The 115343-nt window shown below is 41.3% G+C and carries 99 protein-coding genes, 4 tRNA genes, 1 other RNA gene and 1 pseudogene (1 of these 105 running past the window's edge); 37 read left to right on the forward strand and 68 right to left on the reverse strand.

The window, feature by feature from the left end:
- The 24 genes and pseudogenes from G3R48_RS17410 to G3R48_RS09560 all read right to left on the reverse strand — a co-directional run.
- Window positions 1-331: IS3 family transposase (locus G3R48_RS17410; protein WP_425516754.1), on the reverse strand; the 331-nt coding region annotated here is incomplete at its 3' end.
- A gap of 59 nt (window positions 332-390) precedes the next feature.
- A complete protein-coding gene (locus tag G3R48_RS09450; RefSeq protein ID WP_212593300.1) occupies window positions 391-660 on the reverse strand; it encodes a transposase in 270 nt (89 codons plus the stop codon).
- Window positions 661-1101: 441 nt separating this feature from the next.
- Entirely contained in the window at window positions 1102-2106 is a 1005-nt protein-coding gene (locus G3R48_RS09455; protein ID WP_153662726.1) for an NAD-dependent epimerase, read from the reverse strand.
- A gap of 16 nt (window positions 2107-2122) precedes the next feature.
- On the reverse strand, window positions 2123-3289 hold the full coding sequence (locus tag G3R48_RS09460) for a nucleotide sugar dehydrogenase (RefSeq protein WP_153662728.1): 1167 nt from the start codon (window positions 3287-3289) through the stop codon (window positions 2123-2125).
- Window positions 3290-3357: 68 nt separating this feature from the next.
- On the reverse strand, window positions 3358-3909 hold the full coding sequence (locus tag G3R48_RS09465; protein WP_153662730.1) for a sugar transferase: 552 nt from the start codon (window positions 3907-3909) through the stop codon (window positions 3358-3360).
- The gene (locus G3R48_RS09470; RefSeq protein WP_153662732.1) at window positions 3909-4871 is read right to left on the reverse strand and encodes a UDP-glucose 4-epimerase family protein; all 963 of its coding nucleotides are present in this window, start codon (window positions 4869-4871) and stop codon (window positions 3909-3911) included. Before G3R48_RS09470 ends, G3R48_RS09465 begins: the two co-directional genes overlap by 1 nt.
- Window positions 4864-5991 (reverse strand): glycosyltransferase family 4 protein, encoded by a 1128-nt coding sequence (locus tag G3R48_RS09475; protein WP_153662734.1) that lies wholly within the window; start codon window positions 5989-5991, stop codon window positions 4864-4866. Before G3R48_RS09475 ends, G3R48_RS09470 begins: the two co-directional genes overlap by 8 nt.
- A 21-nt stretch (window positions 5992-6012) precedes the next feature.
- Window positions 6013-7080 carry a glycosyltransferase gene (locus G3R48_RS09480; RefSeq protein ID WP_153662736.1) on the reverse strand — a complete coding sequence of 356 codons (1068 nt, stop codon included), beginning with the start codon at window positions 7078-7080 and terminating at the stop codon, window positions 6013-6015.
- 1101 nt (window positions 7081-8181) lie between these two features.
- Complete coding sequence (locus G3R48_RS09485) at window positions 8182-9321, reverse strand: glycosyltransferase family 4 protein (protein ID WP_153662738.1); 1140 nt, start codon at window positions 9319-9321, stop codon at window positions 8182-8184.
- Window positions 9318-10643, reverse strand: coding sequence for a polysaccharide pyruvyl transferase family protein (locus G3R48_RS09490; RefSeq protein WP_153662740.1), 1326 nt, complete (start codon window positions 10641-10643; stop codon window positions 9318-9320). Before G3R48_RS09490 ends, G3R48_RS09485 begins: the two co-directional genes overlap by 4 nt.
- Entirely contained in the window at window positions 10640-11788 is a 1149-nt protein-coding gene (locus G3R48_RS09495) for a polysaccharide pyruvyl transferase family protein (protein ID WP_153662742.1), read from the reverse strand. Before G3R48_RS09495 ends, G3R48_RS09490 begins: the two co-directional genes overlap by 4 nt.
- Window positions 11785-13017: a lipopolysaccharide biosynthesis protein gene (locus tag G3R48_RS09500; protein ID WP_153662744.1), complete on the reverse strand. Its 1233-nt coding sequence runs from the start codon at window positions 13015-13017 to the stop codon at window positions 11785-11787. The genes G3R48_RS09495 and G3R48_RS09500 overlap by 4 nt, the downstream gene beginning before the upstream one ends.
- A 183-nt stretch (window positions 13018-13200) precedes the next feature.
- A pseudogene (locus tag G3R48_RS09505) lies at window positions 13201-13653 on the reverse strand (transposase); the annotation flags it as partial.
- 280 nt (window positions 13654-13933) lie between these two features.
- Complete coding sequence (locus G3R48_RS09510; RefSeq protein ID WP_153662746.1) at window positions 13934-14899, reverse strand: Wzz/FepE/Etk N-terminal domain-containing protein; 966 nt, start codon at window positions 14897-14899, stop codon at window positions 13934-13936.
- Window positions 14900-15054: 155 nt separating this feature from the next.
- Window positions 15055-17676: an SLBB domain-containing protein gene (locus G3R48_RS09515; protein WP_380714507.1), complete on the reverse strand. Its 2622-nt coding sequence runs from the start codon at window positions 17674-17676 to the stop codon at window positions 15055-15057.
- Between the two features lie 374 nt (window positions 17677-18050).
- Entirely contained in the window at window positions 18051-18554 is a 504-nt protein-coding gene (gene rfaH, locus G3R48_RS09520; protein ID WP_153662748.1) for a transcription/translation regulatory transformer protein RfaH, read from the reverse strand.
- Between the two features lie 306 nt (window positions 18555-18860).
- Window positions 18861-19421, reverse strand: a complete 561-nt coding sequence (locus G3R48_RS09525; RefSeq protein WP_153662750.1) for a DUF4136 domain-containing protein — start codon at window positions 19419-19421, stop codon at window positions 18861-18863.
- A 513-nt stretch (window positions 19422-19934) separates the two neighbouring features.
- Window positions 19935-20360 carry a Holliday junction resolvase RuvX gene (gene ruvX, locus G3R48_RS09530; protein ID WP_153662752.1) on the reverse strand — a complete coding sequence of 142 codons (426 nt, stop codon included), beginning with the start codon at window positions 20358-20360 and terminating at the stop codon, window positions 19935-19937.
- 193 nt (window positions 20361-20553) lie between these two features.
- The gene (locus tag G3R48_RS09535; protein WP_153662754.1) at window positions 20554-21114 is read right to left on the reverse strand and encodes a YqgE/AlgH family protein; all 561 of its coding nucleotides are present in this window, start codon (window positions 21112-21114) and stop codon (window positions 20554-20556) included.
- A 380-nt stretch (window positions 21115-21494) separates the two neighbouring features.
- Entirely contained in the window at window positions 21495-21824 is a 330-nt protein-coding gene (gene yciH, locus G3R48_RS09540) for a stress response translation initiation inhibitor YciH (protein ID WP_153662756.1), read from the reverse strand.
- A gap of 122 nt (window positions 21825-21946) precedes the next feature.
- Entirely contained in the window at window positions 21947-22960 is a 1014-nt protein-coding gene (gene hemH / locus G3R48_RS09545) for a ferrochelatase (RefSeq protein WP_212593301.1), read from the reverse strand.
- Between the two features lie 156 nt (window positions 22961-23116).
- Window positions 23117-23635 carry a glutathione peroxidase gene (locus tag G3R48_RS09550; RefSeq protein WP_228497355.1) on the reverse strand — a complete coding sequence of 173 codons (519 nt, stop codon included), beginning with the start codon at window positions 23633-23635 and terminating at the stop codon, window positions 23117-23119.
- Between the two features lie 404 nt (window positions 23636-24039).
- Window positions 24040-25155 carry a PilT/PilU family type 4a pilus ATPase gene (locus G3R48_RS09555; protein ID WP_153662760.1) on the reverse strand — a complete coding sequence of 372 codons (1116 nt, stop codon included), beginning with the start codon at window positions 25153-25155 and terminating at the stop codon, window positions 24040-24042.
- Between the two features lie 12 nt (window positions 25156-25167).
- The gene (locus G3R48_RS09560) at window positions 25168-26205 is read right to left on the reverse strand and encodes a type IV pilus twitching motility protein PilT (RefSeq protein WP_153662762.1); all 1038 of its coding nucleotides are present in this window, start codon (window positions 26203-26205) and stop codon (window positions 25168-25170) included.
- Between the two features lie 26 nt (window positions 26206-26231).
- Here G3R48_RS09560 and G3R48_RS09565 point away from each other — a divergent pair, with 26 nt between their 5' ends.
- The 8 genes from G3R48_RS09565 (at window position 26232) to G3R48_RS09600 (ending at window position 34223) form a co-directional block, all read left to right on the forward strand.
- Window positions 26232-26921, forward strand: coding sequence for a YggS family pyridoxal phosphate-dependent enzyme (locus G3R48_RS09565; RefSeq protein ID WP_153663003.1), 690 nt, complete (start codon window positions 26232-26234; stop codon window positions 26919-26921).
- A gap of 87 nt (window positions 26922-27008) precedes the next feature.
- Window positions 27009-27827 (forward strand): pyrroline-5-carboxylate reductase, encoded by an 819-nt coding sequence (gene proC, locus G3R48_RS09570; protein WP_153662764.1) that lies wholly within the window; start codon window positions 27009-27011, stop codon window positions 27825-27827.
- A gap of 150 nt (window positions 27828-27977) precedes the next feature.
- On the forward strand, window positions 27978-28577 hold the full coding sequence (locus tag G3R48_RS09575; protein WP_153662766.1) for a YggT family protein: 600 nt from the start codon (window positions 27978-27980) through the stop codon (window positions 28575-28577).
- Between the two features lie 516 nt (window positions 28578-29093).
- Window positions 29094-29495: a DUF4426 domain-containing protein gene (locus tag G3R48_RS09580; protein ID WP_153663005.1), complete on the forward strand. Its 402-nt coding sequence runs from the start codon at window positions 29094-29096 to the stop codon at window positions 29493-29495.
- Window positions 29496-29822: 327 nt separating this feature from the next.
- Window positions 29823-30425, forward strand: a complete 603-nt coding sequence (gene rdgB, locus G3R48_RS09585) for an RdgB/HAM1 family non-canonical purine NTP pyrophosphatase (RefSeq protein WP_153662768.1) — start codon at window positions 29823-29825, stop codon at window positions 30423-30425.
- A gap of 68 nt (window positions 30426-30493) precedes the next feature.
- Window positions 30494-31630, forward strand: coding sequence for a radical SAM family heme chaperone HemW (hemW, locus tag G3R48_RS09590; RefSeq protein WP_153662770.1), 1137 nt, complete (start codon window positions 30494-30496; stop codon window positions 31628-31630).
- A gap of 335 nt (window positions 31631-31965) precedes the next feature.
- On the forward strand, window positions 31966-33825 hold the full coding sequence (locus G3R48_RS09595) for a DUF885 domain-containing protein (RefSeq protein ID WP_153662772.1): 1860 nt from the start codon (window positions 31966-31968) through the stop codon (window positions 33823-33825).
- A gap of 233 nt (window positions 33826-34058) precedes the next feature.
- A complete protein-coding gene (locus G3R48_RS09600) occupies window positions 34059-34223 on the forward strand; it encodes a hypothetical protein (protein WP_212593302.1) in 165 nt (54 codons plus the stop codon).
- A gap of 529 nt (window positions 34224-34752) precedes the next feature.
- Here G3R48_RS09600 and G3R48_RS09605 read toward each other — a convergent pair.
- The 5 genes from G3R48_RS09605 to trmB all read right to left on the reverse strand — a co-directional run bounded on the left by G3R48_RS09605 (window position 34753) and on the right by trmB (window position 39465).
- Window positions 34753-35694, reverse strand: a complete 942-nt coding sequence (locus tag G3R48_RS09605; RefSeq protein WP_153662775.1) for a LysR family transcriptional regulator — start codon at window positions 35692-35694, stop codon at window positions 34753-34755.
- 438 nt (window positions 35695-36132) lie between these two features.
- A complete protein-coding gene (locus tag G3R48_RS09610) occupies window positions 36133-36954 on the reverse strand; it encodes a YggN family protein (protein WP_153662777.1) in 822 nt (273 codons plus the stop codon).
- A 520-nt stretch (window positions 36955-37474) separates the two neighbouring features.
- Window positions 37475-38389 (reverse strand): glutaminase B, encoded by a 915-nt coding sequence (gene glsB / locus G3R48_RS09615; protein WP_153662779.1) that lies wholly within the window; start codon window positions 38387-38389, stop codon window positions 37475-37477.
- 5 nt (window positions 38390-38394) lie between these two features.
- On the reverse strand, window positions 38395-38721 hold the full coding sequence (locus tag G3R48_RS09620) for a 50S ribosome-binding protein YggL (protein ID WP_153662781.1): 327 nt from the start codon (window positions 38719-38721) through the stop codon (window positions 38395-38397).
- A gap of 27 nt (window positions 38722-38748) precedes the next feature.
- The gene (gene trmB, locus G3R48_RS09625; RefSeq protein ID WP_153662783.1) at window positions 38749-39465 is read right to left on the reverse strand and encodes a tRNA (guanosine(46)-N7)-methyltransferase TrmB; all 717 of its coding nucleotides are present in this window, start codon (window positions 39463-39465) and stop codon (window positions 38749-38751) included.
- 159 nt (window positions 39466-39624) lie between these two features.
- On the opposite strand from trmB, the gene mutY reads away from it, so the two are divergent.
- The 5 genes from mutY to G3R48_RS09645 all read left to right on the forward strand — a co-directional run bounded on the left by mutY (window position 39625) and on the right by G3R48_RS09645 (window position 45266).
- Complete coding sequence (mutY, locus tag G3R48_RS09630) at window positions 39625-40734, forward strand: A/G-specific adenine glycosylase (RefSeq protein WP_153662785.1); 1110 nt, start codon at window positions 39625-39627, stop codon at window positions 40732-40734.
- A 9-nt stretch (window positions 40735-40743) separates the two neighbouring features.
- Window positions 40744-41022 carry an oxidative damage protection protein gene (locus G3R48_RS09635; protein WP_153662787.1) on the forward strand — a complete coding sequence of 93 codons (279 nt, stop codon included), beginning with the start codon at window positions 40744-40746 and terminating at the stop codon, window positions 41020-41022.
- 384 nt (window positions 41023-41406) lie between these two features.
- A complete protein-coding gene (locus G3R48_RS17350; RefSeq protein ID WP_267253686.1) occupies window positions 41407-42105 on the forward strand; it encodes an MFS transporter in 699 nt (232 codons plus the stop codon).
- An 8-nt stretch (window positions 42106-42113) separates the two neighbouring features.
- Entirely contained in the window at window positions 42114-42812 is a 699-nt protein-coding gene (locus G3R48_RS17355) for an MFS transporter (protein ID WP_323741256.1), read from the forward strand.
- Window positions 42813-42881: 69 nt separating this feature from the next.
- Window positions 42882-45266: a GH36-type glycosyl hydrolase domain-containing protein gene (locus tag G3R48_RS09645; protein WP_153662789.1), complete on the forward strand. Its 2385-nt coding sequence runs from the start codon at window positions 42882-42884 to the stop codon at window positions 45264-45266.
- Here G3R48_RS09645 and G3R48_RS09650 read toward each other — a convergent pair.
- Entirely contained in the window at window positions 45256-45822 is a 567-nt protein-coding gene (locus G3R48_RS09650) for a YceI family protein (protein WP_153663007.1), read from the reverse strand. The genes G3R48_RS09645 and G3R48_RS09650 overlap by 11 nt on opposite strands.
- A 256-nt stretch (window positions 45823-46078) precedes the next feature.
- Window positions 46079-46633 (reverse strand): cytochrome b, encoded by a 555-nt coding sequence (locus G3R48_RS09655; protein WP_153662791.1) that lies wholly within the window; start codon window positions 46631-46633, stop codon window positions 46079-46081.
- A gap of 398 nt (window positions 46634-47031) precedes the next feature.
- On the opposite strand from G3R48_RS09655, the gene G3R48_RS09660 reads away from it, so the two are divergent.
- The 4 genes from G3R48_RS09660 (at window position 47032) to G3R48_RS09675 (ending at window position 47756) form a co-directional block, all read left to right on the forward strand.
- A tRNA-Phe gene (locus G3R48_RS09660) sits at window positions 47032-47107 on the forward strand.
- A 37-nt stretch (window positions 47108-47144) separates the two neighbouring features.
- Window positions 47145-47220 (forward strand) — tRNA-Thr (locus G3R48_RS09665).
- A gap of 347 nt (window positions 47221-47567) precedes the next feature.
- A tRNA-Phe gene (locus G3R48_RS09670) sits at window positions 47568-47643 on the forward strand.
- A 37-nt stretch (window positions 47644-47680) separates the two neighbouring features.
- A tRNA-Thr gene (locus G3R48_RS09675) sits at window positions 47681-47756 on the forward strand.
- A gap of 415 nt (window positions 47757-48171) precedes the next feature.
- Here G3R48_RS09675 and purL read toward each other — a convergent pair.
- Window positions 48172-52053 carry a phosphoribosylformylglycinamidine synthase gene (gene purL / locus G3R48_RS09680; protein ID WP_153663009.1) on the reverse strand — a complete coding sequence of 1294 codons (3882 nt, stop codon included), beginning with the start codon at window positions 52051-52053 and terminating at the stop codon, window positions 48172-48174.
- Between the two features lie 374 nt (window positions 52054-52427).
- Here purL and mltF point away from each other — a divergent pair, with 374 nt between their 5' ends.
- A complete protein-coding gene (gene mltF / locus G3R48_RS09685) occupies window positions 52428-53867 on the forward strand; it encodes a membrane-bound lytic murein transglycosylase MltF (protein WP_153662793.1) in 1440 nt (479 codons plus the stop codon).
- Between the two features lie 112 nt (window positions 53868-53979).
- A complete protein-coding gene (locus tag G3R48_RS09690; RefSeq protein WP_153662795.1) occupies window positions 53980-54123 on the forward strand; it encodes a hypothetical protein in 144 nt (47 codons plus the stop codon).
- A 59-nt stretch (window positions 54124-54182) separates the two neighbouring features.
- Here the strand turns inward: G3R48_RS09690 and tadA are convergent, their stop codons facing one another.
- From tadA to guaB, 3 genes are all read right to left on the reverse strand, one after another.
- Complete coding sequence (tadA, locus tag G3R48_RS09695; RefSeq protein WP_323741257.1) at window positions 54183-54725, reverse strand: tRNA adenosine(34) deaminase TadA; 543 nt, start codon at window positions 54723-54725, stop codon at window positions 54183-54185.
- A gap of 513 nt (window positions 54726-55238) precedes the next feature.
- Window positions 55239-56816 (reverse strand): glutamine-hydrolyzing GMP synthase, encoded by a 1578-nt coding sequence (gene guaA, locus G3R48_RS09700; protein WP_153662797.1) that lies wholly within the window; start codon window positions 56814-56816, stop codon window positions 55239-55241.
- A gap of 137 nt (window positions 56817-56953) precedes the next feature.
- Window positions 56954-58426 (reverse strand): IMP dehydrogenase, encoded by a 1473-nt coding sequence (gene guaB / locus G3R48_RS09705; protein ID WP_153662799.1) that lies wholly within the window; start codon window positions 58424-58426, stop codon window positions 56954-56956.
- Window positions 58427-58545: 119 nt separating this feature from the next.
- On the opposite strand from guaB, the gene xseA reads away from it, so the two are divergent.
- Window positions 58546-59874: an exodeoxyribonuclease VII large subunit gene (gene xseA, locus G3R48_RS09710; protein WP_153662801.1), complete on the forward strand. Its 1329-nt coding sequence runs from the start codon at window positions 58546-58548 to the stop codon at window positions 59872-59874.
- 195 nt (window positions 59875-60069) lie between these two features.
- On the forward strand, window positions 60070-60549 hold the full coding sequence (locus G3R48_RS09715) for a WbuC family cupin fold metalloprotein (RefSeq protein WP_153662803.1): 480 nt from the start codon (window positions 60070-60072) through the stop codon (window positions 60547-60549).
- Between the two features lie 158 nt (window positions 60550-60707).
- Here the strand turns inward: G3R48_RS09715 and der are convergent, their stop codons facing one another.
- The 8 genes from der to rlmN form a co-directional block, all read right to left on the reverse strand.
- On the reverse strand, window positions 60708-62174 hold the full coding sequence (gene der, locus G3R48_RS09720; protein ID WP_153662805.1) for a ribosome biogenesis GTPase Der: 1467 nt from the start codon (window positions 62172-62174) through the stop codon (window positions 60708-60710).
- A gap of 80 nt (window positions 62175-62254) precedes the next feature.
- Window positions 62255-63442, reverse strand: coding sequence for an outer membrane protein assembly factor BamB (gene bamB, locus G3R48_RS09725; protein WP_153662807.1), 1188 nt, complete (start codon window positions 63440-63442; stop codon window positions 62255-62257).
- A 10-nt stretch (window positions 63443-63452) separates the two neighbouring features.
- A complete protein-coding gene (locus G3R48_RS09730) occupies window positions 63453-64073 on the reverse strand; it encodes a YfgM family protein (RefSeq protein WP_212593303.1) in 621 nt (206 codons plus the stop codon).
- 15 nt (window positions 64074-64088) lie between these two features.
- Window positions 64089-65363 carry a histidine--tRNA ligase gene (hisS, locus tag G3R48_RS09735; RefSeq protein WP_212593304.1) on the reverse strand — a complete coding sequence of 425 codons (1275 nt, stop codon included), beginning with the start codon at window positions 65361-65363 and terminating at the stop codon, window positions 64089-64091.
- Between the two features lie 65 nt (window positions 65364-65428).
- Entirely contained in the window at window positions 65429-66544 is a 1116-nt protein-coding gene (gene ispG / locus G3R48_RS09740) for a flavodoxin-dependent (E)-4-hydroxy-3-methylbut-2-enyl-diphosphate synthase (RefSeq protein WP_153662809.1), read from the reverse strand.
- 180 nt (window positions 66545-66724) lie between these two features.
- Window positions 66725-67648, reverse strand: coding sequence for a RodZ domain-containing protein (locus tag G3R48_RS09745; protein WP_153662811.1), 924 nt, complete (start codon window positions 67646-67648; stop codon window positions 66725-66727).
- Window positions 67648-68433 carry a type IV pilus biogenesis/stability protein PilW gene (pilW, locus tag G3R48_RS09750; protein ID WP_153662813.1) on the reverse strand — a complete coding sequence of 262 codons (786 nt, stop codon included), beginning with the start codon at window positions 68431-68433 and terminating at the stop codon, window positions 67648-67650. Before pilW ends, G3R48_RS09745 begins: the two co-directional genes overlap by 1 nt.
- A 31-nt stretch (window positions 68434-68464) precedes the next feature.
- A complete protein-coding gene (rlmN, locus tag G3R48_RS09755) occupies window positions 68465-69586 on the reverse strand; it encodes a dual-specificity RNA methyltransferase RlmN (protein ID WP_153662815.1) in 1122 nt (373 codons plus the stop codon).
- 245 nt (window positions 69587-69831) lie between these two features.
- Between rlmN and G3R48_RS09760 the strand changes: the two genes are divergently transcribed.
- From G3R48_RS09760 to G3R48_RS09775, 4 genes are all read left to right on the forward strand, one after another.
- Entirely contained in the window at window positions 69832-70920 is a 1089-nt protein-coding gene (locus tag G3R48_RS09760) for a CNNM domain-containing protein (RefSeq protein WP_153662817.1), read from the forward strand.
- A gap of 55 nt (window positions 70921-70975) precedes the next feature.
- The gene (locus tag G3R48_RS09765; protein WP_153662819.1) at window positions 70976-72784 is read left to right on the forward strand and encodes a bifunctional metallophosphatase/5'-nucleotidase; all 1809 of its coding nucleotides are present in this window, start codon (window positions 70976-70978) and stop codon (window positions 72782-72784) included.
- A 158-nt stretch (window positions 72785-72942) separates the two neighbouring features.
- Window positions 72943-73245 (forward strand): NrfJ, encoded by a 303-nt coding sequence (locus G3R48_RS09770; RefSeq protein WP_153662821.1) that lies wholly within the window; start codon window positions 72943-72945, stop codon window positions 73243-73245.
- Window positions 73246-73284: 39 nt separating this feature from the next.
- On the forward strand, window positions 73285-73914 hold the full coding sequence (locus G3R48_RS09775) for a GNAT family N-acetyltransferase (protein WP_153662823.1): 630 nt from the start codon (window positions 73285-73287) through the stop codon (window positions 73912-73914).
- A gap of 82 nt (window positions 73915-73996) precedes the next feature.
- On the opposite strand, the gene G3R48_RS09780 is transcribed toward G3R48_RS09775, so the two are convergent.
- Window positions 73997-74209, reverse strand: a complete 213-nt coding sequence (locus tag G3R48_RS09780; RefSeq protein ID WP_153662825.1) for a DUF3820 family protein — start codon at window positions 74207-74209, stop codon at window positions 73997-73999.
- Window positions 74210-74552: 343 nt separating this feature from the next.
- On the opposite strand from G3R48_RS09780, the gene G3R48_RS09785 reads away from it, so the two are divergent.
- The 3 genes from G3R48_RS09785 to G3R48_RS09795 all read left to right on the forward strand — a co-directional run bounded on the left by G3R48_RS09785 (window position 74553) and on the right by G3R48_RS09795 (window position 76946).
- Window positions 74553-75293 (forward strand): division plane positioning ATPase MipZ, encoded by a 741-nt coding sequence (locus G3R48_RS09785; RefSeq protein WP_153662827.1) that lies wholly within the window; start codon window positions 74553-74555, stop codon window positions 75291-75293.
- Window positions 75253-75768, forward strand: a complete 516-nt coding sequence (locus tag G3R48_RS09790; protein WP_153662829.1) for a ribbon-helix-helix domain-containing protein — start codon at window positions 75253-75255, stop codon at window positions 75766-75768. The genes G3R48_RS09785 and G3R48_RS09790 overlap by 41 nt, the downstream gene beginning before the upstream one ends.
- A 500-nt stretch (window positions 75769-76268) precedes the next feature.
- Complete coding sequence (locus tag G3R48_RS09795; protein WP_153662831.1) at window positions 76269-76946, forward strand: nuclear transport factor 2 family protein; 678 nt, start codon at window positions 76269-76271, stop codon at window positions 76944-76946.
- Between the two features lie 80 nt (window positions 76947-77026).
- Here G3R48_RS09795 and G3R48_RS09800 read toward each other — a convergent pair whose 3' ends face one another.
- The 6 genes from G3R48_RS09800 to G3R48_RS09825 all read right to left on the reverse strand — a co-directional run bounded on the left by G3R48_RS09800 (window position 77027) and on the right by G3R48_RS09825 (window position 85736).
- Entirely contained in the window at window positions 77027-78493 is a 1467-nt protein-coding gene (locus G3R48_RS09800; protein WP_153662833.1) for an HDOD domain-containing protein, read from the reverse strand.
- Between the two features lie 371 nt (window positions 78494-78864).
- Window positions 78865-80190, reverse strand: a complete 1326-nt coding sequence (gene aceA / locus G3R48_RS09805) for an isocitrate lyase (protein WP_153662835.1) — start codon at window positions 80188-80190, stop codon at window positions 78865-78867.
- A gap of 66 nt (window positions 80191-80256) precedes the next feature.
- A complete protein-coding gene (gene aceB, locus G3R48_RS09810; protein WP_153662837.1) occupies window positions 80257-81900 on the reverse strand; it encodes a malate synthase A in 1644 nt (547 codons plus the stop codon).
- A gap of 931 nt (window positions 81901-82831) precedes the next feature.
- A complete protein-coding gene (locus G3R48_RS09815; protein WP_153662839.1) occupies window positions 82832-84520 on the reverse strand; it encodes a diguanylate cyclase in 1689 nt (562 codons plus the stop codon).
- 76 nt (window positions 84521-84596) lie between these two features.
- Complete coding sequence (locus G3R48_RS09820) at window positions 84597-84809, reverse strand: hypothetical protein (RefSeq protein ID WP_153662841.1); 213 nt, start codon at window positions 84807-84809, stop codon at window positions 84597-84599.
- Between the two features lie 96 nt (window positions 84810-84905).
- Complete coding sequence (locus G3R48_RS09825; protein WP_153662843.1) at window positions 84906-85736, reverse strand: SAM-dependent methyltransferase; 831 nt, start codon at window positions 85734-85736, stop codon at window positions 84906-84908.
- Between the two features lie 261 nt (window positions 85737-85997).
- Here G3R48_RS09825 and G3R48_RS09830 point away from each other — a divergent pair, with 261 nt between their 5' ends.
- Window positions 85998-86510: an outer membrane protein assembly factor BamE gene (locus G3R48_RS09830; protein WP_153663016.1), complete on the forward strand. Its 513-nt coding sequence runs from the start codon at window positions 85998-86000 to the stop codon at window positions 86508-86510.
- Between the two features lie 72 nt (window positions 86511-86582).
- Here G3R48_RS09830 and G3R48_RS09835 read toward each other — a convergent pair whose 3' ends face one another.
- Complete coding sequence (locus G3R48_RS09835) at window positions 86583-86918, reverse strand: RnfH family protein (protein WP_212593305.1); 336 nt, start codon at window positions 86916-86918, stop codon at window positions 86583-86585.
- Window positions 86908-87345, reverse strand: coding sequence for an SRPBCC family protein (locus G3R48_RS09840; RefSeq protein ID WP_153662845.1), 438 nt, complete (start codon window positions 87343-87345; stop codon window positions 86908-86910). Before G3R48_RS09840 ends, G3R48_RS09835 begins: the two co-directional genes overlap by 11 nt.
- 261 nt (window positions 87346-87606) lie before the next feature.
- Between G3R48_RS09840 and smpB the strand changes: the two genes are divergently transcribed.
- The 3 genes from smpB to G3R48_RS09855 all read left to right on the forward strand — a co-directional run bounded on the left by smpB (window position 87607) and on the right by G3R48_RS09855 (window position 89958).
- Window positions 87607-88095 (forward strand): SsrA-binding protein SmpB, encoded by a 489-nt coding sequence (smpB, locus tag G3R48_RS09845; RefSeq protein ID WP_153662847.1) that lies wholly within the window; start codon window positions 87607-87609, stop codon window positions 88093-88095.
- 72 nt (window positions 88096-88167) lie between these two features.
- Window positions 88168-88523, forward strand: a transfer-messenger RNA (tmRNA) gene (gene ssrA / locus G3R48_RS09850).
- A 196-nt stretch (window positions 88524-88719) separates the two neighbouring features.
- The gene (locus G3R48_RS09855; RefSeq protein ID WP_153662849.1) at window positions 88720-89958 is read left to right on the forward strand and encodes an integrase domain-containing protein; all 1239 of its coding nucleotides are present in this window, start codon (window positions 88720-88722) and stop codon (window positions 89956-89958) included.
- Between the two features lie 73 nt (window positions 89959-90031).
- Here G3R48_RS09855 and G3R48_RS09860 read toward each other — a convergent pair whose 3' ends face one another.
- From G3R48_RS09860 to G3R48_RS09920, 13 genes are all read right to left on the reverse strand, one after another.
- The gene (locus G3R48_RS09860; RefSeq protein WP_153662851.1) at window positions 90032-90796 is read right to left on the reverse strand and encodes a retron system putative HNH endonuclease; all 765 of its coding nucleotides are present in this window, start codon (window positions 90794-90796) and stop codon (window positions 90032-90034) included.
- Window positions 90793-92187, reverse strand: coding sequence for an AAA family ATPase (locus tag G3R48_RS09865; protein WP_153662853.1), 1395 nt, complete (start codon window positions 92185-92187; stop codon window positions 90793-90795). The genes G3R48_RS09860 and G3R48_RS09865 overlap by 4 nt, the downstream gene beginning before the upstream one ends.
- A 131-nt stretch (window positions 92188-92318) precedes the next feature.
- Window positions 92319-93848, reverse strand: a complete 1530-nt coding sequence (locus tag G3R48_RS09870; RefSeq protein WP_153662855.1) for a serine/threonine-protein kinase — start codon at window positions 93846-93848, stop codon at window positions 92319-92321.
- On the reverse strand, window positions 93845-94423 hold the full coding sequence (locus G3R48_RS09875; RefSeq protein ID WP_050569011.1) for a hypothetical protein: 579 nt from the start codon (window positions 94421-94423) through the stop codon (window positions 93845-93847). Before G3R48_RS09875 ends, G3R48_RS09870 begins: the two co-directional genes overlap by 4 nt.
- On the reverse strand, window positions 94416-96101 hold the full coding sequence (locus G3R48_RS09880) for a helicase HerA domain-containing protein (RefSeq protein ID WP_153662857.1): 1686 nt from the start codon (window positions 96099-96101) through the stop codon (window positions 94416-94418). Before G3R48_RS09880 ends, G3R48_RS09875 begins: the two co-directional genes overlap by 8 nt.
- 2 nt (window positions 96102-96103) lie before the next feature.
- Window positions 96104-97237 carry a hypothetical protein gene (locus G3R48_RS09885; protein ID WP_153662859.1) on the reverse strand — a complete coding sequence of 378 codons (1134 nt, stop codon included), beginning with the start codon at window positions 97235-97237 and terminating at the stop codon, window positions 96104-96106.
- Window positions 97234-98061: a hypothetical protein gene (locus G3R48_RS09890; protein WP_153662861.1), complete on the reverse strand. Its 828-nt coding sequence runs from the start codon at window positions 98059-98061 to the stop codon at window positions 97234-97236. The genes G3R48_RS09885 and G3R48_RS09890 overlap by 4 nt, the downstream gene beginning before the upstream one ends.
- Window positions 98061-102380, reverse strand: coding sequence for a hypothetical protein (locus G3R48_RS09895; protein ID WP_153662863.1), 4320 nt, complete (start codon window positions 102378-102380; stop codon window positions 98061-98063). The genes G3R48_RS09890 and G3R48_RS09895 overlap by 1 nt, the downstream gene beginning before the upstream one ends.
- Window positions 102380-103759: a hypothetical protein gene (locus G3R48_RS09900; RefSeq protein WP_153662865.1), complete on the reverse strand. Its 1380-nt coding sequence runs from the start codon at window positions 103757-103759 to the stop codon at window positions 102380-102382. The genes G3R48_RS09895 and G3R48_RS09900 overlap by 1 nt, the downstream gene beginning before the upstream one ends.
- Window positions 103759-105321: a restriction endonuclease subunit S gene (locus tag G3R48_RS09905; RefSeq protein WP_153662867.1), complete on the reverse strand. Its 1563-nt coding sequence runs from the start codon at window positions 105319-105321 to the stop codon at window positions 103759-103761. The genes G3R48_RS09900 and G3R48_RS09905 overlap by 1 nt, the downstream gene beginning before the upstream one ends.
- Complete coding sequence (locus tag G3R48_RS09910) at window positions 105318-107444, reverse strand: HsdM family class I SAM-dependent methyltransferase (RefSeq protein WP_153662869.1); 2127 nt, start codon at window positions 107442-107444, stop codon at window positions 105318-105320. Before G3R48_RS09910 ends, G3R48_RS09905 begins: the two co-directional genes overlap by 4 nt.
- Before the next feature lie 92 nt (window positions 107445-107536).
- Window positions 107537-107950, reverse strand: a complete 414-nt coding sequence (locus G3R48_RS09915; RefSeq protein WP_153662871.1) for a hypothetical protein — start codon at window positions 107948-107950, stop codon at window positions 107537-107539.
- Window positions 107940-109469 (reverse strand): restriction endonuclease subunit S domain-containing protein, encoded by a 1530-nt coding sequence (locus G3R48_RS09920; RefSeq protein WP_153662873.1) that lies wholly within the window; start codon window positions 109467-109469, stop codon window positions 107940-107942. Before G3R48_RS09920 ends, G3R48_RS09915 begins: the two co-directional genes overlap by 11 nt.
- A gap of 186 nt (window positions 109470-109655) precedes the next feature.
- Here G3R48_RS09920 and G3R48_RS09925 point away from each other — a divergent pair, with 186 nt between their 5' ends.
- Complete coding sequence (locus G3R48_RS09925) at window positions 109656-111314, forward strand: TIGR04141 family sporadically distributed protein (protein WP_153662875.1); 1659 nt, start codon at window positions 109656-109658, stop codon at window positions 111312-111314.
- An 86-nt stretch (window positions 111315-111400) separates the two neighbouring features.
- Here the strand turns inward: G3R48_RS09925 and G3R48_RS09930 are convergent, their stop codons facing one another.
- The gene (locus G3R48_RS09930) at window positions 111401-111586 is read right to left on the reverse strand and encodes a helix-turn-helix transcriptional regulator (protein WP_153662877.1); all 186 of its coding nucleotides are present in this window, start codon (window positions 111584-111586) and stop codon (window positions 111401-111403) included.
- A gap of 118 nt (window positions 111587-111704) precedes the next feature.
- Here G3R48_RS09930 and radC point away from each other — a divergent pair, with 118 nt between their 5' ends.
- From radC to G3R48_RS09945, 3 genes are all read left to right on the forward strand, one after another.
- Entirely contained in the window at window positions 111705-112178 is a 474-nt protein-coding gene (radC, locus tag G3R48_RS09935) for a RadC family protein (protein ID WP_153662879.1), read from the forward strand.
- A gap of 263 nt (window positions 112179-112441) precedes the next feature.
- Window positions 112442-113002 (forward strand): site-specific integrase, encoded by a 561-nt coding sequence (locus tag G3R48_RS09940; protein WP_153662881.1) that lies wholly within the window; start codon window positions 112442-112444, stop codon window positions 113000-113002.
- Window positions 113003-113072: 70 nt separating this feature from the next.
- Window positions 113073-113798, forward strand: coding sequence for a lecithin retinol acyltransferase family protein (locus tag G3R48_RS09945; protein ID WP_153662883.1), 726 nt, complete (start codon window positions 113073-113075; stop codon window positions 113796-113798).
- Between the two features lie 229 nt (window positions 113799-114027).
- Here the strand turns inward: G3R48_RS09945 and G3R48_RS09950 are convergent, their stop codons facing one another.
- A complete protein-coding gene (locus G3R48_RS09950) occupies window positions 114028-114273 on the reverse strand; it encodes a helix-turn-helix domain-containing protein (RefSeq protein ID WP_323741252.1) in 246 nt (81 codons plus the stop codon).
- A gap of 196 nt (window positions 114274-114469) precedes the next feature.
- Between G3R48_RS09950 and G3R48_RS09955 the strand changes: the two genes are divergently transcribed.
- The gene (locus tag G3R48_RS09955) at window positions 114470-114661 is read left to right on the forward strand and encodes a hypothetical protein (RefSeq protein WP_153662885.1); all 192 of its coding nucleotides are present in this window, start codon (window positions 114470-114472) and stop codon (window positions 114659-114661) included.
- Window positions 114662-115170: 509 nt separating this feature from the next.
- Here G3R48_RS09955 and G3R48_RS09960 read toward each other — a convergent pair.
- On the reverse strand, window positions 115171-115343 hold the 3' end of the coding sequence (locus tag G3R48_RS09960; RefSeq protein ID WP_153662887.1) for an inovirus Gp2 family protein. 493 nt of this gene lie beyond the right edge of the window; 173 of the gene's 666 nt are visible here — the last part of the coding sequence; its start codon lies beyond the right edge, outside the window — the gene reads right to left on this strand; the stop codon is at window positions 115171-115173.

Here is a 115343-nt window from a genome sequence, read left to right on the forward strand (position 1 = left end):
TGCCTGAAGACAAGTTGTCGCTCACGAAATCCATCGACCAGCATTCATTTGCCTTTGCAGGAACAGATAGCGGCTCAGGCTCTCGAGTAGGTAAACGCTTTTTACCTTTACGTCGTAAGTTAAGTTTCAAACTACAATAAACACGGTACACGCGTTTGTGGTTCCATTTATGCCCTAGAAGCCGTAATCGTTTAAATATTTTGCGAAAACCATAAGCCTTATGTTTCTCTGCTATATCTGATACAGCATCAATGATGTCATTATCATCGATACGTTTGAGTTGATAATAAAATGTGCAACGACTGATACTTAATGCATCACAAGCCAACACAACACCTAGGCCAAACTCATCAATGGCATAGTGGGCTAATACCTTTCGCTCTGCTGGCTTTATAGCTTTTTTTCAACAATATCTTTGAGTGCCATGTTTTGTAAGCTGACATCAGCAAACATTTTTTTAAGTTTGGCGTTCTCAGCTTCTAATTCACGCATGCGACTTAAATCAGAGGCTTGCATACCACCATATTTAGATTTCCATTTGTAATAGGTACTTTGCCCCACATTATGTTTGCGGCATAACTCTGGCACTGACAGTGCGCCAGACTCACCTTCTTTGAGAATGTTGATAATTTGGTTTTCAGTAAAACGTGTCTTTTTCATGTGATTCTCCATTTGCTTTAGTGTAAATGGAAAACTCTATTTAAAACATTCTGATTTTAAGGGAGGGTTACAGTATCAATATCATTCTTCACATGAAGATTTAATCGTTTAAGTCGGCAATATAGCTATTCTACCGAACTAAGCAAATGCAAGAGTTTGCTGAATATCACCCTGCCTGTGTAAGATATAAACAGCCAATATCAACACCTTTGCAGTAGTGTTTTTGAGATGACAAAGCGACAATGTAGATTTCTTTGCACGCACACTTAGCCTTACCACGATAGAACAGGTGATAAGGCTTTTTATTCGTTGATGAGAGTAAACGGACTTAATTGGCACTAATTACTCTAGAAAGTAAATATAGTTGTACTTTCAAGGTAATAATTGAGTGTTGTTTCAACAAATAAATGCTATTCATCTTCAATGTGTTGTAATTAAAGCTTACTTGTTATAAAAATCACGATACCACCGAATGAATTCAGCAACACCTTCTTTAACACCAACTTTAGGTTTATAACCCGTTGCTTCAAATAAATCCTCAACATCTGCATATGTTTGGTAAACATCCCCAGGCTGCATATCACGGAAATTTTTCTTAGCTTCTATACCCAACTCATCTTCAATCGCTTTGACAAAACCCATTAAATTAATTGGAGAACCATGACCTATATTATACACAGCATAAGGGGCAGAACTCGTTGCTGGTGTACCCGATTCAGCAGTCCAGGATTCATCTCTATTTGGGATGACATCTGCTATACGCACAACACCTTCAACAACATCATCGATATGAGTAAAGTCACGCCACATGTCACCATTATTATTAATGTCGATAGTTTCGCCATCTAAGATCTTTCGGGTAAAGATAAACGGTGCCATATCTGGTCGGCCCCAGCTACCATAGACGGTGAAAAATCTAAGACCTGTCGTTGGAATATCGTAAAGGTGGGAATAGCTATGCGCCATCAACTCATTAGATTTTTTAGTTGCCGCGTAAAGCGAAACTGGGTGATCAACACTATCTGAAGTAGCAAATGGCGTCTTATTATTCAAACCATATATCGAACTAGATGAGGCATAAACAAGGTGTTGAACTTTTGTGTTCCTACAGCCTTCAAGAATATTCAAATATCCAACTAAATTTGAATCAGCATAAGCATGTGGATTTTCAATCGAGTATCGAACGCCTGCTTGTGCAGCCAGATGAATAACACGATCAAAGCTTTCACTTTCAAACAATTGCCTTATAGATTCTCTATCGGCAATATCTAATTCTACTAACCGAAAGTTTTTGTGCCCGATACGTTTTAAGCGTGCATATTTTAAAGCAGTGTCGTAATAATCGTTAATATTATCAATACCAACTATCTCATGCCCGGTTGCTACTAATTTTTCAACAACTGCACTACCAATAAATCCTGCTGCCCCTGTGACCAAATACTTCATATCATCACCTCAAAAATTAGTCTGAACCAAAAAGGTCACGAGTGTACACCTTATCACTTACATCTTGAATTTCATCAACCATGCGGTTAGATACAATAACATCTGACATAGCTTTAAAGTCTTCAAGTGATTTTATAACTGCCGAGTGGTAAAAGTGGTCTTCTTCAATCACTGGCTCAAATACCACGACCTGAATTCCTTTAGCTTTTAGGCGTTTCATAATCCCTTGAATACTAGATGCCCTGAAGTTATCTGAACCTGTTTTCATTATTAGTCGGTAAATACCAACAATTTTAGGTTCACGCTTTAAAATTGCATCCGCTATAAAATCCTTACGTGTTGTATTTGAGTCAACAATTGCACTGATGATATTATTTGGCACATCCGAATAGTTTGCGCGTAGTTGTTTTGTGTCTTTAGGTAAACAATATCCACCATAACCAAATGATGGATTGTTATAATGGTTTCCTACACGCGGATCCAAACCAACCCCTTCAATGATTTGACGCGAATTCAAGCCATGAGATTCAGCATAGGTGTCTAACTCATTAAAGTAGGCAACGCGAAGCGCTAGATAAGTGTTAGAAAACAACTTAATCGCTTCCGCTTCTGTCGAGTCGGTAAATAAAACATCGATATTTTCTTTAATTGCACCTTGAACTAGTAAGTTAGCAAAGGTTTTAGCTCGCTCACTTTGTTCGCCAACAATAATACGTGAAGGGTAAAGGTTGTCATAAAGCGCCCTACCTTCGCGTAAAAACTCTGGAGAGAAAATCAAATTATTACAACTTAATTCTTGTTTTATTCTCTTAGTATAACCAACTGGTACCGTTGATTTAATTACCATTGTTGCTTTAGGGTTTATTTCCATGACATCTTCAATAACGGATTCAATAGATGAAGTATTAAAGTAATTTGTCTTAACATCATAATCTGTAGGTGTTGCTATGATTACAAAATCAGCATCTTTATATGCAAATTCTTTATCTAAAGTTGCTGTAAAATTAATATTTTCATTTTGAAGAAAATTGCTTATCTCATCATCTACGATTGGTGATAATCCATTATTCAGCAATTCAATTTTTTCTTTAAGAATATCTATAGCAACGACTTCATTATTTTGCGAAAGTAACATCGCATTTGAAAGTCCAACATAACCTGTACCAGCAATAGCTATTTTCATACTTTTTACGACCTATAATTTTAAATCTTTATGTAAATTAACTTAAATATAATCATTACGCGATAAAACTATTTTTTTATAGCATCACCAGAACCACTACCAGTTACTGTCATTATTATATACTTAAAATAATCTTTAACAGTCAGTCTATCAATCATCTGCTTATCAATTTTGGCTAATAAAGCCGGGGTAGACATATCAATATTTTGAACTTGTGCTAAGCCAGTTACACCTGGTAAAACATCATAAACACCTAATGCATCACGTTCTTTTATTAATTCCTCTTGGTTAAATAAATTAGGCCGTGGGCCAACCAGACTCATTTCCCCCTTGACGACATTAATAAGTTGCGGAAGTTCATCAATCTTAGTTTTACGTAAAAAGTTACCCAATTTTGTAATAGAAGCGTTGCTAGCTAAATGACTAGCCACTGACTTTGTCTCTACAGACATTGTACGGAACTTAATCAATTTAAATGGCTTTTTATTTCGACCAACACGAGTCTGAACAAAAATTGGTAAACCAGTATCAAAGATACCAATAATGGTGACAACAATGAAAACTGGTGACAGGAGAAGTAGCCCGAAGAAAGCTGCGAAAAAATCAAGTAATCGAATCATTAATGCGTACTCTTCTTATAATCCAAAACAACTTGAGCCGCCTCGTTAAAGCCTTGCTCTAAAGTTTGAGGGGGTACCCAATCAAGTGTTTGTTTGGTATGAGTAATATCAACGGCCATAGATCCTAGTAATCTATTAACTATGTCTTGCTTACCAAATATTGTACCAGCGAGTTCAAAACACTTTCTCGGCACGGGTAGTTGCCTTGATGGCTTACCAAGAGCTTTTGCCATAATTGCTACCATATCGAACGTTGATACGTCGCGATCATCGGAAACTAAAAATATTTCACCTGCAGCTTTAGGATGGTCGATACAAGTTATTATCAGGTCAATAAGGTTAGTAACCGACACTAAGCTTCGACGGTTATCCTTGATGCGCCCAAAGGGTAATGGGATACCTTTAGCCACTAAATTCATTAAAGATGCGAAATTAGCTTTTACACCAGGACCATAAACGAGTGCCGGTCGTATAACGACAACTTCCATCCCTGTTTCTTTTGCCAACTTAAACAAACCGACCTCAGCTTCAGCTTTTGAGACACCATAATCATCTTCTGGTGAAGGCTCATCATCTGACTTAAAAGCTTTTTTGGATGTGGTATCTTCACCATTAACTTTGATGCTTGAAACGAAAACAAAACGCTTAACCCCTGACAAAGCCGCTTGACGAGCTAAATTTAGCGTACCAAAAGTATTTACATTTCTATACTCTTGAAGTGGATTGTTCGCCGAATCACTCATTAAATGAACTCGAGCGGCCAAGTGAATAATAACATCCACATCATCAAGAGCTTCTGAAAAATCAGAATCAGGGGAAACTCTAAAATCAAAACATTTAACATTTTTATCACTTAAAAGCTCCTTGCTTGAAAGCGCTGATACGTGATATTTGTTCAGCTTCGGAATTAAATTGCCTCCCACAAATCCAGTCCCCCCTGTAACCAATAAATTCTTACTCATTTATCACCTTTTCATAGATGTCAAAGTGCTGCTTCATAACCGACTTATTTGTAAATTTGTCTTCGACAAGTTTTCGACCATTCTCACCAAACCTTTTTCTCAGCGGATAGTTATTTATTAGTAACTCAAGTTTATCAGCAATGTCTTCAGAAGATTTTTCTGCTGCGATGAATCCATTAAAACCATCTTTACATATATCCTTACACCCTCCTAAAGGCGTTGTAATAATTGGACGACCTACAGAAGCCGATTCAATGAGTATACGAGGAACTCCTTCTCCATATGTAGTGGGTAAACAAACTACATCAGACGATTCGATTAAAAGTGGAATGTCGTTACGTTGCCCAAGCCAAGTCACAAAAGGTAGTTTTGATATAGTGTCAATTTCACTTTCTGTATATGATAAAGGAGAGTCATTATCAAAAATCCCTGCTATATAAAGAGTAACTTTATAACCTTTCACATTCAATTTTTTAACCGCATCTACCAAAAAATTGAGACCTTTATCCTTTAATAGTCTACTAGCAAAAAAAACCTTAAACTCTTCAGTGTCAACAGGAACACTAGAGTACGAATACTGGGAAATATTTACGCCAGCACCATATACCCGAATTGAACGATTCTCCGGGACAATACCAGTTTCGACGAAATAATCCTTATCCTCATTATTTTCAAAAAGGTAATAAGCATGATTACATCGCGAGAACTTTCTTATCATTCCAAAAGTTATTTTTCTAATACACGAACTAATAATTCCCGGCCTAACTTTAAGGGTTCCCAACCCGGCATAAGTCGACACGTGTCTAATTCCACGCAAAGTACAAATAATTGATGAGTACAAGTTTGGCTTAATCGTAACTGAGTGGACAATATCTGGTTTTAAAGCACCTATAGTCTTACTTAGTTTATGTAGGTACGATATTTCACCAAATGGGTTAACGCCTGTCCTTGACATTTTAATCTGATAAACATCAATACCAAATCCATTAAGGGAAACTAAAGTGTCAGTCTGGCAATTAGGTACGATTACACTTACTTTAAAACCATTAGAGATCATTTCTCTAGCTCGCTCTAACCAATGGAGCTCAAAATACCAACCAGCGTTAATAACATAAACCAAGTGCCTCACTTACAACATCCTCTAATTAATATATATATTATTTATTTTTGCAACATTATCACAAATGGAATATGCATTATTATCACAAGCCTTCTTTGCAGATGAATAGTGGTTATTTTTATCTGTAAATTTCAAAACAAATTGCTTCCACTCTAAAGGGTCACTAATCGGCAGGAAATAACAATAATTTGAGATATTTACTGTTTCTGGTACTTTGTTAGAAACCAACGTTTTAACACCGTAATGCTGGGCCTCTACAGCCGCTAGTCCAAACCCCTCAAAATGTGAAGGTAATAAAAACAAGTCGGCTACATGTTTTAATATAGAAGGTACATCACTTCTTTGCCCTAAAAAGATAACTCTGGCCTGTAGACCTCTATCCTTAACTAACTTCTGAATAGAAATTGACTCTACACCGTCTCCGACGAGTAGGAGCTTATATTTTTCAGGAAGACTAAAAACCAAATCAATTAAAAAAATATGATTCTTTACTTTATTAAACCGTCCAACATGACAAAGAACAACGTCATCAACCTTAAATCCTAATTTCTCTTTAGATAAGTAAGTAGGATTTTCAACAAAGTTAATTCCGCAGGGTATTATATGTGTATTTTTGTCACTCAAAAAAAACTGTAAATTAGCATTATTACTCACTGCGATTTTATGAGAGCTGAACATGTGCATAAATCTCTTCATGATGAATGCATATGTTTTCTTAACGTTCGATGTCAAGTCTATTTTGTCAGTATGTACATGTACAACACGTACCTTTACTCTTGCTAAATAGGCAACAAAGGCAATCCAACCAGAGAATAACCCCGTATGAGAATGCACTACATCGAAGTCTTTGTTTACCATGTAAGAGTACAATTGCTTTGTATAAGCAAAAAATCGGCCAGGCTTTTCCATTTTCACTAGGTGTGTGTTATCTAAACAACAGCAAATTTCATCATAGAAAGCTTTCTCTTTTGTTTGGGTTAATATAAAAATATCATGAGATTTAACTTTCTCATTATAAATAGCCAAGTCCTTTAGCCATGTCTCAATCCCACCGGGATTAAGTTTATGAATTACATGTAATACTTTCAAAACGAACCTCGCTTCGACATTACAAATGAATAAAAATACAGCAATATATATGTGACAGGTATCTTTTTTCTAAAAAAGTTATCAGCTAAATAACCTCCTTGACTTTCATATGCAGAGAATGTCACGCGATAGAGTGACGTAAATGCATATGTGATCGCAATTAACCAAAATATATATATTGCTGTTTTAAGGAAATCAACATTCAGTTTTTTATTATAAGTAATACAACTAAAAAAGAACGCTATCAACATTATTCCCTCTAACATCGACAAAGGGCTGTCTATCCAATTACTGAACGATACAAAGTTAGGTACAAAGAAAATCGCAGCAAAACTATATACCAAGTAAAATATAGTTTCCGAACCAAAGAACAGTACCATACTAGTTGTCAAAAATAAGAGGAATGGAAAATATAGGCGACTATAATATCCTGTTGTAAAAACGAGCATCACAAAGTAAATTGGTGCATAAACTCTAAATGGAATACTAATCAAACATAATACGAATGCAAGAAAAAGAAGATACTTCCTTGCTGAAACTTGATATTTACAAAAAGCGAGAAAAGCATAACTAATAATACAAAGAGAGAAGAAATCCTTAAGTAACAAAGGAGTATGAAAAAGAATTAGAGGCGACATAAATGTAAAAATAACAAAGCAATACTTGACCCTAGCACTATCATACTTAGTTTTTATGTTTAAACATTTCCATAAATTTGCTACCGTAAGACTGTGTAGGACAAGGTTCATCAATACCAAAATCTTAGGATCTTGAGAACCTAAGATAGTAGATATCAAATAGTAAACATCTCCTACAGCTGTAAGAGTAGTTAGATGTCCCTCGCCATAATAACTTCCGACAAAAGCTTCATGATAAAATTTTAGAGAGTCTACAAAGTACATCGGATCTATAAAATTATATGAAAATAACCCATAAATTATTAATGGACCTACAAAAACAATAAACTCAGACTTAATAACAACGATTACACATAAAACAACAGAGAATACCAAATAGAAATTAGAATCTCGGGCGGTTATAATCGAATTGAGCAACAAAATAAGAATAAGAGATAATAACAGCGCAACCTTTACAAATACATTATTTAGAAAATGCTTTTGTGTAAAATTCATAACGAGCACTCTCCAGTTTGTTACTAGTATACTTAGATGCCTCATTTAAACTATGGTAAACGACTGAATTCAAGCAAGTCTTCTCTATCAAGTCCAACATATCACTTCTAAACTTCGAGTAATCTCCAGATTTATGAACAAACTGAGGAAGAGTTAACTCCTCTAAACCTCCAGCATTAGAAGAAAGAACAGGGCACCCGCGACTCATAGCCTCAATAGTCGCTCTTGGTAATCCTTCTTGAAAGGAAGGTTGTATATATATATCTATATCATCAAGCCACTCAAAAACTTCATCTTTGTCTATAATAAAACCATCATGGCAAAATTTTACGTTGGAATCTTTAGCCAATTTTTCATATCTTTCTGGATTACCACTACCAATTACATGTAATTGAACCCCTAGACCTACAAGACCTTTTATTGCTATATCAACTCCTTTACTATCATTTTTAACTGTACCAATCAATCCAACTTTAAGTTCTCGACTTTTTTTCCTTGACGAAAACCTATCTAATCTATTTATTTCAACTTCGGACTCTTTTAAAACTTCTCGCAATTCAACATTTGATGCGTTCATCGTTAGTTTTGAATTAGGATAACGTTTTTGCAAGGCAAATTTCGTAACGTACAAAGCGCCATCCGCTACTTTAACTGCTTTTTTCATCCTATGCCTTGCTAAGGGAGCGTACATTTTCGCTAGAATTGTTCCATAATGACTTAACCCGTCAAATGGGCATGCTACAACTTCACAATATACCTTTTTATTGAATTTTTTAGCATATTCTACGGCTTTGTTACCTATTTCACTTGGTAAACGAACGACAATAAAATCTGATTTTTTTACCACATTTTTTACTACACTAGCCTTATAGTCAGATACTAATGACAACGGATTTGATAAACTTGGAGAAAATACGAAATCTATATTATCTTTTGATGCTATCTTACCAACGCTTTCAGTAAGTTCTTTTTTCCTCGCACAAACGATAACCTCGCTAACTCCTTCAACAAAGTAACGATTCCATAATGTGGAGTCTAATGTTCCTGATGTAAAAACTTTATCACCTTGGACTGAAAAGATGTGGTCATGAAAAAAAGAAACTATCATTTTATTATCTCCTTCAATTCTTCGATAACCTTCACCCTTTCCAATCTAATTCTAGCTTTTGCTAAGTCCAATTTATTTTTATATTCATCAGCATTATTTTGCAGATTGGCCATCATGATATTAAGGGTTTCGAAATTAATTTCTTCTATTGCTACTACATATTCACCAAGGCCAATATCTTCCATAATCCCTTTAGATTTGTTACCACCGTATGCGATAGCCATGGAAGGAACACCCATAACCTGACTAAATATTACAGAGTGAAATCTAGTACCAATTAAAAAGTCTAACCCCTTGTATACAGTCATCAAATCTTTGTAGTCAAAATCACCATCAACAATTTTATAACTAACAGACATTTCAAGCTTACTTATCACATCACTAATTGCAATTAAATCTGTCTCATGCTTACTAGGGCCTTGCACTTGAACTATAAAATAAAACTCACAGTCGGAGTTTTTGTTACAGTACTCTGCTATCGAAGATATATAATTCTCATACCTTTCAATAGGGTCACTAGAGTGAGGAAAACGATAAGGTCTTACTGTAATACCAATTTTTTTAACATTCAACGTATTGGATATTACTTTTTTTGTCTCATGACGTAGAGTATCTTTCTCTTTTGAGTAATACCCCAAGTCAAATGCCAATTCGGAATTAAAAACCCCAATACTTTTAAGATATTCAAGAGAAATACCTTCCCTAACATATAATTTATCGACGCGACTCAAAATATATCGAACAAAGGTTCTATTTGAAATTCCTGTAATTGGTCCTACTGAATTCGGTAGAAATATTATTTTCTTTTTAAGACGAATTGCTAAAAGAAGATAATAAAGCCCAAACCAAAGGTAATATAAATCACCAAGTTTTCCGTACGTATGCAGAAAACCACCGCCTTTAACTACGATACAGTCACTTTCTTTTAAGAAAGAAAAGGATTCTAAGTATTCTTTATTTTTGAAGAACATGTTAAAAACAGGCTTGTATGGAAGCATTAGCAATATAAAATGCTTTACAAAATCGATAAGCGCTTGAACTCCAGCCTGAATTACTGTCCAACGACTATCATGGACTCCTGTATTCTTGATAACACGTTTAGGATTTTCAATTATATTACGGAAAATTTTAAAGCCTGCACTTCTTGTTTGTTTACTTTGCTTATGTCTATCTTCATCTGAATTACCATAATCAACAATTCCGATCTCGCAGTTTTCACCAAAAGAATTTTGAATTAAATAAGCAGCTTCCCAAACAAGAGCCTGATCACCTCTATTTAAATCCGTACATGCAGGTACAATAAGTGCCTTAACTTTACTCAAAACGGCTCTCCAGCTAACAATTTAAATAACATTGCATTATACTCACTAACATTTTCATCTAAAGAATATACTTTCGATTCTGTAACCAAATTAACAACTTGATCCGAAGGGTAGTCAAATGATATCAGGTTACCACAAGCCCCTAATGAGTCTAATATGTTCTTTACCTTTTTATCCCATTCTATAGCTACTACTCTTTTTTTTCTTGCCAAACAAGGTAAGATCGAATGAAGACGTTGAGCGACAATAAAATCAGATTGTTCAGAATATCTAAGTACATCCTTATAGCTTGATGCTTTCTCGTTAAACACTATCCGCTCTGAAGGGTACCCATTTTCACTACATAATGGACGAACAATATTATTAATGTAGTACACATCACTAATTGAACCATTATTTGATACATATATGGTATCAAAACGCTCTAACATACTACCAATTACATCGATCCACCACTTTGCAGTTTCATTTCTATCAAGTTTAAAGTCAGAGTGCCGTTTACATTCATTAGTATCCATAATGAATAACGTAACTGAGCGATTTGGTCTTACAACACTCTCCGCCTTAAACTCAATACAAGCAGATGAAATGGCTGCATCATATGTATTTTTAGCATGTAAGACACCATTATTTATCAAATTATTAAGGGAACCCAAATCTCTAACATAAACAGGAATATTCTTAGTAACCCCCTTAAGGATGTATCTTGAGAATAAACTGAACTCCTTTCCGACACCAACAGACCAAAATATATACCTCTTTTTATTTTTTCGTAAGATTGAGCAATACACTGAGAGCTTGATCAGAAAGTCACCAAAATTATCAATTAACAAGTGGCCACCACCTATTATAATCAAGTCCTTTTCTTCTATGAATTTTTCAAAATCATCTTTTGGTATTTTTTTAACTTTAAATAAATTGTATGCAAATCTAATATAATAGCTTCTATTTTTTTCTTTCGGGAATGTGTAGTTCGTAAAATCATATGGTTTGTGTTGATAATCAATATGATACCTCCCATGATGTAAGTCATAATACTCTATTTCATGTTGTCCAATGGAATTTATGCTAACCCCTAATGACTTTGCAATCAGTTGATCTCCAACATTGAGTGAATAACCTACTCCCAAAATTCCAATTTTCACTTTGTGCACCTGACTAATGATGAAAAAATCGTTGTGTTTAATTTGTACTTTTTATTCAAGTGTAAAAAGCACAGAAAGTTCCAAGTAAGAACGCATAGTATCGTACTGTAAGCGATCGCTTCCAAACCTAAATTTTCATAATAAAAATAGATAAATCCAAGCTTAATGGTCAATCCTATTATCAAATAAATGAATAGCGGCAAAAATTCTTCTTTAATTTTCATCATTGTCAGTGTTTGACCGAATATAGAACTCAAGAAGTAACCAAAAGTAATTAGTAAAGCCAAGTTATTATAATGTTTGTAATCTTCACCAAATAACCCCAAAATTAAATCACCAAAATAGAAAACAATCAGTAAGAACATTAAGCTTGAAACAAAACCAATTAAAGTAGCTAAATTGTTTATAATTGGTACTCTATTACCAGTTGACTTAACGAGAATAGGAAATACTACATTGTTCACTGATAAAAGCACAATTGAACTTAGCATTGAAACTTTCTGAGCTGAAGAATAGTAAGCGACCGTTTTCATATCACTTATTCTCTCCAGAATTATAACATCTACATTAGTAATTAGTGTTACGATCAGAAGAATGCTAAATAGTTTGATAGTTACATGTAAATCCTTTTTTTCAACAACCCCCCCTATGCTTACTTTGTATATTTTACTATTTTTATTGATTTTTTTATTGGAAAAAAAGGACACAAATACGTAGCTAGTCAATAATACAATGCAAAGTAAATAGTAACTCAAATCTGAACCAATAGTTGAATAAAACAAGATCAGGCTCAATAAAAAAAAGATTGACCTTATTAATTTCTCTATAGCATTTGCAAATACTGCATCACCTTCTGAAATTAATATAGATATTCTAATTAAGGATATTGATACTGCTGTATTTATCAGTACAATAAAAATGCTTAAATAAAAACTAAAACCTATGTAACTTAAATAAAATACAATTATTACTGAAGTGATAGCAAGTGTAATATAAAACGTCCTTGTGACATTACTAAGCCAATGTCCTTTTTCAGCCAAGTCTATTTTTGGTAACCTAAGTAATATAAATTGATTAAAACCAAAACATGAAATCACTGATGTCAAGGCTGTAAAAGAAACTATATATGAATAGAAGCCAAACAATTCCCCACCAAACAATCTTGATATGGCAATATTCACACCGAAGGCTGACAATGCGGACAAACCACTGCAAATTGAAACTAGCATTGTCGTTATTAGAATTTTTAAATTGATAATCACACCTATATAAAAAACTTCTCATTGCAAAATGCATATCGCTTATTTATACCTACCACGACGGAAAATAATGAACAACCCAACTACATCAACAGGGGGTGTTGTTGATCCAATCACGGCGCTAGATGCTGCTATCCCAAGGGTTGTACTCAATTAGGCAGCTTGCTCCCTAATTGGCATACCTAGTCCTATGACTTTGTTCATTGCTTTTACGCCTGCTAAAGCTTCGCCTACCTGAGCGTTATAATCTCGAAGGCTAAGTTTAAGACTAATCACATTCTTATATCGATACATCGCAGTCTCAGAGAGTGAGATTGCGTGGTAATCATTATCCTGTTTCCACTGTGCTAATTGATTAGCTTTGAGCGCTTTAACTGCTTCGTTTCTCGGGTGCCCCTCCTCCCAATACCCTGTATTATTTCTAGGTGGAATAGTGGGCTTACAACCCTTTCATTTGAGTAGCTTATGACATAGCTTAATGCCATAGGCACCATCAGCAAATACTTGAGTAATACCTCTCCTCAACGGGTTAAGCAATGTGAGTAGGACGTCATTGTCAGCGACATTGACTAAGGAGACTTCAGCTGAAACAACTTCATGAGAAGATAATATTGGTTAAGGTCTACTTTACAAGCTTGCCTATGGTTTAGAATTACTGAAATATGCTCCAAAAGGTTTTGTAAAAATGGACTTTTACGTGATTTTTTATGACGTTTTTCATAAAATCACCTCAGTAATTTTTAAAAATCTGATACACTTTTAATCCATTTTGAGACAGTCGCTTTTATTTATAAGTAAACGCTATCTTTTGTAAGCCTTGGGTTTGGTTATTTTTTGCTTTTTATCGACTCTTTATTTAGAGAAAGAGTCCCAATAGGCCATTTTTTCAACCTTCTTTTCTAACAAAATGTCTGATTAAAACAAGCATCACTGCTAGCATGCCGCCAAGCATTGTGCCTAATACACATATTAACGCTCTTTTAGGGCCAGCTTTTTCTTCTGGCACTAATGCGGGATCAATTGTTTTAAAAGCATATTCGTCGCGTACTTCAGCAAACATGATTGTTTTTGCTTGTTCTTCAATTAATTTATATAAAACCGTTTTAATATCTGCAACATTGGTTTGTTGTATTTGGGTATTCAAAAACTCCGTACTGCGTTTAGCCTCAATCACATCCCTATCTTTCATTTCTTTGTTGATATCTTTGACTAACCAAGACACCCATTTTTGCGCAATATAAGGCGATTGATGCTCAATCGATATTGTCACCATTCCAGTATCTTTAGCAGTATTCACTGACAATATTTCTATAAACGCTTTATACGCTTCTTGTAAAGAAGGTTTAGGTTTTAGTGGCAGTTTTACATCACGCACCCATTTCTGGGCATTTGCATCATATATATCGGCATCGTAAGTAATCGTGTTATCCATTTGCTGCCATTTATCAATTGCCATTAAATCGGCAAGAATTTGATGATTAGTGATAAATTGACTAACAAACTGGCGTGATTTCATTATCTCAATAGCAAGCTGGGTTTTATCCGCACCGCCACCGCCGCCTAAGTTAATACCGGCCATACTGGCTAACCCACCAAATTGACCAGCAAGAGCACTTAACCCACCACCTTGTTCTTCATTTGCAGGGGTCAGTAACACTTCTGATTTATAGGTATTAGGTTGGGATAATGCAAATACCACAGCACCTGCCGCAAAAAGGCAGGTGATTAACATTATTAACCACTTGCCTTGCCAAATAACGGCAAATAACTCTCTTAAATCAATTTGATCGTCTGCAATTTCATTTTTTAAAAAGACAGCCTCATTGGTTGTGGTTTGAATATTTTTATTCATATGCCTTTCATTCTTTAATTTTTTATTCATTCAAATCAAGCTTTGTTACATTTATCAACCTGTTTTTAACAGTAATAAATATAACCGCTTATCTACATACCAATTAAAACAAATAATACGCGGCCTTGGCATTGCAAGGCCGCGTATTATATTAGTTATAATTTTGAAATTGTCGCTAGCGCAATCGCACTATTATAAATAATGGTGGTCACCTGCGACCATAAACTTAAGTTATCTTTATATTCGGTATCTAACGGCATAATAATTGAGTCAGCAGGTTCAATGACAACTGACGGCCCACTAAACCAAGATGAGTCAGGCATCACTACAGATCCATCGGCGCGCAGTACATATACTCGGTCTTCATCTGCACGTTTTCTTGCGCCACCGGCTTTTGCTAAGTACTGCTCAAAGCTAGTGCCCTTTTTAAAGAGGTGAGTGCTTGGGTGTTGTACTTGCCCCATAATGGTCACACTGTTATTAAGGGTCGGCACATAAAGCTCATCGCCATTTTCTAATTCAATGTCTGAGCCTTGCACGCCATTACTAATTGACGCTAAGTCAATCACCAAACGCCCAACAGGTTCAACGTTTTCAAGTTCTTTTAGCATAAGCTGTGTATCTGCAAAATTACCTGTCGGCGTATCTTTTGTCAGCGCTTTGGCGGCTATCTCACGGCGTAAATTATCAGATAAGGTTTTTACCTCTCTAATTTCCGCCTCTTTAACTGATTCACGCAAAAATACCGCACTTTTCGGCGCAGCGCTATTTGTTAATCCACCGGCACGTTTTAATACATCAGACATAGTTTCATGCGCTTGAACAGCATAACTTCCCGGGAATTTAACTTCCCCTGCAATTTTAACCCAGCGGGTTTCTTGCCAGTTAGGTAATGCGCGCACGGTTAAAATGTCTCGGCTTTGCAGCTGCAAATTAGCCTGCGGTTTATTGCTCATTACATCGTTCAAATTAAATTGATGATGCTCAATATGAAATGAATTTTTCGTTTGTACTTGTCGGGTTAACTCGGCAGACAATGTATACGCACCTTCCGACAGCCCACCGGCGGCAACAAGTGCGTCTTCAATTTTCCCCTGCTGTGTTAAAGGATACGTGCCCGGAAAACGCACATTACCTTGAATCTCAAACACCGCTTTTGCATCACCAAATCGGCTTTGGTTTGCTAATTTATTTAAAATGGGCGTTAACAATGTTTCTCTGTCTTGATAATCAAATACCACAATTTTATCGCGGGGTTGCAGCGCTAGGTTATCTATTGAGCCACTGTCATTAATTGCATTACCTAAATTGAATTGTAATACTTCAATATCACCGCGTTTATTTGACTCCCTAACAACCAGTGCGTAATCCAAATCCGTTGTTAACGTAAAGTCACTCCAAATAGAGCTAAATAAATCGCTAACTTTTATGCCCTTAACCCATTCATAGCTGCCGGGGCGGATAACTGAACCAAAAACAGTAATTGCATTGTCAATTCGGTCTGTCGCTGCTTTGACATTTAATACATCGCCATTTCTCACCTTGGTGTTTAAGCCATCTTCTTTATTCAAATTAATGCTAACAATTGTTTTAACTGCATTGTCGTCATAACGTTCAATGGTGCTTAATTTGGGGTACGCTCCTGGCTTCATCCCATTGGCCATCGCTATCACATCTTTTACGGTATTGGTTGCTTTAACTTCATAAATTGCAGGTCGGTTAACTTCGCCACTAACACTTACGGTTTTACCTAACGGCGGGATAAATACCACATCACCTGATTGAAGTCTTAAGTCTCCTGATGCGTCACCCTTCATCAATAAATCGTATACATCAAAGGTGCCGATTGTTTTGCCTTTTCTTTTTAATTGAATGTTTCTTAATGTCCCAATTTCACTAATACCACCAGAAACAAACAACGCTTGCATAATGGTTGATAAGCTAGAAACTGTATAAGACCCCGGTTTATAGGCGTCACCGGCAACAAAAATGCGAATTGAACGTAACTCACCCATTGTCACGGTAACATTCTGGCCAATCATCGACTTAGCCACTTTGTTCTTGAGTAATGCTTTCACTTCACTAAAAGACATGCCGACTAACGATATGGGGCCTAAATTAGGAAACTGAATAGCGCCGTTACGTCCAACGGTTAATTGGTAGTTGTTACTTTCTTTACCATAAAGTTGAATCTTGATGATATCGCCAGGGCCGACCATATATTCCGACGGAACAGGGGCATCAGATACAGGCGCAAATGTCGATGGCGCGCCTGCAAATAAGTCATAACCAAAGTGCATTAACTTTGTTTTTTTATCTTCTTCTTGTTGGGCTGTTTGCGCTTCAGTTTTCAAAGACTCTTTATCAATATTGTTAGGGTCGCATTTATCATAAATCAGATTATTCTTATTTAAAGTATTTCTGTCACTTCTGTCACTTCTGTCACTTCTGTCACTTCTGTCACTTATCAAAGTACCATCATCACGAAAACAGTCATCATCTAAACCTGACAGGTTTTTATCAGTCATATTCTTCTGATTTAAGCTTCTAGACTCAACGACTGTAGGATTATCAAGTGGATTCCCTGTTTTTTGTGAGCCACTTATTGTTGATATGTCTATTCCATATTGTTTAGCTAAACGTTGCTGCTCTGCCGCGGGCAACGATTTAAATTGTTCGATCATTTGGGGTGAAGGCGTTAACGCTTGAACAGGTGAGCTCAGTAAAAATGACGCGGATAGCATTAAAATGGCTAATCTTTTTGTTTGTCGATACACCTTGTGTCTCCAATGACAATATAATTGAACAATTTAACAGGTTAAATAGCAAATTTTAGGCACGCTACCGCCCATGGATTATGGCTTCCAACGTGCCCTTCGTGATAACGAAATACCCATTTACCTTAAATGCGCACCCATTGATGCCCATTTAAAATTAAGCGATGCATTATACGCAAATTATCGTACTAAGCATGTATTTTGATGTCAGGCATTAGAATTATGACAACCTACCATCAAATACCACAAGATAACGCACCGACAACAACAACTTGGTAACAAAATAAATACAAATACAAACACAGGCACGTTGGTCAGCAAAAAGATAACGCAAAGCCAGCTTTATCACCTATCACGTTAGTCACAATAAAAAATTAAATTTTTTCAATACTTTGCTTATCAACAGCGATTCTTTTTTGTTGGCCCATAATCGTAAATAGCACAAAACACCTTTTTTCAGCGTTCATCTCTTCAAAAATAGCATTGAGCTCAGCAAATGGACCATCAACAAATTTAACTTTGTCGCCTTTTACTAAATCCTTTGGTGAACGTTGTGGCGCTTGTTCGTTATCGCAGCGCAGCTTTATTTGTTCAACCAACGTGTCAGCAATCGGGGTCATAAACTCATTACACCCTACTATGCGGTTTACACCGCGTGTGGAGTGCACTTTAGACACACTAAATTCAGTTGGATCAAACTGGATAAAAAGATAACTTGGGAATAAAGGCGTTTCAACCAACTTTTCCTTTGTTTGGTTTGCTACTTTTTTAAGTTGTTTCATCATGGGCAAGTAACTATTCACGCCTTGTAGCGCTAAATTTTGCTGTGCACGTACCTCTTCACGAGGTTTGCAGTACACTAAATACCATGCCTTCATAATGACCTACTTTTTTGAATGGTGCGATACTCCTTATCACTGCGTGGCATTCTATCAAACCAAATATAAAGGGTAAACTTTCGTGTCGGCACTTAATGCCTGATTGCTGCTTTTTTAACATTTTTCACATTTTTCATCACGAAGCGTCGTATCTAAAACATGATGCAGAGAAATAAGAAAAAGTGAAATAAGGTATATAGAAACAAGGCGATATAAGGCGTGATAGCTAAAAACGGGGAAAGCTAACATAAAAAAACCTCCCATTAAGGAGGTTTATTTTATTTTGATAAATATAACTAAAAAGATTTAATTTGCGTCAGCTTGCGGTGGAAAATTCAGCATAACTTTTTTAATGGCTTCATTAATCACTTCAACGCGTTCTTCTGGGGTGTTTTTGTCACTAACAGTGTCAGCAACGGTGCCTCGCCAAACCAGTTTGTCGGTTTTATTGTCAACCAAATCAATGATCATAGTACCAACCTCGTACTCTCTTACCGTGGTTTGTGTATTAACACTGCCACCCCATCCCCAACCGCGATAATAATTGGGGTTATAACCATAATGAGTATTAAAAGTATCTACGTTAATCTTCTTGTCTACTTTTGTAAGATAGTTAACCAATAAGTCTGCACGTTGAGCATCGGTTTTAGTCAATCCTTTGTTGGACATTTCGTTATCAACTGCAGTTTTAACTCTTTGATCCATTAAACCGTCTAATTGGTACTGACTGTCTTGGTTTTTCTTTTCTATCCACGCATATGTTTTATATTGTGAAAACGAAACCGCTGGATCAAAATCTGAACTGGTTTTCATGCTGCTACAAGCTGATAAACTAGCTAGGGCGATAAGGGCAATAATTTTGTTCATTCGTCTCTCCAACAACCTTTTGATAACAAGTAGCTTTATCTATTCATCTTTTCAAGTCAAGCATTGATAGCGACATGACTGTGGCCCACTGTTTTGACTGCTAACTTGCATAGTATGATTTTAGTATAACTGAGGTTAGCTGAATCTACGCTGACAAAAACCATTAACACGTAAGTGAGTATTAAACATTTTTACAGTGATTTTTGCAGCGATTTTAGCAGTGGTTTTTACAATGATGTAAGAATGCTCCAGAAGACATACGACGCGCAATATTTTCATACCGCATAGAAAGGAAATTCGTGTAAATAATACGATTAAATACCGCTTAATTTACTGCTTATAACAGAGAAGCCTTGCAAATAGCCTTGTAACGACAAGGCTCCTGTGATGGTCTATGGATGACCAATCGACTGCTTATTGTAATGTTAGTTACTGTACAATTGGTTATTGTGGTTATTGTGGTTACAGTGGTTACAGTGGTTATTGTGATAATTGCTATGATAGTTATGTTAGTTATTCTGCAAATTGGTTTTCATAATAACTTTCAACAATCAATACTGCCGACACAGCATCTACCTGACCTTTAGTTAATGCTTTAAAGCCGCCAAGTTCAAATAAGCGCGCTTTAGCATCTGTGGTGGTTAGTCGCTCATCTTGAGTTTCAACTTTTACCCCAAAGCGGCCACTAATTCTATTTGCAAATTTACGCGCACGTTGGGTCATTTCTTGTTCGCTGCCATCCATATTCAGCGGTAACCCCACCACAACGATATCGGGTTGCCATTCCTTAATTAACTCGCCTATTTCTTCCCATCTTGGAATACCATCAACCGCTTTTATTGATAACAGGGGTCTTGCCGTTGCTGTAATAGCTTGGCCAATTGCAATTCCTATGCTTTTAGTACCAAAATCAAAACCTAAAACTGTTTGTGGTAACATGATTGTGCTCTCTTTACTGAATATAATGGGTAGACATTGCTTGCGCTGCGATGATAAGTCATCGCGATAAAAGCACAACGACGATTGAAGAACAACGTGCACTGATAACGTCGTCAGTTTCGATATTACGGTTTGAACATTGACAAAAGAACGACAAAAAACTTAACACTTAATGGCTTAATGGCTTAATGGCTTATGCATGACCCGCTTGCGTGGTTAACTGCCAAATATCAAACCCTAATGCTTTTGTTGCTTGCTGCCATAAGTCGTCGTGGTCAATATGATACAGTAATTCAGGCGTCGCCTTGATAGTTAACCAAGTATTATCAGTTAACTCTTGTTCTAGCTGATCTTTTCTCCAACCGGCATAACCTAACGCGACAATGTAATCTTGCGGTGAATTGTCACTACCCAGCGATGCCAAAACATCCCGAGAAGAGGTTAACATACAAAAATCACTCACTTGAAAGCTGTTGCTCCAGCCTGTTTGCGGAGAGTGCAGCACATAACCCCGTTCCGTTGAAACTGGCCCGCCCATCACTACTTGGCTTGATAAATTAAAGGCAACTTCTGGAGCAGGGTTTAACTCCATTTGCTCGAGCAGGTTTTGTACATCAATACCAACGGGGCGATTAATCACTAATCCCATGGCACCTTTTTCGTTATGCTTACAAATATAAATAACGCTGCGTTCAAAAAAAGTGTCATCTAACGATGGCATGGCAATTAACATCGAGCCTTGTAAACTTTCCATTTAATTACCTTCTATTGTTATCATTGCAAGTAACCATATATTAAAAAATTAACTTAAACATTATTTAATACAAAACCACTAAACTAAGCCAAATAAAGCCAAATAAAAAAACAAACCAAACTTTACAAATTCAAATCACTACCAAATTAGCATTAACAATTTAAACAAAAATCATTTATCAACTTAATCACAATATTAACTAACAACAAATAATCAGATTAAAATCACCAAATATCATTTTATATAATTAATAAACATCCGCAGTTGTAAATTGAACTATAAAATACAATACCCTACTAACTTAGGCCGCTAATAAGTAAATACAATTATTAGCAGCTTAACATCATGCTAGTATTTCAAGACTTCAGTCATTAGCAATACTAACCGCCTGCTAGTTTTACGGTGTAGTTCATTTTTTCAAGTAGGGTTTTAATTTGCTCTCGGTTATCCGTTTGCACTTCAATGGTAAAATCTTTTACCGTGCCGCCGCAACCACATTGCTTTTTTAGTTTTTGTGCTAGTGTTTTTAATTCTTTCGCTTCAAGCCCGAGCCCTTTAATCACGCTCACGCCTTTGCCCTTTCGTCCTTTACTGTCTTTATGAATACGAACAATTCCATCACCAACGGGCACCTCTTCTTGCTTAACTGGGGTGTCAATACGGCCTTTGTCGGTACTATAAACAAGTGAAATATTAGGATCGATTCTCATGATAATGACTTATAAGGGATAATTAAGTGAGTTTACCAAAAAGCGAATAAAGGTGCGAGATAGCATCACACACCTTTACTTGTATATCTAGACGAGTACATCTAGCTTTTTTAACGCGCTAACTAAAGATAAGGCTTAACCAAACCTGCCATCATTTTTATATGGGCATCATCATCATTTAACGCGGCAATATAACGGAAGCTTTTGCCACCCGCCTCTTCAAACACTTCGCGGTTTTCCCCTTGGATCTCTTCGAGTGTTTCAAGGCAATCGGCACTAAATGCTGGGCAAATAACGGCAATGTCGTCAATGCCATCTTTAGCAAGAGACTCAATTGTTGCATCAGTATATGGGCCTAACCATTTTGCTTTACCAAAACGAGACTGGAATGTCATCACATAATCATCGTTGCTCAGGCCAAGTTTTTCAGTCACTAAACGCGTGGTTTTCGCACAAAAGCAATAGTAAGGATCGCCCAATTGCAAATTACGCTCAGGCATACCATGAAAAGACATCACTAACTTTTTAGGCTTGCCATTGACTGCAAAGTCTTTTTCTATCGACTCAGCTAATGCAGTAATGTAGTCATCGTTATCATGATAGGTATTGATAAAATGCAGCGAAGGCACAAAACGCCATTTCATTAATTCACGGGCAATAGCGTCAAACACGGTGCCTGTGGTTGGCGCGGCGTATTGCGGATAAAGTGGCAACACGGTTATGTCATCAACACCGTCTTTATGCATGGCTTGTAAAGTACTCGCAGTAGACGGATTACCATAACGCATGGCTAGGTAAACGTTGCTGTTTATACCGTCATCACTTAATTGCTGCTGCAATTTAGCTTGTTGTTTTTTACTGATGTCCATCAGTGGCGAACCGCCATCAGTCCAAATTTCTTTATACAGTGCAGCAGATTTAGCCGGACGCACACGCAAGATAATGCCGTGTAATATAACTAACCACACTAAACGGGGAATTTCGACCACTCGAGGGTCTGACAAAAACTCTGCTAAATAGCGTCTTACTGAGGGGGTTGTTGCTTCGTCGGGGGTGCCTAAGTTCATTAACAGCACACCTTTTTTACCACGAGGTTGATGCCCCGTTTTTTTATCTAACCCTGAAAATTTATACACATTCTACTCCGAATGATGTCTCAAACACCCGCTTATACTTGCTTTGCGTAATGCTTTAATAAAAATGACCACACGATAATAAGATGTTATCAAATACATCTCAATATTGTGCAGTCATGATTGTAAATCTAGCTTTAAATCACAGTTAATTTTAAATTATAAAACCTCATTAATGGCTTGCTTCATTTCCGCGCTATTGGGTTTCACCCTTGAATTAAATTGCTGAACCTGTTGGCCATCAGCCGACACTAAGTATTTGTAAAAATTCCACTTAGGTGAAGCGCTTTTTTCACTTAAATGTTGAAACACGGAATTAGCATCGCTCCCACGAACCGGTGACGTCGATACCATGGTAAATGTCACCCCGTAATTGACAAAACACACATCTGCGGTTTTTGCTTCATCGTCTTCTTCTTGAAAAAAGTCATCCGATGGGAAGCCAATGACCACTAAACCTTTGTCTTTATACTGCTGATGCACTTCTTCTAACGCTTCAAATTGCGGTGTAAAGCCACAATTTGAGGCGGTATTAACAATTAATACTGGCTTACCTTGGGTAATTTCACACAGATTGACGTTTTCTTCTGAATGCAATTTCCGTGCTTCTACATTTAAATAATCAGGACAAGCAGCCGCATAAGATGATGATGCCATGAGTGGGGTTGTTGCCACCATAACCAACGCTAATCTTTTAACCCGCGTTGCGGTAGTCGCTTGTTGTGTATCTTTTGTGTTCGCTGCCAATATGCTCATGTTATGTCCTTTAACTTGTTTATCTAAATGCGGATTTTCAACAATATAAAAGTGAATTGTTCGGTATTACCGCTTCAATAACCGTTTGTGTTTAACGCAATACGATTAATGTCAATGGTTGCTGATTTTAACAGTCTATGTTTATTCAAACCTTAAAATTAGCCGCCCATTTAACGCTGCCAGTTTGCTGTCAGTGCTTATAAGTATACGCTCAACTGATACAGTGTTACGGGTAAAACGTTAACGCGGATCATAAAAAGGCCACAACATATTTGTTGTGGCCTTTGCTAAATCCCATTAAACATCGCCTTGCAAGTCAACGCCCCTTAATCCATATCTAAGGTAACGCCTTCCATAAAGCCACTGCTTGATGAGGTTTCATTATTTTGCAGTTTAATCATTAGTCGTAAGTCATTTGGCGAGTCAGCATGGTGCAATGCATCAGCATAGCTAATTTCGCCCTCGGCATATAATGCTAACAATGCTTGGTCAAAGGTTTGCATGCCTTGCTCATTTGACTTGGACATCGTTTCTTTTAATAAATGCAGGTTATTTTTTGCAATCAGGTCTGCCACCCTTGGCGTATTAATTAGCACTTCAATAGCCGCTCGTCGCCCTGTACCATCAGACTTTGCAACCAATTGCTGCGCCACAATTCCGCGCAAGTTTAATGACAAATCAAACAACAACTGATTATGTTTGTTTTCTGGTACTAAATGCATAATACGGTCTAACGCTTGGTTAGCGTTGTTTGCATGCAACGTTGCCATACATAAATGGCCTGTTTCGGCAAACGATAACGCAAATTCCATGGTTTCTTGGGTACGAATTTCACCAATAAGAATGACGTCTGGCGCTTGACGCAACGAGCTTTTAAGCGCCGCATCAAATGACTCAGTATCAATCCCCACCTCTCGTTGAGTAATAATACTTTTGCGATGATCGTGCACAAATTCAACCGGGTCTTCAATGGTCAAAATATGCCCGCGAGCATGCGAGTTACGGTAACCCACTAGCGCGGCCAATGAGGTAGATTTACCTGTTCCGGTTCCGCCAACCATAATAATTAAGCCACGTTTACTCATGACTAAATCTTTTAAAATAGGTGGCAATTTTAATTCTTCAACTTCAGGAATTCGGGTTTCAATACGGCGCATAACACAACCGGCCGATTCACGTTGCCAAAAAGCACTCACCCGGAAACGCCCAAGCTCTTTAGCAGCAAATGCAAAGTTACACTCACTGGTTGCTTTAAATTCTGCCTTTTGCGCTTCAGTCATTAATGATTCAACAAAATCAAGCGACTGAGCCGATGACAAATTGCTTTCCCCTAATGGGCGTAATTCACCATCAATTTTGGCACTGGGTGGAAAGCCGGCAGTAATAAATAAATCTGAGGCTTTCTTTTCAACCATCACTTTTAAAAATGGGCTGACATCCATACGAACTTTCCTTTAAAAGTTGGTTTGCTTATTTGAACTCTTCAACGCGGCATCTTCGCGGGTTATTTGGCCGCGGTTAACTAAGTTCTGTAAGCATTGTTCAAGAGTTTGCATGCCATGTGACATACCGGTTTGAATCGCTGAATACATCTGCGCGACTTTATCTTCACGGATTAAGTTACGAATAGCCGGTGTGCCCATCATAATTTCATGTGCAGCCACGCGGCCACCACCAATTTTCTTAATCAGCGTTTGCGAAATAACCGCCTGTAATGACTCAGATAACATGGTTCGTACCATGTCTTTCTCACCGGCAGGGAATACATCAATCACACGGTCAATGGTTTTAGCCGCCGAGGTAGTATGCAAAGTACCAAACACCAAATGCCCGGTTTCTGCAGCGGTCATGGCTAAGCGAATGGTTTCAAGGTCACGCATTTCACCCACAAGAATCACATCGGGGTCTTCACGTAAAGCGCTTCGCAGTGCAGCGTTAAAGCTATGAGTGTGCTTGTGCACTTCACGTTGGTTGACCAAACATTGTTTGTTTTGATGCACAAATTCTATTGGGTCTTCAATCGTTAAAATGTGGTCGTGGCGATGATCATTAATATAATCGACCATTGCTGCCAATGTCGTTGACTTACCAGAGCCCGTTGGCCCGGTAACTAACACCAAGCCACGTGGAAAGTTAGAAATCTTTTTAAAGATATCAGGTGCGCCTAACTGTTCTAGGGTTAAAATGTCAGACGGAATCGTACGAAAAACCGCACCAGCACCACGTGACTGGTTAAATGCATTCACACGAAAACGCGCTAAGTTAGGGACTTCGAATGAAAAATCGATTTCAAGATGTTCTTCATAGTCTTTACGCTGCTTATCGTTCATGATGTCATAAACGAGACTATGAACCCCTTGATGATCCAATGCGGGTACGTTAATTTTACGCACTTCGCCATCGACTCGGATCATCGGAGAAACACCTGCAGAAAGGTGTAGATCTGACGCTTTGTGTTTTACACTAAAAGCGAGTAATTCAGTGATTTCCATTAATAGATATCCATATAATCAACATGATGACAACAATAGCAGACAGAATATCAATCGCCCAGAGCAGAATTAATCAAGCGGCGCTAAAATGTGCACGCACGCCAAACGAGATCCAGCTACTTGCTGTCAGCAAGACAAAACCAAAGGAGGATATTATAGCGGCTTATCAAGCTGGGCAACGAAAGTTTGGTGAAAACTACGTCCAAGAAGGTGAGCAAAAAATTACGACGCTGCGACCGCTATATCCTGATATTGAGTGGCACTTTATTGGCCCATTACAGTCAAATAAAACCCGAGTAGTTGCAGAACATTTTGACTGGATGCACACCATTAGTCGCGACAAAATTGCCGCAAGATTAAACCAACAACGTCCATCCACCTTGGCACCATTAAATGTCTGTATTCAAGTCAATATCAGTCAAGAATCCAGTAAATCGGGGGTTGCACTCAGTGAAGTGATGGCGCTGGCAGAATCCATTTCATCAATGGACAATTTATTACTGCGCGGACTAATGGCAATACCAACGGCTACCAGTGATATTAAACTACAGCAACAAGAGTTTAGCCAGTTAAACAATGCTTACCAAGCACTTGCACACACCTATAGTCATATCGATACTCTCTCTATGGGCATGAGCAATGACCTTGATAGCGCCATTGAAAATGGCTCCACCATGGTACGTATCGGCAGCGCCATTTTTGGCTCTCGGACATAAAGACAACAGTATCGATAAAGATGATTTTTCGTTAATGTCAGTCCAATTAACACTGAACGTTAAAAATTGAAAAGGGATGAACAACAAATGACACAAACCACAGTGTGCTTTATTGGCGCAGGCAATATGAGCCGCAGTATAATTAGTGGCATGGTAACCCATGGTTATGACCCACAATGCATTTACGCCACAAACCCAAGCCAACCCAAACTAAGCGCGCTGCAACAAGACTTTGGTATCCACATTGCTAATGACAACCTGGCCATAGCCAAGCAATGCAACGTCATCGTGTTGAGCGTTAAACCGCAATTAATGCAGCAAGTTTGCCAGCAATTAAGTACGTTAGATTTATCTTCTAAACTGATTATAACTATTGCCGCAGGTATTCCAGCGTCGCGTTATCACGACTACTTTAAACAGCCAATACAGCTTATCCGCACGATGCCGAACACCCCTACCCAAATTGGCTTTGGTATGACGGGGTTATATGCCCAACAAGGCGTAAGCGAGCAACATAAACAACTGTGCCAGCTGATAATGCAAAGCGGCGGAAAAACCTTGTGGGTACAGCAAGAAGATGAACTAAACCAAGTGATTGCGCTAGCGGGCAGTTCACCGGCCTATTTCTTTTTATTTTTAGAATCCATGGTTGATGCTGGCAAAAAAATGGGCATGGATGAAACACAGGCCCGTGAGTTAGCTCAGCAAGCGGCATTAGGCGCGGCGCAGATGGTAATTCAAAACCCACAAACACCACTAGCAACATTACGCAGCAATGTAACCTCTAAAGGTGGCACAACCGCACAAGCCGTTGAAACATTTGAACAAGGTGGTTTACGTGAATTAGTCGATAACGCCATGAACCATTGTGTTGCCAGAGCAAATGAAATGGCGAAAACGTTTTAATAACGCCTATTGGTGTGATGCGCAAATTACGATTTGCAGTCACGATCAATAATCTGTACCAACAAACCAAACGATTAATAGCCAGCCCCCCTGTAATTAATGCTATTATTCTGGTTTTATTGAATAAAATATCAACTTCAAAGGCTGAATATGAATGCGATGACATTTTTAATCAACACCGTGTTTGACTTGTACCTCATGGTGGTGATTTTACGTTTTTGGTTACAACTGGTTAAGGCTGATTTTTACAACCCGTTTAGTCAGTTTATTGTAAAGGCAACTCAACCTATTGTTGCACCAATGCGCCGCACCTTACCGTCAATCGGCAGTATCGACACCGCGACCGTGGTTTTTGCCCTTGCGGTAATTAGCATAAAATATGTGTTATTAATTTCGCTAAGCGCGAACATCCCCGTGATTGCGATGATTGACCAAATTATGAACGCTAGCCTTAGTGGGGTCGCCAAAGGCGGGTATGTGGTGCTATCGATTGTGGTTACCTTGCTAAAACAAACTGGCATGCTGCTATTTTGGATGCTACTGATACGGGCTATTTTGAGCTGGTTTAATCAAGGTTATAACCCTGTCGTGATGATTATGGGTCAGTTAACGGAACCACTCATTGCACCAATCAGACGAATTATCCCACCGATTGGCGGGATTGATTTGTCGGTGCTTGCTATGTTTATTGCGATGAACTTCTTAAATATTTTGTTCTCACAATACGTGCCATTCTGGGGCATGGTTTAACGCTGCACGCGTAAACGTTAACACCCACTACAAAACAGCCGCCAATATCGCGGCTGTTTTTTATTATGCATCAATCGACACACATGCATAACCACTAAAGCACTACAGCACTACAGCACTACAGCACTACAGCACTACAGCACTACAGCACTACAGCACTACAGCACTACAGCACTACAGCACTACAGCACTACAGCACTACAGCAAGAGCCTTCATCAAAGCAAAGTTTTAATCAACAGATTTTCACCGTTCAATTAACACTCCACTAAATTGCAAAAAAATGATGAAAATAAACGCCAACCAAGTATCATGCAGCCCCAAATGATACGTACATGTGATAGTCGTTAAAAACAATCGATATAAATGCCAATAATGCCAATGTTAAAGTCGATATTTAAGCTTGTGCGCTGAAGTCACTGATGTAATGTCATTTTAAAAATGTCTTAAAACAATAATAAAAAGGATATTAAATGTCTGTTGCAACCAACGTTATCACCGCCGCCTTTATTACCTTGATGCTATTTTTTAGCCCAACCACCTTTGCAGGCCAAAAACAACAAGTGGGTAAGTTTGATATCCATTACATGGCGTTAGACAGCACGTTTTTAACCCCAGCCGTGGCCAAAAAGTACGGTATCACTCGCAGTCAATATCGCAGCATTGTCAATATTACCGTCCTTGATACCAGCCAAGAAGGTAATCCCCCTGTTGCCGTTAAAATTAGCGGCGTGGCACATAATCTTCTCGATACGCAAAAAAAGCTTAAGTTTCAAGAAATCCGCGAAGGTAAATCTATCTATTATATTGCGCAATTAAGTTATCGTGATAACCAAGAAACTCGCTTTAAAATAGCCATTCAACATGGCACAGACTTAAACACAACCATTCACTTTAAGCGCAAATTTTATGTAAATTAATCAGCCGTGCTCAGTGTCACAACCACTTAACAAAACGCGTAATGTAGTTAAGGGCTTTATCTTTATTCATGGCTTTTAAAACCTTAAGTGATGCCCTGTCGAGTAAAAACGAAAACGTTACTGCTAAATAAATGTAATCAAGCTGCAACTGAATCTATCGCGCAGTAATTAGGGTGATTGTTATTGACACAATCACGTGGCAACAAGCCCCGCTTAACATTCAAATATAAAGCCATTACTGGAACGTCGACTTCTCAATTTGCCGCCAACAGCGTATGATTGGCGGCTATTTCATTGCTTCTTTTATTCGTATTTATAGGCGCACTTATGCAACAAATCGTTCTGGCTAGTGGTAACAAAGGTAAACTCGCTGAGTTTGAGCAAATGTTAGTTAAATTTGGCATTGAAGTGCTCCCTCAAAGCCAATTTGATGTACAAGAAGTCCCCGAAACTGGCACGACTTTTGTTGAAAACGCCATCATTAAAGCTCGCCATGCCGCTAAGGTGACGGGCAAACCCGCTATTGCTGATGACTCAGGTATTGAAGTTGATGCCTTAAATGGCCAGCCAGGGATTTACTCAGCAAGATACTCAGGCAGCAATGCTAGCGCCGTGAGTAACTACACCAAGTTACTTGAGTCGATGCACAACCAACAAAATAGACGCGCTCGTTTTCAATGTGTACTGGTTTACATGCGCCATGGCGATGACCCAACCCCCATTATTTGCCAAGCAGCCTGGGAAGGCAGCATTAATCACGCCGCACAAGGCGAACAAGGCCATGGCTACGACCCTATTTTTATCCCGCAAGGTGAAACGGTTACCGCTGCGCAGTTAAGTCACGAAGCTAAGAATAATCAAAGCCATCGAGGTAAAGCCTTAGCATTATTGCTTGAGGCATTTACACAACAAGGCATTATTAACAGTTAATCGTTTCGGCATTAACGGCTTACGGTCAAGTTTTTCCAAATGGCATGTTCGATTTAAAGAGGTTTACCATGTTGCAATTACCACCACTGAGTTTGTATATCCATATACCTTGGTGCGTTCAAAAATGTCCTTATTGCGACTTCAATTCTCACGGTCAACATGCCGAGCTGCCCCAGCAACAATATGTCGATGCTTTGTTAGATGATTTGCAGCAAGACTTAGAATATGTGCAAGGCAGGCGTATTCACACCATCTTTATTGGTGGCGGCACACCGTCGTTATTTGATGCGGCACAAATTAAACGCTTACTTGATAATGTAGAGCAGCTAATTGGTTTTGAACCCGAAATTGAAATAACAATGGAAGCCAACCCCGGCACGCTTGAGCATGACGATTTTAGTGCTTATCGCGCAGCAGGTGTTACCCGTTTATCAATTGGCGTACAAAGCTTTTCTAAAACTAAACTCAACTTACTTGGCCGTATTCACGATCAAGATGAAGCCATCACCGCGGCTAAAAAAGCCAAAGAAGCTAATTACTTGAGTTTTAACCTTGACTTAATGCACGGGTTACCCAACCAAAGCTTTGATGAAGCCATGGCTGATATAGAACAAGGCGCAGCATTAATGCCGCCGCATTTGTCTTGGTATCAATTAACTATTGAACCTAATACCTTGTTCCACTCAAAGCCACCGCAACTTCCTGATGATGAAGCGTTATGGCAAATATATGAGCAAGGACAAAAGAAACTGGCGGCATTAGGTTATGAACAATATGAGATCTCGGCTTACGCGAAGCCTGGGTATCAATGTCGTCATAATCTTAACTATTGGCGCTTTGGTGACTACCTTGGCATTGGGTGCGGCGCACATGGCAAAATCACTCAGCCAAGTCGCGGTGGTATTATTCGTACGGTAAAAATTAAACACCCTAAAGGCTACCTTAGCGCCACTAATTATATGGCAGATATAACAAAAATAGCGCCCGATGAATTACCCGTGGAGTACTTAATGAACCGCCTGCGGTTAATGAGCCCAATTCCTAAAGCCGAATTTGAACAGCGCACGGGGCAGCCTGCTTCAGTGCTCACACAGGGCATGCAAGACTCTCAAGCCAAAGGATTAGTGACAGAAACGGATAGCCATTGGCAATTAACGCCTAAAGGCCATATGTTTGTTAACGAGTTACTGTCACAGTTTATCTAACGTCTAACGTCTAACGTCTAACGTCTAACGTCTAACGTCTAACGTCTAACGTCTAACAACATATTCCCTTATGGTGTAGTGCCATAAGGGAAGTGTTCAATTTAAAATTGATGAGCAATCATAACGATGACTTAGCCCTCAATTTAACCATGCTGTTATTCTTTTTCAATCCGATTTCAAGGCAATTCAAAGCATTTTAGAGTAAGCATGTTACCTAACGCTGTTAACGAGAAACAATTATTAACATTTATGTTAACAATTTCATTACCACTTAAGCTGGATCTTTTATTAGGATATTGGCATTAATCATTTCTCCCCTTTATGGAATATCCTTGATGCCAATAAAAACCAAAACAACCATCATCGCATTCACACTTGCGGCCATGTTTACTACCAGCGCATGTACCCATAACGCGACGTCTCAAGTTGAAACAAAGTCAGCAACGACAGCAGCCGTCACACAAACTGAATCGCAAAAAGCCAACGCTCTTTACCAAGAATTATTTATGGAAAGTGTCATGGCAAGCCCAATTTACCAAACCTATTTAGGCATCAAAAAAGATTACGACAAATGGGGAGATATCTCTGATGTCGAAACCGATAAATCAATCGCCAGAGCAAAAGCCAGCTTAGTCAAACTGAGTGCTATTGATGTCAGTCAGTTAGACAGTCAAACAGCACTGAGTTATACCCTATTAACAGAAAGCCTTGAGCAACAAATTGCTGACGACAAATGGCGCTACCACACCTACCCTGTCAACCAAATGTATGGTTTACATTCGATGGTAGCCTCGTTTTTAATTAATCAACATCAGGTGACAAGTGAAGCGGATGCCAAGGCTTATATTAGCCGTTTGACAGCCACCACAACCTTATTTAAGCAATTACAAACTGAATTAGAAATCCGTGCAGACAAAGGCATTATTGCGCCTAAATTTGTCTTTCCCTACGTTATTTCAGACAGCAAAAACATTATCACAGGTGCACCTTTTGACGATGGCGCTGACAGCACCTTATGGGCCAACATTAATCAAAAAGTCGCTAAATTAGACATTGCCGACAGCAAAAAACAAGCGTTACTCAATGATGCGAAAACAGCGTTAATTGAACACGTAAAGCCTGCATATAGCCAATTAATTACCTACTTAACTGACCTTGAAAAACGCGCTGATAATCGAGACGGTGTATGGAAACTGCCTGATGGTGATGCGTTTTATAACAATGCGTTAAAACGTACCACCACAACTGACATGACCTCGCAGCAAATCCATCAATTAGGCTTAGCTGAAGTGGCACGCATTCACACTGAAATGCGTCAAATTATGCAGCAAGTAGGTTACAAAGGCTCTTTACAAGAATTCTTTGCCTTTATGCGTGATGACAAGCAATTTTATTACCCTTCAACTGCCAAAGGAAAAGCCGCTTACTTAACCGACGCTAAAGCCTTTATCGACAATATGGAATCACGCATTGATGAAGTCTTTAAAATTAAGCCTAAAGCGGGCCTAGTCGTACGCCAAGTGGAGGCCTTTAGAGAAAAGTCTGCAGGTAAAGCATTTTACGACCAACCCGCACCAGACGGTTCACGCCCAGGCACTTACTATGCCAACCTTTTTGACATGCAAGCCATGCCAAAATATCAAATGGAAGCACTTGCTTATCATGAAGGTATTCCCGGCCATCACATGCAAATAGCGATTTCTCAAGAACTTGAAGGCATTCCCATGTTCCGTAAGTTTGGTCGTTATACCGCTTACAGTGAAGGTTGGGGACTTTATGCGGAATACTTCCCTAAAGAAATGGGATTGTATCAAGATCCATATTCAGACTTTGGCCGTTTATCAATGGAACTATGGCGTGCTTGCCGCTTAGTTGTTGATACCGGTATTCACACTAAAAAGTGGACTCGTGAACAAGGCATTGCCTATTACGTTGACAACACACCTAACGCTAAATCTGACGCGGTTAAAATGGTCGAACGTCATGTCGTCATGCCATCACAAGCAACCGCGTATAAAATTGGTATGATCAAAATTCTTGCACTTAGAGAGCATGCAAAAGCGCAATTGGGTGATAAGTTTGATATCCGTGACTACCATACATTAGTGCTAAAAAATGGCCCATTGCCATTAAACATACTTGAGCAACAAGTTGAACAATGGATTAAAAGCGTTAAAGACGATAGCCAAACCTAGCCTTTAGTGCGCCAATGTAAAGGCTTTATCGTAAGGTTAATCTTAAAACATGTCGCGTAAAGATAAAGCCAATTGAAAATCCGATGAACTCACTCATCGGATTTTTTTATTTGCAACTTCCCCCAGTCATATTGCCCAATAGTACTCAGGTTCATTAAGCATTCGCTTATTGCCAATAAGCCCAAAGCCACAAAATATCATCCTAGGAATTTGCAGTATTTGAAGTATTTGAAGTGTTTGAAGTGTTTGAAGTGTTTGAAGTGTTTGAAGTGTTTGAAGTGTTTGAAGTGTTTGAAGTGTTTGAAGTGTTTGAAGTGTTTGAAGTGTTTGAAGTGTTTGCAGTGTTTGAAGTGTTTGCAAGAAGGACAACAAAAGCAGTAAAAAAACACAAAAAATAGCCCCAGAAAAAATCTGAGGCACCAAAATTAGGAAACTGGTTTTAAGGCTAACATAGGTAAAATACTTAAAAACCTGTTAGCTATGATTCAAAATAGCTTGAAGCCGATTTGTCTCTTTCAAGGAAGGGGTCATTTCTTGGGAAAGTCAGCAAATCTTTTAAATCATCGATGCGCATTGTATTGAATAAAGAACAACACACAACGGAAAAAACGAAAATATGCGATACACAATCAAGTTATTAATGAAAAAACTGTTTTCTAAAAATAGTGTAAATATCAATAATTAATAGCATTTTTCAATGCGGCCTTATACAAAGCCATTACTCATTAAGGCCACTTAATTCCCCTGCCTTTATGATTCAAACCAGACAGTTGTCTTTGATACATTCAACATTTGCGTGACTCATTTTAACTAGGATGTGAAAGCGAAAGCCTTATGCTGCAAAAATCCAACAAAAAAACCACGGCTTCTGCGTGGTTTTTATCTTTTTCATATAAATGCGACAACTAAGTGACTCAGTTCGGCTCGTTACTTACGTCGTTTATACAAATGCTCCATTTTAGTATCCCAATAAGGTGGGCTACCAATATGGCCTTTAATAAAGTCAATAAATGCACTGACTTTAGGTGCTAAATGCTTACGGCGAGGATAAACAGCTTGTAAAGGCAGGTTATTGGTTAATTGCCATTCTGGTAATAATGGTACTAACGTCCCTTTTTCAATTTCATCGTCAAGCAAGTAACTTGCTAGGTAAACAACCCCAAGACCACTTACTGCAGCAGACTTAAGTGCAGGTGCGTTATCGACTCTGAAGTTGCCTGAAACGCCAATTTCGCAATAGTCATCGCCTTTTTTAAACTGCCAGGTACTGTGCTCATGCCACTCACCTTGGTACACAAGGCAGTTATGATCAACAAGCTGTTCAGGGCGGCTTAACACCCCATGTTTTGCCACATATTCAGGCGATGCCGCTAATAAAAATTGGCATTTCATTAATGGGCGCGCAACCATACCTAAAGGTAACTGTTCTGACATGGTGAGTAGCAGGTCTAAACCTTCACTTACAACATCAACTTTATGGTCAAGTAAGCTTACTTGAAGTTCAAGCTCTGGGTTTTTTGCCATAAATTCAGGTAAAGCGGGGATGATATGCATAGTACCAAATGACTGAGATATCCCCACTTTCAACACACCACGGGTGGCGTCATTGAGATTATGAACACTTGCGACAGCCTGCTCGGCATCACGTAGTAATTCTTCACCTTGAAGATACAGTAAATTACCCGCTTCGGTTAAACTTAAGCTTCGAGTTGTACGCTGTATCAGCTGCACTCCAAGCTTATGTTCTAAGTCGGCAACTTGCGTACTCACCTTCGATTTCGATATACCCAAGCGCCTAGCTGCGGCACTAAAACTACCAGCTCTGGCTACGTGGGTAAAAATTGCAATTGGTTCTAACAGTTCTAACATGGAAGTAGCCTTAAATTGATTACGACACAAATATGATATCGAGTAGCTAACACCTTTCATTTAACGAGTGGTCAACTCGGCTGACAAATGTTTCAACATATCGTCATAAAAGGTCTAAACATTTTCTTAATGATTATTCGTAATAACTAACTATTTCGGATATTTAAGATATTTTTCTTATAATTTTTATGAGTATAACAAAAAAAGGTCTAATAGCTCCATATTTATAATTGACAATTTCTATAATCGAACAAAGAAATATTCGCGGTGTTTTGCGTGCAACCTGCAATGCAAAAAAGCCGTTCATTAATCGTTAAGCCTAAAAATGACACATGCTTGAAAACAAAAAGCCCCCGATACTGTGGATAAAGTATCGGGGGAAGGTCAGGTATATTTTAAACAACATATATCTAGGGAAGTTGCACTACCAAACGCGCTTTATTCAGAAATCGCATGATGTGGATTTTGGGTAGTTAATACATATGGCGCTAATTGAGGAATTTCAGTCCGTAGATTTTGCTCCATAACCAATAGTGACTCAAAATCATGACAAGCTTTATCCGTTCTGGCTTCAATATCTTGTGATTGTGCCGCGACTTGTTGCTCAATGTCTTGGCCGACGTTTTCCATTTTTTGGCCAAAGGCTTCCATCTTTTGCTCAAAACTACCGCCTTGCGACGATAACAACTCGCCGCCAAGCTTCATCATAATGGTACCAATAGAGTCACTCATCACCTGCTCTATTTCTTTCGCAAATTCGTCATTAAAGGCTTTACCCATTGTTGACTCAGTTGCGCCAAGAAAAAACCTGTCGCCTTGTTGGTAGGCAGCCTTGTCAATACGTTGATTAATTCCTGCCATTAACTTATCTATCTGGCTGCCAGTGGCATCACCGAGCAATGGCGTTAAGGCTAAACTCACTGAGTGAGTCGCAAGTTCGACTACATCACCAATAAGCTCAATCACTTCAGGGATTTGCTGTGACATCGCATCGGCATAATCGTTAACCAACGCTTGTTGTTTCGCCGTTAGGTTGACTTGCTTGTTGTTGACATAAAGTTTGCCAAGCTCGATACGATATTGCTCTTTACCTGCTTCACTAATTTTTACCTGTTTAGGCTCTACAGTTATGTCATAGTTTAACGACACATTACATTGTTCATCGTTTAGTGAGAGCTTAGCCATCGCTGGCGCGGCAAAGACACTTGTCAATACTAACCCTGTTGTTGCAACAAGTGCTGCCCAGTTTTGCTTAGTCATTGTTTATTTCCTTTTGATGCTTCAATCCAATTGTTACTTAGATAAAGCACACACTGTGCCAAAACGAATAAACCTATAATAAACAGTAGCTAAAAAGTTTTTATCACTTTACTTGGGTTTGCTAGATTGTCATTTAGGCTAAAAATTCAATTTTTAACCTCACGATGAGTGAAATTAACCAAACGTCATTTCCCCATTGTGGCAGCCAATAGCGTGTCGCAAGTTATGTTGTATAAGCCGCTCGTATGCGCTTAATTTTAGGCAATGACACCGAAACGATATTGGATTACATCGCTTACAGAGATTGTAATAATTGAAGTGCTTATAAAATTTGATGTGTTGTTAAATTGCTGCCTTTTAGGATTGAATTAGGGCAGTGTTTATAGATTGTCGACTAATCACTTGAGTGAATTTTGATTAACTGAATAGCTAGATATTTGAAATTTAATTCATTGAAGAGATTAGATAGGCTGTTGGCTGTTTGGCTGTTTGGCTACCCCATAAGCAATAGCAAGCACAATTAAAAAATAGAGCGACCTAATTGCTGGCAAACATGTTCTAACATTGCTGTACCGGCTAACGAATTACCATTGTTATCGAGCTCTGGCGACCACACACAAATAGACATATCACCGGGGATCACCGCAATAATACCACCGCCAACACCGCTTTTTCCCGGCATGCCGACGCGATAAGCAAACTCACCCGCGCCATCATACAAACCCGATGTGGCTAACAATGCATTTAATTGCCGAGTTTGTACCGGAGTAATTAACTGTTTACCTGCTAAGGTTTTGCCACGATTAGCTAAATAGAACATCGATCGTGATAAGTCAGCACAATTCATCCGCATTGAACAATAATGAAAATAACTTTTAAGCACGGTATTCACGTCGCCATTAAAGTTACCAAATGACTTCATCAAATACGCAATGGCTGCGTTTCGGGCACTGGCTTGATATTCAGAATGCGCGACCACTTTGTCGTAACATAAACTTGAATTGCCGCTAATTTCTCTCACTTTATCTAGCATTCTGTGCTTAGGCGCACTTAACCTAGCTTGCAGTAAGTCAGCAATCACTAACGCACCAGCGTTAATAAACGGGTTACGCGGCTTGCCACGCTCTAACTCAACCTGTACTAATGAGTTAAAAGAATGGCCTGAAGGCTCTTTACCCACCCGTGACCAAATCTCATCCTCTTGATAAAGATTCAGTGCCATTGTCAGGCTAAAAACTTTAGAAATACTTTGAATAGAAAAGGGTTCAAGGTAATCACCCGCACCAATGGTGGTACCGTCAATTGATGTGACAGCAATGGCGAGTTTATTTGGGTTTACCTCAGCAAGTGCGGGAATATAATTGGCAACTTTGCCTTGCCCCAAAAGCGGTCGAACAATGTCGACCGCATCTTGTAGTAATGCGATTTCAGGCAAGCTGATTAATCCCAGTACAAGTCATATAACGCACTTGTTTTTACGTCAGTGACTGGCTGAGTTGCCCAAAAATCATTAACCGCTTTAATATCATCATCGGTACATTTGCCAATGGTTTGAGTTGCAATAATGCCTTCCCAACCTTTATGTCCGCCACCATGGAAGCCTAATTTGCGTGCTTCAATGACATCATCAATGAACTGATCGACAATTTGATCGATTTGAGTTTCACTCACGCTATCTTCAAACGTCCAGTTCACGTCAAAACCAAACTCTTGGAACTCATCTACACGTAACTTTTTACGCAAACGACGGCTACGATTCTTGGCCATGTTTTTCTCCTATTATGATGTCAATTATTAAGCTGTTTTTTCAAACATGATGTCCCACACGCCGTGCCCTAAACGGTGACCACGTGCTTCAAACTTGGTTAATGGGCGAGTGTCAGGGCGCTCGACCACGGTACCATCTTTAGATTGGTTTTTATAACCTTCACAGGCATTCATGACTTCAAGCATATGCTCGCTGTAGTTTTCCCAATCGGTCGCCATGTGGAACACACCGCCCAGTTTTAATTTACGACGAATTAACTGAGCAAATTCTTGCTGCACAATACGGCGTTTGTGGTGACGTTTTTTATGCCAAGGATCTGGGAAGAATAACTGCACTCGGGCTAATGAGCCATCAGCAATGCTATTTTCAAGCACTTCCATCGCATCATGGTGATAAACGCGTAAATTGGTTACCCCAGCTTCACCCGCATCGGCTAGACATGCACCCACACCCGGTTTGTGCACTTCAATACCAATAAAGTTTTTCTCTGGCGCGTCAGCAGACATTTCAACCAAAGATGCACCCATACCAAAGCCAATTTCAAGCACGGTATCAGCCTCACGACCAAACACCTCTGTTAGGTTTATTGCCTCAGGGGTGTAGTCTAAGCCCATTGTTGGCCAATGTGACTCAATAGCTTGTTGCTGTCCTTTGGTTAAACGGCCTTCTCTTAAAACAAAGCTTCTCACTTTGCGAAGGTATCTCCCTTCTTCATTGAATTCCGCTGTGGTTACATCGCTCATTTGGGCCTCATTTATCATTAGCTGAGTTCTTGTCGCTAATCATAGTCAATTTATTTCGGTAATCAGCCATTATACTCAAACTCAAACCGCTTATGGTAGTACCCAATAACAATATACCTGCCTCTTGTGCAAAAGCATCGAGCTGGATACACTGCGCCCATGAAACTGACCTCTTCTTTTGCAAACCGTATCACCCAATGGTACGACCTACACGGGCGTAAAACCCTACCTTGGCAACATGATAAAACCCCATATAGAGTGTGGGTATCGGAAATCATGTTGCAACAAACCCAAGTGGCGACGGTTATCCCTTATTACCATGCTTTTATGAGCCAATTTCCCACGGTGACCGACCTTGCCAATGCGCCACAAGATGAAGTCTTGCACCTGTGGACCGGCTTAGGTTATTACGCCAGAGCGCGTAATCTGCATAAAGCCGCTCAACAAGTGCGCGACCAACATCAAGGTCAGTTCCCGACTGATTTTGAACAAGTGTTAGCCTTGCCAGGTATTGGCCGTTCAACCGCTGGGGCAATTTTGTCTTTATCTTTAGGTCAATATCACCCAATTTTAGATGGCAATGTAAAACGTGTGTTGTCACGTCATCAAGCTGTTGAAGGCTGGCCAGGCAAAAAAGCAGTTGAACAAACGCTGTGGCAAATCGCTGAAAAAGTCACCCCAAAGCAACATATTCGACAATTTAACCAAGCAATGATGGATATGGGCGCAAATATTTGTACCCGCTCAAAACCCAAATGCGCGCAATGCCCTATTGCAGTTGACTGCCAAGCCCAGCGCCAAGGTCGTCAACAAGCATTTCCCGCTAAAAAGCCTAAAAAGACGATTCCCGCTAAACAAGCATGGATGTTGGTGATCATTGACCCACAAAATGATGCTCAAGTGCAATTAATTCAACGGCCACCGACTGGCATATGGGGCGGCCTGTGGTGCTTCCCTGAATTTGACAGCCAACTGGCGATGACTCAATACATAGCGCAGCACAATTTAACCTCGTACAATGAACAGCTTAGTGGCTTTAGGCATACTTTTAGCCATTTCCATTTAGACATTACGCCAGTATTAGTCTCGGTTAACACGCCAATGAGCAGTGGTTCATTAATGCCTCACGAGACAAAGGTCATGGAACAATCTTCCGTGCTCTGGTATAACATCAATCAAAGAGCGAAAGTGGGCTTAGCAGCCGCAACAGAACGTATTTTGGATAACTTATCCGCTTTACTGCCTCACCTCGCCAATCGTTCTCATTAAGGAGTAATCATGGCTCGTACAATCAACTGCGTTTATCTTAATAAAGAAGCAGACGGCTTAGACTTTCAGCTTTACCCAGGTGAACTTGGTAAGCGTATTTTCGACACTATCAGTAAAGAAGCTTGGGGGTTGTGGCAAAAGAAACAAACCATGCTAATCAACGAAAACAAGCTTAATATGATGAACGCTGATGACCGAAAAATGCTTGAAGAAAACATGGTTAAGTTTTTATTTGAAGGCCATGAAGTTGAAATTGAAGGCTTTGTACCACCTACCGATGAAGACTAAAACAAGCATACGTTTTAACAGTTAAGATTAAAGCTCGCATAGACTTATTTGTTATGTGAGCTTTTTATCGTTTAAGTAAGCACCTACTTACCTTGATTGTACCCGCTGTCTTAATCCGCACTAATGACCTAACAACATGCGCTCGCTAATGTTAATCAAACAAGCTCCATATTTTGACGCTGCGTTATCAACCCTAAATTGCTCTAAAAAATTCATCCGTTTTTAAAGCGATATCAAAAAAACACTAGTCAACAAAGCAACGATAGTTTACATTTTAATCACAATGTAAGCGGTTACATTTTGTGGTCAGATAATATTTATAAGTCATTATCTAGGGAAAAATCGCTTGTTTTTTTGTCATTTAAAACGATGGATACGTTAATAATGCAATCAAATAACAACGATAACAGCTTAACGTCTAACTCAATGCAGCCTAACGCCACATTACGTTTAAGTGAAAAAGTGGGTTACGCCATGGGAGATGTAGCCTCTAACTTTTATTGGCGAGTATTTGACGTTTTTTTATTTATTTTCTACACCGACGTATTTGGTATTTCCGCTGCAGCCGTTGGCACCATGATGTTAGTGACTCGGTTAATTGATGCATTTTCAGACCCATTAATGGGTGCGATTGCCGACAGAACCCGCAGCCGTTTTGGCAAGTTCAGGCCATACTTATTACTCGGCATAGTGCCGATTATAGCCGCCGGGGTACTGACCTTTACCGTGCCAGACTTAAACGACAACGGTAAGTTAATTTGGGCTTATGCCACTTATATTTTTATGATGTTGGCTTACACCTTTATCAATGTACCTTACGGCGCATTACTTGGAGTCATGACCTCAAACAGCCAACAGCGAACTACCTTAACCAGCTTTCGATTTATTGGTGCGTTTTCAGGCGGCACTTTAGTGGCATTTTTAACCCCTGAATTAGTTAATTGGTTAGGCAGTGGTGATGAGCAGCTTGGCTGGCAATTAACCATGATGGTTTATGGATTAGTGGCAGCGGTATGCTTTAGCATTAGTTTTTTCACCACCCAAGAACGCATTAGCCCCCCGCGAACCAACGCAGCTCAGTAAAACAAGACATTCGCGATCTACTTAGCAACAAGCCGTGGTTAGTTTTATTTTCATTGGCACTGATCATTATGCTAACCATCACCTTACGCGCTAGCACCGGAACATTTTATTTTAAATATTATGTCGGCCGCGAAGACCTCATCGGCAGTTTTACCGCCACTTACATGATGGCTCTTGCCATTGGCGCAGCTAGCACACCTTTGCTAACTAAATTGATGGATAAACGGCGACTACTTATTACCTTAATGACCTGTGTGGCCATTTTGTGTTGCGGGTTTTACTTTATCGCGCCCGAACAAATTGTGTTGATGTTTGTTATGCAGGCATTAATTGGCTTTTGTTTAGGGCCAAAGTCGCCATTGGTATTTTCAATGTATGCCGACACCGCAGATTATGGCCAGTATCAACACGGTCGTCGCGCCACTGCGATGATTTTTTCTGCCGCAGCGTTTTCACAAAAATTGGGCGGCGCAATTGCTGGCGCGATGATGGGATGGATTTTATCTTCCATGGGTTATGTCGCCAATCAACAACAATCTAGCGATTCTCAATTAGGGATCGTATTACTTAACACCTTAATACCCGCCATATTTGCCATTATCGCCGTTTGGGTGATCAGTCGTTACAGCTTAAATGAGCAAAAAATGCAGCAAGTCAATCAAGCTCTTTATCCGCCCAATAATTCATCGGTTTCATCAAGTAGCTAAGTCTTTAGTGTGTTAACGCAACCTTGTTTGTAACCATGTGATTTAAATTGCCAAATTGAGAGTGACAATATGATTGAGTACCATTTAAATGGTGATGTAAGCCTAAATAGTCCAACAAAAATGCCTGATGCGGGTAGTTTTTTGTGGAACAAACACATGATGATCCAAATGAATTGTCGCGGTTATGCCACCGCACAATTTATGCAACCAGAGCCGGCAAAATATGCCCATGGCCCTAATATCGAGGCCACCACGTTCATTCAACCTGAGCACCCTTATTACAGCCACCATCCGGGGCGGTTTTTCTATATAAAAGACGAACAAAACCAACACGTGTTTTCGGTGCCGTATGCACCGGTAAAAAAAACGCCTGATGAATTTCATTTTATTGCCGGAAAATCAAAAATTCGCTGGATAATCGCCCAGCAGCAATTATTAGTAGAATTAACTCTTACCTTGCCATGTGATGACGTTGCCGAGTTATGGCAAATTAACCTCACTGACATGTCGGGAAAAGCCAGAAAGTTGAGTTTATACAGTTACTTTCCAGTGGGGTATAAATCATGGATGAATCAGTCGGCCTATTACGACGACAATTTAAACGCCATTATCTGTGAAAGTATTACCCCTTACCAAAAAGTTGAACACTATTTTGCAAATCAACGCCACAAAGACTCAACCGTGTTAATTAGCGAGTTTGCAGCCACCAGCTTTGAAACCCGCCAAGCACAATTTGAAGGTGAAGGTGGGCTTAACTTTCCCGACGGTGTATACCAAACTCAGTTGCAACGGGGGTTAGCTAAATACGAAACCCCAACTGCTGCCATGCAGTTTGCTATTGAATTATCCGCCAATAGCCAATATCAACAACATTTTATCTTTGCGCCTATTGAGTCTGCCGAGCAGGCAATACAATTAAAACAGCAATATATGGGAGCAACACAATTTAAACGTGCAAAAGCCCAATACCAAGATTACATAACATCAGGCCAAGGCTGCATACGCATTAACTCCCCCGATGCTGACATTAATCAATTTGTTAATCATTGGCTACCAAGGCAGGCGTTTTATCATGGCGATGTCAATCGCTTATCGACTGATCCACAAACCCGCAACTATTTACAAGATGCCATGGGGATGGCTTATATTAATCCACAAACTAGTCAGCAAGCATTTATCACCGCCATAAGTCAGCAATACCACAGCGGCGCAATGCCTGATGGTATTCTATTGCATGAAAAAGCCAGCCTTAAATACATTAACCAAATACCACATAGCGATCACTGTGTATGGCTTATCATCTGCCTACAAGCATATTTAAACGAAACCAATGACTATGCATTGCTATCATTAAAGCTGCCTTTTAAAGACAGCACTGAGCAAGTGTCGGTATTTGAGCACATCACTCTTGCTATTGAATGGCTGTTATCGCAGCGCGATAAACGCGGGTTAAGTTTTATTGCCCAAGGTGATTGGTGCGATCCGATGAACATGGTGGGTTACAAAGGTAAAGGCGTGTCCACTTGGTTGAGTTTGGCCACCGCTTATGCCCTTAATATTTGGCGAGTCATTGCCCTGCAGCAACAAGAACACGAACTCGCCGCGCAGTTAGCGTTAGTTGCCAATGACATTAATCATTGCGTTAATCAGCATTGTTGGGACGGAGCTTGGTATCACCGAGGAATAACTGATGACGGCGTTGGGTTTGGCGTAAGCACTGACACTGAAGGGCGAATATTTGCCAACCCACAAAGCTTCGCCCTACTTGCAGGTGCAGCTGATGCACAACAAAAATGCAGTATTTACCATCAAGTAAAACAACAGCTTGCCACACCATTTGGCCTTATGATGTTGGCACCAAGTTACACCAAAATGCGCGAAGACATTGGCCGAGTCACCCAAAAGTATCCCGGCACAGCAGAAAATGGCTCAGTGTATAATCATGCCGCTATTTTCTACGCCTTTGCTTTACTCGAACAAGGTGATGGCGACGGTGCGTGGGAGGTCATCAGCAAAATGCTGCCTACAATGGACGAGGATGATTTATTGACCCGTGGGCAATTGCCTGTGTTTATTCCAAATTATTATCGCGGCGCGTATTACCAACAGCCCGATGTTGCGGGTAAATCAAGCCAACTTTTTAATACTGGCACGGTTGCATGGTATTACCGCTGCATTATTGAAAAAGTATTAGGTTTACAAGGCTGTCCTCAAGGGTTATTGGTAAAACCTAATTTACCGTCACATTGGCAAACCTTGAATGCCACGCGTGAGTTTCGCGGCGCAACATTTGAAGTGAGCTATCAACAGTTAAAAGGCCAAGCAACTGCCGATAGTCACTCCACCGCAGCGAAAAACGTTACCTTATGGCTTAACGGTGAGCAACTGCCAAAGCGCATTATTGATAACATACAACCGGGAGCGCATTACCAGTTAACGGTAATTATTGCTTAATCCCTTCAACAACGAGCGTTAGGTCTACATAAGCAGAAGCCGGCCCTAAGTCCATGCGCATATTATAATCTTTCATTTTAAAGCGTGTTGTACCGCTAAAACCGGCGCGATAACCGCCCCAAGGGTCTTTACCTGCGCCAATAGCTAACGCGTCGATACTTATCGGCTTCGTTACGCCATTAAAGGTCAAATCACCATTAATGGTAAATTTTTTATCACCTTGTTCGACCACAGAAGTTGAAACGAACGTCGCTTTTGGAAATGCCGCTGTATTTAAGAAGTCTTTACCGCGTAGGTGTTTATCGCGCTCAGCATGATTTGAGTCCACACTTTGGGTGTTAATGGTCACGCTGACCTTGGCGTCATTGATATTTTGCGCGTCAAAATTAAACTCGCCGGAAAATTCATTAAAACGTCCCATAACAAAGCTATAACCTAAATGGCTGACTTTAAATTGAATAAAAGCATGTGCCCCTTGAGTATCTATTTTATATTCAGCGCTTTGCACTGGCGCAGCGATAAAAACGCCACTCAAAACAGCTACTGATAACAACATTGCCGCTAAGCCCGTTGTTGATTTTTTATATAACTCCACGCCTTTATTCATATTCCATTCCTTTGTGTTATTCATTCATTTAATTAGCCAGCATTAGGCTGTCGTTGTTAATCTAAACCGCTTAGGGTTTATGCCAATTGATAGTTAATATCCACTATTTTTTACTCAATGGCGTTTATTGACTTACGGTTAACTTGTCGCATTTTTTTATCACTTATCGCTAAACATCTAACACTTAGGTTTATTGCTAAATATGCTACTTGGCATTTTTCAGCTTTAACATCCGCATCAAGGTTTGGTCTTTATCAAAAAAATGGTGTTTAAGCGCCGCCAATGTGTGAATGAAAACTAACCCGATTAAGGTATACGCTAACCATTGATGAATATTGCCTGCAACCACAGCTTGGTCGGCTATCAATACCTTAGGTGCGGGCAGTTCAAACCAATCAAAAACCCAAATTGAACGACCATCAGCAGTAGATATCAATACGCCAGAGAACATAATGCTCAGCATAATGAGATACATGCTGCGCTGCGCCCAACGCGCGCTTAATTGCTGCCATTTTTTATGCTGTGCTAAAGGGGCTGGCTTTATATTCACCATGTTCCAAAGCAGGCGTAATAGGGTTAAAAGCAGTAATATCAAGCCAACACTTTTATGAATATGCGGCGCTTGTTGATACCACTGGCTGTAATAACTTAAATCAACCATCCACCAACCTAACCCAAACAGCCCAATAATGAGCGCGGCACTAAGCCAATGCAGCAAAATGGCGATAATGCCATAACCACTTAACTGGTTTTTAAACATGGTTGTCCCTTATTTCACTGCTATTACTTGTGCTTTGGTTGAACGGTAATGTAGCCAATATTAAACCGGTTTATCATTTAATCTTGCGCCCGCAACTAGCGAGCAGTAACAAGATATCGGTTAATAACCCAGTAATATATACCAAGCTTATCTCATCTATTGTTTAATATCGCTCAATCAGTCTTAGTTGATACATTATGAGACGTACTTTAATGGAAGATAAATGTGCCGATAAGTAATAAATCGTCAATAATTGCGCATTAACTAGGCTAACAATTCAATTAAGCCAAAAAACCACTTGCACGTTAAAATTCATCACTATAATATGTGGCCACTTCAATGACATCAGCGTTTACGCCAATGTTATTGCAGTAGCCAACTAACGCTTTAGTTTAGTTGCCCGAATAGCTCAGTCGGTAGAGCAGAGGATTGAAAATCCTCGTGTCCCTGGTTCGATTCCGGGTTCGGGCACCACAATTTATTTAATAGTGTGTCACTGTTAAAAAAATTAGCCGGTATAGCTCAGTTGGTAGAGCAACTGACTTGTAATCAGTAGGTCCCGAGTTCGACTCTTGGTGCCGGCACCATATACAGACAAGCCACTCAATAGAGTGGCTTTTTTGTGGGCTAAACTTGCCCTTCCCAGTTCAGTTAACAACCTAGCCAGCTATCAAGCTAATCAGCTTTCAAGTGTTTATTCCACTGCATATCAAACAATACTGAATCGGCGATGATGAGCATTTGAAACTAAATCAGCCATTTTTTATATCAACCTCTATAGCAAACGGCTAAGATCCATCCAAACAACCCAATAAGCTGAAAAATCACTTGCAGGATAAAACACATCTCTATAATATGTGCGCACTCCAAACAACATGGGTTAACGCTTACGTTAAGCTAGTTTGTAGTAGACAACTAACGCTTTAGTTTAGTTGCCCGAATAGCTCAGTCGGTAGAGCAGAGGATTGAAAATCCTCGTGTCCCTGGTTCGATTCCGGGTTCGGGCACCACAATTTATTTAATAGTGTGTCACTGTTAAAAAAATTAGCCGGTATAGCTCAGTTGGTAGAGCAACTGACTTGTAATCAGTAGGTCCCGAGTTCGACTCTTGGTGCCGGCACCATATACAGACAAGCCACTCAACAGAGTGGCTTTTTTGTATCTGTCATTAATCCTTCACCCAATTAACGACTTCCATTTGCTACTTTCAAGCCACATTGATTATTGCCTATAGCGCGTATTTAGCATAACTCTCAAGATACCTCCCTGAGTTTTAAACTGTTACCTATATCCCCCATTGTTAAATGCGAATCCAAATCGAATATCAAAATAATCCCTAAATCGAATACCGGAAACAACCCCTAAATAGCGTGCCTAAAAAACCTCTGACGCTTAATACCAATCGCTTACTCAAACAGCAACGCAACTGCGATCGTCAGGCAACAAAAAGGCGACCACTTGGTCGCCTTTTAGATTAACGCTGTTCTTTATTGCTATTTTCTATGGCAGTTAGCACCAAAGCAATAAGTCAGTTCAGCTTAACCGATTTTAACGCGTGCATTACGGAACATACGCATCCATGGGCTATCTTCGCCCCACTCTTGTGGGTGCCAAGAGTTAGCTACCGTTCTAAACACACGCTCAGGGTGCGGCATCATAATCGTCACGCGGCCATCAGTAGAACACAGGCCTGTCATACCATTAGGCGAACCATTTGGGTTTAGCGGGTATTGTGTTGCTATTGCGCCATTACCGTCAACATAACGCAGTGCAATTGTGCCTGACGCTTCTGCTGCGGCTAATGCTTGTGCTGATGCAAACTCGGCTAAACCTTCACCGTGAGAGACTGCAATCGGCATACGAGAGCCAGCCATACCAGACAAGAATGCTGATGGACTATCTTGTACTTCAACCAAGCTGAAACGCGCTTCAAAACGCTCTGAGCGGTTACGAACAAAACGTGGCCAGTGCTCACTTCCCGGGATGATTTCTTTTAAGTTAGATAACATCTGACAACCGTTACATACACCTAAGGCAATGCTTGAGTCACGTTCAAAGAAACGACTGAATTCATCACGCGCGCGGTTGTTAAATAAGATGGATTTAGCCCAACCTTCACCAGCACCTAATACGTCACCGTAAGAGAAACCACCACAAGCCACTAGGCCTTGGAACTCTTCTAGACTAATACGACCGGCTAAAATGTCTGACATGTGAACGTCGCGACTTTCAAAGCCTGCGCGGTCAAATGCTGCAGCCATTTCAACATGCGAGTTAACCCCTTGCTCACGTAAGATTGCCATTTTAGGTGCAGCACCTTTAGCAATATATGGCGCGGCAACATCTTCACTTGGGTTAAAGCCTAATTTCACTTTAAGGCCTGGAGCGTCAGCAACTTGTTTAAGCTCAAACTCTTCTTTAGCGCATTCCGGGTTGTCACGTAATGCTTGCATACGGTAAGTCGTTTCAGACCAAAGGGTACGCAGAGCCGTACGCGTGTCTTCAAATACCACACGCTCGCCATCTTTAATGCTAATGCTGTTACCTGCAACTAAGGTACCGATTGCATGACAAGCGACGCCTTTTGCGGTAAATGCGGCTTTAACTGCGTCAACATCAGTTTGAGCCACTTGGATTACGCCGCCTAACTCTTCGTTAAACAAACGCTCAATATCAGTGCCTTGTAATGAAGCAAGGTCAATATCTAAACCTGTGTTACCAGCAAATGCCATTTCCACTAGCGTGGTAAATAAACCACCGTCACTGCGGTCATGGTAAGCCATCACGCTTTGGTCATTTACTAATTGCTGCATCACTTCAAAGAAGCCAGCAAGTGAAGATGCTTTATCTAATGTTGGTGCAACGTCGCCCAGTTCACTGTAAACCTGTGCTAAACAAGAGCCACCTAAACGGTGTTGGCCGTTGCTAAGATCGAGCATCAATAATTGGCTGTCGCCTTTGTCGCTGCGAAGCTCTGGAGTGACCGTTTTACGAATGTCGTTAACCACGCCAAATGAGGTGATCACGAGCGAAAGAGGAGACGTTACCGTTTTGTTTTCGCCGTTATCTTCCCAAGCTGTCTTCATTGACATTGAGTCTTTACCCACTGGGATAGTCAAGCCAAGCTCTGGACATAAATCTTCACCGATGGCTTTAACCGCTTCATAAAGACCGGCGTCTTCACCTGGATGACCTGCTGGTGACATCCAGTTAGCAGATAACTTAATGCGTTTAAATGAACCGATGTCAGTACCGGCAATGTTCATGATTGATTCAGCAACGGCCATACGAGCAGAAGCGTCAAAATCAAGCAGTGCCAGCGGGGTACGTTCACCCATTGCCATCGCTTCACCGGCGTAGCTGTCAAAACTTGACGCTGTCACCGCGCAATCAGCAACAGGAACCTGCCAAGGGCCAACTAATTGGTCACGGTTAACTAAACCCGTTACCGAGCGGTCGCCAATGGTGATAAGGAAGGTTTTATCAGCAACGGTTGGTAATGTAAGAATACGTTTTACCGCATCTTTTAAATCAATCTTAGTTTGGTCAACAGCAGGAGACTGTGCTTTAGCTGACACCACATCACGGCTCATTTTAGGTGCTTTACCTAATAATACTTCAAGCGGTAAGTCGATTGGTTTGTCGTTAAAGTGACTGTCAGCCAAGGTAAGGTGACGCTCTTGTGTCGCTTCACCTACTACGGCAAATGGCGCACGTTCACGAGCACAAATATCGGCAAACTGTTGTAAGTTTTCTGGCGCTACTGACATCACATAACGTTCTTGTGATTCGTTACACCAAATTTCTAACGGGCTCATGCCTGGCTCATCAGATGGCACGTTACGTAGGTCAAATAAACCACCGCGTCCGCCGTCATCGACTAATTCAGGGAAAGCATTTGATAACCCACCAGCACCCACGTCATGAATAAACTGAATTGGGTTGTCATCACCAAGCTGCCAGCATCGGTCGATAACTTCTTGACAGCGGCGCTCCATTTCTGGATTTTCACGCTGAACTGAAGCAAAGTCTAAATCTTCACTTGATTGACCAGACGTCATTGAAGACGCGGCGCCGCCACCAAGGCCGATGTTCATTGCCGGGCCACCAAGCACAATTAATTTAGCGCCAACAGTGATCTCACCTTTTTGAACATGTTCTTCGCGAATGTTACCTAAACCACCAGCAAGCATGATGGGTTTATGATAACCACGCACTTCAACACCGTTATGGCTGGAAACTTGTTGCTCGTAGGTGCGGAAGTAACCTGTTAATGCTGGGCGACCAAATTCGTTGTTAAACGCCGCGCCACCTAATGGGCCTTCAATCATAATGTCTAATGGCGTCACAATGCGGTCTGGTTTGCCATAGTCGGCTTCCCAAGGTTGTACAAAACCAGGGATTTTTAAGTTAGACACGGTAAAACCGGTTAAACCCGCTTTTGGTTTTGAACCACGGCCAGTTGCACCTTCATCACGGATTTCACCACCAGAACCTGTCGCAGCGCCAGGATATGGGCTAATGGCAGTTGGATGGTTATGGGTTTCAACTTTCATCAACACATGCATTGGCTCAGTGTGATAGTTGTAAGTACCGTCTGGGTCGGGGAAGAAACGCCCTGCAACACTGCCTTCCATCACGGCGGCGTTATCTTTATAAGCGGATAACACATGTTCAGGCGTGGTTTCGAAGGTGTTTTTAATCATTTTGAATAATGATTTTGGTTGCACTTCACCGTCGATGGTCCAGTCAGCATTAAAAATCTTATGACGACAATGTTCAGAGTTGGCTTGGGCAAACATCATCAGCTCGATGTCATTTGGATTACGGTTTAGCTTAATGAAGTTTTCAACTAAATAATCAATCTCGTCATCAGCTAATGCTAAACCCAGTTGGGTGTTCGCCACCTCTAATGCTCTGCGGCCTTCACCTAAAATATTAACGCTTTTATATTGCGCTGGCGCTGTGCGTTCAAACAACACGCTAGCTTGTTCAAAGCTAGGTAAAATAACTTCCACCATACGGTCATGTAATAAGTTATTTAACTGCTTTTGTTGCTCAGCATTTAGTTCACTTGACTCAACATAATACGCAATACCACGTTCGAGGCGGGTCACTTGTGCTAAACCACAATTGTGAGCAATGTCAGTTGCTTTTGAAGACCAAGGAGAAATGGTGCCTGCTCGAGGGGTAACAAACACAAGTTGCCCTTGTGGTGAATGAGATTCTATCGCTGGACCATAAGTGAGAATTCGTTCGAGTTGCTGACGTTCATTGTCATCTAATGGCTGGGTTAAGTCAGCTAAATGGACATATTCAGCGTAGATATTGGACACAGGAAGTGCTGCACTGTCGCAGGCCTCCATGAGTTTTTGAACTCTAAATGCAGAAAGTGCCGGGGCTCCACGAAAGATTTCCATCACGTCTATTCACCTTATATTTGTATAGCAGGGTCAGAATTGGCGCTATTATAGGGAATTGACTAATACAAATCATCAGCTACAGCTTACTAAAACAGTGTTTCCCGCTACAGGAAATATGTAACGATTAAATTGCTTAAAAGCCCTGTCACAATCAGCTTTTGCCGGTTATTTTTTCGCCTAAAAGTGAGTTATTATGGATTCAGTTTTAGACGAGATGAACAACTAATGATAAAGTGACCATTGGCCTCACCTTTATTTAACATATAATTAGCATTAGCCATTATCTTATTGATTGTTGATAATCATCATTCTCATCAAATACATAATCAACTATAAATTCAATTCATTACGAGGTTACGCCCCCTAACGTTATGCTCAATAAACTCAAAATTGGTTTCTTTTTTGTATTTATAACCGCCTGTCAGCCGGTCAAAATAGACGAAATTGAAGTCGCCAACACACCAGTCAAGCGCACTGTTCTAAAGGTGGGGACATTGTATGGGCCACAGATTTATTTAAAATCTGAACATGGTGAGTCTGGTTTTGATTTTGAAATGGCGCAGCGCTTTGCAGAGTTTTTAGACGTAGAATTACAAATGGTGCCTTTTAATGACCGTAGCCATTTATTTAGCGCATTAAAAAACCAACAAATAGATCTTATTGCTGCAGGTATTTCTAAAACCCCAACCCGAGCTGAACAATTTAAACTAGGGCCAACTTTGTATTATGTTAATCAGGTTTTGGTTTACAAAGCTGGCCATTTTAGGCCTCGAGACATTAGTCAATTATCTGGCAAAGTGATGATACTGCCCGACTCTGCCGCCGAAAATACCTTAATAAACTTACAAAGTGACTTCCCTAAGTTACATTGGCAAACCGCTAAAAATATCGATTATGAAGCTTTGCTTGCCATGGTTGTGAGCGGCGAACTTGATTACACCGTCATCGACTCTAACAGTTTATTAATTTCACAGCGTTTTTTACCCGAACTGCGTGAAGCAATGACCTTAGAAGAAAAGACTGAAGTCACATGGTTGTTACCTGCTGACAGCGATGATTCTCTTATGAGTCAATTACTGACATTTTGGCACCAACAAAAACGTGCTGGTACCTTTGAATACCTTGATGAAAAATACTTTGGTCATGTAAAACGATTTGATTATGTTGATACCCGCGCATTTATTCGCGCCATTGATAATGTGTTGCCTGAATATCAAAACATGTTTGAAAAATATGCAGGCACACTTGATTGGCGCAAACTAGCCGCTACCAGTTATCAAGAGTCTCACTGGAATCCCAAAGCGCGATCACCTACCGGTGTTCGTGGCATGATGATGCTCACCAGACCGACTGCGTCATATGTTGGGGTTAAAAACCGACTTGATGCAGAACAAAGTATCCGCGGTGGGGCGAAATATTTACAAAATATGCTTGATAGATTGCCTGAGTCTATCCCTGATAATCAGCGTACTTGGTTTGCTTTAGCATCTTACAATGTGGGCTTAGGCCATGTAGAAGATGCCCGTAAAATGGCACAATCGATGGGGTTAGATCCGAGTGCTTGGCGAGATGTAAAAAAGGTTCTCCCCCTATTGCAGCAATCTAAATATTACAAACAAACCCGCTATGGTTATGCCAGAGGCGGCGAAGCGGTTTATTATGTGGACAATATTCGACGTTATTACGACACCTTAGTGTGGGTCGATAATCAAACCAAACAGCTTAATGAGAAAAACAACCTAGATGCAGTGCCAGATGGTGAAATTGTCGCAGAGGAAAAAATTAACCCAATATTAGAATCGGCTCAATAATCGCTACAAGTTCACACATTTTGCAAACAAAAAAACTTGGTTGCAAGCGTAGAACTGTTTACAATACATCGGCCTGATAAATGATAGAGAATGCGTTATTCTCGGAGCCGTTATGCGTAAACAATCGATGATGAATACCTCGACTCGCCGCAGAATTATGATGAAACGTCAACGACGTAGAACGCATGAACGTCAACGTTCACACTTCTTGTATTGGTGGCCAACCGCGCCTTCGCCTAAAGAAGAAGAAAGCTAACGTCCCCCCTTAATTCCCCATTAGTCTAAATTAACCAAGCACAATGTTAACCACATTGATTATCTTGTTTGGTCTTGGGTTTGTGCTTGGCGCTTTGCTTGTTTGGCCGCTTTAATTTCTGCGCGTCTGCGTTTAAAAAATTGGCTTAGTTGCGCAGCACATTCTTCTGCTAACACCCCTTTTGTCACCTCAAGTTGATGATTAAATTGCGGGTGTCGTAATAAATCCACCACACTGCCCGCCGCACCCGTTTTAAGGTCATCCGCTCCATAAACCACTCTTGCTATACGACTATGTACCATTGCCCCTGCGCACATTGAACAAGGCTCTAAGGTGACATATAACGTAGTATTTAACATACGATAGTTTTTCAGTACTTTACCTGCTGCTTGTATGCATTCTATTTCAGCATGAGCGGTAGGGTTATGTTCACAAATACTTAAGTTGTAACCGCTTGCAATCAGGGTATCATCTTGCACTAACACCGCACCGACTGGCACCTCGCCTTTAGCTTCAGCAAGCGTTGCTTGTGCCATTGCCACGCGCATCCACTTTTCATCGAGTGCGGCTTGCTCGACAGACACTGTTGGCGTAACGTCGATATCAGTTAATTCCGAATCAGAACAAGTAGTTGAAGGTGTTATAGAATTGGCTTTTGATGCAGTAACTGTAACCTTTTCGACCACTTCAACAGCGGTGCCGGTGACGTTATCATCGGCATCGGTATTAAGGGTTGATTTAGCAACTATATTGCCCGTTTTGGTTTCAGACATACTTGTCCCTTGTAGATGATTTTCAACATGCCATAACCCGTCATTCAGCCCTGCCATTATACTTTGCTATAAACACAAATCACCAAGCAATTGAGGCATAACATTAGTCGCATAACATTAATGACATAAGCGTTAATAATGATATGGCAGCACTTGCATGCAGCAACGTACCTTAAATGACAAAGGTACTTAACAAAAGCGATAAATAGCCTTTATTAACCACTTTTGGTAATAACAACACGTCATAAAAACACTTAAAAACAGAAACAATTAACATAAAAAAGGCGCCTAAGCGCCTTTTATGGTTATTTTACCGTCAACTGAACTTAAGTCAGTTACGTGTTATTCCCACTCAATTGTTGCAGGTGGCTTACCTGAAATATCATAAACCACACGTGAGATACCATCGATTTCATTAATAATACGGTTAGACACACGGCCTAAGAAATCATACGGTAAGTGCGCCCAATGGGCTGTCATGAAGTCAATAGTTTCCACTGCGCGCAGCGACACAACCCAATCATATTTTCGACCATCGCCCATTACGCCAACAGAGCGTACGGGTAAGAATACAGTAAATGCTTGGCTGACTTTATGGTAAAGGTCAGCTTTATGCAGCTCTTCAATAAAGATAGCATCCGCTAAGCGCAGTAAATCACAATATTCTTTTTTCACTTCACCTAATACGCGCACACCTAAACCCGGCCCAGGGAACGGGTGACGATAAAGCATGTCATATGGCAGTCCGAGCTCTAAACCAATTTTACGCACTTCATCTTTAAATAATTCACGTAATGGTTCAACTAACCCTAATTCCATATCATCTGGTAACCCGCCCACATTGTGGTGCGATTTAATCACATGTGCTTTACCCGTGGCGCTGCCAGCAGATTCAATCACATCAGGGTAAATAGTCCCCTGTGCAAGCCACTTTGCATTGACACATTTTTTAGATTCTTCATCAAAGATATCAACAAACACATGACCAATAATTTTACGCTTAGCTTCTGGATCAGCTTCACCAGCCATGGCGTCAAGGAAGCGATTTTCAGCATCAACATGGACAATATTCAGTCCGAAATGATCGCCAAACATGTCCATGACTTGCTCCGCTTCATTTAAACGTAGCAGGCCGTTATCAACGAATACACAAGTCAGCTTATCACCAATTGCGCGATGCAATAACATCGCAACAACTGATGAATCAACACCACCTGAAAGCCCTAAAATAACTTCGTCATCACCGATTTGCTGCTTTAAGCGCGCCACGGCATCTTCGATAATTGATGAAGGTTTCCAGTTAGCTTCACATTGACAAATGTCTAATGCAAAATGCTCAAGCATGCGTTTTCCTTGGCGAGTGTGAGTCACTTCGGGGTGGAATTGCACGCCGTAGAATTTCTTGTCTTCATTAGCCATGGCAGCAAATGGACAGGTTTCGGTGTTAGCAATAGTGACAAACCCTTCTGGGATTTCAGACACTTTGTCACCATGGCTCATCCATACATCAAGCAATGGTTTACCGTCATCACTTAATGCATCTTCAATGCTTTTGAATAAGTTTGATTCAGTTTGCACTTCAACTTGTGCATAACCAAATTCACCTTCACCCACACCTTGAATCACTTTACCACCAAGCTGCTCTGACATGGTTTGCATGCCGTAACAAATACCTAATACAGGTACACCCGCAGTAAATACATATTCAGGGGCACGAGGTGAGTCTTTGGCGGTAACACTTTCAGGGCCGCCAGCTAAAATAATACCATTAGGAGCAAATTCTTTAATTTGCGCTTCAGATACATCCCAAGCCCAAAGTTCACAATAAACGCCAATTTCGCGAATACGGCGGGCAATCAACTGAGTGTATTGCGATCCAAAGTCTAGGATCAGGATTTTATGATCATGAATGTTGCTCATGGGATACCTTATATCTGTTTTTTTTAAAAACTGTATTCAGTGTAGGAGTACATCACCCCCAGCTTTAGTTTGCTTTAACGGCAATTTTGTTATCACTGAGGTTGAAAAAAAGCGGCATTTAATGCCGCTTAGGTCGATTAAGCACCGCTACGGTAGTTCGGCGCTTCTTTACTTATCGTCACGTCATGGACATGAGACTCACCCATGCCAGCAGAAGTGATTTTTACAAATTCAGCTTTTTCATTAAGGTCTTTAATGGTTGCACAACCTGTTAGCCCCATACATGAACGTAAACCACCCATATGTTGGTGAATGATTTCTTTTAACTTGCCTTTGTAAGCCACACGACCTTCAATACCTTCTGGTACTAATTTGTCTGCCGCGTTATCACTTTGGAAGTACCGGTCAGATGAACCTTGCGTTTGTGTCATTGCACCAAGCGAGCCCATACCACGGTATGATTTATAAGCTCGGCCGTTATAAAGCTCTGTTTCACCTGGGGCTTCGTCAGTACCTGCGAACATAGAACCTGCCATGATGCATGATGCTCCCGCAGCCAGTGCTTTGGCTAAGTCACCAGAGAAACGAATACCGCCATCAGCAATCACAGGAATATCTAAATGTTTAACCGCTTCAGCAGCATCAGATACTGCTGTAATTTGTGGTACACCCACACCGGTTACAATCCGTGTTGTACAAATTGAACCAGGGCCAATACCAACTTTAACCGCGTTAACACCGGCTTCAACTAACGCTAATGCGCCTTCAGCCGTTGCCACGTTACCGCCAACAATTTGTAGATCAGGGTAAGCTGCGCGAGTATCGCGAATGCGTTGCAAAACACCTTCAGAATGGCCATGAGATGAGTCAATTAGTAGTACGTCAACACCCGCGTTAACAAGTGCAGCGATACGCTCTTCGTTACCCGCACCAGCGCCAACTGCAGCACCAACACGTAAACGGCCTAATTCATCTTTACATGCATTCGGTTTTTGTTCTGCTTTTTGGAAATCTTTAACGGTAATTAAACCCGCTAGTTTGAAGTTGTCATCTACAACCAATACTTTTTCAACGCGGTGTGAATGCATTAGCGTTTGTACTTCATCTAACTTAGTGCCTTCAACAACGGTCACTAAGCGATCTTTTGGGGTCATGACTTCTTCAACTGTCATGTTCCAATTCGTCACAAAACGTACATCACGACCAGTAATAATACCGACAAGTTCATTGGCGTCATTAATCACTGGGTAGCCCGCAAAACCATGACGCTGGGTCAATTGCTTTACTTCAGCAAGTGTCGTTGTTGGTTTAACCGTAACAGGTTGTTGAACAATTCCCGCTTCGTAAATTTTAACTTGTCTGACTTCTTCAGCTTGCTGTTCAATCGTCATATTCTTATGAATAAAACCTAAGCCGCCTTCTTGCGCCATTGCAATGGCTAAACGAGCTTCTGTGACGGTATCCATAGCGGCAGAAACAATAGGTGTATTGAGTTCGATTGTTTTAGTCAGTCGCGTTTTAACAACGGCTGTATTTGGGAGGACGGTTGAGTGAGCTGGCACTAATAGAACATCATCAAAAGTTAGTGCGTCATTTCTTAATCTTAACATGCAACATCTCCCAGGAGTGGTAGGTAGGAAAGGGTAAATATTGCGGCGGGATTATACCTTGCATATAGCAGTCGGTAAATGGGAAAATATATAAAATACTCATTTGAACGGGTTTTATTATGCCGTCCACAAAAAACAATGTTTTCACGGTTTCACGGTTGAATGGTGAAGTGCGTAATTTACTCGAAAGCCAACTTAGTAAAGTGTGGTTAAACGGCGAAATTTCTAATTTTTCATCCCCCAGTTCTGGCCACTGGTATTTAACATTAAAAGACAGTCGCTCCCAAATTCGTTGCGCCATGTTTAAGGGACGCAATCAAGCTGTACGTTTTAAACCCGTTAACGGCCAGCAAGTCTTAGTCAAAGGTAATATTAGTGTTTATGAACCCCGTGGCGATTATCAGCTTCTACTTGAGTCGATGCTGCCTGCCGGTGATGGTTTGCTCGCACAAGAATATGAAGCATTAAAGCAAAAGCTTGCCGCGCAAGGGTTATTTGCTGCAGATACCAAGCGTACGCTGCCAAATCATATTCAACGTATTGGTGTTGTCACTTCAGCTACTGGGGCAGCGCTGCGCGATATTTTACAGGTTTTACAACGCCGTGATGCCTCCGTAGAGGTGGTAGTGTACCCAAGCCAAGTACAAGGGCGCGCTGCCAGCCAGCTTATATGCCAAGCCATTGAACTTGCAAATAAACGCTTAGAAGTTGACGTGTTGTTAGTCACTCGTGGTGGTGGTTCATTAGAAGATTTATGGTGTTTTAACGATGAACAATTAGCCCACACCATTTATAACAGTGCCCTACCTGTTATAAGCGCTGTTGGCCATGAAATTGATACTACTATTAGTGATTTTGTTGCCGACCTTAGGGCTCCAACGCCATCTGCCGCAGCTGAGTTATTATCTAAAGACAAAGGTAATAAACAAGAAAAATTGCAGCTGGTGTTTCATCGTCTACGCCAAAGTATGCGTCACTATCAGTTACACCAACAGTCGATACTAGATAACGTTAATCATCAATTTCAACGCCAAGATCCACAGCGTCAACTGCAACAATTTGAACAACGTTTTGATGAATTACAACTTAGGTTACAAAGCGTTTTAACCGACAAACTGAACCAGCACACTTTGCAACAACAACGTTTGCAGCATCGTTTACAGCAATGTTCGCCAGCGCAGTTTATTCAAATAGAGTCCAATAAGTTGGTATTTTTACAACAGCAGTTAGTCAGTAATATGCAGCGTAAATTGTTTGATGCCAGTAATCGCCTTGCTAATGCAGGGCATCAACTTGATACAGTTAGTCCGCTGGCGACATTAAGCCGCGGTTATTCCATCACTAAAGATGCGCAAGGTAAGGTGGTCACAGACTCTGTGCAAGTAAAAACTGGCGATACACTTACCACATCACTTGCTTCAGGTGAATTAACGTCGGTTGTAAATTAAATCGCTAGATTGATTCAATAATTACATTACAGCTTACTTTTTATTTATTATATTTCGTGTCATCAAAGATGCTGGTGAATATCAATGAGTATTCACCACTTCAAGCAGGTTTAACGACAAAGCCGGATCCATTGTTTGGCATTTATTTTAGGCGCTCATGCCGCCAATTAAGACAGATACAATATAGGTATATCCATGTTAAAAATCATTTCCAACGACGACTTTAAGCAATTTAGTCAAAATGCTCAAAATGCACCGCGTCATCGTAGTCACCACAATTTACATGACACCCTTGATGCTGGAGTACAGCGGCTGTTTATTTCTACTGAGCCTGATACCTATATGCGTCCACATCGTCATAGCGAAGCCCACAAATGGGAGTTGTTTTTAGTATTAAAGGGACAATTAGATTTATTAATCTTTAATGAACAAGGCCAAGTAACTGCACGCCATAGTTTGTCACCTGACACTAACCGTGCCATTGAGATCCCGCCAAATACTTGGCATGGCTATGCTTGCATGCAATCTGGCACCGTTGGTTTAGAAATTAAAGAAGGGGCTTATATACCGACGCCAAAAGAAGATTTTGCAGCTTGGAGTCCAGCAGAAGGCGAGTCAGGCGCTGATGATTACCGTAACTGGATGCGCAGCGCGCAAGTGAATGACGCATTTTAATATCAATGGCAATATCAAAGCGGGCTAAACATTATTTCGCGAATTGATAAAGCCAGTTGATAAAGCCAATTGTCCCGCATGCATGTAAGCACATCAATATGCGTAAATAACAGCCAATAAAAAAGCCTGAATCAGGCTTTTTTATTATTGAGCACAAATTATTTTTTGCGATCTTTTAGATGACTGACTGCGCGTTTACGACGACGCTCTTGGCTTAACGTCAGTTTCTGCATTTTACCATCAAACGGGTTAGCCCCTTCATGGAAGCGTAACTGAATTGGCGTACCAACCACATTCAATGAGCGGCGGAAGTAGTTCATCATATAACGTTTGTACGAGTCAGGCAGTTTGTTAACCTGATTACCATGTACAACCACAATCGGTGGGTTGTAACCACCTGCATGAGCATATTTAAGTTTCACACGGCGACCGTTAACCAATGGTGGTTGATGATCGTCTTGCGACATTTGCATAATACGCGTCAGCATTGAAGTACTTACACGGCGTGTCGCACTGTCATACGCTTCTTCAATTGACTCATATAAATGGCCAACACCAGTGCCATGTAATGCAGAAATAAAGTGAATACGGGCAAAATCAATAAACCCAAGGCGACGGTCTAATTCGCTTTTAACGCGATCTTTGACACCTTGATCAATACCATCCCATTTGTTCACCGCAATCACTAAAGCACGACCCGCGTTCAAAGCAAAACCTAATAAACCTAAGTCTTGTTCGGCAATGCCTTCACGCGCATCAATGATCAACAATACAACGTTTGAGTCTTCAACGGCTTTGAGTGTTTTAACGACCGAGTATTTCTCAACCATTTCGTGTACTTTTGCACGCCGACGCACACCCGCGGTATCAATTAATACATACTCGCGGCCTTCACGTTCCATTGGAATATAAATACTGTCGCGAGTCGTGCCAGGTTCGTCATAAACCACTACCCGCTCTTCACCAAGAATACGGTTAGTTAGTGTTGATTTACCTACGTTGGGTTTACCAATAATCGCCAGTTTAATCGGCAAACTTTGTAAGCGTGTTTGTTCAGCTTCCGCTTCTTCTTCAGTGTACTCACGTACTTCGGTATCTTCGTCTTCATCCGTTTGACGAACAATGCCCATGGCTTCAGCAAATGGCGTTAAAGCGTAATCAATCATATTGGTGACACCGCGCCCTTGCGCCGCCGCCATTTGATATACTTCACCTAAACCGAGCGACCAAAATTCAGCACAGGCTGAGTCTGCGTCAATACCGTCAACTTTATTGGCAACCACAAAGGTCACTTTATCGCGACTACGCAAATGTTGTGCAATGGCTTGATCCGCTGCAGTTAAACCTGCGCGCGCATCGGTCATAAACAATACAACATCAGCTTCTTCAATAGCGGCCAATGACTGCTCAGCCATTTTGGTTTCGATACCTTCTTCAGTACCGTCAATCCCGCCTGTATCAACAACAATAAACTCGTATCCAGCAAGGAACGCGCGGCCGTATTTACGGTCACGGGTTAAGCCAGGAAAGTCAGCTACCAATGCGTCACGAGTACGTGTTAGACGATTAAATAAAGTCGATTTACCGACATTGGGTCGCCCAACAAGGGCCACTACAGGGATCATGATTTTGCCTCTAATAAAACATTCAATAAAAAGCCCCCGGAAAGCTTCCAGGGGCTCTAAAGCATATTATAACTTATTGCTTAAGGTAGCGTGACAGTAACAACTTTACCGCTGCGCCCTTGAACATAAATTTTGCCATCAACCACTAATGGTTGCGAATATAGACCATCGCTGTCTATTTTAATACGGCCAACAATCTTACCGTTTTCGCGTGAAATAAAGTGCAAGTAACCTTCATAGTCACCCACTACAATATATGGACCAACAACGGCTGGAGAAGTTAATGAGCGGTTTTTTAACTCGGTATTATTCCAAACTTCTAAACCATTGCGTTTATCAACAGCATAAATTCGACTGTGATCATCAACCACAAACAAATTAAAGCCGCTTTCTGCTAATTCATTAAAGCTTGAATACTTACGGGTCCACTTAACGCGCCCAGTACGTAGCTCCATTGACACTAAGTTTCCATTATAACTGACCGCATACAAACTATCGCCAGAAATAAGCGGTGTCATGTCAACATCAGCCATACGGGTAAACTCATTACCGCCTTTGGGGTTAAATACGGTTTGTTCCCAAGCAGCTTGGCCATTTGACTTCACAATTACAGACACTTTGCCATCGGCGGTACCAATAAAGAAACCACCTGATTCAAATGCTGCAGAACCTGTACCGCGTAAAGTTAAGGTTGGCAGTTGCATTTCATGCGTCCACACATTTTCGCCGCTATCAACATTAAACGCTTCAAACGCACCTTTACTGGTACTAACGGCCACGACATCGTCACCAACTGTTGGTGCTGACAGTAATTCCCCGTCTGTAAATGTTGACCATGAAACTTCACCGGTTTCTTGATCAAGTGCCACCAACAAACCAGACTCACCGCCCACAAAGACTTTATTACGTGCGGCGGTTAAACCAGCAGCAATACGAATACCTTTGGTTTTGGTGACAAGCTTGTCTTCCAATGCATCCGTTAAGTCTACTTTCCAAAGCTGCTCGCCACTGTCTTTAGCAAAGGCAGTTACAATACCTGAACGGTCAGCAACAAAAATTTTGTCGTAGCGTACAGCAGGTCGCAATTGCGAATAATAATTACCGACACCATCGCCTACGCTTTCATCCCAGCTAATTTGTGGAAAAACGGTTGCTTGAATATCAGTCAGTTCGCTTACAGGCTCATCTTCAACATCATTTGAAGAACAAGCCGTCATTAGCGACATGCTTAGGCCAATGGCCAATAAATTTTTACACCACGACTTCATTGGCGATTCCTTATGCCTTATTTAGATTGTCTAGCTTAATGGTTAAAGCTGGGCTGACACTCACACCGCCATGATCAACTGCAGACTGGTAAGCCAATCTTGCTTTATCAATGTTTCCTTGGCGTACTAAAAAGTCACCTTTTAGTTCATCACGTTGGGCAATGAATGCTTCGTCAGTGATTTGATCTAATGTAGACAATGCGACACCCACATTACCTTGCTCAGCTTGTACACGTGCAAGGCGAATGGTTGCAATGCTTTCAAGACCAGCACCCGGTTTGGAGGCAATAATCTTTTTAAAGGCTTGTTCTGCTTTGGTGTAATCACCAACATCAACCGCTGATTTGGCTAGCATCATATCAAGTAATGACTGATAACCTGCTTCAGAGTGGTTTTTCCCAAATTTTTCAACTGAATCGATGACAGCTTGTGGTTGAGTGCTTTTAGCAGTGATAGCTTGAAACTGCTCAGAAGCGCTTTCAGCTGCGCTTAGTTTCATATCTGAATAGGTATTCCAACCATATAATCCGCCTAAACCGACAACCGCACCGACAATAATTGCCGTGCCATTATCTTTCCAGAACTGCTTGATAGCATCTACTTGTTGTTCTTCTGTGCTATAAATTTCCACGCGCACTTCCCCTTTCTAAATCAGTTCTGCAATATTGGTTGCTAAAGTTTCACGAGCAACTAATAGTTGTTCATTGTTATTACGTAGCGGTTTAATCGCTACTTGGTTATTTGCTAATTCGTTTTCACCAATGATTAGCGCAAACTTGGCGCCGCTTTTATCAGCGCGTTTCATTTGCTTTTTAAAGTTGCCGCCACCACAGTGAGACATGACTTTAAGGCTTGGCAGCGCTTGACGCAACTCTTGCGCTATTTTTATCGCTTCAACAATACATTGATCACCCATTGCAGTGACATAAACATCAACTGCAGATGCAACATCATCATTTAAATTTAATGCTTCAAGAAGTAATACAATACGCTCAAGGCCCATTGCAAAGCCAACTGCTGGGGTCTCTTTACCACCAAGTTGCCCCACTAAACCATCATAGCGACCACCGGCAAGAACAGTACCTTGAGAACCTAAACTGGTTGTCACCCATTCAAATACCGTGCGGTTATAGTAATCTAAACCACGTACTAAACGCGGGTTAATCTTGTATTGGATGCCAACAGCATCTAAGAGTTCACATAAAGTTGAAAAATGTGTTTTTGATTCGTCACCTAAATAGTCCATCAACTCAGGAGCATCAACTAATACCGCTTGAATTTCTGGCACTTTGGTATCAAGTACGCGCAGTGGATTGGTGTACATTCTACGTTTGCTTTCTTCATCTAACACATCGGTGTGTTGTTCTAAAAAGGCAATAAGCGCATCACGGTAGGCGGCACGTTCAGCTGGGTCACCTAAGGTATTAAGTTCAAGCTCAACGTGATCGTTAATACCAAGCTCATCCCATAGACGCGCTGACAACATCAAGACTTCAGCATCAATCTGCGCGGATGCAATACCGTAAACTTCAACACCAAATTGATAAAACTGGCGGTAACGACCTTTTTGCGGGCGTTCATGGCGAAACATTGGCCCTGTATACCAAAGACGTTGCTCTTGGTTATATAGCAAACCATGCTCGTTACCCGCTCGTACTGTTGAGGCTGTGCCTTCAGGACGTAACGTTAGGCTGTCATCATTACGATCGGCAAAGGTATACATTTCCTTTTCGACGATGTCAGTCACTTCACCAATTGAGCGTTTAAATAGGTCGGTGCTTTCAACAATAGGGGTACGTATTTCACTGTAGCCATAAGCGCTAACAGATGAGCGGATAACCGCTTCTACTTTTTGCCAGATTGGACTTTGAGAAGGCAGAATGTCGTTCATTCCGCGGATTGCTTGAATTTGTTTAGCCACGTTTAACTCGTTTATTTACGTTTAATAGTTATCTAAATACTTCATACTAACTACAAGCACAAAGGTTATTTTGTTGTGTCGTTTATTTCGATTCGGTTTGCCATCATGCTGACTTTAGCGCGAATTTTGGTTTCTAAGGCATCAACAATATTGTTGTTGTCAAAGCGCTCTTTTTGGCGCACACCACCGTCGTAATAGCCGCTTTTATTATTACCACCAGTTAACCCGATATCTGAAATCAACGCTTCACCTGGGCCGTTTACCACGCAACCAATAATTGAGACATCCATTGCGGTGGTGACATCTTCTAAGCGGCGCTCTAGTTCATTAACTGTATTGATTACATCAAACTCTTGACGAGAACATGATGGGCAAGCAATGAAGTTAATACCTCGACTGCGAATGCGTAAGGACTTTAAAATATCAAAACCGACTTTAATTTCTTCAACCGGATCCGCCGCTAATGAGATACGTAATGTATCTCCAATCCCTTCAGCTAATAACATACCTAAACCCACAGCCGATTTAACCGAGCCAGAGCGCATACCACCGGCTTCAGTAATACCAAGGTGCAGCGGTTGTTGAATTTGCTTAGCCAGTAAACGGTAAGACTCAACGGCAAGGAACACGTCAGATGCTTTAACACTGACTTTAAATTGGTCAAAGTTAAGTCTGTCGAGAATATCAACATGACGCATAGCCGACTCAAGCAACGCTTGCGGTGTCGGCTCTTTGTATTTGTCCATTAACTCTTTTTCAAGCGAGCCACCATTGACCCCGATTCGAATTGGGATATTTTTGTCTTTAGCACAATCAACCACATTGCGAATGCGTTCTTCGTTACCAATGTTGCCAGGATTAATGCGTAAACAATCTACCCCATATTCCGCCACTTTAAGGGCGATACGGTAATCAAAATGAATGTCAGCAACCAGCGGCACATCAACGGCTTGTTTAATTAATTTAAACGCTTCTGCTGCATCCATTGTTGGTACTGACACTCTGACAATATCAGCGCCCACTTTTTCAAGCGCACGAATTTGAGCGACAGTAGCTTCAACGTCAGTAGTTTTGGTGTTTGTCATCGATTGCACAGCAATCGGTGCGCCATCACCAATGGGAACATTACCAACATATATGCGACTAGAAGGACGGCGAATAATAGGAGATTCGTTATACATGCAAATTTGCTCTAATTTGATTACGACAGTAGTGCGTTTCAATCTATTTGGTGATTATAACAACTCATGTTAAGCAGGTGTATAAGCTGCGCTTTCAACCTTAAACAACCCTAAATGTTGCTTGCTGCCTAAAGAATTGAAATTCAGCAATGTTTATAACAAAGCTTTATGTAGCGTAAACTAGGTTTGCGGCAGGGTTAATTTGGCTACTTTGCCAATTGAGAAACCCGATAAATCGACCGCTTCGTCATTAAAGTTTAACGCCACATATTGTGGTGCACCAATGATGACTTTAAGTGGACTCACGCCGTGGGCTTTAACAACCCGCCCAGATGTTTTCACACCATCAATAATCACCTTACCATTGGCATCAGTCACATTTATCCAGCAATCACCACTTAAGCGAAATTCAACATTTGCGCGGCTGACAATTTGCGCCTGTGTTGAGGTGACATCCACAGCATTAACCTGCGTGTCAGTGATATGTTGCTCAGTTAACCGCTCAGATTGTGGCTCATTAATCACTGTTTTATCTGAATCAGCAGTATTGGCCGGTTGCAATTGCTCTGTTAACGATTGCTTAATTAATCCTTGTTCAACCGACTGACCAATTAAAGAATGCTCAGCGGCGAGTTCTTCGACACTTGGCTGCGATAAATCGACATCCGTAAGTTGTTGTGATTTCTGCACCCACCACAATATAAACAACGCAACTAACCCAAAACCAATAAGGTAGGTGATGATCTTTAAACGGCTGTCTCTTGCTTGGCGGGATGTTTTGCGGGAAAAACTTTGCATATTTGGCGGTGTAGACTCAGGTAATTGTTGGTCTAAACAGCTCATAATTGCTGTGATATTGGCATCGGTTAATTTAGCATAATTACGAATATAGCCCCGCACATACGTCGTTGAGCTTATATCGTCAAAATAATCATTTTCAATATCTTTTAATATTTGTGGACGTAAATGCAAGGCAATAGCAGCAGCATCAATGCTCATGCCTTTTTGCTCACGGGCAACTTTTAATATCGCGCCCGCGGTTGCAATGTCGTCGAGCAATTGGGTTTGCTCTTGATCTTTTTCTAATCGTTCGTCGTTATTCATTATTGCATGTTAGCTCTATATTCTTTCGCTTGTTGCGATTTTGGAAATTTCGCAATTAATAAAATACCAAAGCGTTTCATCGCTTCAGTGTCATTTAATTCCCGCTCAATCTTTATCCCTAAAGCTAAACTCTCAGCGGTTTCACCCAATATATTGTGGTATCGAATTAGGTGTTGCTGAGCACTGCTATAGTCGGCATCTTCCATGGCCAACTCAATTAAATCATGTAAACTGGTTTTTCTTCTTGGGTCATACTTCAAGGCCATCGTAAAGTAGTTACGCGCTTTAGCATTATCACCGGCTTTACGACTACAGACCCCTAAATTTTCATAACTTGACGCTGTGCGCGTGTACTTAGGCGTATCAATGGCGGCAAGTAGCATTTTTTCAGAACGGTCAAACTTGCCTTGTTGGCATAAAAACACGCCGTAATTGTTACGAGCATCACCACTTGCATCTCGACGGTTGATGGCTTTTTCATACGCCTGTTCAGTGCGCGTTACGTCACCAACCGTTTGATAAAAATAAGCTAGCGCGACATAAACTTCGCTTAATTGCGGCGCATAATCAACTGCTTTATCAAGATTATATTTTGCTTGTTCGGCATTACCACGGCTTAAGTACTTTAAACCTAACTGCATTCTTTCTCTTGCTGCTGCGTTAGTATCAATGGTGCGCTCGACAACAGGAACATCCGTACCACTATAAGTACGCTCTGTCACACACCCAGAAAGTGTTACTGACAAAAGAGATAATACCGTTATTTGAGACAATCCGAACTTCATTTACTAACCTATTTTTCATACAAACAATGAGTTAATCCATTGTGACTGAAATCTGAGACTGTTGCATTTGTTTTTTTGCTAAACGCTTAGTTCGGTCACGAATATCCCCAGCAAGTTGACCACAGGCAGCGTCAATGTCATCACCACGGGTTTTACGAACAATAACCGTTAATCCGTATTCCATTAATACCTTTGAGAAGCGATCAATACGCGAATTGGATGAACGTCCATAAGGCGAACCAGGATAAGGGTTAAATGGAATTAAGTTAATCTTACATGGTGTTTCTTTCATGAGTTTGGCCAATTCATGCGCTTGGTCGGTGCTGTCATTAATATGATCAAGCATCACATATTCAACCGTCACTCTGCCGCGATTGGCGTTAGACTTTTCAAGGTAGCGGCGAATTGATGCTAAGAAATCTTGTAGTGGGTACTTTTTATTCACCGGCACAAGTTCGTCACGCAATGTGTCATTTGGCGCATGAATACTTACCGCTAGAGCAACATCTAACGCATCACCAAATTTATCAAGCGCAGGAACAACACCTGAGGTTGATAGCGTTACACGACGTTTTGATAAGCTAAAACCAAAATCATCTAGCATGATATCAAGTGCGGGAATTAAGTTATTCAAATTAAGTAGTGGTTCACCCATGCCCATCATCACAACGTTTGTGATTGGACGCTCACCAGTGTCTTTTTGAAAACCTAAAAAGTGCGATACGCGCCAAACTTGGCCAACAATTTCACCTACCGTTAAGTTACGGTTAAAGCCTTGTTGACCGGTTGAACAGAAAGTACATTCAAGTGCACAGCCAACTTGTGATGATACACACAACGTGGCTCTGTCTTCTTCTGGAATATATACTGTTTCAACTTCTTGGCCTTGGCCAACATTAATAGCAAACTTAATGGTGCCATCAGTCGATTTTTGAAAACTGGCAATATCTGGTGCAACAATTTCACAGCGTGCGGCCAATTTTGCACGCAACTTTTTGTTGATGTTATTCATTTCTTCGAAGTCACTGACACCAAAGTGATAAATCCACTTCATTAACTGGTCGGCACGAAATGGTTTTTCACCTAATTCGGTAAACAACGCGCGTAGCGCCTTACGATCCAGATCTAATAAATTGATTTTCTTTTCACTCATTTTGCTTAACCTCAAACACCAAAGCCTGCTACAGGGCGGCGAATTATACAGATGTTGTTATTTATTAGCCAGTACTACTGTGATGCTCAAACCCATAAACGCAGGGATTTAAGTTAATTATTGCATATGATGCAATATGTGCTGTACATGGAAAAATACATTAACCGATAGGATTTAATAAAGACTATGCTAAAATTCTTGAGCGTTAATGTTAACGCGCCACTACAAGAAATAATCAACCCCGTATGATAACACTTATCATTATAGTGAGTGCCGCTATTGGTATTTCATTTTTGTGCAGCATTTTTGAAGCGGTTTTACTCTCTGTTACGCCCAGTTATATCGCCTCTTTAGCTTCATCTGACCCAGCAGCAGCTAAACGACTAGAAAAACAAAAAGCCAATGTTGAGGCCCCCTTAGTATCAATTTTAACACTTAACACCATCGCTCATACTGTTGGCGCAGCGATTGCGGGAGCACAAGCGGCTAAAGTCTTTGGTGACGATATGCTGGGGGTGTTTTCTGGTGTACTTACCTTCTTAATTTTATTCTTTTCAGAAATCATCCCTAAGACATTAGGTGCCAATTACTGGCGTCGTTTAGCACCGAGTGTGTCGCTTATTTTAAAATGGTTAGCGCGAATCACGGCCCCCTTAATTTGGATGTCACAACAAGTGACTCAACTAATGGGCAAAGGAGACGAAGGCCAATATATTCGTCAAGAAATGAGCGCAATGGCAGACATTGGCCGTAAATCGGGTGAGTTAGATGAGCAAGAATCAGGTATTTTAACGCAAATGTTATCGGTTAAAGATATGCCAGTAAAAGCCATTATGACCCCCAGAACCGTAATGTATAAATTGTCTGCAAACACCAGCCACCAATCATTTTTAACCCAGCACCATTGCGTGCCATTTACGCGTTTACCTGTATTTGAGGATGACCGAGACAACATCGTCGGATACGTTAACAAAAACGACATTATTGCCAACGCAGCACGCACCCCACACGAGTCTATTGGCGTGCATAAAAAGACCTTATTAGTGATCCCAGAAACCGCTAAAGTGTTGCCATTATTTCAATTAATGACGCAACGTAAAGCAAAGATGGCTATCATTGTCGATGAGTACGGTTCTTATGAGGGCATCATAACCATTGAAGATATCGTTGAGTCATTACTCGGATTAGAGATTGTTGACCAAAACGATCCTGCCATCGACATGCAACAACTTGCCAGAGAACAATGGCAACGCCGAATGAAAAATAAAGGTATCGTACTTTCCGCTGATGACGGCGAATTTACCAGCCCAGTATCAAGCCATCAGTCAAAGTAATATCTCAAGCACCATAGTTAACCAATGGTGCTTTCTAGCCTTCTAGGACAACACTATGGCTCAAACTTACCCATTACGACTTGCGCATATCAACGACACTCACTCCAATTTTGAACCTAGTCGGGTTCAGTTTACTGTCAACCAGGGGCGACAAAACTATAGAGTTGTAACTCATTCAGGTGGTTATGCTAGATTAGCATTTCATATTGAAAAAGCGCGTGCGCAAGCTAAAGCTGCAAATCAAGAATTCTTGTTATTACATGGCGGTGACAGCTTCCAAGGCACGTTATATTTTAGAGAGTTTCAAGGCAGAGCAAATGCCCACTTATTAAACCTACTAAAACCCGATGCGATGGTGCTTGGTAATCATGAAATCGACGCGGGTAATTTGCCTGTAAAAGCCTTTCTAAATCGTATTGATTTTCCACTTTTAGCAGGCAATATGGATTTGTCACATGAAGATCCGCTTAAATCTGGGCGTTTAAGCGGCCATCCGATGTTATTGGACTACAACACCCAAACTGCCACGGCTAACACGCTACTTAAACCTTTCTTTAATACCACATTAGCAATTGTCGGTATTACTTTAGATCAAATGAAACTAATCGCCCGCCCAGATCCCGATACGCATTTTATTCATGCTATCGACACAACCAAACGTACTGTGGCGCAATTAAAAAAACAAGGCATTCATCATATTATTGTCTTGAGTCATTTAGGGGTGGACCAAGACCGAGAATTAGCCGCAGCGGTTGATGGCATTAGTTTAATTGTCGGCGGGCATTCACATACTTTACAAGGTGACTTTACCGATTTAGGGCTCAGCAACATGCCTTATGGCGAGCAAGTAAACCACACACCAATTGTCCATGCGGGTAAATACGCAGAAACTCTTGGCCTTGTTGATATAGAATTTGACAGCAAAGGAAAGGCAATCAGCTTTAATGGCAGTAACCACTTTATGCTGTCAGCTGACATCACTGTGAGCGAGAGTTCGGCTAACGCTCAAACTGACCGCTCATTAACCAATAAGCCTGCCATCACGCGACAACAAGCTAGCCGCGCAATTGCATCGATGCTTGAAGCACACCCCAATAATCTTGGCGAGCAAGAAAACACCGAGATAACCCAAATCATTAAAACGCAGTACCGCCCTGCATTAGATGCGCTAGAAAACAATACATTAACCTATATTCCAAGAGACTTTGTCCATACCCGTTTACCCAGCAAAGATTACCCACATGGCAGCGAGTTAGCACCGTGGGTAAGTAGAAGCATGTATAAAGCCGCAAGAAAAATAGATCCCAGTATTGATTTTGCCCTGCACAACGCAGGCGGCGTACGACAAGACCTTAACAAAGGTCGGCTGTCCTTGGCTGATGTGCTTGGGAGAATATTGCCTTTTGAACTTCCATTAACGTTATATAAAATTAAAGGCCAGTATTTAGTAGAAGTAATTGAGTCGGCGATTAATACCGCCACCAATAATGGCGTAACAGGAACAGGTAGTGGCAGTTTTCCCTACCCTTATGGATTAAAGTTTGCTTATGACGGTCACCAACCCAAAGGCAAACGGGTTAATCACGTTGAGGTTTACCAAAATAAGCAATGGCGTCCCCTTAACACCCAAGCGCATTATATTGGGGTATCTAGTTCGTATACGGCATCAGGTAAAGAAGGTTACGACGCTCTATTACATGCACAATGGCAAAAAAACTTACAATCACAAACTTTACAAGAAGCATTTGTGGACTATGTCAGCCATTATGGTGAGAAAATTAATCAAGCGTTAACAATCAATGTTCAATATACCAGCCATCGGTCACCGCCAATGACTGATTCAGCTATTACAAATAAGCAGTAGATCACAGACCCATAGCTCATCACATGATTAAATAAACAATCAAATGCTAATTGAACAATTCATAAAATAAATGTAGCGTGAATAGTTAACTAGCCGCACTAATGACAAAACAAATTATTGATAGTAATGATTTGCTAAAACAAAATAGGACTCATTCCATGAAAGCAAAACTAATTAAACTTGCCGCAGTAGCAACGCTAGCACTAGGTGTATCATCAGCTTGGGCACAAGGCCTAATCCACAAAGGTGAAGTTGTCGCGACGATGGATGGTGGTGGGTATACCTACGTACAATTAAAAGAATCTGACAAAACTTATTGGGTTGCAGGCCCTCAAGTTAAAGTTGCCAAAGGTGACACTGTTGAAGTTTCTGAGCAAATGTGGATGCCTAACTTCAAAAGCTCTAGCCTAAACCGCACTTTTGACAAAATTATGTTTGTTGGCAGCATCAACAAAAAATAGTCGCATATACGCGTAAGATTGCGATAATAGGCTAATCATTTGATTAGCCTTTTTTATACCTTGTTTACAATCATTGCTTACCAGCCAACTCATGCCCAAGCCATCAGCTTACTGTTTCATCAAGCAGTGCAGCAAATTAACCACCCCCGTTATCCGCAAGCAAAATTAAATGTTTGGAGCGCTGCGCCACGCTCAGCAACATATTGGCACAATGTCAGTAAAGCACTGTTAATGAAAGGGCAGCGACTGCCAAACACAATCCAAGCAGGCAACAAATCAGCCCCAAATATGCTCAATGACAACGAAAGGCCTAATCATTTGCCACGTAGAAAGAAAATTGGCCGCAGTGGCGTCACATGGGTCGCGCTAGATGGACAACATCAGCTATGCGGTTTTATCAATCTTGCAATCGACTTTAACCAACAAGGTTATATTAATCATTTATATGTTGCGCCCCAATTTTCTGGTCAAGGTATTGCAACTCAGTTATTAATGTATGCGCAGCAATGGGCGCTAGAACAAGGTTTTTTACAATTAACTGTCGATGCGTCATATTTGTCTAAAGCATTATTTTTAAAAGCTGGCTTTGACATCATCCAAACAAGCTTCCAACATAAGCAGCAAGTCACCCTTAATGGGTTTTATATGCGTAAAGCATTACACCGTTAAACGGGTTCTCGAAAATGCCACATTTACAGATCACACACCGACATTGGGTATATGCCAATAGCATGACTATAACTAATATTGATTAGCGCTTTACTAGCGGCGCTAACATAGCCTCAAGGCCATTGAGTTTCACTTCATAAATCAGCGCCAATTGCTCACCTAATTTCCCTTCAGGAAAACCTTTACTGTGAAACCACACTAAATAAGGTTCGGGTAAATACAGTAATTTGCGTCCGGCATACTTGCCAAATGGCATCACTTTATTGACGGCGTCCACTAATAATTGTTGTTCCATTCATTTTCCTTAAAATTTATTTATATCTTTTTGTTATAACCACAATATTTTCTCAACTTCAACATTCTTAAAACAGCCAACAGTATTAATAATGCGGCAAATAATAAACAACAAAAAACACGCAACATTTTAGTAACAGATTAATTTATATAGTAATTTCATCTACGCTATTCACGTTTACCAAATGTGTCAATTCCCCCGCGTTATTGTTGTTATTGTCAATTAAATTGCGTTGTGACAAATATTGCAAATTAACCCGATCCGTCAAAATACAAGCAATTGACGCATATAAAGCAAGCTTTTAATCTGTGTTCATTATTTTAGGTCTGTCGAGGGCAACAATATGATTTTGTTAGTGGGTGGAGAAAAAGGAGGAAGCGGTAAAAGCTGTTTAGCTCAAAATATCGCTGTATTTCTCACAACAGAAGCTCAAGCTTCGGTGATCATGGTTGACTGCGACCCCCAGCGCACAACTTCAGACTGGATCCAAGCGCGTAATAATAATCCTGAATTAGCCGCAATAAACTGCGTGCAATTGTATGGCAAAATTCGCAATGACTTACTTAGCCTTGAACAACATTACGATTATGTCATTGTTGATTGTGGTGGCCAAGACAATCTCGCTTTGCGTGCTTCGTTGTCAGTCGCATCTCACGCATTAATGCCATTAAGACCCAAACGCAGAGACTTAAAAACCGTGGTACACATGGATGATATTGTCGCGACCTGTATGATGATTAATCCCAAAATGAAAGCCAATTTTGTGATTACGCAATGCCCTAGTCTACCTAATCAAGCAAGCCGTATTCTCGAAGCAAAAGATGTCTGTCGTACCTACGACATAAACGTACTTGACGCGGTGAACTACAGTCGCAATATTTATGATGACAGTGAAGAGTCAGGCCGATCAGTTTTTGAAATTGACCCAAGCGGAAAAGCGGCTCAAGAAATGCGCCAAATCGCCTGTGAGTTATTTGAGGTCACCTGCGCTAAAGAACTGATTAATCAACCAGAGCAGCACATGACGCAAATGGGAGGAACCTATGGGGCTAGCCGATCTCAAGAAAAACGCTTCGTCATGTAATCGACACTTTAAACAACAAATGACGATTGATGAGTTTATTGAAACCGCAAATTTATATGCAGCGGGCAAAACGCATCGGGTAAAACAGCCAACTCAAGTTGATAATGTGACCTCAATAGCGCGGCATCCATCAAAGCAGCAACGTCCACAATATCAATGCCAATCAAAGGCGGTTGTCAGTGTTGCTGACATGACCGCATTGACTGGCGTAAAACCCAAAAATGTTGCTGACAACGCTCAAACGACGGCTAAAACGACAAGATTAAAAGCGCCATTTTCCCCCTCAGCAACAACCCGTAAACCATTTAGGCGTTCAACATTCACCTTAAGTGAAATGGCAATCAGTCAACTCAAGGCATTAAGTCAAAGTAGCAATGTGTCTAAGTCAAAATTAATTCGTCAATTAGTCGACCAACACTTTTCATTATCCCCTTCTCAACGTGAAGCTATCGAAGCGTCATTCGAGATAGATTAACCCTACTCTTTCTTTCTCCCCTTTTTCACTCATTCATATTCCCTAGTAATATGAATGAGTGGCTTTTTTTATTTATCGTATGGCAAAATCTCGAGTTTGTTTGCTAAAGGTTGAATTTCACACTTTATTCCCCCATGTCATATAGTAATAAAGGTAAACTGATTGCATTTTTTTACATGGTTGGCGAGTGGCTATAAAGTCGCTATAAATGAGGTAGCAAGCTAATTCTCACCACGTCAATATTGCGCCCAACGGCATATAGCGTCATGATTCACTATTGCTGCATCAGAAGGCCTCAGGGCTTTGGTTATTTTGACCTGCTTTGCTGTGATTTAAGAGTTTATTGTTTTGCAGAGCGTGGCAGTTAGTGAAAAGCGCTGTTGTTAATGATGAAACTACTTTTGAGTATTCCAAACCATGTCATCAACAACGCGTTGATATCATGTGGTAAGCAGTTTTTAACAACTCAGCCCTGTATTCGTATTAATTAAGGAAGCAACATGAGCAGTCATATCATTAATAAATTAGGCGTTATTGCCATGCTGGTCACTACGGTAAGTGCATTTGATTGCTTTGCTAATGAGCCAGAGCAATTACCGCAAGCGCTCAAAAATGCTAATAGCCAAACACAGCCGACACAAACCGATGCACAAATTACTAAACGCATTAATTCATCTTTAACGATTGATAATGCAGTAAAAACTGAAAGCGAACTGGTTAGCAATAAAACCCAGTCAGTCATCACCAATATCAGCGACAACGAGCATCATCTTGATCCTGCTATGAGTAATGAGAAAGAGACTCAACAAATAAATTCTCTATTAAATCAACTACATGAAAGTGCAACAACGGCCAATTGGCAACGTTATTTTTCACTGTTCCACCCTAAAGCAGTATTTCTTGGCACCGATGCCACTGAACGTTGGGACATGGTCAGTTTTCGTAAGTTTGCCGAACAAACCCAAGGCTGGCGTTATGATTTAAAATCAAGAAAACTGATTAAAGTCGATAACACCGTGGTATTTGATGAGCAGCTTTATAGCCCCTCATATGGATTAAGTCGCGGCACAGGTGCGTTAGTTAAAACTCAAGCAGGCTGGAAGGTGTTGCAATATCATTTAAGTTTCCCTATCCCAAATGACAAAGCCAAGCGTATTACAACGCTAATTAAGCAATAACGCCCCGTCAAACGCGCATGACAGTTTTGTTCGTGCGCGCCATGTAAACCATCGCCACCATATCACTTTATCAACAGCCATTAGTGCATTGACGTGGTAAAACCTAAGTTTGCTAACTGGGCTAAGTGGCAAAAACTCTCAAAATCGACCAAGTCGAACTCTTGTTTTGCAAAGTAACGGTCAGCGTAGAATATCCCTAGAATCTTATTATCCACCACTAACGGGGCAATCATAAACCCATAAGTTGATAATTGTTCAGCAACGTTATCACCAACATGATTGAGCACGCTTTCAATATTGCTCACGTTAATGTTCATCGGTTGCTTTACCCGTACACACTGGGTAAAAGCAGAAGATGGGTTATCTAAACGTATATGTAATTGTTGTTTTAAGGCTTCTTTTCCCTCTCCTAATACAACTCTTGGCTGCAAAAAAAGATGATCGCGCGATAATAACAGCACGCCACAACGATCGACACCTACGCCTTTTAGCATGCCTTCTAACGCCACTTTCATTACTTCATTAAAATCAGTTTTGTTGACAATGGTATTGGTCAATTGGCGTATTTTAGTCAGTTGCAACGTTAAGTTTGGTGGATTGTGTGTACTAAGGGGGTGCTCGTTATGGCTAATACGGTCAATAGCGTCTTTGGCGTCAGGTATAAATGCTAGCATTTCATTGGCACCATAAGCCTCTGCTAGTTTTTGAGTTTGTTTATTACATTCAATGAACTTCGCAGTAAATGATTCAGTTGATATATCTAGGTTTTCAGCAGCTTGAGCAATAAATAGACTGAGTTTGTCTTTATCAATATTGTCGCCAGACACGAGTTCTGCTAATTGATCAGCTAAGTAAATACTGCGAATTTCAGGGGTACGCTCACTGGGTGTAGTTAATGATTTAACTAAAAGCTCACCTAACCCCCAACTACGAGCCACGCCTTGAGATAATTGATTAAATGAAATACCAAGCTCTGATTTTATCGTGGCGTACACGGCAGTTTCGTCAACTTCATCTAACAATTTATCAAGCTTGTCTGAATGTGCATCCCCCACGCTCCAAAAAGCGACCTCACCGATTCGGTAAAGCAGCGAAGCAATAAATGCCTCTTCTTTTAAGCCATCATCATGATCACTTAGCATCATTCTTGCCAACATAGCAGCTTGAAAAGATTGCGCCATTAATTTAAGCAAGCGTTGATACACACTTTGCGACAAGTTCTTGCTTGCTAATAAGCTTGATAACATTTTAGCTGTAATACAAATATTACGAATACTATCAAAACCTAACACGACCGCCGCCCGACTGACCGTCGATACCTTGCTATTACCTTTATTATAAATAGCGCTATTGGCCACCCGTAAAATGCGTGAAGTCAGGGCATTATCGTGCATGACACTGCGCCCAAGTTTAGCCAGTGATGACACATCATCTTTAGCTAACTTTTCAAGGTCTTTGACCGTGGAGCATAACGCAGGAATTTCTCGGCTACTGACCCGTTTGGTCCAATAATCGATTCCTTTTTGTTGTTTGGTTAACGACTTCAAATTGCTCTCTCATCGCATTGGTGGCCATCGTGATTTAATTATATATCGATTTGAATTTTCAGAAATAAAAAAAACGGCTCAAACGAGCCGCAACACAAACAAAGTGGTTGTAAACCTTACGGGTAGGAAAGATCCAGACCAATAAAACCAACTACAGCTAGCGCATAGTTTTGATGAAATGGATAAAAATCCTTTGCAGCCTGTAGGTGAGCTGCAAAGGTAATATTCAAATCAATTTATAAGTGCTGATATAAATTGAATTGAATAACAGGTGTCGCAATGCGACAAAGTGAAAGTAAAGCCAAACTTGATACTGCTAAGTGGCCGCACATGTGTATACGTTCAACAAATGCGGCAACAATTACAAAGGATTAAAACTGCTCTTCTTCAGTTGACCCCGTTAATGCCGTTACCGAAGATTTGCCACCTTGAATACAATTAGTCACTTGGTCAAAGTAACCGGTGCCCACTTCTTGTTGATGCGATACAAACGTGTAGCCTTTTTCAGCTGCGGCAAATTCAACTTCTTGCACCTTTTCAACATAATGTTTCATGCCTTCACCGCGTGCGTAGTCATAGGCTAAATCAAACATGTTGTACCACATGTTATGAATACCCGCTAAGGTAATAAACTGATACTTATAACCCATGTCTGAAAGCGCTTGTTGGAATTTTGCAATAGTGGCATCGTCCAAGTTCTTCTTCCAATTAAACGACGGTGAGCAGTTATACGCTAATAGCTGATCAGGGTATTGAGCATGAATGGCATCAGCAAATTTTTGCGCTTCTTCCAAACAAGGCTTTGCAGTTTCACACCAAATTAAATCTGCATAAGGCGCATAAGCTAAACCACGCGAAATAGCTTGGTCGATACCGGCATTCACGCGGTAGAAACCTTCTTCTGTGCGCTCACCAGTCACAAAATCACGGTCATAGCTGTCACAATCTGAGGTCATTAAATCTGCCGCGTTAGCATCTGTACGTGCGATAACTAAGGTTTCTACACCGCTAACATCAGCAGCTAAACGTGCTGCTACTAGTTTTTGCACCGCTTCTTGAGTCGGCACCAATACTTTACCGCCCATGTGACCACATTTTTTAACTGACGCTAATTGGTCTTCAAAGTGAACCCCTGCAGCACCGGCATCAATCATTGATTTCATTAGCTCGAATGCATTTAACACGCCGCCAAATCCGGCTTCAGCATCAGCAACAATCGGCAAGAAATAATCCGTATGGTTTTCATCACCAGGGTTGATATCTTTGCCCCATTGAATTTGGTCAGCACGGCGGAACGAATTGTTAATGCGGCTAACAACAGCAGGAACAGAGTTTGCTGGATAAAGTGATTGATCTGGGTACATAGTGCCTGCAAGGTTGGCATCAGCAGCCACCTGCCAACCCGAAAGGTAAATGGCTTCAATACCCGCTTTTGCTTGTTGCACAGCTTGACCACCAGTCAATGCACCTAATGAATTAACGTAGCCTTTTTTAGCGCCACCATTAACTAATTGCCATAGTTTCTCTGCACCGCGTTGTGCAATGGTGTTTTCCGGCACAATTGACCCACGAAGCTTAACCACCTCTTCCGCGGTAAACGGACGCTTAACACCTTTCCAACGTGGATTTTCCGCCCAATCCTTTTTTAGCGCATCAATTTGCTGTTGACGTGTAAGTTGCTTGTTAGTGTTAGACATGGTGTATCTCCTTCCTTTGTGTAGAGTGCGCAAGTATCCATTGTTACTTGCCTATATTGTTGTTTGTTAAGCAGTTAAGAGCTCATAACCCGGTAACGTTAAAAAATCGACCAATTCATCTGATGTGGTAATTTGTTCAAATAGCGTCGCGGCTTGAGTAAATTTGCTCGCTTGATAGCGCTCACTGCCCAGCTCTTTTTCAACATTGATAAGCTCTTGTGCCAACATGTCTCGAAAGAGTGCTTTAGTGACTAACTGGCCGTTTGACAGGGTTTTCTCATGTTGGATCCATTGCCAAATTGACGTGCGTGAAATTTCTGCTGTTGCCGCGTCTTCCATCAAGCCATAAATGGGTACACAACCATTGCCTTGTATCCACGCTTCAATGTATTGCACTGCAATGCGTATATTTAAGCGCATGCCAGTTTCGGTTCGCTCACCCGCACAAGGCTCAAGCAGTTCCGCTGCAGAAATAGGCGCGTCGACATCACGAGTAATGTGTAATTGATTGGTTTTATCACCACCGATATAGTCATTAAAAATGCCCATTGCGGTGTCGGCTAATCCGGGATGTGCGACCCAAGTACCGTCGTGTCCATTACGTGCTTCTAACTCTTTATCACCCCGTACCTTTTGTAATACTTGGTTGTTTTCTTGCTCGGTTTTAGCAGGAATAAATGCCGCCATGCCCCCCATAGCTAAAGCACCACGTTTATGACAGGTTTTAATTAACAGACGTGAATAAGCACTTAAAAATGGGGTGTCCATGGTGACAGCTTGTCTGTCTGGTAACACTCTATCTGGGTGCTTTTTAAGGGTTTTAATATAACTAAAAATGTAATCCCAGCGGCCACAATTAAGGGCAACAATATTTGAACGTAGCTCATATAAAATCTCTTCCATTTCAAATACTGCCGGTAAGGTTTCTATTAAGCAGGTACATTTAATGGTGCCAGGCTCAAGGCAAAAACGCTCTTCAACAAAGGCAAATACTTTGGCCCACCAACGGGCTTCAAGGTGACTTTCAAGCTTAGGAATATAGAAGTATGGTCCGCTGCCCTTAGCCAGTAATTGGCGGTAGTTATGATAAAAATACAGCGCAAAATCAACTAAGGCACCAGGAATAGGCTGGCCATTAAATTCAATATGTTTTTCTATTAGATGTAAGCCTCGAACACGGGCAATTAATACCGCTGGGTCTGGATTGAGTTGATAATGTTTACCGGTATTGGGGGCAGTAAATTCAATGTCACCGTTAACAGCATCATGTAAATTAATTTGGCCTTGAATCACTTTTTCCCAACTTGGGGCCAGCGAGTCTTCAAAGTCAGCCATAAACACTTTTACATTGGCATTTAGCGCATTAATGATCATCTTACGATCAACAGGGCCAGTAATTTCAACGCGGCGGTCAACTAAGTCATTCGGGATACCGCGAATCGACCAATTACCATCTCTAATCGCGCGAGTTTGTGGTAAGTAATCAGGTAGTTCGCCTTCATCAATACGGTTTTGCTTTTGACGACGTTTATTGAGAAGTTCTGGTACTTCATCAGCAAAATGGGCACAAAGTGCTTCGAGTAAACCCGTTGCTCCAGCGTTTAAAATACGTTCTTGCCCCGTGACATGCGCACCAATAATTGCAAGTTGCGATGATACTGGTGCATCCGTTTGCGCTGAATATTTAGCGACTAATTGCTCTGCCGTCATAATTAGGTCCCTTGTGCTGCCGTAAAAGTCCATAACATCTACTTGCTGTGACTGACCACCTTTATATATGGGGTAATCATATTTAAGTTAATGCCAAGAGCGGTCTTAATGCCTGCCTTAGAGTATTAACTCAAACCGTAAGTAGAAACTTTCAAATGTCTGTTTCGAACTAAAAAGTAACCATAAACATTTGTAATTGCAACAATCTAAATGGCGACAAAAGCAGCAAAAACACGCCTGAATATGGAATTTAAATTGGTATGACCAAACACAATAAACAACATAAAACTCTTTAAAATCAGAAGTTAATGTTAAAAATAAATATTTTCATCATTAACTTACTCACCTAGCTTCTAATTTGTCCGACCATTTAACCCTAAACGACAAAAGTAATTAAATTACGTTATATAAAAAATCAATGTAAAACTAAATTTACGATATTTCAGCACAAACATGGTTGGATGATTAAAAGACAACGTTTTGAACTACCGTAGACGGAATATATTTTTAAGCTAATAAATCAGCTAGTTAACATGAGCAACTTAAAAACAGAATTTAAACGAGTGTTTTAATTTGACGTTAACGTAAACTTACTCCAAGCATTGAAATGAATGTTGAAATATCAAAGTCGTGTTACCCGATCAACAGATAAAAAAAATGATAAGAAAGGTTAATTTTTTTCATTTATTTCAAAAAATTTGCATATAAATGAATTCAGCGATGAAATTTTGACAAAAGACACAACAATCTCAAACCAAACTGACGAGTTAACACCAGCTTGATTGCTTGATTGCTTGATTGCTTGATTGCTTGATTGCTTGATTGCTTGATTGCTTGATTAAAGAATTGAGTGCTCAATGTGCTTGCGGGTCAATAAATTGGTGGCTCTATTGTCTTTAGGTGTGAAGATGTGCCAGTGTACAAGTTAACTTTACGCTCGCGGATGTTTACGCGCTTCAAAGTCATCTTGATAAACCACAACTTGTACATCACCTCGACGCTTAGCTTGATTTAACGCCGCATCTGCGCGGGTAATCAGTGGGTCTAGACTTAAATCGTGTTCTAACTGTTCACTGATACCAACAAGCATATTAATTTCAAATTGATGCCCTGTTAATTTAGTTTTAATCTCTGCCACCGTTTTACAAATGTTCTCAGCTAAAGCTTGCCCTTCATGTACATTGGTATCAGGTAAAAATAAGCAAAAGGCTTCGCCACTTAACCGCACAAAGGTATCTTTTGGCCGACAATAACCGATTAAAATGGCAGCTACCTTTTTCAACACCCAATCGCCAGTTGCGTGTCCAAAGCATTCATTGATGGATTTAATCGAATCTAAGTCGAATAGCAGCACCGTAAAATGGTTATCTTTAGCTTGGCATTGAATAAAGTGTTCTTCAGCCATGTTTTGGCCAGTATGACGGTTATATGCACCAGTAAGTAAGTCGTAATGGGCTTGCTTCTTAAACTTATTACGTTGCAGCCAAGCAACAACCAACAGTAGGCTCAAAAAAACCGCAGTGCCAGCCAAGACCGTTGAAAACAAATAAGAGGCACTTTTTTCTTGATTAAGAATTTTACGTTGTTTTGAAAATAGCGCGTAATCTTGCACCAGCTTGTCTAGTTCACGGGTTTTTTCAACAATTTCAAACTGAGCTTTATGATAAGCATTTTGTTTTATTTTCTGTTCATTAATCAATTTAACGCTAATGGCATGCGCGACCACTTGATGCTGATAAGCAGCTTGGAAGTCTTGTTTTTTGCTTGCCAATATCGACAACACTTCATTAGCCCGTTTTTGCGGTTTGTTATTCATTGGCACATGAGGTAAAGCATACACCAACTGCGCATAATGATTTGCTTCATCTAATTGTCCCAGTTTAAGGTATATCTCACTCAAAAATGCCCAGTTGTCATGTATTTCAACTTTAAAGTCGAATACTTGATAGCGTGCTAAAGAATCTAAAAATCCAGTCAATGCTGCAGCATATCGGCCTTGTTCAAATAACACGTTTGCTTGGCCTTTAATCGACAACGCCTCAATTAATGGAAACTGATGTTGATGGCAATATTGCTGGCTTTGCGAAAAGCTATCGTACGCGGCGGACAAGTTAACTAACTTCAAATTTGCCACACCTAAATAAAGCCGTGCATAACACTCACTTTTCACGTCTTGGCCGTCATTCAGTGCTAATACTTTTTGGGTTGTTGAGTAGAGCTCGTCATAAGCCTCAAGATCTAAGTAAAGATTCAATAAACGCGTATATGACTGCACTTTTAATTGGTTATCGTCACCGGCTTCTATTCGCGCAAGGTTTTTTTCTAACAACAAGAAGGCTTGCTGATAATTCTCTAGCCCAATACTAGTTGTAATTTTATACAGATAAATTTGAGTCAATAATTTCGGTGGGGGTTGCAACATTAATGCAGAATTAAGTTGTTGATCAGCTTTAGAGAACTCACCTTTATATAGATAAGTTAAGCTTGATAACATTAATAGTTTAGCGCGTTGCGGGGCTGAAAAAGGCTTATGGGAAATTAATAGCGTGGCTATTTTTTTCTCTGTTTCCAGTAAATTGACATTAAGATTAGCCTCAAGCGCTTCGAGCTCTTGATCCAAGTTATTACTCGCGTTAACTGGCAAGCTGCAGATTAACGCGAAAAGACAACCGATAATGAACCGCAACAACGTAACCTTATTGCGTCGGGTTACTGATTAACATATACGACTTCATCAGGGTATCACCGGTTAATGATTTAACTTGATTAGCATCACCAGATAACACCGCTGAAATTTCGGCTGCTGATAAGCCATATTGTTGCATCACAGCCCGTGGATCTTTTTTATAGTTTTCAAGCATTTTGGCATCTTGATTCAATGCTGTGAAAAAATCAGTGAGTGTTGACATTTTATTTCCTTATTGATGTTTAAAAATAAAAGAATAACCAACTTGTTATTCTTGGTTTAGCAAAAAATAGCCTTAACAACAAATTACCGATAACAACTAGCCTAATTGAGCCGAACTAATCCCAAGCTTAGCCAACATTTGATGATTAATTTCTAATGGACTTGAGGGAGGAACAAGTAGCGTACTGACCATCGTCAACGGTGTATCGGGCAATGCTGATAGTGCAATCCGATCTATTCGTGGTGCTAAATGCGGCAAGTTAGGTGCTTCGTAAATCACCACTTCATGATCAAGCGGATACCATTGATGAAGATGCTCGACCAACACCTGCAACCTATCGCGGCTAGTGGCAAATTGCGTTAATGTATGTTCGCCAGCAAGGGCTATTTGCCATAATAACAAATGTGTCTTCGGGTTAGGTTGGTGGTGATAAAACATAAACTGAGTGGCTTCATAACTTTGATGACCAGATTGCCCAGGATCAATACCTAAATCTGCCCACAAACAAGCCTCAGCGGAAATACCCGGCAACATATTTGCCTCAATGCCTTCCTTTTTTGCTTGTTTAATCGCTAAATGTGAGACACAAGCAAACACGCCTGGATGACCATATAACGCAACCACTACATTTAGCCCTAACCTAACTTGCTCTAAAATTGCATTGACCATTTGCTGATAAGTGTCGCGACGATTTTTTATCTCACCCTCTTTTGCATAATAAGGCTGCAAAGATAAGTGATTGGCATTTAATGTTCGCAACCATTGTTCACAACAAATATCAGGGACCAAAGAAAAAACCATATCCGCATGTTCAATATAACTTTGGCTAAGCACACTTATATGGCCAGCTAGCTGTAAGCCTGTGCCGACAAACACTAACCGTCCTTTATCGTTTTCACTTAATGTATCAGACTGTTTTTGTTCCATAAAAACCTATTTTTATTCCCTGCCAATATGCGGTATTTGTACCGAACCTCACTTAAATAGATACCGACTCATGCTACACACAAAAACAACAAGTGCAAAACATATAAACAACATAATTAAAAATTTCTTTGGCTTTTTACCGAAGAGAATGAACTTAGTTGCCACGGTCGACTCAAACACACAAACATGTTTAATCCCCCTTGTCATGATAGGTATTGCTTGGGTATGATGGCCGACAGAATTTAGGAAGTAATGCAGACAATGATTAACAAAAAACAAAGTCTTACCCTTTTAAGCGCCGCAGTGTTAAGTATGTCGTTAAGTGGTTGTAGTGTTTTCGACTACCTAATTTATAAACCTGATATTCCGCAAGGTAACTACATGGAAGCTCAACAGGTTGAGCAACTGCGTATCGACATGACTAAAGAGCAAGCGGAATATATTTTAGGCCGTCCGGTACTTCGCGACAGCTTTTCTGATGATACTTGGTACTACATCTACCACTTTAAAAGTGGCCGTGATGCCAGCATTATTCATAAAGAATTAATTTTACACTTTAGTGGAGATAAAATTTCTAGTGTAGAAGGCGATTACACGTTAAGTGCTGACTTCAATACGCCATTAGACCAAGGCGCTCTACCATCGATAACTAACAGTAATAATGATGAGCCGCTCACACCTGAAGGTCGCCCAGACTCTAAGCCGCTTGTAAAAGAGAAAATGGTTGAGTTAAAAGAAGGTTTAAAGCAAAACACCAATAAACCTAAAGCGTAACGCGATAGCTAAACAATCAGCTATAAAAAAAGCAGAAATTAATTTCTGCTTTTTTTGTGCCTGACAGCCGATTCATGACACTTTTGCACCAGTAATCTTATTAATTCGCCCTTCATCTTTGGCTTTCTCAGCCCGCTTACGACGCACATCTTTAGGGTCGGCAATTAATGGGCGATAAATTTCGACCCGTTGACCGGCAACTAACACTTCATGATGCTTCACTTGGCGACTAAAAATCCCCAACTTCACGTTTGTTAAGTCAATTTCAGGAAAAAAGGCCACGATATTTGATTTTGTTACCGCCTCAATGCATGTTGTGCCTGGTGCCACTCTCACGCTAATCACTTTTTGTTGTTCAGGTAACGCGTAAATCACATCAATTGGGAATGTGTCGGTATCATTGCTCACGATAAATTACCTTTGCTCTGTCGGTGAATGCTTTCACCATTGAATTCATTAACTCTTTAAATACCCGACCAAATGCCAAGTCTGCCAATGGATTAGAAAACTCAAAGTCTAAATCAAATTCCACCTTGCAGGCTTCTTCGGTTAACTCAGTAAATTTCCAATACCCATGTAAGTAACTAAATGGGCCATTTTCAAGCTCTAAAGAAATGGATTTGGCTTCAACGACTTGATTACGGGTAGTAAACGTTTTTTTAATTCCCGCTTTACTCACATCAACAGAGGCCACCATGGTTTCACCGTCAAACTCAAGCACTTTACCGCCAACACAGCCAGGAAGAAACTCGTGGTACGACTCAACATCATTGACCAAATTATACATTTGCAGTGCACTGAAACCCACCAATACACTCTTAGAAATTTTCGGCATTCTTATTCACATATCACATCAGTTTGAGCAAGATTTTATCACGTTGTAAAAAAAAGGCATCCCTAGACACGTTATTACAATCACAATAACCTTTAAATATATTACTTACATTCGGCGGTATCACATCACAGTTGCGCAGTGAATATTCTCGCTTCTTTAAGCCGTTTGGGTATAATCTCTTGAAATAGACAATTCTCTCCCCCATATCTGTTAAGCAAACAGAATTAATTAAATGGGTAACAGCGGGTACACCACGCGAATATGGCTAAAAAGAAATCAAAAAATCCACCAGCAACTATCACACGTAATAAACGTGCAACTTTTGAATTTAAATTCGAAGAAAAAGTTGAAGCCGGATTAGAACTGCAAGGCTGGGAAGTTAAATCCCTACGAATGGGTAAAGTTACCTTAGCGGACTGTTATGTTTTCATCAAAAATGGTGAAGCATTCATGCACGGTTGTACCATTCAACCGCTTAATACAGCCACGACACATGTAGTATGTGACCCAATTCGTACCAAAAAACTGCTAATGAAACGCAGTGAAATTGACAAACTTGCAGGCTTAATTGAACGTCAAGGCTATACCTTAGTACCTCTTTCACTCTACTGGCGTAAAAGCGCATGGGTAAAAGTGGAAATCGGCCTAGGTAAAGGTAAGAAAGATCACGATAAGCGCCAAGATACTAAAGAGCGTGAGTGGAAAGTAGAACAATCTCGTGTCATGAAAAAGAGCCGACTGAACGGATAATGAACAAACGATTGTGATTTGGTGAAATGCATTAGGTATTTACGCAATAACCCGATACAATCAACAAACTTTGGGGGCGATTCTGGATTCGACAGGATTCACGAAACCCTGGGAGCATGTCGAGGGGCGGTTGGCCTCGTAAAAAGCCGCACTGTTATAGTTGCAAACGACTCTAACTACTCTCTAGCAGCTTAGGCTAGCTAGCCATCAACCACACGTTTCGCATATGGGCAGTGGATTTTGATGGTCATATTACATCATGCTAGCGAGGGAACTCTGTCCGAGGGTGAACCGCGAAATAGTATCGGACCCGCCAATGATAATCCTGTCTTTCGGAGTGTTATTGGTTAATTAAAAGAGAGACTAAACATGTAGCGCCTTGGATGTAGGCTTTCTGGACGCGGGTTCAAATCCCGCCGCCTCCACCAAATTAAGTAATTAAGACGTCTCAGGACGTCTTTTTTATTGCCTGAAAAACGTAAAATCAATGACTTACGGTGTCATAAGGTCTTATGAGGTTTCATAGAAGCTTAAAACTTTAGTATCCCAGCTAGTATCCCAACGAATTTTCATCTATCTTTGGGATACTATAGCTTAACGACTTCCTCTGGAGAGCTTGATTTTATGGCTAGAAGATCAACACCGTTGACTGACACTCAAATCAAGAACCTAAAACCAGGTTCTAAAGAGAAAACATTATCTGATGGCAACGGCCTCAAACTAAGAGTGCGAACTAACGGTTCAAAGCACTGGAACTTTAATTACTATCACCCTGTAACAAAGAAACGCGTCAATATAGGGTTAGGCACCTACCCTGAAGTGTCATTAGCCAAAGCAAGAAAAGCGGTAACCGAATACCGCGAACTCGTTGCAAGTGGTATCGACCCTAAAGAAAAACGAGAACAAGAATCATTCAAGTTAAAGCAAAAGTCACTCTATACCTTAAAATTTGTAGCTGCCGAATGGCTAGAAATTAAAAAACATGAAGTCACTGAGGATCATGCAACTAAAACATGGCGCTCATTAGAAAGACACGTTTTCCCCGAACTTGGTGCGGTACCATTAATTGATATCAAAGCTCCTAAAGTAATTCAGATATTCCGCCCAATTGAAGCTCAAGGCAATTTAGAAACAATAAAACGCTTAAACCAACGCCTAAATGAAATCATGAACTATGGTGTCAACTGTGGGTATATAGATACGAATCCATTGATTGGCATGCGCTCAGCTTTTAAAAAGCCAAAAAAAGAAAACATGGCTACGCTACCACCATCGGAGTTACCAAATCTAATGCTAACGCTTTCACAAGCTTCCATTAAGCGTGTTACTCGATGCCTTATAGAATGGCAGTTTCACACCATGACAAGGCCTTCAGAAGCCGCTTCAGCTCGTTGGGAAGAAATAGATTTTGATAATTTAACCTGGACGATACCAGCTGAAAAAATGAAAAAGCGCAGAGAGCACGTCATTCCACTAACGGAGCAAATGCTTGGTATCCTAAAAGCTATTAAACCGATAAGTGGCCACCGAGAATATATATTCCCATCTGATAGAAATCCCAAAACTCACTGTAATTCCCAAACTGCAAATATGGCATTAAAACGAATGGGGTTTGGAGGGAAACTGGTTAGCCATGGACTACGCTCAATGGCAAGTACAACACTTAATGAACAAGGCTTTGAGTCAGATCTAATTGAAGCAGCATTATCTCACGTTGATTCAAATTTAGTGAGAGCCGCTTACAACCGCTCTGATTTTTTAGAGCGTAGACGGCCCATGATGAGCTGGTGGAGCGGTCATATAGAAGAGGCCGCACAAGGCAGCCTCTCTGTTACTGGGACTAAACAATTGAAAGTAATTTAACCTGACAGTTCTAGCCGTGCCAATAGGTTATGTACTACTTTAAGAGAATAATAAGCTTAAATACTTGAGCTCCCTATACACTAGGACAATGCTGCTGAATAACCTTCTCCCCTAGCTGACCAAACACAGCTCGAACCGCTGAGTGAAATTTTCTTAGCTGATCACAAGTATAATTCAATTTCGGATTATGCCTTTGCGCCGGAGTTAGCTCGGTTTCAGCCAATAACTCGATGGATTGAAGATCGCCACTGTCGATCAGAGGCTCTAAGCACTCTTCGATTTCCTCTAGCCATTGTTGCCTTTCCGCTCTTAAAAAGGGGGCATTTAGGTTTAGCAAGTCTATCGTATATTGTGCTTTTTGCTGCTCATCCTCTGGCAATGCTAAGTTCGGGCTAATTTCACCACTGCCTGACGAATATATAAAATAATCTCTACAATTAGTCTGATGTGGCGATACAAATGTCGCAGCATCAAAACTATTTCCTTTAAAATGACCTCCAAACTGCAGCGGCCCAGAAAAGTGCTTTAGGTCTTCACTAGCTAACGAGCATAGTAACAGGTTACCGTAATCAAAAGTTTGCTCAGGAAACGCGCTCTTAGGCTTCTCATGCTCAATATGTGTTCCCATATTCAGCTCAAGAGCAAAGTCCGTCAGGTTTAGTTCTGTGTAGCAACAAAGTCCGTATTGTTGCTGTAGTAATTGACGGCTAAGCTCAGTTTTACCATTAAAGTTCCTCCAGTGCCGAGTAGCCTCATCACCCGTTGTGGGGTTACCGTTCTCTATTTCCTGTTCAAGCTTTACCTTGGTTGCGTTATCAGGCTTATCTATATGTCTCATTTACCCAACAACTCCCTGCGCTTCAACACTCTATCAGCATGAACTAAATCTTCGTGCTCCTGGCCCAATAAACCTTCTAATTGCGCACGCACCTTCGTTGCTTCGTCATCCCTTGCTAGTCCGGAGTTTATCAGCTGCATATACTCTTCAAAAAGCTCCACCTGACGAAGTGGAGGTCGAGCGTCAACGTTAAGTGTTTGTGTTAAGACATAATTACTAGGCTTTCCTAACGTCTCTCCAATTGGAGGTAACGCTTCAATCTCACCTGCTGCAACGTCAGGCAATACTCGAATTTGCTCTTGTTTAACGGTAGAGAGCACTTGAGGACTGTGTGTGGTCACAATGAACTGTATCTTAGGGAACGCTTCAGATAGGTTCTGAAGAACTAACTGTTGCCACTGAGGGTGCAAGTGCATATCTACTTCATCAATAAGTACGATACCACTTGTTTCGTTCACCGCATTTACCGCTAAGTGAGGGTTAAGCCTAACTGCTCTATAGGCAATATCAGCGACCATTCCTAACATATTGCGCACGCCATCACTCAAGTATGAAACCGGCACATCACCTTGATCTTTATGTGTAGCAATCACTTCTTTAGTTGTTGCGCTATATCGAATGTTTGACCATCCAGAAGGAGCCAAGACAATATTTACCGCGTTAGTAATGGCTTTTAAAAGCTTACCTCTAATTGTAGAGCCATGAACGACTGCACCTTCAAGGCCATGCTCCTCAATTATTTGCATTTTTCTTTCATATTCAGCAATCGTTTCAACTCTCAGCCATTGCGCAAATGCAGAATAAGTCGATTCAGGATCTAAACAATCCAAATAACCATCTAGACGGCTATTCGTTTGGTGAGCTGGGTTCTTCTTTTCAGTTAATCTTTTCTCTTTCCAAAGCCGTCCTGTGCCGTAATAGCTCAACAGCGGTAATACTACTTTTTCATTGTTCTGCACAGACTTCTGCAAGTCTTGAGCAACGGCCTTGAGTTCTTTGACTTGGGTTGTCTGTCCCTTCAGTGTATTTCTAGACCGTGACCAGCTATCAGGAAATTGATAGTCATCCCCCCCGTGAACGGTCACTTGCACATCCACAGGAAATTGACGTTCCATCGTAAACTTCCCAGCAACCGCTAAGCTATCTCCAGCCTCTAGTTCACCAGCTCCTACAATATGTTTAGCTATACGAATATCAGCGTTCAGTATTCCACGATCTTTGCTTGTTTCAAACCCTCCTGCAAACTGCCCATAGCCAATCGCAATAGCATCAAGAATTGAGGTTTTACCAAAGCCATTTAGGCCGACCAGAACATTAACACCAGTACCAAACTGGCACTCAAACTGTTTGAATGCTCTGAAGTTTTTTAGTTTTAATTTGTTTATTTTCATGATTTATCCATAAGCTGTTCTAGTCGGTGCGAGATTACAACAATCTGTTGTTTCATTGTATCACTAACACCATGAATGCTCTGTGTACATTTGAAAGGCTTCAAATGGAAGCCTCTAATATTCCAAAATAATTACCAAACGCCTAGCCGTTCGTACTGCTGTCGCTTCTGATTCAGCTTTTCATCAGACTTAACTAACCGAAGTAATGCACGCAAGTAGCCTGCAGACGTGTTGTAGTCTCTGAGCTGTTCACACACTTGCAGTAAACGAGTTAGTATTGTCTTTTGCATAGGGAACAGCTTATTCAGCTTTTCCAGCTCAGTTTTGGCTTCCTCGTACCTTGCATTTAGACCAAGCAATGATGCGTGGCACAAAGACACATCGAAGTTGTCCGCGTCATTGATTCGAGCAATCTCAATAAGGTCCTTTGCTAGATCAATGTTTCGCCACTTCAACATGGCTTTTATAGCAATAACTCGTGCAGATTCAATGTCACTATCACCGCTATTCATGAAGACAGAGTGGTTATCTTCTATCAACTGCTCTAAGTCATTCCAACGTTCATCACGGTAAAGAGCGTGGCATTGAAGGAACAGTGCATAGTTATTTTTGCTGCGCTGATACTCTAGCTGAGCTGTCTTAGCTGCAGCTTTGTAATCAGTATCTTCTAGTGCCTGAGTAACCTCACTAGACCAGTCTTTTCGAGTGGTACTAGTCGTATTAATAGTATTTTTGGGAGCAGTGAAGACATGCTGTCTTTGCTTAGAAGCTTGAAAATCAGCTTTCAATGCTTGAATAGAACCATAACGATCTTGTGGATGCTTGTTCAAACATTTCAAGATCACAGCTTCTAATTCAGGGCATACCCCAGAGTTGATTTCACTCGGTTTTGCAAAAGGAGCATGGCTCCTCACCTCAATCTGTGTATCATGAGGTAGGCGCCCCGTCATTAGCTGATACAACAGCACACCTAGGCTATATACATCCCCAAAAAGCAACTCTTCCGTTGTTCCCTTACGCGAACCACAATCACAAAACTCCGGCGCTGAATAAAGCACCGTACCGCCATTTTCACGCGTTCTAACATAGAACTCTAAAGGCAACGCTGAGCTACCAAAATCTGTTAATTTAACCAGATCATTTTGCCCAATAAGTATGTTGTGCGGCTTGATATCGCCATGTGAGATTGGTGGTACCAGATCAGAAAGGTAATCAACAGCATCTAGAACTTGCTCGAAAACATTGAAATAGTATTTAGGTGAGTTAACCGCGACACACTCATACTCGTTACCAGGAAAAGCTTTCTCGGAACGGTTTAAATGAAACTCACGATTCTCTAGTTTCTGAGCTAACGTTTCGCTTGGAAAGTACTCCATCTCTATCACGTACAAGTGCTTCTCGGAAGCGATTCTCCCCATCTCAAATACTTGGATCACGTTTGGGTGAGGGTCTAACCCTATTAACTCTTTGCCTTCTGCTAGTATACGATCCGGTTGCGAATTTTGTTTTGGAATCTTAATTGCGACGGTTTGCCCATCTGCTAGTCGTTCTGCTCGATAAACCCACCCGTGGGTCCCATCGCCTAAACACTCTAGCAAATAATATTTATCCCCAAGCTGTTTATTAGCTTTAGGCAAAAACAGTCCTGCTACTTGATTCATTGCGCCTCCCAAAAGCTAACAGATTGTAGAAACAATTTTTGGCTTACGGTGTCTTCAAAAAAGAAACGATTAATCAAAAGCTGAGCGTCTTCGATACCCGGAATAAAAACGCCTTTGCTGTTCGTCGCGCCATATTTTGCCAAATGATTTAACTCTCTAATATCCGGCGCAGAAACCACTTCTTTACTCCAAAAAGAAAGCACAAGTAATGAAGGCTTTCTATCCCAGCGATGGTAAGCCTCTAACAGATTCATTAACTTTGCCATTAGCTTTGTCTTATCTGGTGTTGAACCATCATAACGCTCAAACTCAATGACTACTTCTGGTGATTGAGTCGCGTATGAGAACCAAACAGAATCTGAACGAATATCATTACCTGCACCAGGTGGCGCAGGTGCCTCGACAACGGCCATAAAACCAAGCTGGTGCCCCAGTGTGTTCCAAACACTACACCCTAAGCTATGAACCAATACATCCTCATCTTTCACTCCCCAGCCCGTTAGCATAGGGAAAGTTTTATCGATAAAGGCGTTTTGATTTAGCTCCGCTTTGATCTTGGATACCGTATCAGCCATCAAAACGCTCCCAGACACTCAGTACATCTGGCGACTCACCGCCATGGATAAGTGCTTTGGTTCCAACTTTAACTAGTAGAGGAGCTGGTATCGAACGGCCACAAACCAAGGCTTCACCCGTTGAAAGGCTGGATAGCTCATCAAGGTCTGCTTTACTCACCATGTCGGATGCCTTGGCAATGAATCGTTGGTCATCAGGGTTCTTTAAGCGCATGGTTATTAGCGTATTACATTGAGAGGTCACATCGGCATCAAGCTTTGATGGACGTTGACTAACGATCCCAAAGCCCACGCCAAATTTACGACCCTCACCGGCAATCTTTTTAATAATGCGGTGACTGACAGCATTACCACCAGCTGGCGCAAAGTTATGCCCTTCTTCGTATACCAAAAAGCATGGACGAGTCTTGTCTGTCTTACTGGATGCAGCGCTTAGAATCTCACTGGATAGTAAGCCACAAACCACCTGTTTAGCGGTATCGCTTAAACCCTGTAAATCAACAACAACCAATCGCCCTTTGCGGTTCGAAGCTCGACCAACCATCTGATAAATATCAGTAGGCTCTTTCATTGTTGCTGAGTAAAAGCTTTTCGCTTCATTCAAAACACGGCTAAGCTTCATTGATGCTACAGCAGCACTTCGTCCGTTGAGTGCCTTAGCTTCAGCCTCGGATAAGTCATCCCAATCACGCAGCTCTTCGATGCCATCCCCCAAGAAATAGCGCAATCGGTTAATATCGCGTGGGGTACTCTTATCAACACTTCGCCAATAGCGAATCGCGACATCTAGTACACGTTGCTGTGGCTCTGTTAGCCCAGGCAAAATCTCTGAAATATCATCCATTTCAAAGTTATCAAACTGCAACGCCAATGGATGGTTCTTACCAGCATATTTATGATTAAAGGCATCATCTTGGGGTGTATAAACCTGAATACCAGCATCGGCAGCTTGAAGCTTCTCGATCATTGCCTTTATTTCAGGTAAGGCGGTTTGGTCTCGACTATCTTCTACAGAATCAAGGCCATCACTGAACTGCAGCTCACCTTTGGACAACGCTCGCCCATATTCTCCATGGGGGTCGAACACCACAACGGTACCATTATTAAAGGCAACCAGCCGCTCGATAATCCTACCTACGGTATAAGACTTACCAGAACCGGTCATCGCCAAAATGGCCATGTGTTCTGTGACTAGCTTGTTGACATCAAGGTATACCGGTACCGTATTTTCACCTCTTTCATAACCAACAAGGTTACCTAGATGAAGGCTACTATCTTCCTTAAATTCATAGAACTTACTTAAGAACTTAAAATCAACGGTTTCAACTTTAGCGCCAGGATCAAGAGGACGACGAGGAATTTTGATCTGGTTCGTTGCAGGGTCACGATATCCCACTAACTCAATAGTGGCATGCATATTCTCGCCCGTCATATTGGCGCCAGGGAGCAGTTCTAGCTCGGTAACACTATCCCCGAAGCCCGAATTAAAGAGCATATTTGAGCGATGAATTTTATTTACCCTGCCCAGTACAGCGACATCGAGCTCATCTTTTCGCTCTTGGTGCATAATCCGGACAAACTCTCCTCTTCGCACAGAGAAAGAGTTTTCTACAACCATAGTGAGTTTGTTTGCGTCACCGGTATTACCTACCAATTTGCCTAGTACACTGTGTTTCATTTTTATTCCTCGTCCAACCCAGATAACCAGGTATCTTCTACATCGTTATTCTTGATTGCATCGCTTAAGCCCTGACGGTAATACGCTGCAAACTGGTCAAGCATTTTCAATTGCTGCATTGCTAAAAGTTGTGGTAGTGGCTTTAGCTTGCTTTGTCCTTGGATATCTAGAGCCATCAGTTTCCAAGCGACTGCATCAAGCTTTTTGGTATCCCAGTCTTGAGCTTCACCCGCAAGCTGTACCATTTGAATTTGACTGGTGTGTCCGCCTCGATAGTGAAAGCCAATAACACCAGCATCAACTGCTTCAGCTGGCTCCATTCTTGTAGTGCTCTCTGTCATTCTAAAGGCCATCGTCCGAGTAAACGCTCCCAAAATGCCATGAATGAAACGCTTATCACCAATGCCTGCTAAGCGAGACTCTAAATCAGCGAGCTTATCCAAATTCTGCTGCACGAGCTCGTCTGTCGTTAACAAGTATTTACGACCTTCTTCAGTTCGCAAATCTTGCTTGGCAATATTAACGATGGCACTAAACCTTTCGGATACAATACTCGCTAATACAGGTCCTTGAGGATTCCACGGAAACAATTGCTCTCTATAGCTCGACCAGAATTGAGCAATCACATTTTTTGTACGTTGGTACTCTTCAACGTGTTTTACATTACGATCTAAAGGTGCCATTGCTCTGTCAAGAAATAGCGGTGTATCAAGCAGAATTAACTGACTAGGGTTCCCTTGCTTTAGCTGCTTCTCGACCAATTGATAGGCTTGACGAATTTCCATCAAATCTAGACGCTTTCGTTGCGCTTCAAAATCGATATCATCCAACTCTGATACAGAATCGTTACTACCAGTCCCCACTTGGTTTTGTTCGATACACATATCTATGCGAACCGCACCAGACGCGTATATATAGCCGCCTAAGGCGTTTTTAATACAGGAATGGGTGGCAATTCCGGAGACCGTCAAATCAATAACCTTTGGCCGTTCAACACGCTTTACGAGACCAGCACTTTTGAACAATGGTGCAACGGCAAGCACATCTCTGATTTGTTGTAACAATCGCCCTGCGCTTCCCGGCAGACGGATTTGTGATTCAACCGCCAAAGATTGCGCTAAGTTTTGTTTTCTCATCGTGTTGCATCCTTTAGGTGTTCTGCGTAAAGCCAGTAAGCACTGTCTTTGAGTATTTCTAACCCCTCTGTGGTTAGCCCACTCTCGTTTACATATCCAATTGCTAACAATCGAGAAAAACCATCATTCATCTCATTCTCTGTAAACTGAAAAACTGGAAATGCTTGATTAGACAAATAGGCATTCAGCTCACTCGCAGAGATCGCCTGCCATGCGTAAATACAGGCCATGATCGAGTAATCAGTCGCTACTAACTGGGTTGGTTCATTGTCGGCGCCAGTCTCGATAGCATCTGGTGTCCCCGCTAACCGGTCAAAGAACGAAAACCATTCCCGCACTAACTCAGTTTCATCAATTAATGAGATTGACCATAATGGCAAACAAGTAACTGCAAACACTCCCGAGGCAGCATGATGTTTCAGGTAGCGAGTATTCGCTGCAGAAACGCCCCAAAGATGACCCTGTGAACGCTCACAAACACCTTGTCTACCTGCTATCTGCTGGGTTACCTCGGACTCTAATAGTCGCGCCAATGGCGAATCAACAGAAGGCACTGCCTCACTGAAACCAATCTGCCAGTCTATATCCTCATCAATCACTCCGGAGGAGTACGGGGGAAGCAACATCAAGGTTCGCCCAGACAGCAACGCCCAGTCGCGCCACTCTCTCTTATTGGCAGCCTCAAGCTGTTGGAAGTCTTTACCTAACATCAATACGCAACCTTGATGCGGTAATGTTTCAGTGACGGGCTCCGCACTAATAAGCGAACTTAAAAACCGCCCTCTGCGATGATTAGTAACTGAAAGTGCTAAATAGAAAGTCATTAAGCTCCTCCAAAGGTGATTTGAAGTTTAATGATTCCTTTGTCCACTAATTCACTTTGCTCCTGAGAAGTAAGAATCGGCTCTGAATTGCTGAGCATGAGCGAAGAAATTTCTACCCAACGTTCAACTGAGATTGAGGTCCCCTGCAGTGCTTGCTCAGCAAGCTTGTGCCAAGCACGTTGACGGCATTCCAGCTCAATAGCCAATTCAGGCAGCGATAGGCTAGCTACCTCTTCATCTTTAATCGTCGAAAGCGCAGGATTACCTAACGCGATTAAAAGCGGTGTTACTTCCGGTCTTAGGGTTCGATTAGCCTTCTCAATCAGCCCATTCCGATAACTTTTTACTGCAGACTCAACACTATTCACTTTACCCATTAATACACCAAGCTGTGCAGTAATAGGCTTCATGAGTTTTACCGGTACATCTTTAATCGCTGAGAATTGCCCTGTTCGAGCGTCGGTTGCAAACTTCTCTCTGAATAGGTCAACTTCTTCATCAAGGTCCTCTAATGCATCTTCGATGTCACGTAAAGATTCTTGATACATTAGAATCTTTTTGGGGTGTTCAGCCTCTGGATAATCAACAGGTAACATGTCACCAAGCTGAAACTTAAGATCAGAAAGCTTATTATCCAATTTGCCAAAATCAGCCTTTGTGTCTGCGAACATCTTAAGCAAGCTACGATACGCCTGTACGATGTAACCGCTAATATCGTCAAAGCTTCTATGGCTACCACTTCGAATATCAACACCCACCTCTTTGGCCAAATCATCCAAGCGACTAGAAACTTTATCCAATTGCAATGTACGTAAATAGAAGTTAAGCGTCTCTGTTGAACCTTGATATTCGATTCGTTGTGTTTCGGTAACCTGAGACTGTTTGATCGCCCCTTGTAGAATGTTGCTAATCGTACCCAAAGAGAGCGTAAATAGCTTGCTTGGGAAAGGGGCTTTCGCGGCTGGCTCGTCTATGATTTTACAAGCGACATTATCGCATGCCTCATCAATTCGTTGCGCTGCTGTTTGTACAAACTGAGCAAACTGATATGCCTGTTCAATACGAGAATAAAGCGAACGAGAGTCGTCTTCTAATCGAATCCGTTGTTCCAAACGTAGGTCCGCGCTCGTTTCATGGATATCTCGCACTGCACGAATATGGTGAAGTACTTGATAACGTAAACGCAGCAACTCCGGAAATGCCTCAACAACAGCGGATAGCTCTGATTTAAGATTTGTTTCCTTGTCGCTAATTTGAACCACCAGCTCAGCTGCCGCTTCCAAATGATTATGTGCTTTGGTGGTTTCAGTTCCATGCTTACCCTGCATGCCGGCAAACAAGCCTGGGATCTTATCCTCACCGAATACTTCTCTTAGCGCTTCAACTCGCCCTTGATAGCTATCAACACCTTTGCCTTTAAACCAAGCAACTGCGTAACCAAGCTCTCCTTCTTCAATCTCAGAGCGTGTAACAGGTAGCCATTTTTCTTTCTTAGCTTGGCGATCTTCAATCTTCGCTAAGTTCAGTTGGCTGCAGAGCCACATCCAATCACTGAATACCGCTTTAGAAGATAAGCCTTGACTCGCAGGGGACCACAAATACCCCCAATACCACTTCTCTTGAGCGTCGTCCAATGTCCATGATTTGGCTTTTTTCGGGTTGGCTATCTCAGCCAAAAATGCAGGTACACGCGCCTGTGCCTGTGCCGGGTGCTCGATGTCGCTAAAAAGACCAGCATGTTCGTTTGACTGATAGCCACTTTGTAAAACTTTACCGTTTAGTGATAAACGGCTGAACACCGCTCGAATATCTGCCGCATCAACGCCATGCTCAGGCAAAATATCATTCAAGCTATTAACGTTGTTATCTTGGACTAGGAGTAACTGCCAAGCCTTAAAAAGCTTATTGCGATCATCATCGTTAATACGCCCAGAAGGCTTAAGAGGCCAGGCTATCAAACCACGCTCATTTAGCCATTGTCGCCATTCATGAATTCGGCTGTAGGTGTAATCACGAATGTTATTCATACGGTTCTTGAACTTCGAGGTAAACACCTGCTCATTAAGCTCAAAGCCCTCTTGCAGACGCTGGTCGACACCAATTCTTTCAATCACATCAATTTCACTGGTGTTGAGATAATAAAGTAAGACGTTCTCTTTCAAATCGTCTTTAACACTGCCCTTGGCGTAATCGTCCATCACCCCAATAGAGCCCGTAAATGCAACAACAGGTACACGCCCAATCGCCGCATATTGGCCTGTTATTTCGTCGTTTAGACGTGTGAGTTCATCTTTACTGTCTACCCAAGCAAACGCGGCTTTGCCCTGAGGATGAAGCTTTAAGCCCTCACAATACTGCAATCCAGAGCTTGCGCCTCGCCCTCCGCCCGCTTTAGTAAACTGGATAGCCAAGTTTTGCTTACTAACAAAGGCTTCTTGGTTGTAGTTCCAATCTCTATCCAATAAGCGAAATAGCCCCAACAATCGAGTACGACGTCTTACAAGTGGTGAACGCTCCCATTCAGCCTTAAGCTCCGACATCGCTTTTTCATGACCGTCGGCATAGCCTACTTCACGGAAAATCATCGAGTTCTGTTGTTGGGAACGATAACGCATGTCCAAACGAAGCAGCATCGCCACACTTGGACCGATATGGGTTTTGTCTTCATCGTCTAACTGTTGCACATCACCAAAGAAACGTTTCCATAGTGCGTCAGCAGCAAATTCTGCGGCAGGGTGGCTATACAGCAGACTGATCAAGTGACGGAATTCTTGAACGTCTAACGGTAGAAGAAAGGTGTTTTCATCGCCTGTTTCGTTAATAGCAAACGTGCGTAAATTCTGACGCAGAGCTTGAAGATTCAAACCTTGATCTACGCTTGGGTAGAACCACTCATCACGATCACGGCGGAATTTTCCATCTTGCAATGCTTGGCGGCAATCGAGCATCGACCAATCAACTTTACGATATAAGCTAACGATCGGCTCATCATATTCATTTTTTAGTGGCAATAACGCCAACAAATGTTGATGCTCCGCATCTAGCGCCTTAGGTAATTGAGCAAACAACAAATTACGTGCTTGCTTAAGAAGTGCTTTGTCCTCAGTTTGAATACCGTTAATCGCATTGTGGTCTAAAACATGATCGGAGATACGACCAGAATTTTGTAGGACTTGATCAAACAGCTCACCCACGTTGCTAAACGCTGTACCATTGCCTGCGTATTTATCTAGCTCAACATCAATATTGGCCATCACCACGTTGAACCAACCAAAGTTAGCGCCGCTCATGGCATAAGCCGCTTCAACTAAACCTAACGGGTATTTATGACGTAGCTTGTTACCCTCTTGCAGCTTAGCGACATAATCTGATACATCAGCAAAGGCATTATTTTCGAGTTCCACTAGTTCAAAACGACGCGCCGTCGATTGAATTTCACGCAGCTGCTGCCCCAATAACGGGGAACAAAGCGCTACATAGCGTAGCCATGGCAATTTACGACGTGGATCTTCCTCTTTAATCGCTTTACCAATCAAACGAATGGCCTCTCCATCCAGTTGGCAAGCATCATCCCTATCGATGCCGTAAGTAGCGGCCTCTGCCACTGTCTCTAGCTCATCAAGCACAATCAAGATGTATTGGATACCAAACTGTTGAAGGTATTGGTAAGCCGAATCAACCAACTGAGTGACTGTAATAGTGTTGCCATTCTCATCTTGAGCTTGGTCGTAATACAGCACCTCATCAGAAAAAGCGTGATCAAGCATCAACCGATTCGCTAGCTCTGAAGCTTCAAAACCAAACGGCTCAATACGTTGCAGTGCTTGTTTGGCGATACTCGATTGAATAGAACCGTCAAACTGCTTAGTCGCCAACGGAATCAACGCTTGATATAAACCATAGGCAAACCAGTTATCGGTGTTTTGAAACTTAGACACAATTTGCGAGTAGCGGATATATAAGCCTAAGTACTCGTCTCGCTTACTTTCATCATCAAAGAGTTCAGCGTTTTCTAGTTCACCACTACCGTTGCGTACGTACCAACCTTTAGAGCAATCATTGATCTGTGCAATCAACTCATAACCCAAACGAGACTTACCTCGGCCCCACTCGCCTTCAACGGCAAATACGTGAGCGAATTTATCGTCTTCATGGTCAATGGTTTTGATAAAGGTGCGATAACGATTAAAGAACTTACTTTGTCCAACAAGAGGGTCTTTTGACGGATAGTCTGAAACACCTGTTGCTGCCCAGTTATGTTGATCCGTCAGCTCATCCCACACCGCCTGAGACGAATGGTTAGCACTACTTATTGTCATTAGAATACATCCTTTAAAAACTGCGCTGAGGTATTACTCGTATTGGTTGAATGGGCGGCGCTGATAAGCGACTCTTGCTCTTGTCGCCAACGCAATGCCTGGGTACGAATCGCCTCTCGCAGTTTTTTTCCGTACAGGGCAAAAGCACGTTGGCCTTTCATTCGATAACAGGCATCAGCAAACTGCGGGTTAATTTGGTAATAATCCAGCTCACCGCTTATCCCGTCTCGATGTTGCCAAACTTGGCGTTTAATCAATAGCTCAATAACATCGCCAAGCTGTTGGTCAAGCTCTTGAGTGCTGATAGCGGCTGGGAATAACGCCATAGATAGTTCAACCAAGATTCGAGAAACAAACTGAGCCAAGCTGCCACAAAGCACCTCATCGCCATCTCGGTTTAGCACTAACACCTGCACCAAACTGGGTTTATAGCCATTTTGACCGGCGGGCAGCTCAAGCATTAAACCGCCCAGCCCTTCGCTTGACCATATATCCTGCTCATAGGTGATCGCCGCGAGCAGCAATGCCCAAGGCGAGCTGAGCACCCAATCGAGCGCTAAATCACTGCGAGTCTTAGTGGCATCTAGGGGGAGATTATCAAATGCCTGTTGGTTAAAATCATTTTGCCCTATCTTTTGTTGCCCAAGCTCATGATGATCACTGTCATCTGATTGACTGGTCTCGGTTGAACGAGAAGATGAGTAAGATGAAGAGAGCGAAACCAACAAATACGGGTTGTATTTAACATTGGCTTTAGGCACTGGTAACAAACGCCCCTTTACCCAATCAATGTCTGGGCGCTGACCTTGTAATGCAGTAGATGCAATCACGGGCAAGGCTTGTCCGCGCCATAAACTCAATTGATAAGCGGTAGTTAATACGCGAGTTAAAATAGGTAGTGCACCGATGCTGTCTGCTTGGGTACCCAATAGCTCACGTTCAATCAGGCTATAGGGTGTCGCGCTCAAAGAGGCCTCAGCAAGTGAAGCCTCTACCCACTCGCTGGCGGCACCAAGCTGGTGGATACGCTCAACCAGTTGCAGTGGTTCGCTCAGCTCAGACGCCTCTTGGCAGCGTGCCGCCATGAGATTTAACCAAGGCTGGCGGAATTGGCTATCACAAGCGAGCACAGCGGCCACCAACTGCGAGATTGAACCAAGTTCGTTCACACCATCAAGTAGCCGCTGACTGGCTACCCAATGTTTTCCATCATCACACGGGTAAGCCAAGCCAGTAAGCAACTCGCGAACGGCTTTCTCTTGAATAATGGCGCAACCACTTTCCAACAAACGTTCTAACGGCCTGACCACGCTGGCCAATAAGAAGTTTTCGCTTTGCAACATTTCGTCACTCAAGACGTGTGATGATGGCTGTTCCATTAAGCCTCCGCCATCGTATCGTCAGCGTCAAGCGCTTGTTTAGCTTGATCAAGTAGATCGTATAGCTGATCAATATCGTCAAACAGTGGCTCACCTTCACTATCAATACCCTCAGCAGTCATCCGCTCAAGTAAAGCACGATCGAGTGAATCATCACCTGCATCTAGTGCTTGCTGAGCGGAAACTATTTCTGCTTCGCTAAGATGTCCATCGATAATCTCTTCCACGTAAATTTTAGCTGCTGTAGTTAATGCTTTTGAAAGCCGATCTGCTAAATAAAAATTCTTGTAAATATCATTAAACTTACTTACATCCCAATACGTGAAATCGGGAATAACAATATTTGCCAAGTTTTCTTGGTTAATTCCCGGCATTGTTGTTCCAGTAGAGAATTGTTTAAACTGTAATTGCCCTGCCTTAGAATTTAAAAACCATGCCAAAACAGGCATTAGAGCAGCGTTTTTAGGCTTACAACAAAAAACTTCACTCGAACAAAGAAAGTTTTCATCTTCCATCACAACAGCCGCGATACCAAAACTACCTTTTCTAGTCAATAGTAAGTCGCCAAGCTTTGGAACCTGCTTAGGACTAGCCTCATTCATAGAGCTATATGAAACGTTTGAACACTCATTTAGTTCAATCAACCCCGGTCTTACATGGGCTACTTTTACGTATGGAAGTCCATCTTCTACATCCTCTCTCTCGTCGTAGCCATTGGCAATACTCTTTAGGTAGTCATATATTCCTTTCGTGCTTGATTGACTCCTTACGTTTTCTTGGTTTTTTACATATTCATATTTATAGGTTGTCGCCGTCAAAATATGAGTAAGTAATTGCGGTGAAGCCTTGGATACCAATTGTATTGGCCCTGTATCATCAAGATCGTAATCTAAAAAAAATGAATCTAATTTAGTTGCCAATATTTTAGACCAAGCCCGCATCTTCTCTGCTTGTCGAATCTTATTTCCAACATATTTTTGCGCGATCATACTTACATTAAAAACAGGAAGCATCTTGATATGGCTGCTAGATAGATTTAGTTGCCCTGTTGAACCATAAACGCCCTTTTCAATAAGTCGTTGACCAACATTTGTTCTTAAAAAAGACACTAAGTAACAGGCATCACAAATCGCATGATTAGGACTGATTTTAAATAGCGAATCTGTAATGTAAGAACGCTCATTAGATAAATAAATCGAAGCTCTACCTATTGTTCCCGCACCTTGACGAGTAATAACTATATCTTCACGCTCAAGGTGTACGATGGCCTTATTTTTAGAATGTGTAGGGTCTACTGTTTCATGTCCTTTCTCCGACAATAAAATGCCTCTTGTTTGCTTTGACTTTATGCATGGAAAGCCATTTTCAGAAAAATGAGGCGTCCCCCCTTGACGAATAGGGACAGTACTAAGCTGTTGCAGAGGTATATTATTAAGTTCATGTATAACATCATACGCCCTCGTTATCGCTGGCCTATACGTCTGTGCAGAAAGAAAATCTTGTATTTCTCCTGGTTTAATGAAGTTAAGATGAAATAACTCTCTCTCGGTGTCTACACTCATAACTCACCTCGCTTATAGGCAGCGACGATCGGGTCTAAGTCATTGCTTACACCTGCGGCATAATCTTCAATATTATTCTTCACCAAATAGCCCAACGTCTCTGCGACTGCCATAAATACATCGGTTTGTGGCTCAGGCAAAAACTGCTCTGGTTGCTTTTCACTTGCTGGGCGTTTTTGCAGGTAAAGAATTGAGGTTTTGGCACCTGTACCTGAAAGTTTGAAGGTATCGGATGGCAGTGACACCACTGCTTTTACAATGGCTTTACCACCGCTGAACTCACCGGTTTTCTCATCTTTTTTGCCCATGATGTATTCACGCACATAGCGGTCACCGGAGTTACACAAGATTCCGTCTGGCAGTACAATCATTAAGCGGCCACCAGGTTTAAGTAGCTGCAAACAGCGATCGATAAACAGTACCGCAGGATCAATCGAGCCACCCTTTACTGGCTTCCACTCACCATTTTTGCTTGGCTTGCTGCCCAGTGCGAGGCCTGACACCGTCGGGAACAGCTCATACTTAGGTTTCTTGCCAGTAGACACATTGCGCAGGTCTGTTCGAAAACCTGCCCAAACTGGTGAGCCATCTTCGTTTAGATAAAGAGGGCCGGTATCTTGCCAGCCTGTTTTGACGTGGTCGTAATACGCGTTGTATGGCTCAACCACCTCTTCAGCTGGGCGGAAACCACCCAGCACTTGCTCCATATCTGCTTCGTACGCTTTTTTCGATTCTTTACCGCGTTTATCAGATTTAAACTTCGGGGTACCAAATGGTGGGTTGGTACAGATCAAGTCAAAGCTATTAGGTTTTAGCGACGGTGTGGTTAATGAATTACCGGTATAGAAGATTTTTGCTTTTGGTGCGCCTTGCAGTGCCATATTCACACGTGCCAGCATCACCATACGCGGCGCAGCATCTGCCCCCACAAAGCCATTTTCCAGTAAGTGGTTAAATTGCTGTTCGCGCTCTTGGTCTGATAGACCCGCTACCGTATGCAGGAAGTTTTTGACGCGGCTTAACGCTACAGAACCAAAGCCGTAAGAACCACATGTAGGGTCACAAAAGCGGAACTGGCCAGAGGTAATTTGCGCGACGGCATTGGTATCGTTTTCGATGTCATGGAAAACCATATCCAGCATTGCATCTTTTACTGGCTTCGGCGTCAGGTAAATACCCAAACCGCCTTTGGATTCAAAGTTTGCGCGCAGGAATACATCAAACACACGGCCCAGGAAGTCAGCCGATACATCGGCCAATGTGCCTTGGCGAGTTTCACCGTTTTTCTCATCGGTGAATGGTCCTAGGTCTTGAATCGCTTTTAACAGAGTTTCGTAGTTGCGCGGCTTTTCTAAACGCAGGTGCGTTTTTGCATCGAAAATAGGGTTCGCTTCACCTGCATCGTTAACGACGACGTAGTCTGGGAGCAATTTGAAATGATCAAATGCAGCCTGAATAAGCTCAACCGCCGCGTCACCATGTGTCTGTACATATTGGTAGGTAAAGATCTCAAGTAGTTGGTAGGTCTGCCCTTTATGCTCAAAACTGAAATCACTTCCTGGTTTAGGGTGAACTCTGAACGATTCTAAAAACAGAATCTTCGCTACTTCCTCAATAATATCGTTTTTATCCGAAACCTTGTCTTTGACGGTTTGGTAAACCTGCTCATGGAAAGCATCAAGATCCTGCATTAGGTTACGATAAACCATAGATGACCAAGCCAAGTTCTGCTCGCCACTTAAGCGATCAAAATCGCGAATGAGCTCAATACTTGGAATTTCAGGTACTGCTTGGCTAAACCCTTTGAACTCATAGCTACGTTGATTATTAGCGTCGGCCAAACAGATAAACGCTGGCCACTGGCTCTCGTCACCCAGCATGTCATTTTCACCCAGCAACTCAAACACTAGTGCATCTAACGATTCTGGCTCTGAGTAATGCCAGTTACCATCACCAAGCACCAGTAACAAGATCTTTGGAGTTTGGTTACCTTCAACAATGCCCCAAACAAGTTCTGCTTGATAAAAGTCTTGTGTTGCTTCTAGCGGTAGCGATTCGCTAAATTGGCGAAACTGATTACGAACTGGCGTATAAATTGGAGCGAGTTCTGTAGCATTACTCATAATTCTTTTCCTAATACGTGCCTCTTTTGTTGAGGCTTTTCTGTTGAGCTAGGCTCAAAGGTCAAATTGGTTTACTTACAAGATAGGGATAACTAAGCAAGCTTAATTAAGGGCCCCATCATGGTTAATTTGGGGTGTTCTTGCACCGCGCTTTTCAGCATGCCCTCTGTGGCGACGATATGGCTGGGCAGCTTATTGAGCGCTAGCTTTACTGGTAACGGCCGCTTCAGCTCGACGACCAAATCTAGCAAAATGTCACCTAAGTTTTGGCTACTGTTATCCGCCGTAGCTCTGTCTTGGGTTCGAAGAGAAAATAGGCCGGTATTCTCCTCTCGCTCTACTGCTGATTGACAGTTTAGCCATAACGATAACTGGCTCTTCTGCCAGCCTAACTCTTGCCAAATATGGCTTTGTTTTGACCAGATATCGTCAAGAGCTTGTGGCTGACTCGCCAGGCCATCAAGGGTCTGTTGCAGCGCTTGCCGTAACTCTATGTCAGTTAACATGGTTCACCTCGTCTAGATTTGGATGAACACTGCTATACACTTGTGCCATCTGTCTTTTTATCTGTTTCATCTCTGCCAGTGCTTGGCTTTGCTTTTTCAAAATATTGTCTAATTCATTATGCCAACGTGTTGCCAACTCACTAGTTAACGGTGGAAACGTCACCTTAGCGAGATCAGATAAATTTATAAAAGCTTGCACACTGCCACTGACTAACTGAGCCATTTGCCATTTGATTAACGGCGTTTCCAACAGCAAGGTATACGCCCCTGCATACTGGTGGAAAAACAGCGTTGCTAAATGCTCACTTGCCAGCGTATCTTGAGGCAAATTTTCGTTTATCCACAATACCTTACTTTCTCTCGCAAATGTTGAGAGCAGCACATCATTTTTCTGCACCAAGCGCTTTTTCACTCGGCTGATCTTAGCGATTTCGTCATGATTTGAGTCGACCTTAGCTAGATTGTCAGCCACTCGGAAGTTCGGCTTTAAGTCTTTGATTTTAAGTAACTGATAGCGTTCTGGCAGCGCTTGCTCTTGCTTCGGTTCAATAACCGCAAGTTCAGATAGATATTGGCCGCCGTTAGTTGATAGTTGATGGGTTACTTTACTGTGCTCTGAGTAACCAAAATCTAAACGCTCACTTAGGGCCTCAGATTTGAACCACGCCGTCTTTACCCTATTCTCATTCCACGAGATGGATAAGTTATCTAAGAAGTCCGTTAACCAGGCTGAAACCTGTTCGCGCAGGTCTCGCAGCGACATTTGGGTAAAGTAGAGTCGCTCTAAGCACGAAAGGTAGTGTTCAGAAAGAGGGTTAAACTCATCGGGGGTTGGTGCTAAAGGCATATTCTTTAACTGTGACAGGCCCACACGAACCAACTCCTCTTTTCGAATTCTGTTTTCTAGGTAGTCAACGTATAGAGGTTGCTGCAAGCAATAGGTCAACCAAAGCGCATCGTAGCGGTTTAAGCCACGCACGATTGCCATGTTGGCATCAATCGGATGTTGTCGATCAAACTCGGAAACATAAGCTGCAGATGCACTTCCCACTCTGCGAATAACAACATCAGAGGGTTTAACACAAGGCTCGAATGAAAGTACTGGTGTTTGGTACTGACTACTCTCTGGATTCAACCTCATGTCGGCGACATGCCTCATTCGGTAATAGCGCTCCCCCAACAAAGTAGTTTCAATATCTTCTGCTCGTTTCCTTGTTTCTTCATCAACCAATTTTGGCTGGTATTTGAGGGTTATTGGATCTCTTTTATTGGTATCCAGCAAAGAAACATTCGCCATATACCACTCTGATTCAGGGCTTTCGCTAAATCGCCAACCATCAACAAACTTAACTTTATAGTCTTTCAGCTGAGGCCATTGTTTTTGTTTTGCAAGCACAGGAAGAATAGCCGCCGTTGACAGGTGATAATCAGCCCGCCAATCCGTTGCCTCTAAGAACTCTTCTCTCGTTATCTTTTTGATAGTTACGGCCTGCATTTTGCCCCCGCTGCCCTTTTCCATTCTTCATACTTTAGTCCATCGCACACTCAAAATCAACAAAACCAACCTTGCGAGTCCAAAGCGATTAAATAAAAATAATTTAATCACTCCATTGACAAACCAAGAATCGGTGTTCATTATACAACCAACAAATAAAACAATGCGAGTTCAAAGCGAATGATTTTTTAATTTTAAGGAGTACTCTTTATGCCGACTACAACACCACTATCGATTTACCTATTGAAGAAAGGGATCAATGCCAACACTTCAGTCCTCAAGCTCAACAATGCCAATAGCCATAACGTTGAGTTAGATGGGACTACAAGCAAGATGCATGTTCAAACACCTACCTCTAATCCACCAGCTTTTGCCAAATTATTTACTAAAAGCAATCAATTAGCTAAAGTTGACTTTGGAACAAACCAATTTACTGGTGCGGTATTGGAACTACATCACGCCGGACAAACCTTTTTCATTGCCTTCGGAAAAGGCTATCACATGATTGAAATGGACTATATGGTTCATGACTTTGGGTTGAGAACGGCTTTAAACCTGGTGGACACCAAAGACATCCGCGGTGTCGATACCGCTTCAAACAAAACCACACCTCTTAATGCTCGAATTCAGAGTGGACTGAGCGCTGAAGTCTCTGATTTTCCAATCGACATAGATGAAGATCTGTTATCTGCTATTGAGGGGTTGAGCAATGATGCAGGCTTCGGTTCAAGAGTCAGTGGGCGCCGCAGGGCTTTGAAAGTCAATTTTAAAGGCAAGCTGGAAGAACTGCCTAAGCTACTGCTTAATGCCTATAAAAAATACAACACGCCCTTACCCAACGAGTTTAAGTGGGTTGAGAATATTCGAGAGGTTACTGAGTCTACGACTATTACAAGCTTGAATACTGAACTTGTCGCACTCCTTCAGAAGCTCCAAGTGAATGGGCCGTCGAAAGACGACAATATCTACATGATAGCGCCTGATGTCTATGGCTCTGACGTTGTTGGCTTTAGTTATGGTGCCAACAACAAGCTACGCTCAGATATTTTGAGCCTGCAGCGATATCTAGATAAGGTCGTGAAAGAGGAAGGTACTCTTGAACTGAAACATCTCAAGACTGACTATAAGGTGTTCGCTAAGGATGAAGATCATAAGACGAAAAATACGTGGACTGGTTACGATTGCCTGTATAGTGAGCTTGAGAAAGACGGAAAGCATTATGAGTTGCGAGCTGGGATATGGTACGAAATCAACGTAGATTTTGTGAAGGAAATTAACAAGGTAATGGAAAGTATTGCTTCTTACGACGTGACACTTCCTGCCTACAACCATGATTCTGAAGGCGCTTACAATAAGGATGTGGCTGATAACGACACTAATATTGAGTGCTTAGATACCAAAAATATCTATCTTGGTGGTGGGCAAAGCCGCTTCGAATTCTGCGACCTTGTAAATAAAGATAACGGTCACGATAAACTGACGGACCTAATCCATGTGAAACACTACACCTCTTCCGCCACTTTGAGCCACCTTTTTAGCCAAGGTGTAGTGTCTGCAGAGATTTTCCGCAGAAGTGAAGAGGCTCGTCAAAAGCTATATTCGAATCACAAAGGAGTTATGCCTTTGACAGATCCTGCTATCGCACCAAACGCAGGTGACTATCGAATCGTGTATGCCATCTACGATATTGAGGCCTTACCAACAAAGCTACCCTTTTTTTCCAAGGTCAACTTAAAGAATGCATTCAACAGGCTGCAGCTGCTAGGCTATGAAGTCGCCCTTGCGCATGTAGAGATGCACCCTGATAAGAAAGCTCAAACAAAAATAAAACCCTCTAAAAAAAGGGTAAAGTTACCGAGCGCTGCTTAATCACTACGGCTTAAAACGGCTTAGCTGATACGTACTTAATTAGTAATAGAACAACTAAAATCAGCTGAGCCGCCTCTCGGGTTCAATTAACCATTATCTCTGACCTCAATACGTTCATTAATCCAGGCTAATATTTCACACTCGACCCAGGCTACAGCCCTTTCACCTAGTGAAACCTGTTTTGGAAATTTGCCTTCAGAAATCATGCGGTAGATAGTGGGTTTGGTTAGACAGGTAATTTCGATAACTTCTGTTAATTTGATTAGCTTCATGTTGAATTCCTCATTTTGATTCATTCAATAAGCCACTTGAGTATTTTTTAACTTTTCCAAATAATTTCAGTTATATATTACCTATGTGCATACGACCATTTGCTACTAAGGAGAGCTTATGCACGAAGTAATTTCCACAACCACTAATCATTGGTCTAAGACTTCATCTCAAATTCTTGAGACTGCAGCTGGCATCGTGGCCGAACGCTTTGTTCGTGGTGATGCCTTTTGTAACCCAACTGCGACCTGCGATTTTCTACGCTTTAAACTCCACCAGCATCAACGTGAAGTGTTTGCTGTTATGTTTCTGGATAGCCAACATCAGTTGATTGAGTTCAACGAGGTGTTCTTTGGCACCATTAATGCGGCGTCGGTTTACCCGCGTGAAGTGGTCAAATTAGTACTGTTGAAAAATGCCAGCGCGGTGATTTTTGCTCACAATCATCCATCGGGTTGTGCTGAACCTTCTTCAGCAGACAGAAAGATCACAGAGAAACTCACAGCAGCCCTTGCCACGATTGATGTCCCAGTACTGGACCATATCGTGGTTGGCAAAGAATGTGTGTCATTTGCTGAGAGGGGATGGCTGTAATCGGCACATACTGCTTCGTCAACCATCAAATTAACCTGCAACAACCGTATACACCACCAACGCTAATTCAATCTCCAAGTTCAGCCATTAACAAACCAAACAGCAGCTTTCAGGCATTCTGAAAGCGGCTGTTAGTTATGTCTGAAATGAGATTAATTAGGTACTCAAAAAGGTATTGTGGGAACCAGAGAACCTAGGCTATATGCGGGTTTCAATATGCCTGGTTCCCACATTCGTTAAATAGCAAAATGAGGGAACCAACGATGAAAGAAGTTGAAGCGGTTAAAAGCCGCGACACGATTAAACTTATCAGTTACCTGCTCAAACGCCACTACGGCCAGCAAATGGCTGATGTGTGGGAGATTGGTCTGAACTTAGCTTTGAGGATCTCCGATTTACTGGCAACTCGCTTCAGCGATATTCGTGGAGATAAGCTCTGCATAACTGAGCAAAAAACAGGGAAGCAGGCAAAGATATTACTCAACGACAAAACCAAGTCATTAATCGAAGCTATCAGGCAACGTCATCCTGACCATGTTTACCTATTTCAATCCCACCGAAGTCATCAAGTGCAGCGCACTGAGCCTAAGCCGCTTAGTCGACGTGCAGTAACCAAAGCCTTTGCCTTTGTAGGTGAAGACATTCAATTGGCTTTAGGGACTCACTCAATGCGTAAAACACGAGGCTATCACTTATATCAGTCTTGCAAAGATATTAGCCGCGTGATGCACATGCTAAGGCATCAATCTGAAGCGGTGACTCTTCGCTATATAGGCCTCACTCAGCAGCAAGTCGATAACGACTTTGCACAACTCGAAATCTAAACCTTCCACTAAACCACCATATGAGAGCAGTTGCCTAATTGGGCGCTGCTCTTTTTATTTGGAGTTCACTATGAAGAAATTTAAAGCAGGCGATCATCTCGTCACCAATATCGATCCTTTTGGGCTTACCCAACATCACGGTCTTTGTGTCGGGCACAACCAAGTTATCCATCAAAATAAAGATGGCATGGTTGAACAAGTGACCTTAACTGAATTTGCTGAAGGCACAGAAATCAGACGCAGGGCCATTGCTCATGATAAAGATGCAGCAGTAAAGCGAGCAAAGAGCTTACTAGGCTATCAGCCATATCATCTACTCAACAGCAACTGTGAGCACTTCGTTAATTGGTGTATTGATGAAACCTATCGCTCTGAGCAAATCAATGACAGTATGCACCTGACAGTGCAAGCATCAGCTAGAATTGGTTTACTAGGTCTCAGCGCTAAACGAATCGCACAAGGCAACGTTGCGAATGTAGCTCTTGCCTCTACCGCAGCCAAAATAATTGGTGAGCGCATTGGTTTACCAAGCTCTGTGAATAAGGTTATAGGTACACCGGGCGATATGGTCACCAAGCCCATTGAGACCTTGCTAGATGGAGCCAGTGAAACCATCTCAACTTCTGCGGACCATATTCGAGGTGGTGAATACAGTAAAGCAGCTGGGACTCTGATAACTGGCGCGGCCAAAACCACAGTAGATGCGACCGTTGTCACGCCGCTTAAAGTGGTAGGTGATGGAATTATTGCAGTCGCAGATATTGGAAAAGATACCTGGCAATGGTTTAAGAGCTAACAATGTCAGCTAAATCAGGGGGGGATTCCCCTCTGAAATACGTTTATCAATATCTTACAGAATATTTGAAAGATATTATCAACACTTCTACAATCGTGAGTTGGTAAATTATTTATACTCCAGAATTTAACTCAATTACTAAATAAATTGATTAGGTTGATAATAACGGCTATTTAAAGCATGTTTTTTGCATTGTTGGTAACAATAACCCTTAATGCATAAACAGACCTCAACTCGCATCATAAAGCCTCTCGGCAGTTATCCATAAATCAGAAGGATTACAACTCAGCGCTTGGGCTAGTTTCCACACAGACACTATAGATGCCTTAGCAACACCACGTTCAACGCTTGATACAAACGAACGAGCAAGTTTAGCCTTATCAGCAAGCCCCTCTTGGTTATAGCCTAGTTCAACACGGCGTAACTTAACCGCACGACCAAAAGCCATCCCCATCTTTGACACGTCATCATTCACTAGAGAACCTCAGGAAATTTAATACCAAATAATTCTCACGGATTAAAGATAGACAAACCACGCTATAAAGATTACATTTGGGCCTGTATAGTGGTCATTTTGATGTTTTGATTTGAAAATTCACATCCAAAGAAAGTAAACACCCTCTTTCGGACCAAATTGTAAGTTTAAACATAATCATTTAAAGGAGTTACAGATGTCAGTCGTTAAAACCATGTCAATCATAGGAATGGTATTTTTCCCTCTATGCCTCATTCTTGCTTCTGCATTTGCAGAAGTCGATCTAGAAGCTTCAGCTGGATGGGGGATATTTGCCGCCATGTATGGGATTGGTTATTCCATCACTGTTTTTAATAAAATTAAAAATGTAGCTAAAAGCGCAACCTAGACATTCAATTGGGCCCCTAGTGTATATAGGGGCCCAATTACCAGTCTGCTAGTGCCACGATACAAAACCGTCCATCGCGACGATTAACGCTAAAATACGAATGCAAATTTATGGCCTTATAAACAATCTAAATATTCCATTTAATTCACATAATTATTAGCGTTTTATCACAAATTTAAGGTGTATTTAATTCACCAAATTGCTTATTGCTTTAGCATTGTTACGAATGACTCATGCTTCAGTGATTCTAAACTGTCGCGCTAAGAATGGTCATTATTTACCTACCCACGCAGTTCTGGACGTACGCTGCTAACGCATCAGGATTCTACCTCGGGTATTAAGCTTAAAAGCACTGTTCTAGATAAGGATATACGGCTCAAGGATTGAGTAGGCAACATTTCACATAGTAATTAAACCTGTTCTAGGTTATTTGGTGCCGTTGACTGCATCGCCTTAGGTCTATGATTCATAAACATCATAATAGATTGAATCGATCTGAATCTCACACATTAACGCTGACTACAGCCAAAAGAACGAATCCCATCCCCGAAATGTTTGGTCTCCAACTTGGCAAAATAACTGACACGATAGAAAGCATCACCAATTACTGCTTCGAAGTTTGAGGCGTTTTTATTAATGTAATACATAGGATTAACCGGAAAATGAGTAAGACTTTGCGCAC

The organism is Shewanella intestini (assembly GCF_018221465.1).
GTDB classification, from domain to species: Bacteria; Pseudomonadota; Gammaproteobacteria; order Enterobacterales; family Shewanellaceae; genus Shewanella; species Shewanella intestini.

Excerpts from the sequence above, each read along its gene's own strand:
- trmB (WP_153662783.1), bottom strand. The coding sequence starts at position 39,465 with ATGAGCGATGTAACCACAGCGGAATTCAATGAAGAAGGGAGATACCTT.
- G3R48_RS09690 (WP_153662795.1), top strand. The coding sequence starts at position 53,980 with ATGCGTAAACAATCGATGATGAATACCTCGACTCGCCGCAGAATTATG.
- G3R48_RS09715 (WP_153662803.1), top strand. The coding sequence starts at position 60,070 with ATGTTAAAAATCATTTCCAACGACGACTTTAAGCAATTTAGTCAAAAT.
- G3R48_RS09580 (WP_153663005.1), top strand. The coding sequence starts at position 29,094 with ATGCTATTTTTTAGCCCAACCACCTTTGCAGGCCAAAAACAACAAGTG.
- hemW (WP_153662770.1), top strand. The coding sequence starts at position 30,494 with ATGTTGCAATTACCACCACTGAGTTTGTATATCCATATACCTTGGTGC.
- G3R48_RS09860 (WP_153662851.1), bottom strand. The coding sequence starts at position 90,796 with ATGAGACATATAGATAAGCCTGATAACGCAACCAAGGTAAAGCTTGAA.
- G3R48_RS09795 (WP_153662831.1), top strand. The coding sequence starts at position 76,269 with ATGAGCAGTCATATCATTAATAAATTAGGCGTTATTGCCATGCTGGTC.
- G3R48_RS09635 (WP_153662787.1), top strand. The coding sequence starts at position 40,744 with ATGGCTCGTACAATCAACTGCGTTTATCTTAATAAAGAAGCAGACGGC.
- G3R48_RS09840 (WP_153662845.1), bottom strand. The coding sequence starts at position 87,345 with ATGCCGAAAATTTCTAAGAGTGTATTGGTGGGTTTCAGTGCACTGCAA.
- G3R48_RS09555 (WP_153662760.1), bottom strand. The coding sequence starts at position 25,155 with ATGGATGTCAGCCCATTTTTAAAAGTGATGGTTGAAAAGAAAGCCTCA.
- rfaH (WP_153662748.1), bottom strand. The coding sequence starts at position 18,554 with ATGAAGGCATGGTATTTAGTGTACTGCAAACCTCGTGAAGAGGTACGT.
- G3R48_RS17350 (WP_267253686.1), top strand. The coding sequence starts at position 41,407 with ATGCAATCAAATAACAACGATAACAGCTTAACGTCTAACTCAATGCAG.
- G3R48_RS09605 (WP_153662775.1), bottom strand. The coding sequence starts at position 35,694 with ATGTTAGAACTGTTAGAACCAATTGCAATTTTTACCCACGTAGCCAGA.
- G3R48_RS09825 (WP_153662843.1), bottom strand. The coding sequence starts at position 85,736 with ATGGAACAAAAACAGTCTGATACATTAAGTGAAAACGATAAAGGACGG.
- purL (WP_153663009.1), bottom strand. The coding sequence starts at position 52,053 with ATGGAAATCTTTCGTGGAGCCCCGGCACTTTCTGCATTTAGAGTTCAA.
- G3R48_RS09930 (WP_153662877.1), bottom strand. The coding sequence starts at position 111,586 with ATGAAGCTAATCAAATTAACAGAAGTTATCGAAATTACCTGTCTAACC.
- G3R48_RS09645 (WP_153662789.1), top strand. The coding sequence starts at position 42,882 with ATGATTGAGTACCATTTAAATGGTGATGTAAGCCTAAATAGTCCAACA.
- G3R48_RS09865 (WP_153662853.1), bottom strand. The coding sequence starts at position 92,187 with ATGAAAATAAACAAATTAAAACTAAAAAACTTCAGAGCATTCAAACAG.
- G3R48_RS09910 (WP_153662869.1), bottom strand. The coding sequence starts at position 107,444 with ATGAGTAATGCTACAGAACTCGCTCCAATTTATACGCCAGTTCGTAAT.
- G3R48_RS09880 (WP_153662857.1), bottom strand. The coding sequence starts at position 96,101 with ATGAAACACAGTGTACTAGGCAAATTGGTAGGTAATACCGGTGACGCA.
- G3R48_RS09885 (WP_153662859.1), bottom strand. The coding sequence starts at position 97,237 with ATGAGAAAACAAAACTTAGCGCAATCTTTGGCGGTTGAATCACAAATC.
- G3R48_RS09920 (WP_153662873.1), bottom strand. The coding sequence starts at position 109,469 with ATGGAAAAGGGCAGCGGGGGCAAAATGCAGGCCGTAACTATCAAAAAG.
- G3R48_RS09485 (WP_153662738.1), bottom strand. The coding sequence starts at position 9,321 with ATGATAGTTTCTTTTTTTCATGACCACATCTTTTCAGTCCAAGGTGAT.
- G3R48_RS09650 (WP_153663007.1), bottom strand. The coding sequence starts at position 45,822 with ATGTTGTTATCAGTAGCTGTTTTGAGTGGCGTTTTTATCGCTGCGCCA.
- yciH (WP_153662756.1), bottom strand. The coding sequence starts at position 21,824 with ATGAGAATCGATCCTAATATTTCACTTGTTTATAGTACCGACAAAGGC.
- G3R48_RS09900 (WP_153662865.1), bottom strand. The coding sequence starts at position 103,759 with ATGGAACAGCCATCATCACACGTCTTGAGTGACGAAATGTTGCAAAGC.
- xseA (WP_153662801.1), top strand. The coding sequence starts at position 58,546 with ATGCCGTCCACAAAAAACAATGTTTTCACGGTTTCACGGTTGAATGGT.
- G3R48_RS09780 (WP_153662825.1), bottom strand. The coding sequence starts at position 74,209 with ATGGAACAACAATTATTAGTGGACGCCGTCAATAAAGTGATGCCATTT.
- guaA (WP_153662797.1), bottom strand. The coding sequence starts at position 56,816 with ATGAGCAACATTCATGATCATAAAATCCTGATCCTAGACTTTGGATCG.
- G3R48_RS09465 (WP_153662730.1), bottom strand. The coding sequence starts at position 3,909 with ATGATTCGATTACTTGATTTTTTCGCAGCTTTCTTCGGGCTACTTCTC.
- ispG (WP_153662809.1), bottom strand. The coding sequence starts at position 66,544 with ATGTATAACGAATCTCCTATTATTCGCCGTCCTTCTAGTCGCATATAT.
- rlmN (WP_153662815.1), bottom strand. The coding sequence starts at position 69,586 with ATGAGTGAAAAGAAAATCAATTTATTAGATCTGGATCGTAAGGCGCTA.
- ruvX (WP_153662752.1), bottom strand. The coding sequence starts at position 20,360 with ATGTTACCACAAACAGTTTTAGGTTTTGATTTTGGTACTAAAAGCATA.
- G3R48_RS09745 (WP_153662811.1), bottom strand. The coding sequence starts at position 67,648 with ATGAATAACGACGAACGATTAGAAAAAGATCAAGAGCAAACCCAATTG.
- G3R48_RS09470 (WP_153662732.1), bottom strand. The coding sequence starts at position 4,871 with ATGAGTAAGAATTTATTGGTTACAGGGGGGACTGGATTTGTGGGAGGC.
- G3R48_RS09535 (WP_153662754.1), bottom strand. The coding sequence starts at position 21,114 with ATGGAAAGTTTACAAGGCTCGATGTTAATTGCCATGCCATCGTTAGAT.
- guaB (WP_153662799.1), bottom strand. The coding sequence starts at position 58,426 with ATGTTAAGATTAAGAAATGACGCACTAACTTTTGATGATGTTCTATTA.
- G3R48_RS09855 (WP_153662849.1), top strand. The coding sequence starts at position 88,720 with ATGGCTAGAAGATCAACACCGTTGACTGACACTCAAATCAAGAACCTA.
- G3R48_RS09820 (WP_153662841.1), bottom strand. The coding sequence starts at position 84,809 with ATGTCAACACTCACTGATTTTTTCACAGCATTGAATCAAGATGCCAAA.
- G3R48_RS09655 (WP_153662791.1), bottom strand. The coding sequence starts at position 46,633 with ATGTTTAAAAACCAGTTAAGTGGTTATGGCATTATCGCCATTTTGCTG.
- aceB (WP_153662837.1), bottom strand. The coding sequence starts at position 81,900 with ATGACGGCAGAGCAATTAGTCGCTAAATATTCAGCGCAAACGGATGCA.
- G3R48_RS09770 (WP_153662821.1), top strand. The coding sequence starts at position 72,943 with ATGAAAGCAAAACTAATTAAACTTGCCGCAGTAGCAACGCTAGCACTA.
- G3R48_RS09955 (WP_153662885.1), top strand. The coding sequence starts at position 114,470 with ATGTCAGTCGTTAAAACCATGTCAATCATAGGAATGGTATTTTTCCCT.
- G3R48_RS09915 (WP_153662871.1), bottom strand. The coding sequence starts at position 107,950 with ATGTTAACTGACATAGAGTTACGGCAAGCGCTGCAACAGACCCTTGAT.
- G3R48_RS09925 (WP_153662875.1), top strand. The coding sequence starts at position 109,656 with ATGCCGACTACAACACCACTATCGATTTACCTATTGAAGAAAGGGATC.
- G3R48_RS09875 (WP_050569011.1), bottom strand. The coding sequence starts at position 94,423 with ATGGCTGATACGGTATCCAAGATCAAAGCGGAGCTAAATCAAAACGCC.
- G3R48_RS09870 (WP_153662855.1), bottom strand. The coding sequence starts at position 93,848 with ATGAATCAAGTAGCAGGACTGTTTTTGCCTAAAGCTAATAAACAGCTT.
- G3R48_RS09610 (WP_153662777.1), bottom strand. The coding sequence starts at position 36,954 with ATGACTAAGCAAAACTGGGCAGCACTTGTTGCAACAACAGGGTTAGTA.
- G3R48_RS09460 (WP_153662728.1), bottom strand. The coding sequence starts at position 3,289 with ATGAAAATAGCTATTGCTGGTACAGGTTATGTTGGACTTTCAAATGCG.
- G3R48_RS09560 (WP_153662762.1), bottom strand. The coding sequence starts at position 26,205 with ATGGAAATCACTGAATTACTCGCTTTTAGTGTAAAACACAAAGCGTCA.
- G3R48_RS09550 (WP_228497355.1), bottom strand. The coding sequence starts at position 23,635 with ATGGTGGCAACAACCCCACTCATGGCATCATCATCTTATGCGGCTGCT.
- G3R48_RS09830 (WP_153663016.1), top strand. The coding sequence starts at position 85,998 with ATGATTAACAAAAAACAAAGTCTTACCCTTTTAAGCGCCGCAGTGTTA.
- G3R48_RS09510 (WP_153662746.1), bottom strand. The coding sequence starts at position 14,899 with ATGAATAAAAATATTCAAACCACAACCAATGAGGCTGTCTTTTTAAAA.
- G3R48_RS09765 (WP_153662819.1), top strand. The coding sequence starts at position 70,976 with ATGGCTCAAACTTACCCATTACGACTTGCGCATATCAACGACACTCAC.
- G3R48_RS09575 (WP_153662766.1), top strand. The coding sequence starts at position 27,978 with ATGAATGCGATGACATTTTTAATCAACACCGTGTTTGACTTGTACCTC.
- G3R48_RS09565 (WP_153663003.1), top strand. The coding sequence starts at position 26,232 with ATGACAACAATAGCAGACAGAATATCAATCGCCCAGAGCAGAATTAAT.
- aceA (WP_153662835.1), bottom strand. The coding sequence starts at position 80,190 with ATGTCTAACACTAACAAGCAACTTACACGTCAACAGCAAATTGATGCG.
- bamB (WP_153662807.1), bottom strand. The coding sequence starts at position 63,442 with ATGAAGTCGTGGTGTAAAAATTTATTGGCCATTGGCCTAAGCATGTCG.
- G3R48_RS09785 (WP_153662827.1), top strand. The coding sequence starts at position 74,553 with ATGATTTTGTTAGTGGGTGGAGAAAAAGGAGGAAGCGGTAAAAGCTGT.
- G3R48_RS09890 (WP_153662861.1), bottom strand. The coding sequence starts at position 98,061 with ATGACTTTCTATTTAGCACTTTCAGTTACTAATCATCGCAGAGGGCGG.
- G3R48_RS09595 (WP_153662772.1), top strand. The coding sequence starts at position 31,966 with ATGCCAATAAAAACCAAAACAACCATCATCGCATTCACACTTGCGGCC.
- G3R48_RS09450 (WP_212593300.1), bottom strand. The coding sequence starts at position 660 with ATGAAAAAGACACGTTTTACTGAAAACCAAATTATCAACATTCTCAAA.
- mltF (WP_153662793.1), top strand. The coding sequence starts at position 52,428 with ATGCTCAATAAACTCAAAATTGGTTTCTTTTTTGTATTTATAACCGCC.
- proC (WP_153662764.1), top strand. The coding sequence starts at position 27,009 with ATGACACAAACCACAGTGTGCTTTATTGGCGCAGGCAATATGAGCCGC.
- mutY (WP_153662785.1), top strand. The coding sequence starts at position 39,625 with ATGAAACTGACCTCTTCTTTTGCAAACCGTATCACCCAATGGTACGAC.
- smpB (WP_153662847.1), top strand. The coding sequence starts at position 87,607 with ATGGCTAAAAAGAAATCAAAAAATCCACCAGCAACTATCACACGTAAT.
- radC (WP_153662879.1), top strand. The coding sequence starts at position 111,705 with ATGCACGAAGTAATTTCCACAACCACTAATCATTGGTCTAAGACTTCA.
- G3R48_RS09790 (WP_153662829.1), top strand. The coding sequence starts at position 75,253 with ATGGGGCTAGCCGATCTCAAGAAAAACGCTTCGTCATGTAATCGACAC.
- der (WP_153662805.1), bottom strand. The coding sequence starts at position 62,174 with ATGATCCCTGTAGTGGCCCTTGTTGGGCGACCCAATGTCGGTAAATCG.
- G3R48_RS09500 (WP_153662744.1), bottom strand. The coding sequence starts at position 13,017 with ATGCTAGTTTCAATTTGCAGTGGTTTGTCCGCATTGTCAGCCTTCGGT.
- G3R48_RS09940 (WP_153662881.1), top strand. The coding sequence starts at position 112,442 with ATGAAAGAAGTTGAAGCGGTTAAAAGCCGCGACACGATTAAACTTATC.
- pilW (WP_153662813.1), bottom strand. The coding sequence starts at position 68,433 with ATGAAGTTCGGATTGTCTCAAATAACGGTATTATCTCTTTTGTCAGTA.
- G3R48_RS09620 (WP_153662781.1), bottom strand. The coding sequence starts at position 38,721 with ATGGCCAAGAATCGTAGCCGTCGTTTGCGTAAAAAGTTACGTGTAGAT.
- G3R48_RS09760 (WP_153662817.1), top strand. The coding sequence starts at position 69,832 with ATGATAACACTTATCATTATAGTGAGTGCCGCTATTGGTATTTCATTT.
- G3R48_RS09905 (WP_153662867.1), bottom strand. The coding sequence starts at position 105,321 with ATGAGTGTAGACACCGAGAGAGAGTTATTTCATCTTAACTTCATTAAA.
- G3R48_RS09455 (WP_153662726.1), bottom strand. The coding sequence starts at position 2,106 with ATGAAGTATTTGGTCACAGGGGCAGCAGGATTTATTGGTAGTGCAGTT.
- rdgB (WP_153662768.1), top strand. The coding sequence starts at position 29,823 with ATGCAACAAATCGTTCTGGCTAGTGGTAACAAAGGTAAACTCGCTGAG.
- G3R48_RS09895 (WP_153662863.1), bottom strand. The coding sequence starts at position 102,380 with ATGACAATAAGTAGTGCTAACCATTCGTCTCAGGCGGTGTGGGATGAG.
- G3R48_RS09525 (WP_153662750.1), bottom strand. The coding sequence starts at position 19,421 with ATGAACAAAATTATTGCCCTTATCGCCCTAGCTAGTTTATCAGCTTGT.
- G3R48_RS09945 (WP_153662883.1), top strand. The coding sequence starts at position 113,073 with ATGAAGAAATTTAAAGCAGGCGATCATCTCGTCACCAATATCGATCCT.